The sequence below is a fragment of the Mesorhizobium sp. WSM2240 genome (assembly GCF_040438645.1).
GTDB lineage: Bacteria > Pseudomonadota > Alphaproteobacteria > Rhizobiales > Rhizobiaceae > Allomesorhizobium.
In genome coordinates, this window is the sequence record NZ_CP159253.1 from 3,056,824 (window position 1) to 3,160,865 (window position 104,042).

The following is a 104,042-nucleotide window of genomic DNA, read 5'->3' on the forward strand; positions in this document are numbered from 1 at the left end:
ATGCTCGTCGCTGCCGGCCTTCATCAAGGCCGCACCCGCCAATCAGCCGGACGCGGAATAAGCACGCGCCGCCAAGTCAGGTTGCCAAGTCAGGTTGCCGCCTTTTTGCGGCGCTCGTAGAGCATCACCAGTGTTTCGGCGATCAGCGCGAGCCGCTCCTCGCCTTCGATCTCGACCGTGTTGCTGGCCTTCATCAGATACTGCCCCGGCCCCTTGTTCTCGATCGACATCATCGTGGTGCGCAGCCTCACCCGCGCGCCGGATCTTACAGCAGTGATGAACCGCACCTTGTCGAGACCGTAGTTGAAGGCAGCCTGGGTGTTTTCCGGCACGACACCAAGATCTTGCGCGAGTGCTGCAACCAGCGACAGCGTCAGGTAGCCATGCGCGATGGTCGTCCGGAACGGGCTCTCCCTTCTGGCGCGCTCGGCATCGACATGGATCCATTGATGGTCGCCGGTGCAGTCGGCGAATTTGTCGATCATCGTCTGGTCGACAGTGACCCACTCGGACACCCCCAGTTCCTTGCCGACAAAGTCGTCGAGCGTGGCAAAGGTCATTGTCGCCATGGTGTATGTCTCCGCATCCGCTGCAATCTAGCCTCGCAGTCAGCCGCTTGAAAAGCCGCGCGCGTTTTCCAAGCGGTTGGTCAGCGTCGCGGCGGCTGGAACCGCTGCCGGTAATGGCGCGGCGTCAGACCCTTCAGCGCCTTGAACTGGCGATTGAAATTGGCCAGCGAATTATAGCCGACGGCCTCCGCTATATGGGCGATCGGCTTTGCGGTCGCGGTCAGCATGGCGCAAGCCTCGCCGATCTTCATGCGGATCAGATAATCGGAGATGGAGAGCCGCATGTGTCGCCTGAACAGCCTGTGCAGGCCCGACGGGCTGAGCGCGGCGATGTCGGCCAGATCGTCGACCGACAGGCCGGTGGCGTAGTTGAGATGGATGTGATCGAGCACGCGATCGATGCGGGCGCGGTCGCCGTCGGCCGGACGCGCCACCACCATGCGGCTCGCCAGCGTCTCGCTGGCCTCGTCCCTGGCGAGCACGCTCAGGACCTCGATCAGGCGCAGCAGCCTTTCGTCGGGCGGGCGGGTGAACAGGTCCTCGATCGCCGGGCGAACGCGCTGCGCGCATCCCGGCGAAAAGCTTAGGCCCGCGGCCCCACGCTCCAGCATGGCCACGACATGGCCGAATTCGACGAACGCGTCTCCGAGCGCTGCCGCCCATTGCGCGCTGAACCACATGACCAGCGCAACATGCGGCCGGTCCGGGTCGATCTTGTCGCTGGAACTCCATGTGTGCGGCAGATTGGGCCCGACCAGCACCAGATCGCCGTCGTCGAACGAGGCGGTGTGGTCGCCGATGAAGCGCTGGCCACGAGAATTCAGCGTCAGCGTCAGTTCGAACTCCGGATGGTGGTGCCACTGAAATGGAATTTCGGCATCGAGCCGCCGGTTGAGCATCGCCCATGATGCGCCGGGCTCCGGTCTGACTTTTTCAAGAAAAGGCTTCATTGCGCCCAACAGCAGTCAAAGACGCCAGAATAGTATCGGAATGTGCGCCGACAATACAACATTGGCGGCTGCGGCGCGGTACCATTCGCCATCATCGCCATTGGAGGCGGAACCATGGGAGAGAGACATGCAGCCGCAGGTTCAGAGAGATGCGCATCCTTCCACGCGCCAGGTCACCACGCAGCTCAAGGACATCCAGAAGAAGCTGCCGCTCAGGGTGCTGAGCGAGGAAGACTGGCAGCACTGGATTTCGAGGGGCTATGTGATTGTGCGCGATGCGGTGCCGCAGGAGAATGTCCGGCGGCTCGTGGATCTGCTCTGGGAATTTGACGAGAAGGATCCCAACGACCCCGAGACCTGGTACGCGCCGCAGCGCCGCGACCACATCATGAAGGAACTGAACGGCACCGGCATGCTGGAGATCTACAATCACCAGTATCTCTGGGACAACCGGCAGGTCCGGCGCATTTATGATGCGTTCGTCGACATCTGGGATCGCGAAGACCTGTGGGTGACGATCGACCGCGCCAACCTCAATCCGCCCAAGCGCACGCCGGGCAATGTCAACGGCTTCATCCACTGGGACGCCGACACTTCGCTCGATCCGCTGCCGATCGGGGTCCAAGGTGTCTTGTCGCTGGTCAGGCAGGACGGCGACATTGGCGGCTTCCAGTGCATTCCCGAGCTGTTCTACGGCTTCGACGAGTGGGTGAAGACGCAGCCGGCGGACCGCGACCCGATGCACCCTGACATCACCGGGCTGACCATCACCAATATCGAGATGAATGCCGGCGACCTGCTGATCTTCAACTCGTTGCTGGCGCACGGCGTGCGGCCGAACCGCTCGAAGGATCGGGTGCGGATGGCTCAATACATCTCGATGCAGCCGGCCGACGAGGACGACGTCATCGAGCGCGCGACACGCATCAAGATGTGGCGCGAACTGGAAAGCCCGAAACGCGACGCCTTCCCCGGCGATCCGCGCGATTGGGAAAAGAAGAACGCCAAGACGGCGGCGCTCACCGAGCTCGGCGAAAAGCTGCTTGGGCTGAAGAGCTGGCGCTGAGCCGCCTGCTTTCGACCGCCGGGCTCAGACGATGCGCTGGCCGCTTTCGGGATCGAAGAACACGGCCTTGTCGAGGTTGAAGACCAGCCGCGCCGTCTCGCCGGCCGCGACATTGGCGTCGGCGCGAAGCCGCGCCGTGACCTGCCTGTCACCCAGGCGGGTGACGGCGAAAGTGTCGGAACCGGCCGGCTCGACCACCTCGATCAGGCATTCACCCTCGGCCAAATGCTTCGCGTTGCGGTCGGCTCCGTCGCGGTCGGTCAACGCTTCCGGCCGGATGCCGAAGATCGCCTCGCGCCCGGCATGCGCGGCAAGCCCGGCCGGCGGATTGGGAATGGCGAGCACCAGCGGCTCGCTGCCATTGCGCGCTGTCGAGATCGAGACGGCGGGTCCGTTGCTTCCGATTGTTACCGGAACCAGGTTCATGGCCGGTGAGCCCATGAAATCGGCGACAAACAGGTTGGCCGGATTGTTGTAGATCTCGGCCGGAGTACCGGACTGCTGCAACAGCCCGTCCTTCAGCACCGCGATCTTGGTCGCTAGGGTCATCGCCTCGATCTGATCATGGGTGACATACACGATGGTGGTTCCCATGCGCTGGTGCAGGCGCTTGATCTCGGTGCGCATATCGACGCGCAGTTTGGCGTCGAGGTTAGACAGCGGCTCGTCGAATAGAAAAACCTGCGGGTCGCGCACCAGCGCCCGGCCGATCGCGACGCGCTGGCGCTGGCCGCCGGAAAGCTGGCTCGGCCGGCGATCGAGCAAATGGCCGATCTGCAGCATGTCGGCCACCTGGCCTATCGCCTTGTCGCGCTCGGGTTTTGGGACGCCGCGTATCTCCATGCCGAAGGCGATGTTCTGCGCCACAGTCATGTTGGGATAGAGCGCGTAGGACTGGAACACCATGGCGATATCGCGCTGGGACGGGTGCAGCCGATCGACCACGCGCCCGCCAATGCTGATCGAGCCTCCGGTGATGGTTTCAAGACCGGCGATCGAATTGAGCAGCGTCGACTTCCCGCAGCCGGACGGCCCGACCAGCACCAGAAAGCCGCCCTCCTCGACGTCGAGGTCGATACCCTTCAGCACCTTCACATTGCCGAAGGTCTTTTCGAGATTGCGGATTTCCAGGAATGCCATTGTCCGTCTAACCCTTCACTGCGCCGGCCATGAGGCCGCGCACGAAATACCGCCCGGACACCACATAGACGACCAGCGTCGGCAGTGCCGCCAGGATCGCACCGGCAAAATGAACATTGTATTCCTTCACACCGGTCGACGAGGAGACAAGGTTGTTCAGCGCCACGGTCATCGGTTGCGAGTCGAAATCGCCGAAGGATGCTCCGAACAGGAAGTCGTTCCAGATGTTGGTGAATTGCCAGATCACGGTGACGACGATGATCGGCCCCGACGAAGGCAGAAGGATGCGCCGGAAGATCTGGAAGAAGCTGGCTCCGTCGATCTGCGCAGCCTTGACAAGTTCAGTCGGGAAAGCCGCGTAATAATTGCGGAAGAAAAGGGTGGTGAAGCCAAGACCGTAGACGACGTGGATGAGCACCAACCCCTGTGTCGTGCCGGCGATGCCGAGCAAACCAAGAATTCGGGCAGCCGGAATTAGCGCGATCTGGAACGGGATGAAGCAGGCGAGCAGCATCAGGCCGAAGACCAGATTGTCGCCGCGGAAACGCCATTTGGTCAGCACGAAGCCGTTCAGCGCACCGAGAAGCGTCGAGATCGCGACGGCGGGAACGACCATCAGTATCGAGTTCATGAAATAGGGTTTGAGGCCGGTCGCCTGCACGCCGATCTGCGCGGTCGACCAGGCGGTGAACCACGGTTCGAAGGTCAGCCCACTCGGCAGCGCCAGCATGTTGCCGTTCCGTATCTCGTCGAGCGGCTTCACCGAATTCACCACCATCACGTAGAGCGGCAGCAGGTAGTAGATCGCGAAGAGGATCAGCGCGATGTAGATCAGCCCGCGCGCCAGCCTGTCGATGTTGGCGGCATTGTCCGGCGAAGGAGCACTCATGCGCGCGGCCCTCCCCTCAATTCGGAATAGAGGTAGGGGATGATGATCGAGAAGATCATGACAAGCATGATGATCGCCGACGAGGCGCCGATGCCCATGGAATTGCGGGTGAAGGTGTAGGAATACATGAAGGTGGCAGGCAATTCGGTCGCCTGCCCCGGCCCGCCGCCGGTCAGCGCCACGACGAGGTCGTAGGATTTGATGGCGAGGTGGGCAAGCACAACAAAGGCCGACAGGAAGACCGGCCGCATCAGCGGAATGATGATGCGGCGGTAGATGGTGACGGTCGATGCGCCGTCGATCTGCGCCGCCTTGATGATCTCGTTGTCGACCCCGCGCAGGCCGGCGAGGAACATTGCCATGACGAAACCCGACGATTGCCAGACCGCGGCGATGACGACGCAGTAGATCGCCAGGTTGCGATCCTTGATCCAGGTGAAGGCAAAACTTTCCCAACCCCAGAGATGCATGGTGTTCTGAAGGCCGATGCCGGGATCCAGGAACCATTTCCAGGCCGTGCCGGTGACGATGAAGGAGAGCGCCATCGGATAGAGATAGATCGGCCGAAGGAAACCTTCGGCACGGATCTTCTGGTCGAGCAGGATCGCCAGGAACAGGCCGAGCACCGAGCAGATGATTATGTAGAGCGAGCCGAATATGCCGAGATTGGTCAGCGCCCGCCACCAATGCGGCAGCGCCCACAGTTTCCTGTAATTCTCGAGGCCGACGAAACCGTAGGACGGCAGCATCTTGGAATCGGTCAGCGACAGAAAGCCGGTGTAGAGGATGAAGCCGTAGACGAAGAGCAGGATGGCGGCGAAGCTCGGCGCGAGCACCAGCCGCGGCACGGCATCCTGCAATCGATTGCGTATCAGCATGGCTCACCGGTCCGCCAGCGCTGCGGCGGGCGCAGGGGCATTTTGGGAGAATGGAAGACGGAGCGCGCTTCCACGCGCCCCGCCTGGTGGAGACTTTACTGAGCCGCCGCGACCGCGGCTGCGAGTTCAGCCGGCGCCTCGTCAGTCGAGAGGTCGCCGTTGAAGTGACGGGTGATGACGTCATACATGGCGTTTTTCACTGCGGCCGGGGCCGAGTGGCCATGCGCCATCGAACCGAACAGCGAACCGTTGGCATTGGCTTCCGCGAGGTCAGCCATGCCTTTCTTGCCGCAATCGTCGAAATCGGTGTTGGGCACGTCGGTGCGTGCCGGAACCGAACCTTTGACTACGTTGAAGGCAGACTGGAAGACAGGGTCCTCGATGGCCGAAGCCATTGCGAGCTGCGCCTTTTTGCTGTCCTCGCCGACCTTGAACATCATGAACTGGTCGGAGTTGAAGGTGACCGCCCCTTGCGTGCCGGGGAAGCGGATGCAGACGAAGTCCGTGCCCGGCTTCTGATTGGCCTTGAGGAATTCGCCCTTGGCCCAGTCGCCCATGAACTGCAGCCCGGCCTTGCCTTCGATGACCATCGCGGAAGCGAGATTCCAGTCGCGGCCGGAGAAGTTGTCGTCGACATAGGACCGCAGCTTCTCCATGCGGCCGAAGGCTTCCTTCATCTTGTCGCCGCCGAGCGCGGCGGGATCGAGGTCGATCATCGAAGCCTTGTAGAAGTCATTGCCGAGCGACAGCACGACGGCGTCGAAGATGGTCGCATCCTGCCAGGGCTGGCCGCCATGCGCGACCGGCGTGATGCCGTTTTCCTTGAACTTGTCGAGGAGCGCGATGAGTTCGTCCCAGTTCTGCGGCTCCTTGCCGCCTGCCGCGTCGAGGGCCTTCTTCGAAATCCAGACCCAATTGGTGGAGTGCACATTGACGGGCGCTGCGATCCACTTGCCGTCATGCTTGGAGAAGTTCTGCAGCGCGGTCGGGATGACTTCGTCCCAGCCTTCGGCGGCGGCGACCTCGCTCAGATCGCCCACGACGCCCTGATTGGCCCAGTCGGTGATGTCGAAGCCCAGCGCCTGCACGGCGGTCGGCGGATTGCCGGCGGTGACGCGGGCGCGCAGCGCGGTCATGGCGGCCTCGCCGCCGCCGCCGGCGACCGGCATGTCGGACCAGGCGACGCCCTTGGATTCGAGATCCTTCTTCAGGACCTCGAGCGCGGCGGCTTCGCCGCCCGAGGTCCACCAGTGCAGGACCTCGACATTGTCGGCCGCCTTGGCGGCGCCGGCGGTCAACGCGATCAGCGCCGCGCCCGCGGCGAGTTTCGTGAGCATTCGAATTGACATTGAAACCTCCCTTTGTCCGGCTGCTAAGCAGCGCCGGTCAAAATTTATAACGATGTAATCGACCGGACTGTCAAGGCGCTGGCGGCACAAATTCGAAAATTGCCTCTAGTGCAATGAAATCGCTCGAATATGTCTTTCCGGAAGGCGGCTGCCCGCTGTCTAGGCAAGCTTATCTTTCCGATTTATAACGATGCAAATCGGGCGGCCGCACTGGTCCGCCTCTGCTGCGGGACAGTAGACAGCATGGACAGCGGCGAAAGGCTCGGCAAAAACGGCGACGAGGCCGTGGGAAAGCCGACGCTGCGTACGATCGCCGAGCTCACAGGGCTTGCGGTCACCACCGTCTCGCGCGCCCTCGGCGGTGCGCCACAGATCGCGCTGGAAACGCGCGAAAAAGTGCAGCGCGTGGCGGCCGATATAGGCTATTTCCCCGATCGCGCGGCACAGCGCCTGCGTACCGGACGAACCAATGTGATCACGCTGGTTCTCGATCCGCACGACGAGATCCTCGGCTTCGGCACTTCGCTGGTCAGCGGCCTGACCGCGGCGCTGCGCAATACGCCCTACCACCTCGTCATCACCCCGCATTTCGCCAATGTGCCGAGCATCGACCCGGTTCGCCACATCATGCGCAACCGTATGGCCGACGGCATCGTGTTCTCGCGCACCGAACCGTTCGACGAACGTGTGAAGCTGCTCATTGAGAACGGCTTCCCGTTCATCTGCCACGGCCGCACCGAGCTTGCCGCACCGCATCCTTACGTGGATTTCGACAATTTCGCCTTCGCCTACGAGGCGACGCGGCGTCTGATAGAAAAGGGGCGGAGGCGGCTGGCAATCGTGTTGCCGCCGCGCCGCTTTACCTTCTTCCAGCACATCCAGTACGGCTTCATGACAGCCGTGCGCGAGAAGGGGATGGAATTCGAGGTGGCGGACGGGATCGATCTCGACAGCCCGGCGGCGGAAATCCATGCCCATGTCGCTCGCCGCGCGGGTGAACCGGACCCGCCGGACGGCTATGTCTGCTGCGGCGAGGTCTCGGCGCTTGCGGTTATGGCGGCGCTGAGCGATCGCGGCCTGACGCCCGGCAGTGACGTAGGAATCGTCGCCAAGCAGACTTCTGGCCTGTTCAACCTGATCAGGCCTCAGGTCGACACGATCTATGAGGATGTCGCAGAAGCCGGATTGCAAATGGGGCGGCTTTTGCTTGCGCGAATTGCCAATCGTCCTGCGCGCGAACTGCAGGTTGTACACCAGCCGAAATTGCAGTTCGTCGAAGACTGACCTGCCGGTTGCCTTGTAAGGACAGAATCGGCCCGCCCCCAGCCTGAATTGAAGTTTTTGCGGGATTTTTAACGATTTTGCTTGCATCCGGAGAAATTTGGTAATTTTAGCTGATTGAATACTTGGCAACTGATTTCCATACCGGCGCCTTACGCGCCAATCGGAGTAGCGACCTTGCAAGAAAACGATATTTCAGCCCTCGAGCTGACGGCCTCGATCGTATCGGCCTATGTTTCGAAGAACAGCGTTCCCGTCGCCGGCCTGCCGGATCTCGTGGCGAGCGTGCATGCTTCACTGCAGAAACTTGCGGGTTCGCCAGAACCTGAGCCGGCGCCCTTGACGCCAGCCGTGCCGATAAAGAAATCGGTGACGCCGGACTATATCATCTCGCTCGAGGACGGACGTAAGTTCAAGTCGCTGAAGCGCCATCTCAGCGCCCATTACGGCATGACGCCGGACGAATACCGGGCGAAATGGAACCTGCCGAGCGATTATCCGATGGTCGCGCCGAACTACGCCGCCACCCGCTCGGCCTTGGCAAAGACAATGGGCCTCGGCCGCAAGCCCGGTGCGAAGGCAGCTCCGAAGGCCAAGCCGGCCACCGGTGCGAAGCGCGGACGTCCGAAAAAGGCGTCCTGAGCGACCCGGCCGGATAGTTCGCTATTCGTCCGGGCCAAAACCCTTCGGAACTTCCTCGACCCGCCTGATCCGGCCCTGGTCCAGGCGGAATACGCCGTTCTGCCCGCCCTGCCTTTCGAAATCCGACTGCAACTCGTCCCAGGTCCCGAGATACTCGCCGCAATCGTCGCACCGGATCTCGGACTCCGGGCGCGCATTGGCCGGTATCCTGAGCCGGATTGTCAGGCAGTAGGGGCATTCGAGCTGGTGGTTCAGATATTCCGCCGTCACGGGCTTGCCCTCGTTAAACCCGATGATGCCATGCTGGTCGGGCAATGTCGAATAACGCCGCCTTGAGGTGCTGGACATATTCGCACGGCTGTCGGGAGTGACTTGACGCCGCGCGGCGTCACGCGTTAGGGCCCCTCACCAATTGCAGCATCGGACAGGAAGGCCCTGCCCCCATGGAAATCTTCACTGCCGCCGGCTTCGCGGCGCTCCTTCAGGTCATCGCGATCGATCTCGTTCTCGCCGGCGACAACGCCATCGTCATCGGACTTGCGGCGGCCGGACTGCCGGCCGAACAACGCAGGAAGGCCATTGTCGTCGGCATTCTCGCGGCCACTGTTTTGCGTATTTTTTTCGCGTTGATCACGCAGCAGCTCCTCCAAATCGGGCCGATCCTGCTCATCGGCGGCGGCATCTTGCTGCTCTACGTCTGCTGGAAGATGTGGCGCGAGCTCAGGACCACGTACAAGGAAGAGGAAGAGGCGACCGAAGCGCTGTCGGACATCGACTACGATAGGAGCGGAGCAGTAGCAGGAGGCGCCCCGCGCAAGACCTTCGCGCAGGCTGCTTGGCAGATCGTCATTGCTGACGTATCCATGTCGCTCGACAACGTGCTGGCGGTTGCCGGCGCGGCGATGGACCACCCGACCGTGCTCATCATCGGGCTCGCGCTCTCGATCGCGCTGATGGGCTTTGCGGCCACCTTCATCGCAAGGCTACTGCACAAGCACCGCTGGATCGCCTATGTCGGCCTCGCGGTCATTCTTTACGTCGCCATCGAGATGACACTGAAGGGCGCCTATGGCCAATGGCCAGAGCATCTCTCTTTCCTGAACGCGTGGTTCGGCGCGCCGGGGCAGATGGGCCACTGACCGGACGCCGCGTCGCGGTTTTCCTGCGGCCGGAACTGTGTTATTGCGCCGCAAATCGAGCGCCCGCCGGGCGCTCGCACATTAAATCAACACATTCAGGCAGGCCGGACCCTTTCATGGTTCCGGCTTTCGCCGTTGAAAGTCCCGATATGTCCGCATCCGCTCCACGCGTCAGTTTCGTCAGCCTCGGATGCCCGAAGGCGCTCGTGGATTCCGAGCGCATCATTACAAGGCTGCGCGCCGAGGGATACGAGATCGCGCGCAAGCACGACGGCGCTGACCTCGTCGTCGTCAACACCTGCGGTTTCCTCGATTCAGCGCGCGACGAGTCACTCGCAGCAATCGGATCGGCCATGTCGGAAAACGGCAAGGTCATCGTCACCGGATGCCTCGGGGCAGAGCCGGAAGTGATCCGCGAAAAGCATCCCAATGTGCTCGCCATCACCGGACCGCAGGCCTATGAGAGCGTGATGGCCGCCGTTCACGAAGCCGCGCCCCCGACGCATGAGCCTTTCATCGATCTTCTGCCGCCGCAGGGCGTGAAACTGACGCCGCGCCACTATGCCTATCTGAAGATATCTGAAGGCTGCAACAACCGCTGCACCTTCTGCATTATCCCGGCGCTTCGCGGCGACCTCGTCTCGCGACCGGCCGGCGACGTGCTGCGTGAAGCCGAAAGACTGGCCAAGGCCGGCGTCAAGGAGATCCTGGTCATCTCTCAGGACACCAGCGCCTACGGTATCGACATCAAATACCAGACCAGCCTGTTCCAGGAGCGCGAGGTGCGCGCCAAATTCCTCGATCTGTCCAGGGAGTTGGGTGAACTCGGCGTCTGGGTGCGCATGCACTATGTCTATCCCTACCCGCATGTCGCGGAAGTCATTCCGCTGATGGCCGAGGGCAAGATACTCCCCTATCTCGACATACCCTTCCAGCACGCTTCGCCGCAGGTTCTGAAGAACATGCGCCGCCCGGCGCATGGCGAAAAGACGCTGGAGCGCATTCGCGGCTGGCGCGAGACATGTCCCGATCTCGCGATCCGCTCGACCTTCATCGTCGGCTTTCCCGGCGAGACTGACGAGGATTTCGAGATGCTGCTCGACTGGCTGGACGAGGCCAAGATCGACCGCGCCGGCTGCTTCAAATACGAGCCTGTGAAGGGCGCGCGCTCGAACGATCTCGGTCTCGCACAGGTGCCTCAGGAGGTGAAGGAAGCCCGCTGGCATCGCTTCATGCAGCGCCAGCAGAAAATCTCGGCCGCCCGGCTGCAGAAGAAGGTCGGCAAGCGCCTGCCCGTCATCATCGACGAGGCGCATGGGCTATCGGCCAAGGGCCGCACAAAGTACGACGCGCCGGAAATCGACGGCTCGGTCCACATCCAGTCGCGCCGGCCGCTTCGCGCCGGCGATATCGTGACCGTCAAGGTTGAGCGGACGGATGCCTATGATCTCTACGGATCGGCGGTTTAACCGCCCGCGGGGTACTAGAGGAACGGATTGACGATCCGCACGCCCGCAATCTCACGATCGTGGGCAAGATCTTCCGTCATGAGTTCTTGGCAGTTTTGTGCGCGGGCGGCAGCAATGACCGAGCAATCCCAGAACGAGAAGCCCGAAAGGGTCTTGATCTGGAGCGCGTCCTGAAAGAGTGCGAGCGTATTGTCCTGAATGGGGAAGCGTGTCCAGGTGGTTATGAAGTCCTCCGCCAACGCGTGAGATAAGGCGCCCGGGCGGGACGGCCGCGTTGCCTGCACGTAGAACTCCTGCAGCACTTGGACCGACAATGCGCAGTCGTTGCGATCGAGCAACAACAGCGCCTTCTCTCGTTTCGTGGATTCGCCCAGGTCAGAGCTCACGGAGTAAAGCAGAATATTGGTGTCGAGAAAAACCGGCACGATCAGCGGTTTCGTTCGTGAACTTCGTCGCGCGACAGGCGATCGGAAGCGCTAAACCCTCTGACTTTCAATCTCAATCCCGCTTCCTTGCGTTTGAGCCTCTCAAACTCCGTTTCGGTGTTCGCCAACTGCGCGAGGTAGTCGCGAACCATTGCGGAGACGGATGTGTCATTCTCCGCTGCCTTGATCCGCGCGCGCCGGTAGGTTTCATCGTCGATGGAAACTGTGATATTTTTCATGCTTCACAGTATCACAGTTTGAAGGGCCCGCCAAGTCCTACGCCCCGGCCCAATAAAAAGGGCGCCATCGGCGCCCCTTTTTATCGGTCGAACAGAAGCTGCAATCACTTCGGCAGCTGGTCGTCCACGCCCTGGACGTAGAAGTTCATGCCGAGCAGCACGCCGTCCTCGGCGACCTCGCCCTCCTTCAGCCATTCCGAGCCGTCCTGTTTTTTGATCGGACCCGTGAAAGGGTTGAATTCGCCGGACTTGATCTTGGCTTCGGTCTCTTCGGCGAGCTTCTTCACGTCGTCAGGCATGTTGGTGTAGGGCGCCATCACGACATGGCCTTCTTTCATGCCGCCCCAGACATCGTGCTGCTTCCAGGTTCCGTCTATGACCGCCTTGACGCGTTCCGTGTAATAGGGACCCCAGTCGTCGACGATCGAGGTGAGCTGCGTCTCAGGACCGAACTTGATCATGTCGGAAGCCTGGCCGAACGCCTTGATGCCGCGCTCGGTCGCCACCTGCATGGGCGCCGTCGAATCGGTGTGCTGGGTAATGATGTCGACGCCCTGATCGATCAGCGCCTTTGCGGCGTCGGCTTCTTTGCCCGGGTCGAACCAGGTATTGGCCCAAACCACCTTGACCTTGAAATCGGGATTGACCGACTGCGCGCCGAGCACGAAGGCGTTGATGCCCATCACCACTTCCGGGATTGGGAAGGAGGCGATGTATCCGGCGACGCCGGCCTTCGACATCTTCGCCGCGATCACGCCTTGCACGTAGCGGCCTTCATGGAATTTCGAGTTGTAGGTCGCGACGTTCGGATGCTCGCGCTTGTAGCCGGTCGCATGCTCGAACTTAACGTCCGGGAACTTGCCAGCCACCTTGTTGGTCGGGTCCATGTAACCGAACGAGGTGGTGAAGATGATATTGCAGCCCGAACGGGCGAAACGTTCGATGGCGCGTTCGGCGTCGGCGCCTTCCGGCACGCTTTCCAGATAGGCCAGTTCGACGTTTTCCTCGCCGCCGAGATTCTCCTGCATCTCGAGCGCGCCCTTGTGGTGCTGATAGGACCAGCCGAAGTCGCCGATCGGCCCGACATAGATGTAGCAGGCCTTGGTGGCTGCTTCCGCGGCCATCGTGCCGAGCGACAGCACGGCGGCTGCGGCGGCCAATGACAGGATTTTGTTTTTCATTCTCGTTCGTCCTCTTTCAGTTGTTGCCGGGGACACTATCCCATTGTTGTTTTGAAGCCTGATCCGAAAACCGTTCCCATTTCCGGATCTTGCCTTAGCGATCTGGCACAAACGGCCGCCCCAGAGAAGCCGGTGTGTTCACCATTGTCAGCCGCTTGTTGCGTGAGATTAGAACAAGCACGACAATGGTCGCCAGATAGGGAAGCGAAGAAAGTAGCTGCGAAGGCACGCCTATCCCCAGCGCCTGCGCGTGAAGCTGGCCGATCGAAACCGCGCCAAAGAGATAGGCGCCGGCAAGCACGCGCCACGGCCGCCACGATGCGAACACCACCAGCGCAAGCGCGATCCAGCCGCGCCCGGCGGTCATGTTCTCGATCCACTGCGGCGTATAGACCAGCGACAGATAGGCGCCAGCCAGGCCGGCGCAGGCCCCACCGAACATTACAGCCAGATAACGTATGCCGATGACGTTGATGCCGAGCGCATGCGCGGAGCCGTGATTGTCTCCGACCGAGCGCAGCGTCAGGCCGGCGCGGGTGCGGAACAGGAACCAGGCGACGCCGACGGTCAGCAGGATCGACAGGTAGAATACCGGATCCTGGCCGAAGATCAGTCTCCCGATCACCGGCAAATCCGACAGGACCGGGATGTAAAGGTTGCCGAGCTTGATGCCAGGCTGGCCGACGAAGCCTTCGCCGAGCATGCCGGAAAGGCCGAGGCCGAGCAGCGTCAACGCCAAGCCCGTTGCCACCTGGTTGGTCACCAGCGTCAGCGTCAGGAAACCGAACAGCAGCGAAAACAGCGCGCCGACCGCGATGGCGGCGAGAATGCCGAGCCAGGGCGAGCCGGTGGCGAGCGTCACGCCGAAGCCGGTGACGGCGCCCATGATCATCATGCCTTCGACGCCGAGGTTGAGTACGCCGGAACGCTCCACCACCAGTTCGCCAAGGGATGCGATGAGCAGCGGTGTGGCGGCCGTCGCGATGGTTATGAGAATGGATTCAAACATTCTGGGAAACCTCCGCCGTCTTCACGGCAGGCGCACCGACGAAGCGGATGCGGTAGTGGATCAGCGTGTCACAGGCGAGCACAAAGAACAGGATCATTCCCTGGAAGGCGCGCACCACCTTGTCGGAGACGCCGATCGATATCTGCGCGGCCTCGCCCCCGAGATAGGAGAGCGCCAGGATCAGCCCCGCCGCGACGATGCCCAGCGGATTGAGACGGCCGAGAAAGGCCACGATGATCGCCGCAAAGCCGTAGCCCGGCGAAATGGTCGGCCTGAGCTGACCGATCGCGCCCGACACTTCCGAGATTCCGGCCAGACCGGCGAGCGCGCCGGAGACGATGAAGGCGAAGAACACCATCTTCGAAGCCGAGAAGCCGGCGAAGCGCCCTGCCCGCGGGCTCTGGCCGAGCACCTTCACTTCGAAGCCGCGCAGCGTTCGAGACAGCATGAACCAGGCCGCGACCGCAGCAATCAGCGCAAAGGCGAAGCCCCAATGCGCACGGCCGGAGGCAGGCAGGATTTCCGGCAGGATAGCGAATTCGTGGAAGTTGCGCGTTTCCGGAAAATTCATGCCCTCCGGGTTGCGCCAGGGTCCGCGCACCAGCCAGTCGAGGAAAAGCTGGGCGACATAGACCAGCATCAGGCTGGTCAGGATCTCGTTCGTGTTGAAACGCGCCTTCAGATAGGCAGGCACGGAGGCATAGGCCGCGCCGCCCAGCATACCCATGAGAAGCATCAGCGGCAGCACGATCCACGACTGCAGGCCGGGATACATGACCGGCAGGATCGAACCGACGATAGCACCGATTGTGAACTGGCCCTCCGCTCCGATATTCCAGTTGTTGGACAGGAAGCAGACCGAGAGGCCGACAGCGATGAGGATAAGCGGCGCGGCCTTGACCGCCAGCTCATGCAGCGACCAGACCTCGCGCAACGGGTCTACGAAGTAATAATACAGCGCCTCGGCGGGGTTCTTGCCGAGCAGCGAAAACATGATCGCGCCGGCAATCAGCGTGAGGCCGAGCGCGATGAAGGGCGACAGCGCGGAAAACAGCGCCGAATGCTGCGGACGTTTGACGAGTTCGATGCGCATCAGGCCGGCTCCGCCACAGGTTCGACATGACCGGGTTCGGCGCCGCCCATCAAAAGACCGATCTTTTCGAAGGTCGCTTCCGCGATCGGCAGCGGCGTCGACAATTCGCCATTGTGCATGACCGCGATGGAATCGGAGATCTCGAACAACTCGTCGAGATCCTGGCTGATGACGACCACCGCCGAGCCGCTGCGGGCCAGTTCGATCAACGCCTGACGGATGCGCGCCGCCGCGCCCGCATCGACGCCCCAGGTGGGCTGGTTGACGACCATTACTGCTGGGCGGCGATCGAGCTCGCGACCGATAATGAATTTCTGCAGATTGCCGCCCGAAAGTGCCGCGGCTTCCGGATCAGGCCCGCTCTTGCGCACGTCCATGGTCTCGATGATGCGCTGGGCGGCCGAGGCAATGGCGCCAGTCTGTACCGTGCCGGCGGCGCCTAGAAAGGCTTTGCGGTCGGTGGCATGGCGCGACAAGAGCAGGTTTTCCGACAACCGCATGCGCGGTGCCGCACCGTGGCCGAGCCGCTCTTCCGGCACGAAGGCAGCGCCGAGCAGCCTGCGGCCCGATATCGTCAGCCGGCCGGCGTTCTTGCCGCGAATACGGACGCTGGCCGCGTCGTGCTGCTGGACCTCGCCTGAAACCGCTTCGAAGAATTCTCCCTGGCCGTTGCCGGCAACGCCGGCGATGCCGATCACCTCGCCGGCGCGAGCGTTGAGATTGATATTGCGAAGCGGGATCGAGAAGGGCGTGGCAGGGGTGCGCGAAAGATTGCGCACCTCGAGCAGCGCGGCAGCCTTGTCCATTCCCTGGACGGGATCGCGAATAACGGCCTGCACCTCGTTGCCGACCATCATGCGTGCCAGCGAAGAGGCGGTCTCCTTGCGCGGATCGCAATGGCCGACGACCTTGCCATGTCGCAGCACGGTGGCGCGGTCGCACATGCGTTTGACCTCTTCCAGCCGGTGGGAGATGTAAAGGATCGACTTGCCTTCGGAGCGCAGCCGCTCCAGCGTCTCGAACAGCTTGTCCGCCTCCTGCGGCGTCAGCACGGAGGTGGGTTCGTCGAGGATAATGAGCTGCGGCGTCTGCAAAAGGCAGCGGATGATCTCGATGCGCTGGCGCTCGCCAACCGACAGGTCGCCGACCAGCGAATAGGGATCGAGCGGTAGGCCGTAGCTGTAGGAGAGCGCCTTGGCCTTGGCCGCGATGGTGGCGATCGGCGTATCGTCGTCGAGCGACAGGGCGATGTTTTCGGCCGCGGTCAGCGCGTCGAACAGCGAAAAGTGCTGGAACACCATCCCGATGCCAAGCTTGCGCGCCGCGCCGGGGCTGGAAATGCGCTCCGGCTGGCCGTTCCAGCGGATTTCGCCGGCGTTCGGTTCCAGCGAACCGAACAGCATCTTGACCAGGGTTGATTTGCCGGCGCCGTTTTCACCAAGCAGCGCGTGGATCTCGCCGCGGCCGACCGTGAGATCGACATTGTCGCACGCCTTGAGCGTGCCGAAGATTTTCGTCAGGCCGCGCACCTCCAGCAGGTTGCCGCCTTCAGTCTCAAGGGTTGCCGTCACAACGCTCCCCAGTTTTGATTATGTTCCCGAAAGCATCGTAGGCGTGGCCGTTGCATAACGCAAAGCGGGGTGCCGCTTGAAAGTGCTTCAAGAATTTCGGGGAAAACTCAAGGGAGGAGAATGCTTGTCCCCGTCGTCTTGCGCGCTTCGAGATCGGAGTGGGCCTTGGCGGCATCCGTCAGCGCGTAGCGCTGGTTGATCTCGATCCTGACGGCGCCGCTCGCCACGACTTCGAACAGCGCTTTCGCTGACGCTTCGAGATCCTCGCGCTTGGCGTTGTAGGAGAAGATCGTCGGCCGGGTCGCATAGAGCGAACCCTTCTGCGACAGCAGCGCCATGTTGAAGGGCGGTATCGGCCCCGACGACTGGCCGAAGGAGACAAACAGGCCGCGCGGCCTGAGGCAGTCGAGCGATCCGGGGAACGTGTCCTTGCCGACGGAATCGTAGACGACGTCGCAGAGCTTGCCGCCGGTTACCTCCTTCACAGCGCCGACGAAATCGGTCTCGCGGTAATTGATGACATGGTCGAAGCCGTGCGCCTTGGCCAGTGCGATCTTCTCGGCAGAACTCGCCGTGCCGATGACGGTCGCGCCGAGATGCTTTGCCCATTGCCCGAAGATCAGCCCGACGCCGCCGGCCGCGGCGTGGTAGAGGATGATGTCACCGGGCTTCACCGGGAATGTGCGGCGCAGCAGATATTCGGCAGTCATGCCCTTCAGCATCATGGCGGCCGCCTGCTCGTCGCTGACGCCCTCCGGAATCTTGACCAGCACGGCTGCCGCGATAACGCGCTCGTCACTATAAGCTCCGAGCGGGCCGACATAGGCGACCCGGTCGCCCTTGCTCAGTCCTTCGACGCCTTCGCCGGTCTCGACAACCACGCCCGCCGCCTCGTTGCCGGGGATAAGCGGAAATCCCGCCGGCGCGGGATAGAGCCCGCTGCGGTAATAGACGTCCAGGAAATTCAGCCCGATCGCGGTATGGCGTATAAGCACCTGGCCGGGACTTGGCCGGCCGGGATCGTTCTCTCCATAGGCCATCACCTCCGGCCCACCATTGGCCTGGATTTTTATTGCTTTTGACATGTCAGACTTTCCTGGCGCCTAGGTTGGGAAACAGCTGCATCACACCGCCGATGAAAAACAGGTAGATGCCGGTCGACGCGATGCCGACCTTGGTGAAGAGGCCGACATTCGCCGAAAGCACGCCGATCCGGTCATAGAACGTGGCGAGCGCCGACTGTGCAAGCGCGAGCGCGCCGAATGCACACCACAATAGCGTGATCGTCAGGTTGAGCGTTCGCAGCCGCCTGACACGGACCGGATGAAGGAAATTGACAGGCACGAAGGTCAGTATGCCGGCAAACACCACGACGGCGAAGGACAACCACTGGCCCGGCTCGGTGACGAACAGGGTGAACACCACCATGTTCCAGACCACCGGAAAACCCTTGAAGAAGTTCTCCTTCGTCTTCATGCCGGTGTCGGCATAGTAGATCGCACTCGAAACCACGATGATCGCCGCCGAAAGGAAGGAGAGCCCCTCGCCCATCAGCCCGAACTGATAGAGCGCGAAGGCCGGGATGAGGACGTAGGTGACGTAATCGATGATATTGTCGAGAAGCTCGCCCGACCAGGTCGGCAGGATTTCCTTGACCTCCAGCTTGCGCGCGATTGGGCCGTCTATGCCATCGACGAACAGGGCAAGTCCCAGCCACCAGAACATCGCCGTCCAGCGCTCTTCACTGGCCGCAACCAGCGACAGGAATGCCAGGAACGAACCCGAGGCGGTGAGCAGATGGACCGAAAAGGCCTTCGCCTGCGGCCAGGTGACCTGCCTGCGTTTAGTGCGACCGGCATGCGGGCTGTCCGCCATGGATTATCCTCTTCCGTTGGCCTGACCTTAATCGCAGCCTTGTCGCCCGTACAAGCGCTATTGCGCCCGCCCTCGATGGGCTGAATCGCCACGTTGATCGGAGCGCGCCGGCTGCCTATACACTCATCAAAGCCATTGAGCGTCCGGAAGCAGCCTTGGACCAGGACAATCCACAGAACGTAATTGTTGCGGGAACCGGCCCGGCCGGGCTGATCGCGGCACTCGGACTGGCGCATACTGGCTTCCGGGTCACGCTCGCCGGTCCCGAGGTCGGCCGCAACGACGGCCGCACAACGGCGCTGATGTCTCCGGCGCTGGGCTTTCTCGACACGCTCGGCATTCTCGATGCGATCCAGGCCAAGGCGGCACCGCTGCGTGCGATGCGCATCGTCGACGCGACGAACCGGCTGATCCGCAGCCCCGTCGTCACCTTCCATGCCGGCGAGGTCGGGGAAGAGTTCTTCGGGCTGAATGTACCCAATCGCGCCTTGAACGCCGCCCTGGAGCGGGCAGTGGCGGCGCATTCCCGCATAGAGTGGCGCCGGACTCTGGTCGACAGCTGGGCGGTCGGCACGGATCGGGTCACGGCAGTACTGGCCGACGGTGACCAGGTGCCCGGTGCGCTTGCCGTCGCCGCCGATGGGCGCATGTCGCCTGCCAGGCAGGCGGCAGGCATTTCGACCTCGACGCGGGCATACCGCCAAGCCGCACTGGTCATCAATTTCGAGCATGCCCGGCCGCACGGCTTCATCTCCACCGAATTCCACACAGAAACCGGGCCATTCACGCAGGTGCCGCTGCCGGGCGACCGCTCGAGTCTCGTATGGGTGGTCACGCCCGAAACCGCAGAGGAACTCGCCGCGCTGGATGACGATGCTCTTTCCGCCAAGGTCGAGGAGCGGATGCAGTCGATGCTAGGGCGCGTTTCGGTGGAGCCGGGCCGGCAGATCTATCGGCTGTCGGCGGCGATGCCGGCGCGGTTTGCACAAAATCGCGTGGCACTCGTCGGCGAGGCCGCCCATGTCTTCCCGCCAATCGGCGCGCAAGGCTTGAATCTCGGTATCAGGGACGTCCAGGAACTGCTTGCGATTGCAGCGGAAAACCGAGCCGACCCGGGCTCGCCGGCGGCTCTGGCAGCCTATGATGCCAAGCGCCGGCCCGACATTCTGGCGCGCACCGGCGCGGTCAATCTGCTCAACCGGTCGCTGCTTTCCGATATGTTGCCGGCGCAGATGATGCGCAGCGCGGGCCTCGGCGTGCTCGGCGCTTTCGCGCCGCTGCGCGCGTTCTTCATGCGCGAGGGCCTCAGGCCCGGCAGCGGCTTCTCGTCGATCTTCTCAAGGGAATAAGTCCGGCGGCAGCATGCCGGTGGTGATGGCGTAGAGAAGCGCCGTCACCGTGCCGACCGAAAGGCAGGTGGTGATGAGCACGCTGGCCGACGCGCGCTCCACCCAGACGCCATATTGCTGGGCGATCACGAAGACGTTGGTCGCCGTCGGCAGCCCCGCCAGGAGCACGGCCGAAAACACCCAGATCTCCGAAAAATTGCCTACCGAGCTAAGCACGATATAGCAGATCAGCGGGTGTACGATCAGCTTGAGCGCGGCGATGGGCGCCAGTTCCTTGGGAACGCGTTTGAGCGGCCGCAGCGCCAGCGTAACGCCCATGGCGAACAGCGCGCAGGGTGCGGCGGCGCTGGACAGGTATTCGAGAAAACGTTCGATCGGCAGCGGCGGCCGGAACTCGATCGCCGCCGCTGCCACGCCTACGGCTGTCGCTACAATGAACGGATGCAGCAGGATCTTTTTGGCCACGCCGACCGCAAGCAGCAGCGGCGGCGTCTTTTCGCCGCCCGACAACGCCATCATCAACGGCGCCATGACGAAATGCATGATGTTTTCGAAGCATCAAAATTCAAGGCCCAAATTGCCTCCAAACCCGGGAAAACCAAGCTGTTCCGGTCGGCATCTAAGGTAAACGACGGCAAGAATGGGTGTGTTCGGCAACACTGTGTTGAACACACCCATCGTGGGACGAGGACACTATGTCTATACAACCAATGGGCGACTTCCGCTCGAATAAAAAGTGGCCCGAGGGCCCGATTGAAGACTGGCAGCAAGGGGCGAGCTACGGATGGATCGAGGAGAAATACGGCCGATCCTATAGCACCGTCGCAAAACTGATCCGCAACGCCAAGGCTCTTGGCGTCAAGCGGATTGTAGACACAGCTGGCCGGAAGCGCCAGGGCGGACGCACTCCGTTGAATGATCAGAAGCCGTTGAGCTATGGTCATCACAGCGTGGGTATCCGACTCAATCGCTTCCGGGAGATCGAGAACGTCTACACATACCAGAAGCTGGCCGACATGATCGACGTGAACCGCCTGACGGTTCGCAAGATGGAACTCGGCCTTCACGACTTCACGCTCGGCGAGATCCAGAAGCTGGCCGAGTTGATGGACGTGCAAGTACAGGAGCTCTTGAGACCCTTCACATGATTGAAACGAGACTGAAGAACTATTGGACGGCCATCCGCAGATTGCGGATGGCCCCCGATCGCCAGAAGGAGCTCGACGGCCCCTTCAAGCTCGCCGTGTCGCTGGAGAAGGACCCCCGCCTCCGAGCGATGATGGTCAACATCTATAACAAGGAACATCAACAGCCGGCCTAGTGCCGGCTTTTTCTTTGGGAAAAATCCAAATGAACGACAACGTGAAACCGCTGGTCGAGCAGCTGCTCGACCTGAAGGAGAAGCTCGCCCCGCTCGAAGCCAAGTTCGAGGCGGCCAAGGAAAGCATCCGCGCAGCTGGCGCCAGCACCTATCCGGTCCCCGGCCGGGGCAAGGTCATCGTCTCGGCTCCGTCCGAGGTCAAAGCCAAGGGCACCGAGATCGTGATCGACCCGGAGAAGCTCGACGCGGCCGATCCTACGCTCAAGGCGCAGCTCTTTGCCCTTGGAATTTTGCAAACAGCCACGATCTATAGCAGGGCATCAAAATCCAAGGTTGAGGTGAAACTGGAGGCCGCGTGAACGGACTACACTGGGAGGGCGATATCGCCTTCCTGATCCAGGGCGAGAAAGTTCAAACTGCTTTCGATTTCGAAATACCCTGTCCGTTCGACCAGAACAAGGACCCCGGCGATCACCGCATCGATCTTCGCATAGAGTGTGATCCCTCTCGCTTCCCTGCCGACCCGCTCATCGACGCCATGTCGCCGATACCGCGGGACACCGGCGAACCTGCAGCTTTCCTAACACAACAGGATCTGTCCATCATTCTCGCGACCCTCGCGCGGATGTCCACCCCGTCGAAGCTCCCCATCGCCCCCTTCTGGAGCCTGAAGCCCGACAAAATCGTTCGCCTGCTCGAACTCACCAACGTCCAGCCGCTCGTACTGACGGGCGTCAGAGCGACGAACAAGAGCGCCGTCGACCAGATACTGGAGGCGGTCCCGTACCTGCCCCGCAAGCTGGTCCTGCAGGGCGAACAGACCCTCATCCTCCGGCCCGAGGCCAGGAGAATTTCAACAGCCCTTGGGGACCTGAACCCCGCCGACTTCGTCTCCCTGCCATGGGAGGCCTACGGCGCGCATCTCCTCAAGCGACACATGCTCTCAAAAGGAACTGGAAATGAACACTGAACGTCAATCGAACGTCATCGCCGCCGTCTTCCACAATGGTTACAACGCCTCCAAGCGCTACCACTACTTCTGCAAATACCCGGTGCGTGTCGGCGATCACGTCATCGTGGACAGCCCCTACTCCGGCTATGCCTGCGTCAAGGTGGTCGACGTCCTGCCGAACGGCTCGATCAAGGCCACCAAGCCGGTCATCCAGGTCGTGGACGACGGCGATTACCGGGCCGACATCGAGCGCCAGAAGCGCATCGCCCAGATCAAGGCGAAGTTGAAGGCCCGTCAGGCCGAGATCGCCGAGCTCGAGTTCTTCCGCCACTTGGCCAAGATCGACAAGGAGTCGAGCGCTCTGGTCGCCGAGCTGGAGCAGCTGGCGGCATGACCGAGGATGAGCGCATCCGCGACCTCCGGCCAAGCTTTGGCCTCCTCGACGCGAAGCGGATCGCTCGCCGTGAGCGCCTGGAGGCGGAAATCGAACAAGCAGGGACGATCGACGACATCAAGGCCGTCCTGCGCCTGATGATGGAGAAGAGATGATGTTTGAGACCGAGGTGAAGGTGCTGCGTACCTTGGCCGGCGACGACCAGCTGGATGGCTGGGGCGCCGCGGTGTCCGCTGCCCTGGGGTATCTCCAGGGCAGCGGGTTCGCAACACGAGGGTCTGACCCGCAGCTCACCGACAAGGGCAAGGCCAAACTGAAGGAGCTCGGCTATGCCACACCCCAAGGATAAATCCGACGAAGAACTTCTTTGGGAGAGTGTTGGAGAAGCTGACACCCTTCGGAAGCGACTGGTCCGGGTGGAGCAAGAGCGGGACGCCTACAAGAAAGCCAGCGAAGGAGCCGGCGTCTGCATGACCTGTGTGATCCAAGCGCCGGACCCATACGGTTGCTCGGACTGCCTGAACACCGGTTGGTTCCAAGGCGACCCCTACGAACGGGTCAAGCAGCTGGAGGCCGTGGTCAAGAAGACCTTGCGTTGGGCCGAGGCGCGCTGCCCCTGCCACAACGAGGAGCCCAACCCGTGCCCTCTTTGCGGCGCGTCCGTCGAGAACCTCGAAGGTTGCAAGTCGGCCGAGAACACGATCCCGCGTGATCTGCTCACGGAACTTCGCCGTGTCTGACCTCGCCAACCGCCTGGAAAAGGCTCGGGCCGAGGTTGCTCGGCTTGAGCGAGAGTTCGCCCAAGGACCATGCCGGGAGTTCGGCCACAAGTGGAAACTCCTCGGCGGGTGCAACGCCAGCTGCGGTGAAAGCTGTGGCTGCTCTGTGCCCGTCCACATCTGCACCAAGTGCAATGACTGCGACTACGGCGACAACGCCGAAGCCGCCGAGATCCGTCAGAAATGTGAGGACCTAAATGTTTGATTATTGGCTTGGCTTCGGCCTGATCGCCGCGCTCCTGTCCCTCTACCCGTTCGTGTTCCGGCGTGAACCCTTCACGCTGATCGATGGCTTCATGTTCCTCCTCCTGTTGGCCTTCGGTCCCATCGGGCTCGCCGCCATCCTCCTGGTCGCGGGGCTGCACATCATCTGGATCATCCCCTGGGGCATGACGCTCTTCGGCCGGAGGCGCTGATGGACCCCAACGTCTCGCTCCGCGACTACCAGGTTGCGGACCTGGCCTACTATATCCGCAATCCCAAATGCCTCAATCTCTCGGACCCTGGCACCGGCAAGACACCCTCCGTGGTCGTCTACCAGTGGTATCTCTGGTCTCGGGAGAAGATCGGCTCGGCATTCGTGATGCCCCTCTCGCTCCTGAAAAAGAACCGGGACGAGATCCTGCGCTTCACGGATTTCAAGCCGGACGAGGTCACGATCGTCAAGGGGCTGAAGCCCCTCTCCCCGGCTCAGATCAAGCTCGCCGAGACGCTCCGGAAGTGGAGCGGCCCATACGAGCTGTTTGGCTCGCAGAAGGTCACCTTCAAAGCTCTGCTGCAGGCTGGCGTGGTCGACGAGGACCAGAACGTCAACGAGCAGATGCTCCACGCCAGGACGGTCCTGCCGTACGAGCTGGCGAACCCCGGCAACACCAAAGTGTTCCTGATGGGCTTCGACGCCTTCTCGACCCACTGGAGGGCGCTACCTGACTTCGTCAAGGCGGTCCAGGTGGACGAGATCCACAAGGGCTACAAGGGCGACAGCTCGGCCCGCACCCAAGGCTTCTACGAGTCCTTCCAGCGGCAGATGACCCACTTCCTGGGCATGACCGGGACGCTTGTCTCCGGCAGGCTGGACAGTGCCTATCCGGCAATCCGCGTGATCGAGCCTCGCTACTATGGCTCGTACAAGTCTTTCTATTGGTATCACGCGATCGAAGACCCGTTCACCGGGAAGCTCTCATCGTGGCGCAACCACGAGAAACTGTCGGCCATCTTCCGCAAGCACGCCATCCGGCGCACCTTCGAGATGGTCTACGGCAAGGAGGCCAAGGTCATCATCCCCGAGTTCGTGGAGATGTCCGAGAAGCAGCGGGAGATCTACGACAAGTTCAAGGACGAAGCGTTCCTCGAACTGGAGAAGTTCTTCCTGGAAGGCACCGAGCCAGGCGTGGCGTTCATCCGCGCCAGGCAGATCATGGAGCACCCGAACTCCTTCCCCGATCTGGCGGGCGCGGCCGGCGATACGATCGACATCATGAAGGGCGCCCGCTGCGGGAAGGAAGAGCGTCTCGACATCCACTTCGAAGATCACCAACGCACTGGCAAGCCGGTGATCGTCTACGCAGCGCTCAAGCCCCAGCAGTATCGCATCCTGGAGCTGGCCCGCTCGTACGGCCTCAAGGCCGAAGTGATCAACGGCGACGTCACGCCGAAGAGGCGTGGCGAGATCGACGAGGCGTTCCGCAAGGGCGAGCTCAACTGCATCATCGCCTCGCCGGCCGTGGCCGACGTCGGCTTCAACTGGCAGTTCTGTGGCGAGCAGGAGGTGGATCACATGATCTTCGCCTCGCTCGACTTCCTCGACACCACAGTCCTGCAGGCCTACCGCCGAGCCATTCGCGGCAAGCGTGGTTCACCACTACGCATCACGGTCCTGCTTTACGAGGACAGCCTTGATCAACGGATCACCTGGATCATCTACCAGAAGTCGCTCGACGCGCACAAGGTGGACCCAACTCACCAGGTGTTGAGGCTGTTCGAACACAACATCGACGCCGAGCCTATGAAGGAGGCAGCATGAAGATCATCCACGCTCATTGCGAAAGCGACTGGGAAGGCCTCTATATCGACGGCATCTGCGTCGCGCAGGAACATTCCCTTCGTCTTGGAAGCATTTTGGAGCTGATCAAAGATCGCGGGCAACCGATCGCGGAGTACGAGCCGAAATGGGTCGACCCGGATTGGATGGACGAACAAGGGTATCTGCCCGAGGACATCAAGGAGGTTCAATGGAGTAAATAGTTTCGCGTTACTCTAGGACAAGAGAAAAAGGCCCGTCGTAATTCGGCGGGCCTTTCTTACATCACGACTACCGCAACAAAGCGGTGATGAAACTGAAAACGAAAGGACTACCGAATGAACAACATCGACGCCGCCATCAATCAGGCCACGCAGGCTGCAGGCAACATCCCGCAGGAAGCTGCCCCGAACGTTCCCGCCACTGTCGCACCCCAGAACACCGCCGTTGGACGCCCGATGGGCCTCGACGACGCAATGGCCGGGGCGGTCACTGTGGACGAGTGGCTCAAGGTCAACGAACACGGCCTCCAGATCGGCGCCAAGAAGCCGCTCCTGGAGGAAATCAAGGTTCGCATCGACTTGAGCGACGTGACCTACAACGAGACCGTGAAGTACGGCAATCCGGCGACCTATCGGAAGACCTACGATCGCGTCATGGCCTCGGATGGCAGCACCTGGGCGCAGGCCCTGTCGGAGGCTCGCTCCGTCGACCCCCGCGCTCGCCCCTACAAGTCGGCCGATATCCAGATGGAGATGGTCGACGACGTGAAGCTGAAGGAAGAGACGGTCGAAGCCGGCACCACGCTGGGCCACTCCTTCTCGACCACCGGTTTCAAGGCGTTCGCCAAGCTGGTGAAGCAGATGACCAAGGACGGTGCCGATCCGTCGAGCGACACCGTCGAGGTGACGGTCGGCTACGTCGAGCAGAGCTCGAACGGCAACACCTGGGGCATCCTGGACTTCAAGGACTACACAGTCGTCGGCTAATCGCCGCCTCGACTGACAAAGGGGCGGGGTCAATGACCCCGCCCTTTTTCTTTGAACAACAACCCGGAGAATTTTCATGAGTGAAGAAGCCACGACAATCGCGGCCAATGATCTGCGCGCCATCATCGAGCGCATCGAGCGCCTCGAAGAGGAGAAGTCCACGATCGCCGAGGACATCAAGCAGGTGCTCGCCGAGGCGAAGGGCAAGGGCTACGACACGACCACCATTCGTAAGATCGTCGCTCTGCGTCGGCTCGACGAAGCCGAGCGCCAAGAGGCCGAGGCCATGCTCGACCTCTACAAGGAAGCGCTGGGGATGGCAGCGTAATGGATCATCCCATCGCCCACACCGCTGACGGTCGCCCCGTCTACGACAACACGCCGACAGTCGTCTGCGTCCTCGCCAAGCATCGGCGAGGACTGATCACCGTCCGTCGCTCGAACAACCCCGGCAGGGGCAAGCTCGGCCTCCCTGGCGGCTTCCACATGCGGGGCGAGAGCTGGCAGGAAGCCGGCTGTCGTGAGCTGAAGGAGGAGACCGGCTACATCATCCAGCCGAACCTCCTGACGCTCCTCCACATGACGACGGACGAGTATGGCCACAACCTCGTCATTGCCCGCTACTGGGGCGACGTGTCGGAACTGCCCACCCACGAGGTCGACCCGGAGGAGGTGCAGGAGGTCGTCTTCCTTCAAGGCTCGGACGTCTTGACGGCTGAATGGGCCTTCCCCCGCCACGCGGCGGCGGCGGAAAGCGTGATCTGATGATCCGCCTGTACGATATGAACTCGTACATGAGAGTGGAGCTCGAGACCGACATATCCGGTCTCGCGCCCCGCAACTTCATGCAAGACGTGTTCAGCTGTCCTGACCCAGTCATCTGTGTTTGGGACGGCCCCAACGGAAGCGACAAGCGCCGGCAGATTTTCCCCGGATACAAAGTTGGCCGTAAGGCACCGGACACCGGCATCTACAACGGCTTCCACCTCACTCAAAAAGCCCTGGAGCACACCAAGGCGGTCCAGATCAAGGTCCCCGGCTACGAGGCCGACGACGTGCTCGCCCTCCTGGCCAGGCGCTATGCCTCCAAGGGCCACCTCGTGGCGATCTACTCGAACGACGGCGACATGCTGCAGCTCGTGGGCGAGTTCCCCAAGAACGTCGTCTGTGCAGCGAAGCCCAAAGTCGAGCCCCGCTACACCCGCCTCTACAAGACGTGGTGTGGGGATCAGTCGGACAAGATCCCCGGAGTGCCCCGCTTCGGTGACACCCTCTGGGCCAGCAATGGTCCGGCGAGGCTCCAGCGCGCCACGGACCTGATCTTCGCCGGCAACCCCGCCTGGAAGAAGCAAGTCACCCTGCAGCCCAAGATGTTCCAGTGGCTCGAAGCGAACCCCGATCTGTTCAAGGCCTACTGGACGATCGTCGGCTTCCTCGACGTGCCGGAGGAACTCGTCACTGCCCACACCACGATCGGCCAGCCCGACTACGCGAAGGCTGACGCAACCCTCAAGGAGTTCATGCAGTGATCAAGACGACCCTGATCGACGCCAGAAACTACGACCAGGTCCTGCCTCGCTTGATCGAGACGGTGAAGGCCACCCCCTTCATCGGTCTCGACTGCGAAACGCACGATGACGCCCGCCACGACGGCCTGAACCTGTTCATGAAGGTCGACCCGGTCACGCGCAAGAAGTCCCCGGCCAAGAAGCTGGTCTTCGATATGCGCCGGACGGTGATGACCGGCTTCTCGATCTATCCCGAGAACGACAGCCACGCCTACTACCTCAACCTCAACCACGCCGACGTCGAGAACCGCATCCCCTGGGACGTGGCGAAGGAAGTGCTCGATGCCAAGGCCGGTGATGCATTCTGGATCGCGCACAACGCTCCCTACGAGCTATCGGCGTTCAAGAGCGTCTACGGCTACGAGCTGCCGGAGATCATCTGCACCCTACAGATGGCAGTGTCGGCCTACGGCCCCGATGAATACAACGAGAATAACTTCAAGTACGCCGGCCGCGGTGCCTGGGCCAAGCTGATCCCCGAAATGATGCAACTCTGCCAGCAGGGTGGCTTCGACATCGAGAAGGCCGACTTCACCAACACCCGCCTGGCCGAGCTCGTTTACTCGATCATCGGCAAGCAATCCAAGGCGGCGCACAGCTACAACGGCTACGTCAACGAGCTGGCCTACGGCTATGGACTGAAGAAGGCGGTCAAGTCGTGGTTCGGCCACAACATGACGACCTTTCAGGAGGTGCTCGGCGACAAGGCCCACATGGGACAGCTGACCGGCGAGGAAGTCGCCGACTATGGCGCCGATGACGCCTACTGGGCACTGCGTCTCTTCCGTCGCCTCCTCCAGTACATGGTCGACACCAACCGGGGTGTTACCCAGACCTTCTTCAACCAGGAGAACCCGATGATCCATCTCTTCGCGCAGATGCGTGAGGTGGGCATGAAGGTCAACTACGAGAACATCCTGGCCCGTCGCGCCCAGGAGCGCGAGGAGATGGCCGAGACGCTCCGCAAGACCAAAGTCAGTGTCCGAAAGTTGCTACCTTTTTCGGACGACTACCACCCCGGCCTGATGAAGCGGGACAGCTGGTATCAGAAGAGCGCCGACAAGTACCGCAAACAGGTCGTCCAGTGGGCTGAACTCCCGGACAACGATAACGCCTACAAGCAGTGCCTGCAGGTGCGAGGCGCGGTGTCCAACGCCTGGGCGAAGGAAGAGGGCGACCCCGAGCCAAAGGGCGTCAATCTCTCCCACTACATGCCCATGCGGACGATCTTCTACGACCTGACCGGCACGAAGGTCGTCGTCAGCCAGAACAAGACGCAGTCCGATGCCGAGGCCCGCGGTAAGCTGATCGACCGCTTCAAGGAAGAAGATCACGAGACGGCCAAGAACCTCCTCGTGTTCATGGGCGAGATTGCCAGCATCGAACAGCGCATGAAGCTGTACCTCACTCCGTACAGCCAGCTGACCGACCCGGAGACCGGCCGGATGTATCCGACCGTCACCTCCATGCTGGCCTCCCGCCGTATGGCTTGCGAAGATCCGAACGCGATGCAGCTCGCCAAGCGTGGCGAGAGCACCTACGTCCGGGGCTTCTTCGAAGGCGACCAGGACGATCACCTCGTTCTCTCCCGCGATTGGTCAGCTGTCGAGCTGGTCATCATCGGGGAGTTGAGCCAGGACCCGACGTTCATTGAAGCCTACATGCAAATCCCTCACCAGGATCTGCACGTCGGTTCGGCAACGGCGGTGCTCGGGGCCGACTGCGAGGGCCTCACCGAGACCATGTTTAAGTCTTTGAGCAAGCACGAGAAGGTCGAGACCTTCCTGGAGGAGTTCGGGGACAAGTTCGGCAACCACGATCGACTCTTCACCAACCTGAAGGGCGAGCAGCTCGAACCGAACAAGGCCTACAAATACTGGCGTACCGAGGCCGGCAAGAACTCGAACTTCAACTACTGGTTCTCCGGCTGGCTGGCCACGATTGGTGAGCGCATGGGCTGGTCCCAGGAAAAGACCAAGATGGCCACCGAGCTCTATCGGGATCGCTTCGCGGTCGCGGAGCAGTGGCGCGTCGGGATCATCGAGCAGCTGGCCCGAACCGGCGAAATCCACCTGCCGGACGGCCACCGTCGTGTCCGCTGGGAGGCCACCAACCAATGGACGATGGCCTTCAAGCAGAAGTTCGACATGGGCGCCGGCCAGGAGCTGGCATCCTACAACGCGCTCGTTCACTGGATCGCGAAGAAAATCCAGAAGCGGGCGCACAACCAGGGTGTCAACTCGGTCGTGCAGGGCACCTGCGCCACCATCGCGAAGCGTACTGCGCTCCGCGTGATGGCCAGGATGAAGGAGATGGGTTGGGACTTCCGCATCATGCGGCTCATGGTCCCGATCCACGACGAGCTCGTGTTCTCGATCCACTACAAGCATGTGGTCGAGGGCATGCACATGCTCGGCGAGTGCATGAACAACCACCCGGACATCTTCAAGTCCTGCAAGCTCGACAGTTCGCCAGCCATTGGCGTCACCTTCGAGCCGTTCGACGCGAAGAAAGCACCAGCCGGCCAGATCGAACTCTACGAGGCCCCGAAACTTCCCGGCGTCCTGCCCGAGAACACCGAGGGGCAGCGTCTGAACGACGATCACGTCCGTGCCGTCGTCGACTACCTGATGTTCCACAAGAGAAAGATAAGGGAAGCAGCATGACACCATTCGAGCGCGAGCTGTTGGGTTGCACCAAGGCACTGATGGGCTTCGCCGTGAAGCTCACCCGGTGTGAGGTTCGAGCTGAAGACCTGGTTCAGGCAACTCTGCTCCGCGCGCTCGAAAAGCAACACATGTTCCAGCCCGACACCAACATGAAGGGCTGGCTCTTCACCATCATGTACAACATGCACGTCCAGAACTACCGCAAGGACAAGCGGATGGTCGAGGACCCGGAAGGGCTCGCGGTCAGTCAGTTCAGCGTCCAAGCGGCCCAGGAGCACCGCGAGGAGCTCCGGGACGTCCTGGACGTGTTCAACACCCTCAACCCCGACCAACAGACGGCCCTCGCCATGGTCGGGGTCCTGGGCCACCGCTACGACGAGACCGCCGACTACATGGGCATCGCCGTAGGGACCGTCAAGAGCATGGTGCATCGCGCCAAAGCTACCCTGGAGAAACGATATGAAACTGCAACTCGTCGCCCGTCACCTGCGTGACGACCAAGACCTCGTCGTCGAAGACGCCGGGGTCGTGGACGACGTCAACGTCGCCATCCTCATCTCCCACATGGAAGCGGAGATCGAGGCGAACCGAGCCGAGGGCGCCAACTGGCGCTTTTCCATCCAACCGATAGAGGAGACCTACAAATGAGCATCATCACGGCACGGCAGAAGCTCCTTGAGCTTGCCGACAAGGCGCCGACAGAGATTGGTGTCGAAATCTTGGACATCATCGAGAACGAGATGTTCCGCGCCTCCCCCGTCCGCAAAGCGCCGCGCCAGTCGAACCCGCTCACGGAGGGCCTTCGCCGGAGGATCAAGCGGTACGCCCATGAACACCCGGACGCGACCTTCCATGAGATCGCGACCGAACACGGCGTCAGCATCGGCCGCGTTTCCGAAACACTCAACAACATCTATCGCAACAGGGAATTTACTCAGTGAAATCAGAACCAATTTTCAAACTCGACACCACCGGCCGGCTGCGCACCTGGTCCTACGAAGTCGAGGGCAACAAGTGGCGCTCCACGTCCGGCCTGATCGACGGCGCCCAGACGACCACCGAGTGGACGGTCTGCGAGGCCAAGAGCCAGGCGACCGACGAGGCCCAGGCCGAGTTCGAGGCCGAGGCCGAGCGCCGGAAGAAGCTGGAGCGCCAGTACCACTTGACGCCGGAGGCCTGCGCCACGCCGAACTTCTTCGAGCCGATGCTCGCCAAGGGCTACAAGGGCAAGACCAAGTGGCCGGTGGCCAACCAGCCGAAGCTGGACGGCATCCGCTGCATCGCCCGGGCCGAGGGTCTGTTCACCCGTCAGGGCAAGCCGATCGTCTCGTGCCCACATATCGAGGCCGAGCTCGCGCCGTACTTCATCGCTGACCCCGACCTGGTCCTCGACGGCGAGCTCTACAATCACGACCTCAAGGACGAGTTCGAGAAGCTCGTGTCCCTGATCCGGAAGCAGGCCCCGAACCCGGCGACCGAGGGTGTGGTCCAGTACCACATCTACGATATCCCATCGTTCGACGCCGGTTTCTTTGGCCGTTCGCCGGTTGTCAGCGCCATGCTCGTCGACTGCACCCACCTGGTGCCGGTCGAGACCCGGATGGCTTTCAACCAGGACATGCTCGACGCCGACTACGGCGAGTACCTCGCGGATGGCTACGAGGGCCAGATGGTCCGGCTCGACGAGCCCTACGAGCAGAAGCGCTCGTCCACACTCCTGAAGCGCAAGGAGTTCCAGGACGCCGAGTTCAAGATCGTCGAGGTGGTCGAGGGCGTCGGCAACTGGTCGGGCTACGCCAAGCGGCTCACGATCGAGCTGCCGGACGGGCGTCACTGCGGTGCAGGCATCGCGGGCAACCAGGACTTCTGCCGGAAGCTGCTGGAAGACCGCACCGAGTGGGTCGGCCGGCAGGCGACGGTGAAGTTCTTCACCCCGACCGCGGATGGCATGCCGAGGTTCCCGGTAGCGGTCAAATTCCATGAAGGAGCGCCCCTATGACGAAGGTGGGTAAACTCACCACCCTGGCCGTGGTCCTCACAGTGTGTGGGATTGGGGCGGGGTACACGGTCGGGAGGCAAACTGCCTTCGACGAGATGGCCGACATCGCTCAACAGGTTTGGGAAGACAACAAGGCCGGCAAGGCTGACGTCTTCACCGCCTGCCTGATCGATGGATGGAAGACGAACGGCGACTTCCGCAAGGCCTGGGTCGAGAAGAGGATCATCCCGTAATGGACTTCACACCTGCACAGAAGGAAGCTCTCGCCAAAATGTCGGAGGAGGAACGCCGAGAGGTGTTCCTCCCACCACGGCGGCAGGAGATTAATGAGCTCGCCAAGGCGACAACCGCGAACCAGGGCAACCGCAAGCAGCGCCGTCGCTTGCAGGCCCAGTTCAAGAAGCATGTGAGGAGCCACATCTGATGGGCATTCCAGCAACCTTCGAAGGCTTCAACCGCCGCTTCACCGCCCCGGAAGGCCGGGACGACGTCCAAGACCTGGTGGCATTCACCAACGGCACCTGCGTCGTCAGCGCGTGGCAACTCACCGCCGAGGAAGTGGCCGAGATCAACCGCAACGGAGGCAAAATCTTCGTCTCCGTCATGAGTGGGGAAGGCTTCTTCCCCACCCTCGTCGGCTCGTCCGAAACCATCCGGGGAATGCTGCTGGACTACGGCCATACCATCCCCAAGCAACCCGAGGAGATCATCACCTGATGTTCGAGAACTTTCGATTGAAACGAGCCCTCAAGGGCTCACTCGTGATGTGTTACGATTGTCGAGGCTGCATGGCTTCCGACCATCGCATGAAGTGGATCGGGGAAGTGACCGGCTTCGAGATGACCAGGTACGCCGGAGAAGCGGCCCAGGTCAAAGTCATCAAGCGAGACGGCCCGGGCGACATCCGAGACGGCGATCAGGGTCACGAGATTGTCGTTCTTGGAGAACCCCAGGAAATCACCCCCGGCCTCTACGCCGTCTATCGATAAAGGAAAATCATGACCATTTCTGCCAAGGTAATCGCCGACAGCAGCGCTTTCGGCAAGCGCATCACCACCATGGAGCTGCGATACCCGCGGTTCATCCACGCCGAGGAGCTCACACATCGCGTGCTCGCTTCCACCCCCGGCGACTGCATCATCATCGAGCAGATCGCGGACGGCCTGATGTACGACGAGAACCTGTCCAGGAACGCCTCGTCGTCGCGCGCCATCCCCGTCGAGCGCATGATCCAGGATGTGCTCGATGACCCCGCCATGCCGATCTACTGGGGCAAGAACCAGCCGGGGATGCAGGCTCGGGAGGAACATGATGCTCCGATTAGGAACCCCTGGCACCACAACCCCAACGTTCTGAAGGGAACGATGCTCAGGCCCGAGGAGGCCTGGCTCCGTGGCCGGGATCAGATGATCGAGCTCGCCCGCGCCTACGCCAAGGCCGGCTACCACAAGCAGATCGTGAACCGCCTGCTGGAGACCTGGCTACATATCAACGTCGTCGTGACGGCCACCGAGTGGGACAACTTCCGCACCCTGCGCCTACACAAGGACGCCCAGCCGGAGATCCACGAGCTGGCCCGCCTCATGTTCGAGGTGGCGATGGCCGGCAGCACGCCACGGGAGCTCCAGCCGGGTGAATGGCACCTTCCCTATGTCGAGCAGGAAGACTTCCGGCGCTACCATATCAGCGATTTGAAGGCTCTGTCCGTCGCCCGCTGCGCCTCTGTCTCCTACAAGACGGTCGACGGCCAGCCGATGACCCTGGAGCGTGCCCAGGCGATCTACGACAAGCTGGTGAAGGCCGATGTCTTCCACGCCTCGCCGTTCGAGCATCAGGCCACGCCGGACACCTTCAATCGAGCGTTCTACGACCAGTGGGGTGAGCACGATGGCTGGAATTGGCAGAAGCCCGAGCTTCACGGAAACTTCGTGGGCTGGATACAAAATCGCAAACTGATGGAGAAACAACTATGAAAGATCAAACCACCACCGCAGCGCCGGTAATCGAGCACCTGGCCGAGGAACTCGCCACCGAGAACCTGCCAATCGAAATTCCCGAACAGCCCAAGCAGGAGTCGCCTTACCGCATCTTCGTCTCCTACATTGTCGGCAAGGACAAGTTCCACAACGAGGTGCTGAACACGCCGTTCGAGGACATCGATACCTCGTCGAGATACGCTGCGACCGTCAATGCTCTCAAGCGGATGCATGATGGAAAGCGCATCACGCTGCTCTTCTTCAAGAGCTTTGAAGGAGATTAATCTCTTCCCCTAGAGTAACGCCCAGATTGGGCATTACCAAAGCCATCAGGGGCAACCATATCGCCTCTGATGGCTAAGAACACTGGAAAACCCTCCGAACAAGAATTTGAGCGCATCTGGAAAACGCTTGGTAAAAAAGCGTGGACCTGGAGAGTGGTCGACGCCGCCGAGGTGCGGGGCAGAACCGGCAAGTCCGGCTTCACAAGATCAGCCCCTAGCGACTATCTAGTCGCCTACAACGGCGTCCACTTTGCCGAAGTGAAGTCCACCCAGGACCCCACCGCTTTTCGCTTCTCGCTCCTTCGGACGATCCCCTCTGCGATGGCCGTCATGATCCTGGCCGCGGGTGGGGACTACCTCGTCTACATCCACCGGCTTCCCCCCAACGAATGGTTCTGCATCCCGTATCAGATGATCCGGGATTGCTCGAACCGTTCCCTCACCTGGAAAGAACTGGAAAGCTACAGATGGAAAATGAGCAATACCCCGACGTGATGGTCGACATTGAGACGACCGGCACCCGGCCGGAGCACAGCGGTGTGATCCAGATCGCCGCCGTGCGCTTCAATCTCGATCAGAAGACGGTCGATGCCAGCGACATGTTCGATCGCTGCCTGGCCATGGCACCGAACCGCTACTGGGACGAGGACACCCGCCAGTGGTGGCAGGGCAAGAACCTCAAGGTCTACCACCAGATCTGCCAGCGCATGGAAGATCCGAGCGTCGTCATGACCGCCTTCAAGGACTGGTCGATGAAGCTGAAGACCGACGAGCCGCTCCGCTTCTGGGCCAAGCCCACGAGCTTCGATTTCTCCTTCATGCAGTCGTACTTCCGCCAGTACAACCTGCACTACCCGTATCACTTCCGATATGCCCGCGACATGAACAGCTACATGGCTGGTCTCGCCGGCCGGCCGGAACACCGCGAGTTCGACGTCGACTTCGCAGGGGACGCGCACAACGCGCTCCACGACGTCCTGCATCAGATCAAAATCCTCTTCGCAGCAAAGGACATCTTCGACAATGGACAGAATAACCGAGATTGAGATCGGCACAGCTCGTGTCGGCATTCTCGGAGACCCGCACCTCGGACGAGCCTTCGTCCGGGGTGTTTCGCTTGAGAAGCGGGGTCTTCGGGAGAAGATGGTGATGGACGACTTCCAGGCGCGGCTTGCCGGCTCGGGTGTCTACGATGTCTTTGTCTGCATGGGCGACCTGTTCGACAAGTGGGCCGTGCCCTTCGGCATCATCTGGAAGGCCGCGTTCACCTACCTGACCACTGCGCGCGACAATCCCGACACCACCTACGTTGTGATCGCCGGCAACCACGACATCTCCAGGGACCTGGAGAAGAAGGGCGCGCTCGATCTCTTCGAGCTGATCGTCTCCAGCCAGGAGAACATCTACGTCGTCCGGCACAACGATCCAGTCCTGCGCAAGGACATCGACGGCAACATGGTTGGGTTCTTCCCCTTCCATCCCAGCAAGCCCGCCGACGAGCTTGTCACCTTCGACCTCGACATCGCTTTCGGCCATTGGGACACGATCTTCGGCCACGACAACATGGTCCCGACCGAGAAGCTGGCCATGATGGGCTGCAAGACGGCCTACACCGGCCATGTCCATCTGCCGGACAGCTTCAAGCGCGACGGCGTCGAGGTGATCCAGGTCGGCTCGATGCAGCCCTACGCGCACGGCGAGGACAACGGCGAGATGTATTTCACGCTGCACCTCAACGAGCTGATGGGCAAAGATCTCCGCTTCAGGTGCGTCCGCGTCCTCCTCGCCCCCGGTGAGATCCTGGACCAGGACGTGGACTGCCTACAACTCACCGTCAAGCGCGAGGGAACCTCCGACGAGGAGACCGAGGAAGTCTCCATGGGCGACTTCGACCTCATGGCCCTGTTCGCGCAGGCCTTCAACGAAGCCGGCGTCCCCGACGAGGTACGTCAGAAAATCACCGACCGTTTCGAGGAGGCTCGTGTTGCCGAGTAGCGAACAGATGCAGAAGGCCATGGACGAGTGGCTCACCACCGAAGGCCTCAATCCTCCGGAGATCAGCATGATCCAGGAGCTCAAGCGGGTGGCCGGCGTGGGGGAAGCCCCGTTCCGCGACATCGCCCGCTACTTCGCTGCCAACTTGCGTGAAGTCGTCGTGAGCGCCGTCATCAAAGCAAGAGAACAAGGAAAGTGCCAATGCTGGCCAAACTGAAATACGAAGTCACCTTTCCCTCGACGGGTCGCCACCTGTCGGGGGATTTTTCATTCCAGAAGGGTTTCGGCGCCATCACTGGCCCGAACGAGGCCGGCAAGTCCGTCATCCTGGAAATGATCCGCTTCTCGCTGTTCGGCACCGCCGCCCTACGGGGCGACCTTGTCGACTACAAGAACCTGAAGGTCGAGCTGGAGTTCGCGATCCGCGGAGAGACGTACCGCACGAAGCGCACGTCGAACACGGCCAAGATATTCCGGGGCGACACGGAGATCGCCAACGGCGTCAAGGGTGTGAACAACAAGGTGGTCGAGCTCCTGGGCTTCGGCCTCCAGGTCTTCGACACGGCCTGCGTTGCCAACCAGGGCGACATCGAGAAGCTCGGCAGCATGAAGCCGACCGAGCGCAAGGCCATGGTCGACTCTGTGATCGGCCTGTCGGTGATCGACGAGATCGCCAAGTGGTGCGCCGGCGAGGCCTCGACCCTCGCCTCTGCAATCGGCGGCATGGAAGACGGCCTGGTCAAGCCCCAGGAGCCTGCGAAGCCGGAGGGCTACGAACCCAGTGCTGACATGGAGCCAGAGCTGTTCCGCCTGCGTGAGCTCCGTGACGAGCTGCACCGGGTCAAGGGCCGACTCTCCCTGGCCCGCAAGGACAAGCCGAACAAACCGGTTGCCCCGACTGATACGGCTGCAGAGGAGCTGGAGGAGCTCGTTGAGAAGGCTCGTCGGTACGAAGACGCCCAGCGGCAGCTCAAGGCGCTCCCTGCGCCCCCGGAGGTCGATCCTGACGAGATCAACGTGGACGACTGGGAGCTGCGCGAGCGTCTCAAACGGGATCTTCCGGTCATGACGGCCGAGGTGATCGCCAAGGCTGATGCCGACCTGGAACTGGTCCGGAAGTTCGAGAAGCTCGACCACTTGGTCAAGCAGTGGCACGACCTTGTCGCTGTCGGGCAACACACCTGTCCCGAATGCACCCACTCCTGGCCAATGGAGAAGGCTAGGATCGATGCGGTAAAGTCCCAGGTGGACAGCCTCACGGCTGAGCTGGAGGGCAAGGAGCGCCCCTCCAAGCCGGACATGGGCAACATCGATGTCGCCAGGCGCCAGCTGCAGGCGTTCGAGAAGGTCCGTGACGAGTGGGAGCGCGTGAAGGATACGCCCAAGCCTCTCTACACGCGCCAGCAGCTGGCGCAGATGCAGGTTGCCAAGGCAGCACAGGCCAAGCGGCCGGAGCTGGAAGCCGTCGAGCCGGCGTCAGCCGACAGCAAGACGCTCAACGCTCTCTGGCGAGACCGCCTGGCCTACGACCATGCCCTCGCATCCTACGAGCAACGCCTGTCCGAGTGGCAGGAGCAGGAGACTAACCATGCGATCGACGAGAAACGGGCCGGCGAGTTGATGTCCGTCCCGACGATGCTGAACGTCCTGGAGCAGAAGTACCAGGAAGCTCGGATCTACGAGGACCGCCTCTCGACCTACACCAGCCAGCTGGGGATTTACGAGACGCGCCTGGAAGAGATCGAGAAGCGGAAGCTGGAGGAGGAAGGCTACAGGAAAGGCAAGGAAGCCCTCACCATCCTCCGCAGGCTGGTAAAACAACACCTGATCCCGTCGCTGAACAAGGTGGCGAGCCACTACCTGTCAAAGATGACCGGTGGGAAGCGCAACGTGATCGAGGTGGACGACGAGTTCAACATCGTCGTCGATAATCAGCCGATCAACACCCTGTCGGGCTCTGGCAAGGCAGTGGCCAACCTGGCTCTGCGTCTAGGATTGGGGCAGGTTCTGACCAATAATCAGTTCTCTGTCTTTCTAGGAGACGAGATCGACGCATCAATGGACGACGATCGCGCCCACAATACTGCTCTTACCCTAGAGTATCTGGCAAATCGCATCTCGCAGATCCTGTTGGTCAGTCACAAATACCCTCAAGCCGATTACTACATTGAGCTTGAGGAAAATGAAAAGAGCATCGATAGACAATCTGATTGAAGAAACCATCAAGGAGACGGGCGGCAACCTATCAATGGTCGCCCGTCGCCTCGGACTACCCTACCACTCGCTGGTGACCAAGTACGGTCCCAAAGCGACGGCCACACTACCGGCCCCCTGCCCCCGCCCCACAGACATCAAAGAACTTGGACGTGAACACGTTCGCCCGTTCGTGATCGCTATCAAGCGCTGCGGTCACGAGTGGGGTGACGAGTTCGCCGACGTCCTGACGGACGCTCGCCGCAAGTTTGATCGTGGCACACACGAGATGACCCAATCCATCGATCAAGGGTGGGTCGTCCAATACCTGATCCCCCGCCGAAATCCCACTAATCCGCGGAGGTTCTTCCATGTCTGATCCATCAATCCTTCTCTACAACATGAAGCTGGTCAACCCGCTCGACTTCAAACCCGAGAACGTTGATCTTCCCGTCGCCATCAGGGCGCTCTGCCGTCTGCCCCGCTATTCCGGCCAGACGATCCGGACCTACCGGGTCGCCGAGCATGTCGTGAAACTCTACCAGAAGGTGCCGGCGCATCTGCGCAGGGCCGCTCTGCTCCACGACTGCTCCGAAGGCTTCGGCATGCTGGACCTCCCGCACCCGATCAAGCGCGCCATCAACGGCTACAGCGACATGGAAAAGGCCATGCTCAAGGTGATCTTCGCCGCCAAGGAAGAGCCATGGGAGCACATGGAAGAACTCGAGCAATACGACCGTCGCATCTGCGCGGACGAGATGCTCCAGGTCTTCCCCGAGCCGTGGGACGCCAAGTTCTGGGAACCGCTGGGCGGCGTCGAGATCGAGTTCTGGTCGGAAGGCCGGTGCGAGGTCGAGCTACGCGGCGCAATGCTGGTGGAGGGCCTCATCTAATGGACTGCATCCACCAGAATTGCTCGTACAGCAAGGCCACCGGCACTTGCAGCAATGAGCTGTGCAACTTCAGCCGGAAGAAGCCGACCAACCCGAAGCAGGCCTTCGGCGACAAGAAGCCACCGCTCGGATACATCCCGCTGTCAGCCCTGCTGGCGCTCCTGGAGGCGCTGTACGACGGCAAGCTGAAGTACACCCCTCTCAACTGGCGTGAAAACCCCGTCGAGGCCATGACCTATGTCGAGGCCGCGATCCGCCACCTTCAGCTCTGGAAGGTCGGCGAGGAGATCACCCGCGACACGCTGGTCTCCAATCTCGGCGCCGTCATGGCCTGCTGCACGATCCTGATCGACGCCCAGGTCCACGGGACGCTGATCGACAACCGCTGGAAGTCGCAAGTGGAGGCCGATCTTCTTCACGCCGCCGAGCATTGGGTCGAACGGCTCAAGGAGAAGCAGAAGGAGCGTGAGCGCACTCTCATTGTCGATGGAAACATAAGGACGGATCAGCTCAGTGCGTGACCTCCTCATCTTCGTGTCGCTGGCCACCGTGCCAGCGTTCGCCTTCGCCGGATACTTCTTCTGGCGAGCGATCATCCTCACGACCTTTCCCCTCCAGAACCAGTGGTTTGAAGGCCTGTGCGCCTTGGCCGGTGTCTGGACCGCGGTCGTCGTAGCAGCAATCATCAGAAGGCAGATTTCAGAATGAAGAAGACCTACAACGAACTCGCGGCCGAGTGTCATGCCAACAACACGAAGTGGTGGACCGATCTGGAAACAGGCGAGCGCCTTGTTCGCAACAAGGGCGAGCTCCTCATGCTGGTCATCTCCGAGATCGCCGAGGCGATGGAGGCCGAGCGCAAGGGCCTGATGGACGACAAGCTGCCTCACCGCCCTGGTGCGGAGGTGGAGCTGGTCGACGGTGTAATCCGTCTCGCCGACTTCGCCGGTGGCTTCGGCTACGATCTCAGCGTCTACCAGACTGGTTACACCGACTACATCGAGCTGCCGGAGAACAAGGGCGAGGCTCTGCTGCGCATCTGCAACAACGTCCAGGACATCTACCTTCACTGCGATCACGACTCGGACCCCGAATTGGTCGCATTGATGATCGGCGAAACGTTGGACTACATCGAGGCATACGCCCGCAAGTGGGGCTACGATCTGGACGGCGCGTACGGAGAAAAGACCGCGTTTAACAAGGTCCGCAAGGACCACACCGCCGAACACCGAAAGGCGGCTGGCGGAAAAAAGTGGTGATACTCTAGGGGAAGCAGATTGCATCACTGACAATCAAGTTTAAGAAGACCTACCTCTCAATTCCTAGCGAATTGAGAGGTTTTTTATGTCCCGAGATTTCTTCCCGGGGATGGGTCAAGGCGTTGCCGAACGCACCGTCGCCCGTCTCATTCTTACCGAACAAGCCAAGCTCGAATGGGCCGGCACAACAGAGGTGCGCCTCAACCCAAATGACCCCCGCTACCGCATCTGGTGGTCCGCGCTGAACCTCACATTCCCCCTCCTTAAACTGACCGACGACACGACCATCAAGTTCATGGGCCGCGATCCCGAGACGCGCCGTGAGCGCTGGGCCGATGTCGCCCTCCGCGTGGCCGAGGGCAACACGTCTCTCGATCCCAACTGCTTTGACCTGGAAGACCTCCGCTACCACATTGCCGAGGGCACCATTCTGCTCTCTGGCCGGCATCTGCAGCACGGCGACATTCGCCAGAAAGACCGCCCGATGGAGGTCTTCACCAACTGCTCCACGGCGATGTTCCGCTCCCTCACCTTCAAGCTTCTCCTGTCCGGCTCTGGCGTCGGCTCGTCCTACGACGACGATCTGATCACCGTCGACTGGACCAAGCAGCCGAAGGTCGTCTGCACGATCTCTGACAGCCACGCGGACGTCCTGTCCGGCCTGATCACTGGCTACATGACGCCCCGCGAGGCCCGCCACCTCTACCGCGATGACGAAGTCATCTACCACCGCGTGGACGACAGCCGTGAGGGCTGGGCCAAAGCGATCGAGGTGATCGAGGAAGCGACCCACCGCGGCCTGACCGACCACGTCATCATCCTCGACTTCTCCGACGTCCGTGGCGCCGGCTCTCCGATCAAGGGCATGCAGAACCGGCCGGCCTCTGGTCCTGGACCGCTCATGGGCGCGATCACCAACGTCGCCCGCCTGCGTGGCTCCAGCATGGCCCCGTGGAAAGCAGCGATATTCGCCGACCACTATCTGGCCGAGTGCGTCCTCGTCGGTGGAGCACGGCGCGCTGCGCGCATCGCGACCAAGTTCTGGAAAGACAAGGGCATCTTCGATTTCATCGACCTGAAGCGTCCGCTCGAATACCGCGGCCAGCCTTGGGACAAGGTCGACGAGCTGGCTGGCGACGACACCTACCGTCCGTCGTTCCTGTGGTCGTCCAACAACTCGGTCGCGGTCGACGACGAGTTCTATGAATGTCTCCGGGTGGCCAGGCAGAGTCGCAGGCTCGGCATGCCCCTGACGGACCTCCAGGCATGGGCCTGGGATCTCAACGAGGCGATGAAGCGCCGTCAGTATCACGATCTGACCGGCGAGACGGGCTTCCTTAACGTCTCCAAGCTGAACGTGAACAAGGAGGGCCTCGATCGCTACCTCCTCCAGCCCTTCGCCGGCTCGGCCAAGTACCAGACCAGCTCGTACTTCCAGCGGATGCAGATCGAACTCGCCGAGCGCGTCCTGGCCCATTCCTATCAGTTCATCGTCAACCCTTGCGGTGAGATCGTGCTCTTCATTCTGGGTGCCTTCTGCGTGATCGGCGACCTGGCTCTCTTCCACGCCAAGGACGCGCACGACGAGGAGCTGGCTGTCCGCCAGATCACCCGTGCTCTGATCCGCACAAACCTGATGCCCTCAATCTACGAGACCGAGGTGAAGCGGACCAATCGTATCGGCGTGTCCCTGACCGGCATCCTGGAGTGGGCCTTCGACCGCTACGGCCTATCCTTCCGCGACCTGATCGCCTTCGACCCGCACGAGTACATGACCGACGCCAACGGCGAGCGCATGCCCGCGCCCACCGAGAAGGCCTTGCGGTTCTGGTTGCGCATGAAGCACCTGGCCAATATCGTCGACGTCGAGGCCGAGCAGTATTCGGCCGAGCTCGGCGTTGTTGCCCCTCACACGCGCCGGACGATCAAACCAGCTGGTACGACCAGCAAGCTGTTCGGCCTCACCGAGGGCGCTCACCTCCCTGCCCTGCGCGAGTATCTCCGCTGGGTCCAGTTCCGCTCGGACGACCCGCTGCTGGACGACTACCGGTCCAAGGGCTACCCGGTGCGTGAGCTGAAGAGCTACAAGGGCACGACGATCGTCGGTTTCCCGACCGCTCCGGTGATCTGCACCATGGGAGACGTCGTCACGGCCGGTGAGGCGACGCCCGAGGAGCAGTTCCGCTGGCTTCGCCTCCTGGAGACGTTCTGGATCGGCCGTGAGCACGGCAATCAGGTCTCCTACACCCTCAAGTACGACCCGAAGAAGGTTTCCTTCGAGCAGTATTCGAAGGTGATGGATCTGAACATCAACACGGTGCGCGCCGTGTCGGTCCTGCCCCAGGTCGAGACGTTGAGCTACGAGTACCAGCCGGAAGAGCCTCTGACCAAGGAGCGCTACGAGGTGATCGTCGCCTCGATCGCTGATCAGATGGCCGAGGATGTGGACAAGGTCCACATTGACTGCGCGGGCGGGGCCTGCCCGGTCGACTTCAACAAATGATACGCGCTCGCGTATAGTTACGCTTTATACGCGAATGCGAATAAGGGCTCCTCTCGGAGCCCTTTTTCATTTGCAGTTTATGGAACGAGGGTGACCAGGGACCGGCTCCCAGACGATGGTGGCGACCGGGAAGAGGGAGCACATCTCTGTCGCCGCCTGGTTGGCCTTGGTGGCGTCCTTCCAGGCCAGCTCGACCCAGAACTCGCCGTCTACCATCGCTGACTGCACGACCCTCTGGACGTTCCAGGTGTGGCCAATGCCGGCCGCGATCTCCTCCTGGCTGGGACCGGACTTCTTAAAGCCGAAGACGATACCTGTGCCTGCGACCAGGACGACGGCGGTGATGGCGAGTAGGAGCTTTTTCATGCTCCCCAGATATCAACGCTTCAGGACTTTGCCAAGGGTCTGGATGCCCACGCCGGCCACGCCCGTGAAGAAGATGTTCTGCCACACGACGTCGGCGTATTCCTTGAGCTGGGGCGGGAGCTCTGCAACGTCTGGCAGCGCGCCGTTGGCGATCGAGTCAGCCATCCCCCATGCGAACCAGGCGGCGACCGGAACCGCGGCCATCAGCCAGGGTATCCAGAAGACCTTGAAGTCCATCGCCTTCTTGATAACCCCGGCGTTCTCCTTGAGGGTCTCCAGGGAAGTCTCGAGCCGCTTGATCTCGACGTCGGCACGGATGCGGTCGGCATCATTCTTGGCGTCAGCTTTGATCTGCTGCCACTTGTTGATCCCGTTGATGATCTTCCCTACCGGGTCGATGCCGATCAATTGCAATAGCCAGTTCACGAACCAGTTTCTCCCATTCGAACTCTTGCCGGCAATGGTTGTCGCCAAGGAACTTGTCGATCAGCCGGCTCACGCGCCAGTCGGAGCGGTGAGCCCGTCCCGAGATCGACTCGATGTACAGCGCGCCCGGGATCATGGCTGCAATCAGCCGGGAGATCGCGCCGAGCATTAGAGATCTTCCGCGCGCCGACGCCGGAGGTACTCCAGGGCGAAGCCGTGCGCCACGACGGCGTACGGTGCCCACCCACCAGGTAGGATCGGCGCCAGGACTTCAGGCTGGACGTAGGTGATGATCACGGCAACGACGCCGATGAACACCTGGAGCCGAGCGAAGAAGATCGTCTCGCTGTCCTTGAAGAATTTCTTGATGCGTTTCCACATGGCTATGTCGCTCCTAGAGAAAGATGGCTTCGACGATCTTCCAGATGATGAAACCGACGCCACCAGCCAGGCCGGTGCCGACCACAAATGGCCCGGGATTGACCGGATTGGTTATGGCCGACACCTCTTCTACAGGCGCCTGGAGAGGAGCTGGCTCCTCAACTTCCACCCCGGTTAGCGCCTCGTTGGTCTTAGATCCGACGATACCATCGGCCTTCAGGCCGAGCTTCTTCTGGACCTCGATCACAGCCTGGGCAGTGCCCCGGCCGAACGCGCCGTCGATCTCGATGTCGGCGCCGAGCGCCACGAGCTGGCGCTGCAGGACCTCAACGGCCTCGCCCTTGTCACCGATCGTCAGGATGCCGTCAGCCCATGCATCGACAGGCTGGCCCTTCGCGAAGCTGGCGTACGCCTGCTCCAGGCGGATGTGGTAGCTGTGCTTGGTGTAGCCAGAACCGTTGTAGCCGCGGGCGAACTTGTGCCAGTCCTTGGCCCGCATCGGGGCCAGGAGGTTGCTCGCCTTGATGAAGCGCATCATGCCGTCGAGCTGGTGCGGTTCGCCCTTCAGGAACTTGTCGAACATCGCCTTGGCCGACACGTAGCCGCAGAGCTCCGCATTGAAGCCCATGATCTGGCCCAGACCATAGGAGGCCCAGCGATAGGCGCGGTCGCCGGCAATCTCGATCGCCTTGCGGAGACGGTCGCGTGACTGGGTCGCCTTGCCGTAGGCCTTGTCACCCCAGTTCTTCCAGGCGAGGCCGGCCTTGACCAGCTTTGCGCGGAGCGCGCCGGACGTCTCCTTGTACGCGATGTGCCCCTCGTAGAGGAGCTTGATCTCGCCGGAGTTCCAGAAGCCGGCTGTGCCAGCCTCCACTTTCACGACCGCTTGAACGAGCGCCGTCTCGACATTGTACTGGCCGGCGCAGAGCCGGTAGTCGACGAGGGATAGGCGGTTGGTGTTAATTCCGTGGAAATTTATCATGCCCCTTAGATGGGGCTGCTATTTTCAGAAAGCTCACTGGGTGTGCATCACTTTGCAGCACCATTGTCCTGTTTGTATTGGACGTTGCCGAGCGCGATTGTCAGCTTTGTTACCTCGGCCGTAAGTGCGTCGAACTTCTGCAGGATCTTCTCGTAGCTCTGCTCGGTACGCCGATCAGACTCTTTCTGGGCCAGGGCTAGTGCATCGTCGGCGTGGCGCATCTCCACACGCAGAGCGATGAAATCGTTCTCGACCTTGGTTCGGAACTCACCGTGGTCCGTCTGGATCTGGGTGGTGCGGAAATCCTGCCTGACCACATAGGCGACACCGCCGAACGTGGCCGACATCAAGGCCACCAGGCCAACGGCTATTCCGATAGTGCGACCGTTGATGACGACGCCTTTTTCCATGGACTTTCCCAAACTTTACCTTCTCCGACATATAGGAAAAGACGCAAGGGAATGCTGGTGTTCAGCGCTGCGTTGTGATGCACTCTGGAGGGGTTTCACCGAAGGCTGCAGCGTATTGTTTTCGGATCTCTTTGACGATCCAGTCGGACGCTGTTTTGCCTGTCAGGTCGGCGAGGACCGCGAGCTTGGCGCGGTCCTCCTCGGTGCCGTAGGCTATGATGCCCTTGTTCCGTTTCATGATGCGTACGCCAGGATTGGACCCCAGTCGACATTTGCAGCCGCCTCGATCTCGGCCGGTGTGGTGGCTGCGGTTACAGCGGCCTTAGCTCCCAGCCGCATCTTCTCGATCGGCGCCGAAACATCTTTCCACTGCTCCGACATGGTGATGATGATCACCGCCTGGTCATACGGTTCGATGCCGTTGAGCTCGGCCTCAGCCACGATGTGCGGAATTTCACTATGCGCAATGTCGAGTTGCGCCATGAGCGCTTCCGCCTCGACGCGCTTCTGCTGGTAGACCATCTCCTGGCCTGGAACAGAAGTGATGAAGTTCTTGCGGACCTCGCCGGCCGACGCATCAATTCGCTGCATCGCAGCCAGCCTTAGAGGTCCTAGATCTTTATTCAGGCTAATGCGCATAGGTGTAGACCTCCTTTGGAGTGGGGCTTCACAGCGCAGTGATTTGAGCGGTGAAGGGTAGATACGGCCAATGGTTAATCTTGACCATATAGGTGGCAGGCATCGGCGAGCTAAGGGTCAGCGTTCCGCCTTCGATCGTATGAGTGACGCTGTCAATCGCGACCTCCACCGGGTCCGGCAGGCCGGCTATGACAGCCTCGTCGATATCGTCGGCCGCGATCTCGGTCTTGCTTATGGAGAACGCCGGCCGGAGGGTCTTCACGCCGGCCAGGACGTAATGAATGATATCGTCCGAAGCCTCGGCAAGAACACCCTGGGTAAGTGGGTCGGTGGCCTGCAAATCCACGACGTCTGACTGGCAGAGGCCAGAGCGAAGAATTTCGCCCGTTGCTAGATCAAACACGGTGTAGGGCACGATCACCACGTCGGGGACGATCGGTCCTTCCTCGACAGGGGTTTCCTCGATTGGCTCCTCGACAGGAGTTTCCTCGGTCGGCTGATCGTTGAGAGGCGGCGGTGGGAGTTCTTCGCTCATTTCTTCACGTCCATAACTCGAAGCATTCTGTTCTCGATGTCAAAGTTTCGTTGATCGTAATAAGCCCGGACCTGGTAAGTTCGCGAACCCGCCGCGACCGCCGTATCCGTGTAGTCCAAGATAAATGCTGTGTTGCCGACATGGACCGAGACGAAGCCATTGTCCGACATGTAGAGGAACTGCCAAATCCTAACAGTGTGAACGAGCACGTTGTCCCTGTAGAGCCGGAGATCACAAATACTACTACTATTGGCGTCGGTGTATTTGAACAGGTTATCGGTGGTCGCAACCAAGTTACACGAGAAGTTGACGCTCACCTTACTGTTTGAGTTGTTGACCGATATGGCGAGGGTCTGGAGTATCCTTTCAGCGCCTTCAGGGCAGTTGACAGCAGCGGCGGTGAATGCCGTGGCGATGCTGGTGATTGCCCCGTCTTTCACCTTGATGGTGTCGACGGCCAGGTTAGCGATGTTCGCGGTCTGCACCTGGAGCGTGCCGATGATCGCCGCACTGATGTTGACGGCGCCGAGAGTGGCGCTGATCGCGGCCAGGTTGGTGACGGTGATATGATTGGCCGTGATCGCGCCATCAACGACCAGTTCCGCATCCATGCGCCGGTTGATGAAGGCGTTGGTGAAATACATATGCCCCGTGCCGCCGCCCGTACGACGGACATACATGTGCATCTTCACGCAGCCAGCCGGGACGGTGAGCGCCAGCGTGCGCCTGTTCCAGGAGCCGGCAACAGGGATCGCATAGGAAATACTGGTATAGGTGGCATCGTTCTTCTTGAAGTAGGCGTAGAGATAGCAGGTGGTTGAAGAATTGACCCAGAAGTCCGCCCCAAGAAGATACTGCTCTCCGGCGCTCACCGGGATGCCAGCCGCATCATCGCGGTAGTCGCCGTGCGAGAAGATCGACACGTCTGATGCATTGTTGTTCAGCAGACAAGCGTGTTTGGCAGGCCAGCTGGTGCTGGCCGGAACCGTAATCGCGGTCGGCGTGGCCCATCCGCGCCAGCTGGACAGGTCGCCCGTACCAAAGTTGCCGTTCGGGATCAGGTTGGTGAAGTTCGTCAGCACCATTTCACGGGCGGTGATCGAGTTCGCCTTGATATGATAACCCTCGACGGCGTCGGCCTTGATAATCGTGGCGTCGACCGCGTTGGCCTTCAGCTGCAGCGTGTCGACGGTATTGGCCTTGATGCCGGAGCCGTCGATGATCGTCCGACCGTAGTTGGCGGTGAGATCGGTGCCACCGCGGTAGATCGCCAGAATGACGTTGTTCGCACCCTGTGCCGTTGCCTGAACCGTGGTGGTCGAGAGCGTGGTCGCGCCCTTGGCCCAGTAGATGTAAACAGTTGGGCCGGTATGGGTGACGGAACCAGCGGTGATTGACGAGAAGGCCGAAGCGTTAGCATCGTTGATGTAGGTGATCGTGCCGGCCGTCCAGGAGAGCTGGTTGGTCGAGGGCTTGTTATGCTCGAACTCGAGCTGCATGATCTCGATGCCCCGCTGGCCGATATTCAGCGAGTTGGCGGTGATCGAGTTGGCGTAGATATTACCACCGTCGATCTTGGTCTGATCGGTGCCGTGCCGCCAGCTGGCAAGCGTCGTCCCACCGGAGATCGTGATCATGCCGGGGTCGATCTTGGTGCTGCCGGCGTTGACGAGTTCGGCCGCCTCCTCGGTGACGACCTCGATCTTCACACTGTCGAGCGCCATCGAGCAGCCGCCCGAGGTTAGGTTGTAGTTGAATAGGATGACGGGCTCGATGAACCGCGTGGTGTCGATCATAGCCTTCGGGGTAGCGATAGTTCCGAGGCCCGACTGCTGCGCGGTGGCTACACCCTTTACGTAGCCGACGAACTCCGTCCATGTAGCACTGGCGATCGACGACTGTGCCTTGGCGCTAAGGACGCTCCAGCCAGTGGCGACGGACGTTCCCGCGGCGTTGAAGCCACGAAGGCCGGCGTATACGGTCCCGGTGTCATCACCGCCAATGCGCTTAATACGGAACGTGACCCGGTAAAGCTTCGAGGGGTCAAAGGCTACCCTGTTGGGGCAATACCAGTAACGGTAACCATCGGCGTTCTGCAAAAGACGCCGGGTGCCGGTTGCGACCGCGTCTGTGCTATAGCTGCCCGAGCCGTAGCCGCTCCCTAGCGTCCAGTCCTGCGAAACGTCGTCGAACAGAATATCCGACTTCGCGACCGAGCCGATTGAACGACCGTCAACGGTGATCGTGTTGGCAAGCGCACTGCCGGCAATTAGTTTCTCGGCGGAAAGATCGCTGATATGCGCGTTCTTGATGATCGCGTCCTTGATCTGCGCCGAGAGCGTGATCAGCTCGCCGGTCGTGACCTTCTCGGCGGTGATCGCGCCGTCTTCGATCAGGACGGTTCCAGAGACGCGGTTGACGGTCGGATTGCACCAATACCGATTGCCGGAGCTCCCGGTGACAGCGATAAGATACATGTGCATCTTGTAGGCGCCGACCGGGACAGTAAATGTCACTCCGTGCCTAATCCAAGATGTAGATGCTGGGAGATATTCTAGTTGGCTCGAATAGGTTCCGTCAACATTCCTATAATAGGCGTACATGCGGAAGAAGTTGACCGAGCCAGCATCCTCCGCGTAATCTATCGCGAAGTAGTATTTCTCTCCTGGAGTGACGAGAATGCCGGCATCAGGGTCATTATGCGCGCCACCGTTCGAGAAGACAGCGGTATTTAGGGTAGAACTTGGGACGTATTTTACGACCTTTCGAGCAGGAGCACTGGCGGGAACACCAGCCGCTCCTGCGTCCTCGACGGTGATGCCGTCTGGATTGTAGTATTCGCTCCAATCACTCAAGTCCCCGGTAATGAACTGCGAGTTCGTTACCAGGTTATTCATGTTGCCGATCAGCAGGTGCTTCGTGAGCACCGCGTTGGACGCGATCTGGTCCGCGCCGACAGCGCCAACCTCGATCTGACCGGTCTTGATCTGGCCGACGATAAGCGAAACGTCGCTGCTGACGATCCAGCCTGATCCATCGGCCTTCTGCTCGTAGATCTTTTGGTCGGTGGTCAGGTAAAAGGTCTTGGGTGTGGTGTCGGTGAATGGTGTAGCCGGCAAGGTGGCGCCCACACCAGGCGCGTAGAGGCCGGCTGCGAACGAAGTCGCGTCGATCAGGCCGGCGAGGTCTTCAGTCGTGATGTCTGTATCGATGTCGACGGTCGTGCCCTCGACACTCGCCGACCAGGCGCTCTTGTTTCCAGAGGTGTCGACGGCGCGGACCCAGAACCAGAGTTGCTGGACGCCCGTGAAGCCACTGATCGGGTTGTTTTCCGAGCGCGAGGTGTAGGTCGCGACGGTGCCGGCATCTGGTTCTGGTGTTGAGGCCGTGTGCTGATAGATCTCGTAGTGCGAGAAGTCCGCTTCGCCGTTGCGGTTGAGTTTGAGCCAGATGACCTCGAAGCCACCGAGAGCATTCAGACCAGTCGGGGTGGCCGGTGGGACTGTGTCGAGCGCCGCCGTGTGGGCGACTTCCGCCGTACGGTTGGACTTATTCTGAGCTTGATCGAACGCCAGGACGGTAACCGTGTAAGCAACGCCAGCCTTGACGGTCCACTCGTATCGAGCCTCGTTGGTCGGGAAGCCGACGTAGTTGCCGGCGCCTTCCTTGATCTCGAAGATGTAGCCGGCGAGGTCGGCCTCGGTGTTGGCGTTACAGGTCGCCGTCAGCTTGCAGACGCCATCGGTGATGACCGACGACAGCACCAGGCCGGTCGGGGTGGCCGGTGCCTCGACGTCGACAACCAAGTACGCCTCGGCGTACACCTCGGCGCTGTAGTTCAGCTCCTGCTTGCCCATGGTATCGAACAGCGCCACGCGGGCGTACCGGCCGGTGTCAGGTGACAGGGGCACCACGACTTGGTTGCCCACGAGCTCGTAGTCAGCCGGCCGGGAGGTCGGATCGATGCCGGAGGTGGGGGAGATCCACACGAGCGAGCCTGCGTAGTCCGCTACGTTATCAGTCGGCCAATTGAACTGGACGCTGCCAAAACCATTCTCGGCCGACACCGCAGGGGCTGCAGGCGCCGGGTTCTTGATTAAGAGGATCGCCGGCTCGGAGGAGTTGCCAAAAAGGTCGAAGGCGGTAACCCTGACCTTCATCTGACGGGTGGCGCCGTCAGCGAACATCTGCGGGCCGGTGTAGGTGAACTTCGGCTCGACGACGAACTCCGACCGGAGAAGCTCCTCACCGCTATCGTAGATCTCGACACGGTAAGAAGCTTGGGCGGGGTTGGGCTCGCCCTTGTTCCACTGCAGATGGGCATCCCTCTCTTCGAAGAGGTGGTTGCTTCCATCAACTCCAATCTCGTTGACCAACACCAGGTTGGTGACCGGAGCCACCTCGCGGACCTCGCCAGACAGATCAATGTCGACATAGGTGATCGCCGAACGCTGCCCCATCATCGAATTGGCCTGGATGCTGAAGATGTATCGGCCCTGTAGGACGTCGGCGAGCTCGAACCGGGTGGTCCGCACATCGCCGTGATACCGCCACGGGTCGTCGTTGAAGCGGGATGCAATCGTGTAGCTGCGCACGAACTTGTTCGGGTGCGCGTCGTAAGTCAGGAGCAGGTTCTGGACCGACCGACCAAGACGAACCTCGGTGCTAGGCGTGAGACGAGCATTCGCCACCGCCGAGAGATTGGTGCTAAATTCCGGGATCTCGACCTGGACCGCTTCGGCCTGACCAGCGGCTTCGGCGTACTTCGTCCGATTGACCTCGAGCCCCGTGATGATGACGCTCTCTTCGCTGTCCTTGCCCTCGCCGGGAGCGATGCCCAGGACGCGGTACGGCTTGGCGTCCAGGCCGATGGAGAACACCGCCTGGTCTGGAAGATCGGTTGGCAACACGCCGACGATCTTGAGAGTCTTGGTCGACACGCCGACCGACGTTGGGTCGATCTCGAACGTGGCAAGCTCGAAGCCCTCGCGGTTGATCACGACCTCATGGTCGAAGCCGGCTTCGAGGTAGACGAAATCACGTAACAGGAGGGTGTCGGAACCGCTGGTGCCGACGATACGCCCAGTGGTCACGTCATCCATTGCGTCGTCGCTGACCAGGATGATGTCGTAGGGTTCGAGATACAGACCCTCGCGCGCGGTCTCGAACGTGACCGTCTCAACCTCGGTCTGGTCGGAGATCAGCTTGACCGTAGCGCGGAAGATAGCCTCATCGGCGTTGTTACAGCCAACTGCAATGAACTCGTCGGGCGCGCGGCCATAGGCGTCGATCATCTCCTGGGACCGGACGCGACGGCGATCCTCTTTGTAGAAGAGAGCGGGGTTCTTGAACGACACGGTATAGTCGTTCTTGCGCCCTTCCATCTCCGTGTAGGAGTATTTGAAGACGCCCTCTTTGATGTTCTCCTTGGCGAACAGGTGGACGGCCGGTGTATCGTTGTCGATGCGCAGCCGAGCGTAGCCGTTGCCATCGTCGAAGAAGCGGCCACCAAAGATGCCGAAGATGTAAGTGGCGAGCTCACGCGCCGTCTGCGGTTCCTGGATCAGCTGGTTGAAGGTGAACAGAGGCTTACCACTGTCGCCACGCTCCAGGTCACACCACACGCCGGCTTCGTAGACGTCAGTCGGTTCGAGCTCGACCGGATAGGTCGAGTTCATGCCGTAGCGGTCGTTCATGACCAGGTCGTTGCCGACGTAGGCCGGGTTGTTGGTGTAGGCGATCTTCCAGGTGCCATCCCAGGCGCCGTCATAGGTGCGGGCAACCGGGTCGTAGTTCGACGGCACCTTGACCAGCAAGCCTTCGTAGACGCCTGAGAATTGAGGCACCGAGGAGAACTGGTCCGTGGCGCGGCCAAGGAGGTGTGCCACAGCCAGGTTGGGGAACAGCATCGGTTCCGCTTTGATCTCCTGGAACGACTCGAACGTCACATCCGTTCGGTCGTCCTCGGTATCCTCGGTGTCGTGCGTGAGCTTGGTAACGCGGATATCGTACGGGACACCGATCCGCGGAACCTTGATCTTCACCTCTTTCACGGCGTTAGATGTGATCTTCTCGTTCATGCGCAGGACGCCGTCCGAGGAGATAACGTTGTGCCCCGCGGTCGGATCGTAGGTGCCGGTGGGGGACAGTGTGGTGACCCAGGACGCACCGTTGAACCAGCGGAGGACCGCATTGTTGTACCAAAGGTCGCCCAGCACCGCCCCAGTCGGAGTGCCGGTCGCCCAGTGGAAGAACCTGCGTTCCGGGATTGCACGGGTGGGGTCGATCAGGGCGATGTAGTTCGCGTCCTCGAACGTGATGTTCACGCGGCCGGTGCCAACCGCCTCGCTCGTAAGATTGTCGGGCGAAAAGAAGTCCGCGTTCGAGTAGAAGCGGAGAGCGCCATTATCATCGAGCCACCAGACACGGTGACCATAGACGTCCGCGAGAGATCTCTCGTCTTCGGTCGGAACTGGCTCGGCAGTCTGATCGTAAAGCACCTGCTGGCGGGCAGCGGTGGTCACTGCCTTGATGTCGCCGCTATGGATGATCGTCAGGGAGTTGGGGGTCTCCTCGGTCGTGGTTCCCTTCTGGGAGTAGAGGATGCCAGGGAGCCACTCGCTCTGGTCCGAGGGCTTGTACTCGACCTGGATCTTGAGCTCCTTGGAGCGCTGTCCCTCGTCGGTACCTCGAAACAATGCGTTGATGACGAAGCGGAGTTCCACCCAGTCGATATCCAGCTGCGTCCCCTGGCGGATGACAGCGATATCCTGCGAGAGCGAGGTGTTGACCGTAACGCTGGTGCTCTGCCCGCCCAGGCGTGGGACGATCAGCTCACCAGTGCTCGAGCCTTTGTGGATGTTGAGGGTGAAGTCGGTGAAGTTTTCGCTGCCGTTCGAGTTGAGCAGCGGGGTCTCGCCGACGTAGAAGTTTTTTGCCGTGCCACTCTTCAGACCCTTGATCGGGCCTTCAGTGAGGCCAAGGATGACCTCAATGATGTCGCTGCTGTAGTAGGTGTCCGGAGTATTTTCCGGAGCGTCCCCACCGCCAAAGTTGCCGGCAAAAGGCTTCATTTATCCCTCGCTCGAAAGGTTCTGCGACCAGCGCTTGCGCATCCAGGCGAGACGATCGACGGCCTGTTCAGGGTCGAACTCCCAGCGGATGAAGTTCAGAGGCGAGCGCGCGTATGGATCGATCAGCGCGACCGGGCAGGTGTAGAGATTGAGGTTCTCCGCACCGATGGTGTCCCCGAAGCTGTCGATCTCCTTGTAGGTGCCGACCTGGACCGCGTGGAACGCCCGCTCGGCGCCGGGGTGTGCCCCCAGCGTGTAGCCGGCCGAGTGAATGTGACCACCGACGTAGATGTCGTGGTTGCCGTCGAAGAGGGCCTTCTTCACGGCACCGAAGTTCTTCAGGTACTGCGAGTTGCCGGGGAAGCCGTGGGTGGCGTAAATCTTGGCCACGCGGTCGTTCGGGAAGCGGAGGCCGACACGAGCACGCCAGTCGCGGGCAGCGCCCACATTGCCGGCCAGCATCTCTTCGAGTATCCGCGACTGGTTCGACCACAGGTCGTGGTTGCCGTAGATGATGAACATCCAGCGGACTTTTTCGAGGAAGTGCTTGACGAGCGCGCGGGCCTCGACGGCGTCGGTCGTCTGATCGGCCCAGAGGCGTGCCAGCCGGCCGGACCAGTTGTTCCACATGTCGCCAAGGCAGGCCGCGAAGAGGCCCTCGTTCCGACCATCGAAGATGTCGGTGTGGCGCATCAGCAGTTCGATATTGCAGCCGTCGCTGTCGACGTGAGGGTCACCAAAGAAGCCGAGGCCGACCGGGCCGTCGAGGTTCACGCGAACCGGGATCAGCTTGTCGTGCATCCGCGCCTGGTTCTTCTTCTCGAAGACCTTGGCACGGCGGCGGATCAGGTCCTCAATGTCCAGCTCCGGCCCGTTGTCGACCGTGAAGGGCTCGTCGGTGTCGATCTCGGCCGGCAGACCGGCCAGGAGACGGCGCAGGGTGCGCTCGGAAATATCGAAACCCATAGAGCGCAGAAGGCGCTCCGCTGGACGGAAGCCCTTGGCCTTGTTAAAGGCGTCGAGCATCGTTTTTTGATCAGGTCGCATCAGTCTTCACCATCCGTTTGAATTGCGTCCGTGTCGAAGGAGAGGTAGTGGCCATAGACCAGGTCCTCGCCGTAAAGGATCGGAATGCGTGTTCCGATCTCCACCGTATTTCCAGGTGCGCCCAGGTATCGGGACTTCAGTTGCTTGTCCTCACTGTCAGGGGTAGGCATCAGGAATTGAGCGATGCCCCCAAGGAACATCAGGGCGCCGACTTGCATGAGCCACGGCATGCCGATGAAGAACCCGACCGCCACGAGGGCAGCGCCGAGCAGGATCTGTATGAAGCCGCCCTTCTTGCCCCCGGCGAACTGTGGGACCAGGTGGACCTCGCCGTCCTTGGCCGGACGGTAGAGATCCTCTATCTGCTCGCAGCCTACGACAGTGACGCGGTGACGCCCGCGGACGGCGTTGGGTTTGAAACCGGGGAGTTGGCGCGTTACGAGCGCAACGGCTTTAGCGACAGTATCTGCGACAACCTCAATCGGGCCTTCATGAAAGTTAGCAAAGTATCCGTGTAGATATACTTTAACCTTCATCAATCCATTGCTTGTCGACGAGGACGCGACCTTTACCGACCTTGTACGACGTGACGCCGTCCGTGCCGATAATCAGATGAGTCCACTGGGGATAATTGCGAAAACCATACCAGTCGTTGTTGGAGAGCGTCGACTTGGCGTTCGGATGTGTGTGCCAGGAAGCTACCGCATCCTGGTATTTGATCAGGTCGGCGCCGGAGACCTCGAACCCCTCGTTGGCCTCGACGCAGATGTTTTCGACTTCGACAATCTCCCCATTCGGGAGGACGAAACCGACGCGCTCCGCGCCGTCAGTTCGTTTCGCTTTGAGGTCCGGAATGAGTTGCTCGAAGTTCATCCAACAATTTCTGCTTCTTGGGAGACAGGAAGCTGCGGATGTCCGCGACCTCTGTTTCCAGAACGGCTAGATCGGGAACATCCTTGTGGCGGTAGACCCCAACACAGGTGTTCCGAACCAGTCCTTTGAAAGGCACGGGACCCTCCGAAAGTCTGTTGTAAAGGTGGTGGATGATGCGACCGTTTTCAACGAAGATGGCGCAGTGATTTCCAAAACCGGAGTCGATCGCTGAGACCACAACGTCGCCGAACTTGTACTGGCTCGGATGAACGTTTAGTTCGTAGAAGCCGGCGTCTCTTGAGCTGTCGAAAAAGAGATTGAGGCCGGTCTGCCAGAAGTCGTCCGGCCGCGCATAGTTCGGCAATTCGATCTGGAATACGTCTCGGTAGAAGTCGCGCAGGAGCGCGTAGCAATCCTGCTGTTGCCAAATGAACTTGCGGCCAAGGAGGTGTTTGTAGTTCATCAGCGGAGCCTCACCATGGGGAAATCAGGGGGAATGAATTGGCGCGCTGGCAGACGGACGTTTGGGCCTTCCGACATCGAGCGCAGCTCCATCGTGATGGACTGGCCAGCAGTGACGTCGGCGATCCTAGAAACGTACCACATGCGCTGCTGGAAGATCGGCACGTCGGCCTCGATATGCGCCAGCAAAACACGGCGCCGGATGATGGTGGCGCGATCGAGGAGACGCTGCCGGACGAGCGAGTTGAACAGACCCTCGGGGTTGATCACCTGGAGTGTCGGTCTTGACTCCTCGTCCTCGGCCGATCGCTTCTCGCCAGAAATTGCGATGCCGAACATCTCGTAGAGGTTCCCCTGCCAGGTTCTGGTGATGCTGTCGGTGAAGCGCAGGGTGACTGGTTCAGTGCGGAGCTGGATCTCGAACAGATCAATATGGGCGTCGGCCGTCAGCTTCTGCGCGTCGGCCATATGGGAAGCGGGCTTGTTCATACTCATGGCTGCAACAACAGTTCAATTTTGAAGGGTTTGACCTGACCACGACCCTTCTTGATCCCCTCGGGGATCTTCAGGGGCGTGGCGAAGCGGACGGAGACGGTCCCGAGCCGTGGGTGCGGGTAGTCGAAGGGCTCGTAGAGCCGGTGGTCTTCATAGAAATCGACCAGCGTCTGCATGTTGAGCTTCGGGTGCGGAGGGGTGCTGAACCACATCGCCTCGAAGTTCAGGATGAACTTGATCTGGTCCGGCCCCTTCGGCTTGGAGGCGAATTGGTAGCCGCCACCAAACTTCATGGTGGTGGAGCTGACCGGGTACTCCTCCTCGATCGTGTGGTAGGGGAAGTCGAAGACTGCCATTACATCTTTCCTGTGTTGATCGCCTTGATCAGGGTCCGCGTCACACCACGGCGGCGGATGTCGTCGCTGATGTAGGCCACCACGTCCTCGGGACCGATCTGCTGCTGCTCCTCGGGAAGGACCGCCCAGATGTTGATTGGCCGGCTGTCCTGCGCCTCCGGCTGCGGGATCGTGGGCATACCGCTGGCTATCTTGCGATTGCCGAGAGCATTGACCTTCTCCAGGGCGTCACGGCCGATCTGGTTCACGGCCGACGTGCGCAGGATCATCTCGCCAGGCATGACGGAGCGGAGCTCGCTATCACGGAACGGGTTGTTGCCGGAGACGTACTCGCCGTTGGCTGCGCGCTTGATACCAGCGACGAACTGGCCGGTGGCGGCGCCAGCGCCGAAGAGCATTCCAAGGAAGCTGCCAGCCCCGCTGCTCGCGCCGCCCATCAGCGATTGCACGAGATTGAAGGCGAGCTGCTTGGCGATCATCTGCATGAGCATCTGGATCACCGACAGGCCGAACTTCTTGAAGGCTTCCTCGGCGCTCTCGGTGCCCATGGCGAGATCCATGAACAGCTGCGAGAAACCGGAGGTTAGGGTGTCGAGCACCGTGCCCCAGGCCTGACCGGCACGCTCGGCAGCGGAAATCATATCTCCGTTCTGATCCATCAGGCCGTTGCGCATCATCCACGCACGGTTCGCGGCCTCGATCGACTGGGCGAGCGTGATCTCACCACGGGCTGCAGCCTCGGTGTCAGACGTGTTCTGCCGGCGCGCGTTACCCAGGCTCTGCTCGACCGAATACTGGCGTTCCTTAAGCGCCTGCACCTGCTGGGAATTGGCACCGTACTGGCTCTCGGCCGCGGCTACCTGCTGAAGGATGTAGGCGTGGAGCTGTTCGAGCTGGTTCAGCCGCTCAACGGCGGCGGCGCGTTCCTGCAGCTGGACGTTCTTCTCCAGGCCGGCGACGTCCGCGTCGGTGAAGTTCTTCGCGTAGAGCGGGTTCTGGGCCGCTGCAAGATTGGCCTGCGCGTCCTGGAGAGGAGCGTAGGACTGGTTCTCGATAGCCGCCTGGTAACGATCGAGCAGCGTCACGACCTTGCCGGTTAGGCCGGCTTCCAGGTCGGTCGTGAGATCAGCGAGACGCTCCTCAAAGCCATCGGTGCCCTTGTTCTTGACGGTGAAGGCCTCGATCTCCTTCTCCATCATCTCGGCCCACTTGGTGCGGACCTGGTCAATGATGGACTGGAGCGCCTCGGGGTTCTCGGCCTTGCCAGACTGCGTCATGAGGGTGTTGATCTGGCCCTCGATCGCCTGGGCGGCGCTGTCGAGGATCTTGACCTGGCGCTTGACGCTAGCCTTACGCTCCTTCTCGCCGAACTCCTTGACGGTCGCCGTGGAGTCAGCAGTCAGCTTTTCCGTTTCGGCGTCTAGCGCGGAGCCGGCTGCGTCCATGGGGCGCTGGACGAGATCTTTGGTCTTCTCCAGGTGGACGGAGGCCTTTGCGACGATCGTGTCGAGGAACTGCGAGACAGTCTGGTTGATGTTGCCGCCGTTCTTGTGGACAGCATCGGAACCCAGCACCGACACGGCGTTGCCGTTGAGATTGCTCAACGCCTTCTTGTAACCAGCCTGGCCGAGCAGGTGCGAACCGTAGTAGTCCTTGAACGACAGCTGCGTGGAGCCGAGCCCTTCCTGGGTCCGGCGCATGTCCTTCATGCCGGCCTCGATCTGCATATCGATGTTGTTGCGGCCGGAGCGAGGGAGACCGTGGCTGTCCCAGTTCCCATTGGTGTTCTGGTAGATGCCAGCTGCCGATGACATCGGGTTCTTGGCACTCGGGTTGAAGCCGCTCTCGAACGACGCGATAGCCAGGGCGATGTGGGGCGGGATGCCGTTCGCGTTGGCGGCGGCAATAATCTTCTTCTGGATGTCGTTCGCGCTGGCGCTCGGCAGACCGCCCACAGTGAAGGCGCTGTAGTCGTCGGAGACGGTGACGCCGGCAATCTCGCCGGCCAGGGCTTTGGCCTTCCGATCCAGCTCCTCAAGCTTGGCTGCGACCGACTTGATATACTCGACGGTGGAGTTCTGATCGACCGTGTTGACGAGATTGCTCATCTCCGTCTCGACGTTGCCGAGCTCGGTCTCCAGCTTCTCAATGTAGGTCTTGTTGACCTCTTCCGCGAGCGCGGCGCGCTTCTCGATCACCGTGGTGACGAGTTCGTCGCGACGATCCCTCTGCTCATCCGCGATTTGCTTCTTGGCGATCTGCAGATCGGCGTCGGACTTGCCAACGTCCTTGTGTGGGTCGGTTTCGAACAGATCCATCTCGATCTTGGCCAGCTCGTCGTTGAGCGCGTAGAGCCGATCCTCGATACGGTTGACGTCGAACTCCGTCTTGGCCTTGCCGAGTTCCTTCTGGACGCGGCCGATCTCTTTGTTGAGGTTCTTCTTCTGCTGTTCCAGCAGGTAGGCCATGAAGTCGGTGTAGGCCGCGTTGGCGTCGGCCGAACCCTTCTTCATGGCGTTCTTCAGCTTCGCCTCGTCGTTCTTCAGCGAGCTGCTGTCGATCGCGGCCTTGATCTCCTCCTCGGTGAAGCCCTGGGCGCGCATCTCTTCCGCGGCCGACTTGAGGGAGGCTTCGATCGTATCGAGCTGGACCTGGAGACCGGTCTGGAGCGCGTCGTAGGCCTCCTTGGCGCCGATGATCGAGTCTTCGGTGCGGACGACGTTGGCCAGGCCTTCCGTGAGGTATTTTGAGGCCTCATCCTCGGCATCCTGACCAGCCTTGTAGCCAGTGGTACCCTGCAACACTGCAGACGCGCGCTCACCGGCCTTCATATCCCGCTGCAGACCCAGGGACTGGATATCGATCAGGCTGGACGCAAGCGGCTTGAACGCCGTCACGAGCTGCTTGACGAAGTTCAGGTCCTGACGAAGGGCGATAAGTTCGGGACCAGCGCCGAAGAGCCCCGCTTCGTCGGACAGCGGCTTGATCTTGTTTTCGAGATCAATGACGAGCTTCTCCAGGATCGCCTGAAGACCTTGCGCTTCCTGGCCGGAAAGGTCGGCCAGGTTGGTTTGACCAGTCAGTGCGCGGAAGGCCTCGGCGACCTTGGGACCAAAGGCTGCGAGCACGTCGTCGTTGAACGAGGGGACGTCACCCGAATAGACAGCCCCGTTATTGCCGAAGCGCGACGAGGCGGCAGCGCCAGCAATGAAGCTACCCTCACCCTTGGTGTGGTCAGTAGCAGCGCCACGGAGGACCGCGATGCGTTGATCGAGCTGGGCCGTCAGGAGGTCGATCTGCGCGGGCAGATCGGCGACCATTTCGCCACGTAGATCCTTCATCGCCTCAATGAGATCGGCGACAGAGCTGGTCGACACATCAACCGAGCCGGCCAGCTCCTGGAAGCTGGCGACGATTTCCATGATCTTAGTCTTGCGAAGGCTACCGTTTCCTTCCGCTTCGAGGCTGGCCTGCTTCTTGATCAGGTCATCCATCGCAGAGTTCAGGCTGTCGATACGATTGGTCGTGCCATCGACCTGGGCCTGGTATTCGTTCTGCTTGGCTTCCAGGGCGTCGAGCTGGGCCGCGGTTCGGCCGGCTGTGTCCCCGAAGCGCTGGAGCAGTGTGATGCCAGTCGTGAGTGCTGCGAGACCCAGGAAAACCGGGTTGGCGCTCATGGCCGCGGTGAGCAAACGGACCCCGCCAGCTGCTCCGGTAGCCGCCGTGCCGATGCCAATGAGGCCGAATACCAGCTTACCGATGCGGGCGATGAGAAGGGCCGAGACCAGGCTTGCGAAGACCGTACCCACGATCTCAACGACCGGCCCCATCTGACGCAAGGTGCTAAGGACCTCGGACCCGCCTTCCACCACGTCCTGCAGGGTGGCGAGGAACGGCTTGAAGGCGGTGTATGTCAGCGCGCCCAGGTTCGAGCCGAAGTTCGCCGCCGTGTTGGCGAGCGACTGCATCTGGGTCTCGTTCGCCTTGGCGGCGGCGTTTGACAGGATGAAGGACTGGCGCAGCTGCGCCATGACGTCCACGTTGTTCGACAAGGCCGTGTAGGCGGCGGCGGCACGCACCTCGAAGGCCTCGAACGCACTCGTGGTATCGAAGCCGGCAGCGCGAAGGTTCATCAGAACGCCGGTCAGGCCGTTCGTCTCAACGTCGATATCGGCCATGGTCAGGCCGAGGGATGCCATTTCCTTCTTCAGGTTCTTAGAGGGAGCCATCAGGTCGACCAGCAACTGCCGGAGGCCGGTGCCGATGGTGGAGCCCGAACGGATACCAGCGTTGGCGAGCGCGCCGACAGCTGCCGTGAGTTCGTTGTAGGAGACGCCCGCGGTGGCCGCGATGTTACCGGCGTACTGGAGCGAGAGGGCGAGCTGGTCGAGCGTCAGCTTCGACTCGTTGAGAGCCGCCGTGAAAACGTCGGACAGGTGGCCAGCTTCGGACGCCTGGAGATTGAAGATGTTGAGCGCGGACGTGACGACGTCCACAGCGGCTTTCAGGTCGGTGCCGGCAGCGGTGGCCAGCTTGGTGACAGGCTCGATCGCCTCGGCGACCTCACCGGCCGACATACCGGCCTGGCCCATGAGGGTGGCGGCTTCCGAGACCTCAAGCGCCGTGAACCGGGTCTTTTCCGAGACGGAGAGCAGACGCTCTTCCATCCGAGACATCTCGGTGTTGGTCGTCGCGGTGATGGCCTGGAACTGCCGGAACTCCTTGTCCAGCTGGGTAATGAAGTTGCCCAGGTAGAAGCCGGCGCCGTACACACCGCCGACCGCCATGTAGTTGCTCATGATGCCGGCTTGCGACATGAACTGGTTGGCGCCACCGTTGAGCTGCCGGCGCTCGCGCTGTTTGGAGAAGCCGTAAGCAGCGTCACCCATACGGGAGCGTTCGTTGCGGTCACTCATACGCTGACGGAGGAGCTTCTCCTCGGTGGCACGATCGGTGAGTGACCGCTTGAGATCCCGCAGATATGCTGCGTTCGTCTCGTCGAAGTAACGATCCATCAACACCTTGGTGGTGCTGCGCATCTCGTTGATCTCGCGCTGGAACGCAGCACGATTGGCGCGGCTTTCCATGCTTCCTTGGGAATAGTTGGAGAGATAGGCTCCCCTTGTCGCTGCGAGCTTGGCTTCTTGCCGGCCAGTGTCCCGCCCCTTGGCGCGGAGTTTCGAGATCTGGGTTTCCAGGGTCTTGATGTAGGCGACGTAATCAGCAGCCTCCTTGCGGAGAGCCTGCTGGATCATTTTGGCTTCGTGAAGAAGTTTGTCACCGACCTCTTCAACGGACTTCTCAACCCGCTTGGTCTCGCGGACGACGTCATCGACATTTGCCGTTACATCGTAATGAACTCCGTTCTTATCAATTGCCAATATGGCCCCCTAATGTCTGGAACGCCGAGGTCAGTTCCGCCCAGCTTCCGATCTCTTGAACATCATCGTCGTCCTCATCGCTCGCTCCACCGAGTGCCTTCGACACGACCGTTGCCAGGTTGTCGAAGTGCTGTCCTAGTTCCGCGACCTTCTCTTCTGATGCCAATCGGACCAGCGTCCTGAGATCTTCGTGGGTGTAGTCCCAGTAGACCTCACGCAGGCGGCTTGGTCTTACTTTGAGCGTCCAGACGATGGCTTCTTCGAAGGAGAGGCCTGTAAGCCATTCAGTGAAGACACGTCCGCTGTGAGACTTTCGAGCTGGCCCTTCAGACCCTTCACTCGCTCCATCGAGCGCACGAAAAAAGAGATGGCATGATCCACCTCCCATGCCAGGAGGGCTTCAATGTCGGACATGGGGATATCGAGGTCGTCAAGCTCGACCACTTCGTCGATGATCTTGCCGGTCTTGCTACGCTCATGGAGCGCGGTGATCAGGACGGCCTCACGCAGTTCTGGGTTGAAGTAGACGCTTGCTGCGACGGCCGGATCACCCATGAGGGCGGTGATCGTGTTCAGCAAACCGAACGACATAAAAATTTCGCGCGGCTTGCCGTCTTGGGTAATTTCGAAGCGGTCTTTGAGGTCGGACATGTGGTCTCCTAGAACGAAAAAGTCCTCCCCGATGATGTAGTAATCGGGGAGGACTTGTTCTACGGAGTTTCGGAAATTAGCGGGCCAGCAGGACCGCCTGGGCCTGGCCATATTCCGAATAGAACGGATCGGCCATGACCATCTCATAGGGCTGCATCTCGAATGGCATGTTCGAGAAGTTGTCCGACGCGAAGGAGACGCCCAGACCGCGGGTCACCTTGACCTTCGGCAGCAGGATCGTGAAGGGCGAGTTGTCCTTCGGCAGGATGCCCGTCACCTTACATGCGAGGTCCGGCTGCGTGACCGACGTGCCGATGTCGACACGCTTCAGACGACCAACGCGGGTGCCGATCGGGAAGCTCATACCAGCGGGGACTTCGAAGCCCGCAGCCGGCGTAATCTCCGGAGACGCCGGGACCGTGATGTCGATCGCGCCGACCTTCACGACATGGACGTAGTCGTCCTGGCCCTTCTGGAGAAAGATGTAGTCGCCCACGGCGATCGGGGCAGTCGTCGCCGCAGCGAGCGTCAGCTCCGTCGAGGCGTCGTCGGCTACAGCCGCGAGAGCAGACCACTCGTCGACAACGTCGTAGCTCGTGCCCGAGGCGTCCAGGCCAGCTGCGAACGCGAGGTTCTTTGCCGTGAACTCGTACACTTCGCACGAGGTCCGCAGGCCTTCGCCGGTGCGTACCGACATCACGACCGCGTTGCGAATGCCCTGGGTCAGCTCGGTATATTGAGCTTCACCGGTGAGCTGGAAGTTCTTGACGAGACCGATCGAGTGTTCGGTCGGGTTGAGGGCGTGAAGGTCAGCGAGGGGTCCAAGCATGACGGTCGCCGTCGACAGCATGAACTTATTCGTTTTGGCGTTACCGGCCATGGGTTTCTCCTTTGTGAAATAGGCACTTGTTAGGTGGTAACGACGCCTTACATGCACAACGAAGCTGTGCAGCATAATGGTGTAAAATGAAGCGCATAACCCTGAACGTGGACGACGAATTGAAGGAGCTGTTAGAGCGTCGTGCTCACTTCCTTCGGCGCTCGTTGTCCTCGGAGATCGTCATTCTTGTCGAGACCGCTCTCGCACAGGAAGACGAAAGCAATCGAGCCATTCTCCAGGCGACCTATGCCAGTGGGTCGACCAACGCCTCGATCTGAATAAACTGCATGGCCCTCTGGCTGGTCCTCGATAACGGCGCCACAGTCACGCCGTCGATTATTTTCATCCAGCTATAGGCCTCCTCGGTCTTGCTATCGAAGACCGAGATCCTCGTCCCCGTTGAGAGCGACTTGAACAGGAAGTCGATCATTTCCCGGTGGATGAACAATCCCTGATCATTGTATGAGCCCAGGCCTACCACGAAGCTTGCGTGGTACATCTCCTGGGACTGTTGCTCCAAGGCGAGCGAGGCCGGCCCGACCAGATGAACGGCCGGCAACTCTTCAATGTTCGCATGAGCTTCCCAGTCGATCATCTCAATACTCTCGGCCGGCGTGATACCGTTGGCGACGATCATGCTCCTCTGCTGATTGATGTAGGCCGCGATGGACGTCCAGACGTTCATGTAGGTCATTAGCGGATCTCCGAAATTCTGTGTTTGTTGATCGTCTGATCCACGGCGCGTGGGACTCGGACTGTGAAGAAGTACGCCAGGGCGGGTTCAAGCAGCGGGCGATAGATCGGGCCGCGCTTTTCTCGGCTGACGGAGCGGCCCCGATCGGTGAGCGCCGGCCCCATCAGTTTCTGGATCGATTGGCTGCTCAATCCCATGCGTCGGGCGAGATAGGTGATGTCCGACTTGGTGGTCGACATGTCGTCGAAGATGTCCTCGTTCAGGATCGAGGCGATGCGGTTTGCGCGGGACTGCGAGAAGAGGTTCACCTCGATCTCGGCGATTTTGTAGATCCGACTGCCGCCCGGGTCGTGATAGTACGGTCTGATCCTCACCGGGCCGTGGGTCACCTCACCATTCGGCTTACGACCGACCATGCCCTGGTTCATCTTGACCAGGTGTGCTCCGACGTTTGCTTTGATGTCCTGACGCAAACCACCCTCGTGCAGAAAGAACCGGTTCTTGTTGGCCGACTTCCGTCTGACGGTGCTCAACGAGAGGTTCTTCCAGTGTGCTTCGATCTCGCCCTCGAACTTGTCGATCGGGGTGGTGCCGTGACCAACGCCGGCTGGATGGCCGATCAGATGCGTGGCGATGAACTGGCCAACCTTGCGGAGCTCCCGATCGACCCCTTTCGCCACCTCGGCGGCGAGGACCGCAGCCTCGACACGGAAGAAGGCGCGCTCGTTAGCGGCGCGGATCGACTTCGCGAGCTCGCGGGCGATCGTCTCGGCGGCGTAGCCAACGTCCTGGCCGACACCCCCGTAGCTTCGGCTGATCGATGCAGCGCCGACAAGGCCGTCCAGTGGTTGGCCTTTACGCAGAGAGAAGTTGACGGTGACTTTGGCTCTAGCTGATTTCGCCATAGGTCACCCCGAGGGCCGTGTCGATCCGGCGAACGATGGCATCGTCCACTCGGTCGCCGAGCGCGAGCTCCGCAGAGGTGAGGATGCGACGGGTCTCTTCGGCGATGTTGGTCACCGAGTCAGGGAACTGCCGGCCGGTCATCTCAACCAGGCAGGGGATCAATCCCAGGTCCTGTTCGGCGCTCTCGCGTGAGAGGCCGGTCAGGGTGTCCTTGCCAGTGGTTGCGCGCTTCCAGGCGAAGTCAGCGTTCACCTTAAACAGACGAAAGGTGAAGTGCCCGCCATGTTGGGAGTGCCCGTGGCTGGCGACGATGTATCGCTGGCTCAGATCGTCCAGGATGATGTTGCGGGGCGACACGATCCCCTGAACCGTCGTGCGGAGCATGAGGCGCGGGATCGAGAAGTCGTAGGACGGGATCTCCCCTTCCTCGACCGGCATGATGGTGCCGTAGAAGGGTTGCCCGTTCTCCTTGACGATGGTGGTCTGGAAACGGAGCGCTGCGGACTGGAGGCTGGGCATGCTGTTACCCCGTGAATGGGTCGGCGTCGGTGGTGGTGATCATCAGGGGGAAGCCTGGATCGACAGCCGTGGGGTTGATCACCGCCAGGGCGTCCGACAGACGGCCCTGGGCGACCTTCTGCAGATCGGAGAAGTCCTTGCGGGCGTTGCGACGGAACGACAGGGCGCCGTCGCTCTCTTCCATGGCGACCCGATTGGAAAGGCCGGGGATCACCTTGAGAGCGGCGTGATAGAGGATCGCCTCATTGGCTCGCAGCTCGGCTTGCTCACCGGAGGTGAGAGCGGCCGACATCATAGCGCGGGAGGTCGCGAACTCGAGGTCCAGAAGCGACTGGGCCAGGTCGATCGAGCCGTCCGGCAGCTCGTTGGTATTCACACCCAGGAAATCGCGGACGTCCTGGGGACGGACGGTGTATTGGATGGCCGGCACCAGCCGGTATGGTTCAGAGACCGTGAAGCTCGCACCGCCGCGCAGGGCGGTGATGGTCACGAGACGACGGGCGAATGAGGTGGCGATCTGGTTGTGTTCGGCGGGGACCGTCACATAGACGCGGAGATCGGTCGGGCCGGTGACGAGGTTCTCGGTATAGAGCTCCGTGCCGTCAGGGCCTGAAACGGAAAGCACCGCCGATCCCTGGTCGGGGATGGCGGGCTGGCCGTTCATGATGAAGTTGACCGGCAGGGTTACGGCCTTGCCGGCCTCGAAGGTGAGCATTATTCGCCGGCCCCGTTTTCGTCGGTCTCATCGGTCTCGTCGGTCTCGGCGACCTTCTTGCCTCGGCGCTTCTTCGGCTTCTCGACGGCTTCCTTGCCGAACTCGGCCAGGAATGAGTCGATCGCGAGCGGCATGTCGCCCTTGGCTTCGGCCAGGTACGCGATGAAGTCGGCGTCGGTGGCCTCGTCCTTGAGCTCGCCATGGACGCGGATCTGGGCGCGGCCGATGCGGTCTTGGATGAAGTTCGAGTTCTCGATGACACACGGCCGATTGGCGCGGAGCAGCTGACCCTTGTAGGAAAGGTCCAACAGCTGGAAGCTACCCTTGGTCTCTGCGAGTAGTTTGATCATTTTTCTCATTCCATGAGAGGAGACCCGCCGCCCCGGAGGGCGGCGGGATCATCCATTAGGCCGCGGTGTAGTCGAGGATCGACCGGGTGTCGCCGAACGCCAGCTTGTAGCCGGTGTTCTCGGACTTGGTGAAGGTGATCGACTGGTTGGTGATCGCACGATCGGTCTCTTCGATCGTCGAGCCAGCCTCGATCAGCTCCTCCAGCGTGTCGCCCTTCGACATACCGATCAGCTGCTTGTCCGTGGCCGCGCTCGACAGAGCGAAGTTCACATGACCGTTCAGGATCGGAACGCCACCGATCTGGAAGCCGGACGCCGCCAGGTTCTCCGCATCGGTACGGCTGTTGTTCGAGGTGGGGATCGCGAACATGAGCAGCCAGTCGATGTAGGCATCCCAGTTGCCGACAACGGTGTCGACCGGGGTGCCGGCGCGGGCGCGGGCAACGAACCAGCGGAGCAGCGCTTCGTAGTTCAGCTTGCCGGTCGTTGCAGCAGCGACGAAGCTCGACTGAGCCACAACCGGGGCAGCAGCGTTGACGCCGTCACCGTTGATCAGGATGTTTGTCGCGGCGCGAACCTTCGACAGCTCCTTCTCACGGTCCATACGGTTCACGTACGGGACCAGCGTGTCGATGCGGGCGCGACGGTCGAACTCGTACGAGAAGCGGTAACCGCCACCGTGCTTGTAGAACTTCACGCTCTGTTCCGACATGCGGATCGTCTTGATCGGGAAGCGGCCCAGCTCGGCGACCGCAGACACGACCTGGTAATCGTCCGCAGCGTCGTCGACCACCGTCGAGATCAGTTCCACACCAGCGATGGTGCGGCTGGAGCCCACGAGGGCGCCGGTGTTCTCGATGGCTTCCTGGCGGTACTTCCACTTCACGACGTCGTCCACGACCTCGGGGAAGATCGCGCGGGCGCCGGGGAAGGTCTGGAAGGTATCCGAAGCCGCTTCCAGCACGATGCCACGCTCGAAGTCGTTGCGGATCGGCAGGTTGAGCACGGTCAGTGCGGCTTCGTAGCCGGACAGGTAGCCCTTTTCGTCACGATAGCGCTTGTCGGCTTCCTCGGAACCGCGCACGTCGATGGCGAGGTTGAGGTAGTCGCGCATGCCGAGGCCAAAGGACTTGGCTTCAGCGAGCAGTTTGCGGCCGGCCGTGGCGGACTCGGTCGCGTTTTCCGACTTCAGGGCGGCGAGGGTCTCAACGCCCCGACGCTTCACCTGGGAGAGAGGATTGATGTGCATGTTCTGTGTTCCTCGTTTCGTTCTGGGATTAGACCTTGATCACGACGGCGTTCGTGCCGATGATCTCGACGACGTAGTTCTCCGCGTGGTTCGGAGCGGCTGCAGGCTTCACTTCACCGCCACCGGCGCCCACGACCGTCGAGCCAACGGCTACGCCGGAAGCTGCTTTGATCGGGAGGGTGTTGGCGAACTGAAGCTCGACGGCGCCGACCTTGGAGCCTTCGACAGTGCGATCTTCGAAGGAGGCGAGACGACCGATGATCGTTTCACCATCCGCAGCCAGCTTGACCGTGTTGGGAGCAGCCGTGTCGAGCGACACAGCCTTACCAATGTCGTCCTTGGTGGTCGCGGCGTTGAGGTTGAAAGTGAGCGACGAGACTTCCCAGTGGAACCCGCGCAGCGTGACGTTCTGGTGGTTGTACATGTGTGACCTTCCTTGTTACCGTTAGCGGCGGGTCCTGAACGAGGTGATCGCGAGCTCGGCAGACTTGACTTCGTCTTCCGCGCCGCGGGCTTTACCACCGGCTGCGAGGGCGGCTGCGAGGCCGGCCGACGTGTCGGTGATCTTGGTGACGACATCCGCCAGTTCGGCCGGTACTTCGGCGTCGACCTGGCCATTGGCGGTCAGGATCTTCTTGCAGATGTCGCGAAGGGCTTCGTCAGCCGCCGCCAGGGCAGCTTCGGTGCCTTCGTTTTTCGTCTTCAGCTCGGCGAGCTCGGCCGTTACAGCGGGCGCGGCCTGGACGGCAGCTTCGAGCTTCGTCTTGAGCTCGTCGCGCTCGGCCGTCAGGGTCGCAGTCGAGGCCTTGAGGGTTTCGTTTTCGATGGCGGTCTTTGCGCTGTCACGCTCGACAGTGCGCAGTTCGGCGAGAAGTTCTTTGACGTCCATGGTGGGCTTATCCATTGTTGCTGTTGCGGTGAGTGCGAGGTGGTGAAAGTCTGCGTTTGCAGCCAGTCTCTGCATGGGGGCCGAGAAATGGCTTTGGTCGCTGTTCACGATCCGCGCGTTTTGGGCGCCACCCTGGCCGACGAGAGAGATCTCGAAGAAGGCCTCCAGGCCGACCATTTTGCAGTAGACGCCGTTCTCACCGACCTTGTGCCCATCAGGCGTAGTGCCGGTGAAGATGTGCTCGATGCTGGACTCAGCAGCGAAGAAATCGAAGCCATCTGCGGAGCAGATCATCTGCTTGGGCAGGATGCCCACGGAGACCTGATCGACGGTTCCATTGTCGACGGACTTGATCTTGTCCTCGTGGGCCTTCTCGATCCAGAAGAGGACCCGCAGCTCGGTGTCGACACCATCGACCACCTTGCCATGAAAGATGCGGCCGATCGGCAGTTGACTGCCGTCGTGCATGATCTGGACCGGCCGGCTCTCCAGTTCGAGAGCCAGGGCCATCTCCAGCAGGAATGAGCGCTGCGCGACCGCGCCGTTGTACAGCGGGTGACGCTTGCGGAGGGGACGGTTGTTGAGGGCGATTGCTTCGAAGACGGCCACATCGTCAACCGCCGCGCCTGCGCGCGTGAGTAGAGCGATGATGTCGGCGGTCTTGGAAATCTGTTTCACGACAAGTCCCTGTTTGTTGTAGGGCATGTCGTGTCTTGTTGGTCAGGAAGCAAATCCGTAGTGCATCATTATGATGCAGCAAGCATCACCCCTCATAGGCTAGGCGAAGGGTCTCCAGATGCGCGGTGTTCTGCGTTGCCATGGCGATGTGCATCCCAGAATTTGGGTGTGTTCCGTCCGCAGTGGACGCTGCCTTCCATCGATCACGGAAGGTGGCATCCACCTGCGCGTCCTCGAGATCGAGGAAGCCGTCAAGGTTCGGATCGGACTCGATGGCTGCAGCGATCTGTGTGCGGGCGTAGGAACGCCACGAACCACCGGTTTCAAAGCCTTCCCGAGGCGTCTGGTTCCCCACGGTTGCCCAGCCATCGGTGCTGTTGGTCTTGGGCGACAGGGAGATCTGTTCGACGTGATAGATCCCTGCTCCCTTGAGGAGAGCCCAGGTCTGTTCGAACCGTGTAATGGTGGCCTCCACCGTCTCGCCGGTCGAATAGTCGTTGCCTCCGTGGCCAGCGAAGGCGTGGGTGACATACTGCATTGCGATGAGACGTTTGGCGTTGCTTTCCACGAAGATCTTGGCGGTCTCGCCGCCCTTGGCCAGGGTGAGGCGCGCAGCCTTCACGTCGAAGAGAGCACGGCGCATGTAGCCGCCGCCATTGCAGTCGGGGGAGCCGTCACCTGCGTTGTCATCTTCACCGAACTCGATCGATGCCCCTATGATGCCTGCGGCCATCATTGGCGTCACTGGTCGGCCGAGGATGCAAAGGGGAAGCCAGACGTGCGTGACAGCGGTCCAGCCGCCACTCGCTGCTGGATAGCCGGTGGTGTCCAACTGGTTCAGCGTGGTCGAGCCAACGCCGCCCTGTAGATAGCGTTCGTTGGGGACCGGGGTCTGGTAGGCCGCTGTTCGGTGGAACATCGCGTTGGCCCCGACTGCGAAGTCACGCTCTGCCCTGATCCACACCTCGGCTCCCTTGGGGAACACCTCAAGGCCAAACGTGGCGGGCAGGACCGCATCCGAGATTAGGCAGGGCTCGCCGGGGTTGACCACGCCGTCCCGCTGGCCACCGAAGAAGCCTTGAACGGACATACCGTTGTACTCGACATTGAAGCGAACCGTATATGGGCTCGTGGCGTCGACCTCCCCCGTGGCTCCGAGGTAGTAGCCCTGAAAGGCCAGCCGAAGCTCCGACACATCAGCGTTGCCGATGTAGTGCCGGGTGCGGGCGAAGTTGCGGTTGTTGGTCGATCCGCGAGCGCCGACCTCAGAGGTGTAGCTCTCGCCGCGCGTGCCGACGACCTGGAGGGCGCGCACTGCGCGACGTGCCTTTCTGCGAACGAGGCCAAGCCCCAGCGAAAGACCAATCATCCGTCGATTACCGCGAGTTTGTGGCCAGGTGTGCCGGCCAGGGTCACTGACGAGCCGTCCAGGAGAAGCAGACCTGTGTCGACCGCGGCTACCGGCGCCACATCGAATGCCAGCCACACGTTGCCGCCCGAGGCGGTGATCATCCAGAACTCGTCGGGCGAAACGATCGCTTCGGCGTTGACCTGGGAAGCTGCGGACGTGGTGAGCGTCTCCGCGCTCAGAAACTTGTCACGAGCGACCGGGACCGCGCCCACCCCGTGGGATTGCTGGGGCGCGCTGGTTCGGACGATGTTCAACTTTGCCATGGGTTAGCCTTTCTTCACTGCATTTCCGCGAGCGGCCTTGTTCCCGCCTTCCGGCGTGACCGACCGGCCGAGGGGGTCGGAGTTCGGGCTGGCCTCGGCGGCTTTGCCGGGTTCCGTAACCGGGGTCATGAACCCGGTGCCGGAGAGTTCCGGCGAGCTGTCCGGCCGGAGCCGGCCGTGCATCCAGAGGTGATATTCATCGTCGGTGATCAGACCGTCCGACAGGTCCTGACGAAGGCGCGAGGATTTGAGGGCCAGCTGGGGCTCGAGTTCGGTGTCGGGGCGCAGCTCGGCCTTGCGGAACTGGACCTCGACGAAGCCCTGGAAACCTGCCTGGTGGAGGACGAACGAGAAGATGTTTTGCAGCATCTCGGCGATCGGCTCGTTGAGCTCGTCGGCGTTCATGGCGGCGATGCGCGCTTCGACCGAGCCGGTGTTGACGCCGGAGGCGCCCCGGCCGATCACGGTCGCCATGGTCTTCAGCGCGGCCTGGTTCTGGGCGTTGAGCGTCTCGATGATCGCCGAGATATCCATGGCCGCGCCAGGCTTGTTCTCGTTCATCATCGTCGGCTGGACGCTGTCGAAATGGATCAGCGGCTGGTCGGCGCGGAGACCCTCGATCACGCTGCGGATCTCGCCCAGGCGGGCAGCTTTCCACTCGCGGAGCTTCAGGTCGTCCGACTTGATATTCTCGGGCGCGTTCTTGGTCAGAACCTCCTCGACCACCTCGACGGCCATGCGGGGGAAGCCCGTCAGGCGCATGATGCGGTAGAGGTCGTTGATCACCTGCTGGCGGGCCGCAATTGTGTTGATCGCCGACACGAAGGTCGAGTGGCCGTAGATAGAGGTCGGGTCCTTGCGGTAGTGCGAGACGAAGAAGGTCGGGATGTCGAGCGAGGTCTCGACGTTCGAGCCGGCGATCTTCTGGACCGGCTTATATTCGCCGGGGTTCTTCTCGTACCATTCGACCGACGTCAGATCGATGTTGCGGATCTTGTCCGGCATCAACTGCTTGTCCAGGATCAGCTCGGCGCCGATGCCACCACGGAGCAGGAGCATGTAGCGCATCTCTTCCGCGATCGATCGAAGCGTCTTCTTGAGCTGAAAACCCAGGGAGTAGTCGGTCGGCCGGCCGATCTTCTCGATGGCCAGCATGATACTCTTCGTCGCCTCTCGGTCGATGTTCCCGTCCAGGTCACGCGCGAGGATGATGGCGTCGGTATTGGCCATCGTCAGGTAGCCGTTCAGCGCGGCAGAGACGTCCGGGTCGAACTTGAAGAGGTTCTTGAGCAGCGTCCGACTGTCGTCGGCGGTTCGCGTGGCGAAGATGTCCGTGAGGTGGTCCCGGTACTGCGGGACGGTCAGGATGCGGTCGGCCTGCTGGGGGTTGTAGGTAGGCGTGGCGGCGGTGCCGCCAGCTTTGGCCTTCTTTTTCGCTGGTACGATTGCTGTCAGAAAGTCAAAGGCCATGGCGTTATCCGAGTCCCAACACAGATGGGGTCTTCATGCGCTGACGCACACCCAGTTGTGCTTCATTTTGCTGCACTGTTGATATCAGGCCGAGGAGCATGGACATCTGGCGTTCGTCCTTCTCTTCCTGGCTGGCGATAAAGTCATGGATGCGAAGCGAGTGCTTCATGTAGCCGAGAGCGTGGAAGAAGTGGTCGTCGCCCGTGAGCTTGACCCACTTGGCCGGCTGTTCCGGCTCCTCGACGCGAACCATGTCCTGAAGGTGGGTGGTGATGATCACCTTCTTGTTGCCGTAGCCGGCCAGCTCGAGCCTGTGCTTGCGGATGTCGTTGACGACGGCGTCGATGATCTGTGTTCGATTGCTTCGGACGTGGGTGATGTTCTCCATCTCGTCCTTGACCAGCGAGATCGGCGCCGCCGAGAGGCTGGTCGCGTATTCGACCGGCATGATAATGCCCTTCGACTCGTCGCGGATCTCACGCGCGAGCGGGGCATAGGGGTTCAAATCCATGCCTCCGGCGACGATCCGGTACTGCTTGCGCAAGTCCGCGAGCGTCTCCTTCAGATCGTCTGACGGGACCTGTAGCCAATCAAATACAACTGGAACCACGTGTCCGAGAGCAGCCAAGACGACATGACATGTTTGGCCGACGTCGATCCCGACTGCCACAGGTGTATCAGATGAGACATGGACTTTCCCTTCGCCTTTCATGACGGCCTCGATCTCCGTCAGGGAGAGCCGTGCGTTTGCATCGTTGTAGGGCTGGCCGAGCACCGTGTTGTACCAACGGCGCATCGAGTTCTTGCGCTTGTACTCCAGCAGCTCCTTGACGATGTATTCGACCGAGAGCCGCGGTGTGGCGAAGGGTCGGACCCAGTAACCGCGGCCGATACGGCCGGGATGGCGGGGCACCCATTCACGCTTGTTGGGGTTACCGAGATCGAGTGGCTTCGCGCAGTGCTCGCACATGACATACGAGTTGGCGAGATCGAGCTTTGCCGCGATGTCAGGGTCGATCTCGGTAAGGTCGTTCAGGTCTGAGGGTAGACCTGGAATATGCATGAACCTCGGCGTGAACACCGGCAGGTTCCAGTGGCCGCAATCACAGCGGCAGAGATACTCGTGCTGGTCGGAGGCCTTGTAGGCGCTGTCGATCCCGTAGCCTTCGAAGGTCGGCGTCGAGAAGCCCTGGCGCATCCTGATATCGGAGCCCTGGAGACGCGAGCCGTAGAGGGCCAAGATCTCCTGGTCGGTCAGGTCGACCTCGTCGTTGAACATGATGTCCGCGTTGATCGAGGTCGCGTCACCTTCCTTGCCACCGGTGATGAAGCCGAAGCTGTCATCGACCTGGTAGAGCGACATCGACCTCACCGGCTTCTTCGACGGGGTGTGCTGGTTGAACACCAGCTCCTCGTCGACGATCGGCTTGATGCGGGTCTGCGAGACGCGCTTGTACATCTCGTCGTTCGGGAGGCTGAAAATACCATTGATCGATGACGTCCGCTTCAGGAAGCAGAAGAACTTGCGGATTTGAACCTCTGTGAGGCCGATCTGGGAGCATTTGATCACCGACATGTTGAGGTGCAGATCGTCCACGATCTGACGCTGGAACTCGTAACCGTCGAACGAGAATGGCTTCTTGCGGAGGTGGGTGTTGGCCTCGACATAAGCCGACATGGGCATGCTGTCGCTGTCATCAGCGAATTTCTGATTTATCCTGCCGAGAAAGTCATCGAACAGGGTCACGAGAGCCCTTCTTGTTGTTGGTCTGTCACTCCTTATGTAGGCTCTGCGCGGCGGGAATTGAACGTGCCAAATCCAAAAGCTTGTTTCGCAAAATAGTTTCCTCTTGTACTAGAGTTACGGGATCGTAACTGGCAGGCCAATCACCACATTGAAACTCCACACTGGAGATTTTGATGTCGTCTTTCTACCCCAACCTGACCGAGGCCACTGTGCTTCAATTGAGGGTTGTCCTACAGCACATGCGGGCGAACGCGGTGTACCTGGACAACGCCCCCTACTCCACCGAGTTGAAAGATTTCCTGAAGGAGCTGACCGGATTTGGTGTTGCTCCCGCTCCCGTCGAGTTCGACGGCGAGGCAGACCGGCTTGATTACGTCGAGCAGGAGATCGTGACCGTTCTGTCCGACCTGAAAACCCTCGTTGCCAGCCTCGGGACCGCCGAGCACAGCGAGAAGCTTCAGGTCGCCAAGGCCCGCGCTGGTCTTGTAGAAAAACTCGTCGCCGCCAGAGAAAAGGTCTGGACGATGAAAGAAGCGGCAGAGTTCCAAGGCCGAATACTTAGCTTCTTGGAGGATGTCTGCAATAAAGATCAAGTCCAAGAACTGAAGAAGCGCTTGGCAGGACTTAGGAGTGTCAAGAATGACTAAGATTTTCGCAACAGAAGCCCCGAAATTCTGGGCTCTCGGCAAGCCCGCCATCCCCCTCCGCGTCGGGTTCAAGCGTCCGTGGATCGATGCGTGGCAGGTTTTCGCCGACCGCATGCCCACCGAGCGCGAGCAGCGCGAATGGCTGACCCAGAAGGCCGAGGGCAACATAGGTATGCCCATGGGCGCCGCCTCGGGCATCGTCGCGATCGATGTCGACAGTGAAGACCCGCGTGTCCTGCGCGTCGTCGAGTCCGTCCTGCCGAGCTCGCCGTGGAAGCGTGTTGGCCGCAAGGGTGCGGTTTACGCCTACCGCTTCGAGGGCGAGCGCACCTTCCGTATCAAGGACGCGAACGGCGAAATGCTCCTGGAATGCCTCTCGAAGGGCACCCAGATCGTGCTTCCACCCTCGATCCACCCCGATACAGGCAAGGCATACGCCGCAAATTGCCATCTTTCGGAGGTCATGGGCTCGCTTCCGGCCCTTCCGAAGGGCGTCGAAACGCTGCTTCGTGAGGCCCTGAAGGCCGAAGGGATCGACCTTTCGTCGACCGGAAACACCAAAATCACGTCTTTTGTGCCCGCTGGGGCGCGCGATAACGCCCTCGTCTACCACGCTGGCCTGCTGGCCAGGGCCGTGACGCGCGCCGAGCGCAGCCTGGTCGAGGCCATGGGCGAGATGAAGGCCTGGGTTGAGGGCTACACCGAGAAGGTGGCCGGCGATGAGGTCTCGATCGAGAAGGCCCAGCTCAAGGTCGTCGACTTCCTGATGCGTGACGTCACCGGCGACAAGCGTAAGGCCCTGCCGATGGGTTGGGATGACGGCCTGACCGAGGATGACAAGCAGAAGCTGGGTCTCACGATCACCGACGAGAACGAGCGCTGGGACGCCGGCCGGATTGTGGACTTCCTCGTGAAGGAGTTCGAGCGCCACGTCTCGCCGGACACTGCTGGCTGGACGCACACGGTCGAGGTCGCCCTCGATCGCATCGCGCGCAACATCGAGCTCTCGTCGCTGGACGAGGAGCGCATCCTGAAGTTCATCGTGTCGCAGTCGAAGGGCTCCTACACGGTCGTCACCCTCCGCAAGGAGCTCGCCAAGCTGCGGGCCGGCGAGATTACCGGCACCGACCACTCGGAGGTCGCTCGCGCGGTCATCAAGGACCTGGAGCAGTACGGCAAGCTTCGCCACAATGCTGGCCAGTTCTGGCAGTGGAAGGGCGCGGCCTGGGAAACGATCGACACGAACGACTTCGTGAAGCGTATTTCCGAGGATTATGGGACGCTGCCGGTGTGCCGTCGCTTCTCGGACATCTCGCAGATCATCAAGCTGATGGCCGGCCTGCTCGCCGAACCGCTTCGCACGGTCTCCCTGAATGGCGTGAACTTCGCCAACGGCTTCCTGACGGAGAATATGGAGCTGCGGAAGCACTCGCCGGAGTTCGGCTGCACCTATGTGCTGCCGTATCGCTTCCAGGAAGACTCGCGCTGCCCGCTTTTCATCCAGATGCTGGACGACAGCTGGGGTGAGGACGCCGATTACGGCGACAAGGTCATGGCACTGCAGGAAGCCCTCGCGGCGACCCTGATGGGCCTCGCACCGCGGTATCAGCGCGCTTTTTGCATGATTGGCCAGGCGCACTCGGGCAAGTCCCGCATTCTGGAGATCCTCAAGGGTCTGATGCCGGAAGGTTGCCACTCTGCGGTGCCGCCGACCGACTGGGGTGACAAGTTCATGCCGGCCCAGATGGCCGACAAGCTGGTCAACTTCGCCGGTGAAGTCTCGGAGAAGCGCGACATTGCCGGTGATATCTTCAAGAAGGTCATTTGTGGCGAGGAGATCGAGGCGCAGCACAAAAACCAGCCGATCTTCAAGTTCTATCCGCGCGCTGCGCAGTGGTTCGCCTCGAACCACACGCCGAAGACCAAGGATACGAGCGATGGATTTAATAGAAGGTGGCTGTTCCTGGAGTTCCCGCGGCGGGTGCCGGACGAGAAGAAGGTCATCGACATCGACCAGATCGTGCTTGCCGCCGAGCGTGAGCAGATCGTGGCCTGGGCGATGCAGTCCCTGGAGCGGTTGAAGGCCAACAAGGACTACACGATCCCGTCGTCCCACCTGGCGATGATCGACGAGATGGCGAACGCGAACAATTCGGTGCGCTATTTTTTGTCCCAGAGCCCTCGTCTTCGCGTGGGGAAGCGCGAGCACGAGGGCATTTCCCAGATCCGCACTATGGGGGATCCCCTCTTCGACGAATACTGGAGTTTCTGCACCATGGCGGGGGGTGTTCAGCGTGTTGCGCGGACGAAATTCCACGCATTGATGAAAGAGCTGGCGGGAAGCTTCAAGTTCGAGCAGCTGAAAGAGACCCGGAGCGGGGGCTACGACATCGTATACAACTACGTCACAGTTGTGGGGATGAAGAACTAATCACCGTCGATGCTGATGAGTGGTGGGAATATGAAAAGTGGATCAAATATGAGAGCGAAGATGACTTGTGAGACCGATATGAGTGACTTTGTCGATACTGTCGACGACGAGATCGACAACGTCATGGATGAGGGGGCCGAGCCGGAGGCAGTTGCGGCCGCTCTGTTGTTCGCCCTGGGCCAGTTCCTGGTCGACTTCATGCCGGCCGCAGAGGCGGTCGAGAACATCCAGTGGATGCTGGCGCAAACCGCCCCCGTCCTGGCGCAGTTGGAGCAGGAGAAGGGGACACTGCACTAAATCCTCTTTTCCTAGAGTAACGCGTTTGACCGCTGGTTCTGACTCAGGTTAGCCATAGGGTCAGAAGACGGCAAGTACAGGGCGCTCTTCGGAGCGCCCTTTTCTTTTGGGAGTAATATTAGTGCAATTCTCCAAAAATTTTTTGCAGTATGTGCGGCACCATTCCCGCCACAACCCCTTGATTATACTAGAAAAAGTGTCCCCTCCTTCTGTTTCCCAACCTGCTAGACCTGCTATTGTGTTTATAGGGAATGAAACAAAAGAGAAAGGAGACAAGAGCAAGGCACATAGCGCGCATAGCGCGCCCCCCGCGAGCCCCCCAGGCGCGCGATGGGAGAGGTGTGTCCAACGCAAATCCTGCTCAATTGAGCAACCCACGCTCCCTGGGTCGAAGGCGGAGCTGTGACTGAAACACAACCTGCTCAATTGAGCAAATCGGAGTAAACGAGATGGAAACCAAGGGTTACACTTTGAACGGCGTTGCCGGTCGCATCCGCGATTTGGAAAACAAGGTTGGTGGTGCTTACTATGTGGCGCTCTGCTGGCTCGCAATGAACCGCTCAAGCGGCAAGGGCTCGAAGTCCGCGCTTGAAACGAAAATCTTCGGCAAGGACAAGCCGACGTCCACTTTCCGCAACGCATGGCGTATCGCCGACAAGGCCTTCGCCGAAGGCTTCCACGATGCGCACCGCAAGACGGTCGCGGAATTGGGGCTGGATGAGGCGGTGACCTTCGCGGTCCAATGCTTGGATGCGCATCGCACGGCGCTCGGCGTGACGACGATGAAGGATTACGAGGAGTTGTGCAAGTACGCCAGCGCCGAGGCGGTGCCTGCGCCGGAGCCTGAAGAGGCGGCCGAACCGGAAGTGCCGGAAGGCAAGGCCGAAGGCGAGACCGACGCGGACGGCAAGCCGGCCGAAGTGCCGGGGGCTGACATCATGGCCAACCTGCGCAATGCCTGCGCGCAGCTGACCTTCGACCAGCTGGTCGAGCATGGTGCATGGGTGGCGGAAATGATCGAAGCCGCCCGCGCAGCCACCGAGAAGCAGTCCAAGGCCGCCTGATCCTCCCTACCCCACCCCCTCCGGGGGGTGGGCCTCCTCGCTCGCGCCTGCGCGTCCGTCTGACGCGCGAGGCTCTTCCTTTAGCGCGAGCTGAACAAATCCAAAATCGCCCGCCGTGCGGTTTGGCCCGCCACGGGAGAGGTGCGTCCAAATCGAAGGGTGCTCAAATGAGCAAGATCCTCGCCGACCTGACCCAAAAGCCCCAGGGCCGGCAGTTTGCCCGCGCCACCGTCCTCGTCCACGACGAGGGCATCGGCGGCAACCCCGGCTCGCCGGTGGGTGCCAAGATCACCGGAAAACGCTGCCCGACAGGGCGGTGGAACAAGATGTCGTTCCCCGAGCGCGTCCCTACACGGCCCGTCATGGCCGAGGTGCGCGTATCGGGTGGCCAGCGCCAGCTCCAGCCCAAACGCAATCCAATGCGCCTGTACCGGCCGCAGGATCAGCGTGGTGTCCAGACGGTCTTTGTCATCTTTGACCGCGACACGGGGCAGGAGCTGGCGCGGGTGCGGGGCAATGCCTCGCACTGTGAAATCGAAGCCGAAAAACTCGCCCGCTCGCAAGGCTGCGAGTTCGCCGATCTGATCGTCAAGTTTGAAGGAGAGCTCGATGTTTAACGTCTTCTACGACACATCCAAGGCGAAGCGCATCCCGTACTGCATGGCTGGCATGTCGATGCAGGAGGCGCTTGGGCGCCTGGCCAAGTTCAAGGTGCGCTACCTCGACAGGAGCGGGCGCGGGCGCACGTATCCGAATGGTCGTGGCCGCTACGACATAAGGAACGCTCGCGTTGAAGCACAATAGCCCCGGCGCGCAGCGGGTCCAGGCCCCGACGCTGGATCAGGAACTGGCCATTAGACAGATGCTGCCCGCGAGCGTGGTCAATTTCGCGATGCAGAAGCTCCACGCCTCGTTCGGCTGGTGGTCACTGGTCGAGCTCGTCGAGAACAGAGGTGAGCTGGGCGCGCTGGAGCAGCTGAAGCGCGTGAATGCGATGGACCACGTCAACAATTACGGCCCCGAGTTTTACCGGGGGCTGTCGCCGTGGAGGAACTACTGAACATCAACCAAGCTTGAGGTTTTCGGATGCGTGGTTTTGTAGTGACCAATACAGATGGTCGCAAGGTCTACGAGTTCACGCCAGTCACGGCACCAACGGTGCCGACCTGGCTTCAAATTTCAATCTCGGCCGGTGTGGCGTTCCTCATCGGCTTCGTGATCACAGGAGCAGTCGGATGCTGAACCATCCATACTATCGCTCGGCCAAGGCCGAACAGCGGGAGGAAGCCATCGAGAAGGCGGCGATCGAGGCCATAAGGTACCTCGAAAAGCAGCAGACTCGGCCCATTACCGGCAGGGTTCTGGAAGCCTTACATTAAGATTTCGAAATAAGCCTTTGGTATCGTTGGCTTATTTCGTCCTTTTTATAAGGTTTCTTTTTTCTTCTCCTTCCCCAATGCGTAGGAAAATAATAGGGGGAGTAATACCAAAAACCTAATCGGTGTCGCGGGAATTTTTCTCTTCCTAGAGTGAGAGTTAAAACCAAAGGGCATAATGCGATTTCCCCTTTTGGTCCCCCCATCACCTAGCGACCCCAACCGGCCCAACCACGAGATATTGATTATGTCCAAACTCGACCAGGTCTTTGAGGCCTACCGGGACTACACCCGGCGTTCATTAGAGACCCGCAAGCACCGCCAGTCCGTAACTGGCTGGTCGAGCTCCCCGCTCAAGGTGATCCACGATTGGTCAGCCCACGACGGCACTCGCATGATCAGCATCCCGGCCCACCTCCGTCTCCCGGACGTGAACCCGCTCCTGATCGATTTCAATCTCCAGATGATCTGGGCCCGCACACTCACTGGCATCGACGGTCGCCTGCGCCTGATCGACCACCTATATGAGAACCTGTCGCGTCCAAGGCAACTGCATCTGGAAACGATCGAGATCACCCGCCTCGTCCTGTTCAAAGGAGATCCACGCGATGGCGCCCCGAAAGAAGCCGCTCCGTGAGCGTATCATGGCGCTCACCAAACACGGTGACTGCCACATCTGGACCGGACAAATGAAGCAGGGCAAGCCCTATCTCAAGGGCGTGGGTAATCCAGTGCGCCATCTACTGGGCATCGAGACCGACCGCATCCAGGTGCGTCTCGACTGTCCACGCGAAGACCCGCGCTGCATCAAGATCGACCATCAGCGGGTCATCGTGGAGCAGAACCACAAATACGACGACGCTCCCCTCCCCACCTGGGAGGACCCCCGCGTCACCTCGTCAGGCTTCTCACAAGCCCAACTCGACGAGATCGAGGAGGAGGTCCAGGCCCTGACCGAGGACCCCACCCTGATCGAGTTCTTCGACAACCCCGACCCACGGGTCAAAGAGGAGATCCTGCGCCGTGTCCAAGCTACCTGAATTTATCCGCTTCTGGACCGCCCCCTTCCACGTCACCATGGATGGGATCAAGGACGCCAACGGCTGCTGGATATGCTCCGCAGCAAACAACAAGCTCGCCCACGAGCTGGTCGAGCTGATGAACTTCGCCGCCCGGGCGCACCACGCCCTGACCGAGATCATGACCTACCGCGAGGACGTGTCGCCGCTCACGACAGCGTGCCAGATGATCGACCTCGCGGAGGAGGTCTACACCAATCCGCCAGTTGGGCCGAGCGCTTCGGGCGCACCAGCTGGACCCTAGACTGCTCATCGACGTGAGCAGCCATCCGACAGGAGGCCTATTATGAAACTCGCCTGAACCACCCGCTTGCCTACGTCACGAACTAAAATCGGCCCAGCAGGGCATCTGACATAGCGCCCCCATCTGTTTGCCATCCGGCCTGCCGGCGCACCTTCAAATCTCTTGAAACAATTGGTCAGCCAGACGTGTGAGTACGGGCCACGAGCCGCCAGTACGACGTGTGTTGAACCATAATATCTATCCCTGACGGGGGTCTTCACCGACCTTAATCGTGCGTGTTGTCTGCAGCGAGAATGTGGACCGACCCCGCTGCCGCGAGAGGTGCAGCAAACTACCTTACCTCACCCAGAAAGCCAGAAGGACGTCCCGTTGCCCCGGGACGTCCTTTTTCATTTCCAGGAGCAACCAAGCATGCACATCCGAGCCCAGATCAATCACGCCTACCGGCACATGACTATCAACCCCGCCAAGCTCCGCTCACTCGGGTACAAGCAGCTGGGCCAGGGCGCATTCTCCCGCGCCTTCTATCACCCGGACGCCCCGGACGTCGTCGTCAAGATCGGCTCGCGCCGCTCGCGTGTGAACCGCTGCAGACACCTGCGCGATGCATTCCCCGACTTCGCCAAGGCGATCATCCGCGGCGAGATCCGCAGCAAGTTCTTCCCCAAGATCTACGCGATCATGGAGGACGGCGACCACTTCTGCTGCGTGATGCGCCGCTACCAGAAATTCACCGGGCGGAACACCAAGCGGTCCATCACCGCGACCGCCAGCAAGCTCAACCGTGGCTGGGTTCACGGTACACCGAACGTCCGCAGGTTCGGCCGCGCGATCGAAGCCCTCCTCACGCAATGGACCACGCTCGACATCTGTGGCCCCAACATCATGCAGGACAGCAATGGCACTCCTATCCTCACTGATCCAGTCTGCTATAGCTAAGGGCTTCTCGGTCCTGATCATGTTCGACGGTGGTGGCCTGGTCCACGAATACCAGACCGCCGCCGCCCAGGCCGTGGAGCACAACGTCCAGATCACCATCGACGGCTCTTGCTACTCGGCCTGCACCCTCTTCGCCGACATGGCGCGTGATCAGGTCTGCGTCACCCCCCGGACGCGCTTCTACATCCATCAGGCCACCGATCACCCATCAGGCAATCGAACCCCGGTCCAATATTCACCGGGCTTCCACATCTACATCGGCCCGCAACCCACGGAAGGTTGGCTCGTCCTCGACTACGACGACCTCCGCAAATTCTGGAGAACATGCCCGTGAACATCAAGAACCTCGTCCGTCTGCGTGACGCCATGCTTGCCGACACCAACACCACCTTCAACATGGTCAACGTCCTGCCCGAGCGAGACGGCGACAAGGTCGGCGACATAACCGACTGCGGGACCGTTGCCTGCATCGCTGGCCTCGCGGTGATCCACTTCATCACCGAAATGGACCCCAAGCTCCACCCGTGGGATGCCGCCGAGAAATGGCTCGGCCTGACCAAGGAGGAGGGCTATCGCCTCTTCGGCGGCCAGTGGGCGGCCATGGACAAGTCGATGCACCAGATCACCAAGGACGAGGCGCTCGCCGAGATCAACCGCCTCATCCACAAATACTGGTTCGACCGGGCCTACAACGGCCTCGCCGGCCAGGAGTGGCAGCAGTCCAAGAAGTGGAGCGGCCAGTGCATGTACCTCGATCCGAACAATGGCCGCCGCTGTGCTGTCGGCCACATGATCGACCCCGAGCTCTACGACCCCGACATGGACGGGGACAGCGATGGCGGCGTCTGGGGCTGGGTCTCCTTCACCCACCAAGATTTGCTCCCCGGCCTGACCCTGGACCAGTTCAACCGCATCCAGAAGATGCACGACAGCAATGTCACCCCCGACAACATGCAGGCCGAGTTCGACGCCTACCGCACGGAGCACAACCTCACATGATCACCCAGGAAATCTTCAACACCGTCTACTTGGGCCTCGCGGCCCAGGACTTCCGCCAGTCGTACGACGACGACACGGACCAGTGCGCCTACCGCGGCCCCAACAACCTCAAATGCGCGATCGGCCACCTGATCCCGGACGACAAGTACCACCCGGAAATGGACGGCAGCATATGGCTCGCACGCAACTTCCACGCAGCCCGCATGCTCACCGAGCTGTCGCGTGACGAGTTCTCCCTGCTCCAGAACGCCCATGACTACGCCAACACCCCGGCCGACATGCGTGAGCGTTTCGAGAGTATCGCCAAGACCTACAATTTGAAGGTGCCGGCATGAAGATCAACTCAACCTTCGCCATCCTCGACGTGAAGAAAGGGCGCACCAGCTTGGTCAAACACTTCGCCGGCCGCCCCAAGCTCGGCCCGTGCCCGCCCGAGCTGCGCATCCCGGTCGTCATCACCGGCTTCATCGACGGCATCCACAGCAGGGACGACGGTATCTCCCGCGAGTTCTCCGTCGAGGTCACGGAGGTCAAGGCCGGATGGTAAAGCGCATCCTCCTCACCCTCGCCAGCCTGATCACCATCTGGCTGGCGCTCGCCGCGATCTTCGCGATGCCCAATCCAAGCGAGATCCCAGCTCTCGCCGGTTCGGCGTTTGTCATCGCCGCCATTGCCTGTGTCATCATCATAGTCGTCGCCATCGTGTCGATCATCAGCATGTGGTCGCCAGACAAATGAAGAACTGGCGCAACGGCATCGACGACATCGGCCCACCCCTCAAGCACGCCGACCTCCGACCCTGCTTCAGCAAGATCGGCGTCAACGGTGTGGCCATCGTGATCGGCCCCGGCCCCACTCTCATGCCGGCGCCGTCATCCTATGAGGTTCAGAAATGAGGATCGACTTCCCCTTCCCAGTCGAGGCCGAGGGCCGCAACGGCTACTTCTCGGCCCCCGCGATCTCGGTCCATCGTCTCTTCGAGAAAGAGGTGTGGCTGCAGAACATCACCAGCCGCAACGGCTATGGTCGCGGCCATGCAACCCTGCCGGCCGACCCGGACACTCTGCGCCAGGTCGCCGAACATCTCAACAACATCGCGACCAGCATCGAGCTCGGCCTGCCCTTCAAGCCGCTCGCCGCCTAGACATTCAGTTTCAGGTGTAATGCTCCGCTTGGTTGTGCCCCTCCAGTCACCGGCTTAACGGCAACGCATGTTGGCTCGCTGTGACACCTGCTTCGAGGCGCAGGTGGCTGGAGAACAACAAGGACCATCCTATGAACACCATCCGCGTCCACTTCTACGACAGCACCGGCGAGGCATACGACACCGTTCAGTGCTCGGCAAATGTCAAGAACGGCGACATCCTCATCATCCCCAGTGAAAAGGTAGTGGGCCTGGCCGACACCTGGCCCGTCGCCATCACCAAGGAGGCCGGCCACCTCCACACGCTCGCTGACGGCAACTTCTTCACCTACGTCCATCAGTACGGCGAGAAAGCCGGCCAGCGTGTGTTCACCGACGAGCAGATCGACCTGGCTCGTCGCATCGCCAGGCAATTGGGCTACGAGCTGCAATGACCCGCCCCCTCTCTTTCGAGCAGGCCAAGGCCCAGTTCGTCCACCGTTTCACGATGGACCACGTTCCGGCCTGGGCTCAACAGCCGGCGCCTAACGGCCAGTTCTACGCCCCGCAATTCCGCTCTGACCGGGAATGGTACGACAAGGCCAAGTTCCACGGTGAGAGCGAGCTCGCCACCCGCAACTATTGCTTCTCCAGCGGCCAGTCCTGGCCGCTCGGCACCTGGCTCGACGCCCCCTTCAGAAGGATCGCAGCATGACCACCGAATGGACCACCACCCACTCCGAGCAGGCCATCTCAGAGGGCTGGGACATCTTCGAAGCCAGCGGCTCGGCCCAGAATGAGAACGGCGATCGGCCGTTCCAGCTCCAGGCCCTGGACGAGGACGAGATCTTCGTGGGGCCGAACCGGGATGTCGATGCGTGGACGCACGTCTACCACCACGCAAAACGTGGCTTGCCGCTCCACCAACAGGCTCTGAACTTCCTCCGGGAGCACAGCCTCCCCGAGTTCGAGGCCGTCATTAGTGAGTGCTCGACAACGGGTGGCTTGGAGCTCAACGACGGCTTCGACTGGAAGCACGTCATCACCATCGACGACACCCGCGCCCGCTTCCCGGGCAAGCTCTTCGCGTTCGCCGCGGTCACCACCCGCTCCTCCCAATTCGGGATCGGCATCGCCGTGCTCGGTGAGGCCGGTTACTCGGTGCCCCAGAAGCGCGAGGTCTTCCCGACCTACGACGCCGCCTCCGATCGCGCCGACCAGCTGAACAAGGAGCTCGGCTACACCCAGGACACGGCCCTAGCGATCATCGCCGACACGATGATCCGCCAGAGCCACAAACGGGACGTCATCCATCGCCTGCGAGACGTGCTCGACGAGGCAGAGGCCAACGGCACGCTCAACCGACTGCACATTGACCGGGACACCATCGACACCTTCGTCGAGGCCGTGAGGGATATGGCATGACCGAGCACCTCCTCGAACTGCGCGAGACCCACAGCTACGTCGGGTCCTACGCTCACCTCGATAGCTGGATCGAGATCGGCACCTACGTGTTCGAGATCCAGGGCCAGACCGTCCACACCAACGACGAGGACCCCTGCGACCCGACCGAGGCCAAGCACATGGTCCGCGTCACCTCCGACCAGCCTGCCGACAAGATCAAGGAAGCGCTGATCGACACCCACAGCCGGCACGGCTGCGCCCATGAATGGGACTGCTGCGGATGCCGGTCCTTCGCCGCCGATGCAGAGCAGATCAAGGACGATCTGTGGATGCTCACCATCACCAGCTCGAGGAACTACTAATGGCAAACTGGTATGGCACCTGCCGATCGAACTACGTCCACGTCAAGAACCCCACCGCCTTCGCAAACTGGATCGACCAGTTCGAGGCCAAACTCATCGAGAAGGACGGCCGGTTCGGCTTCTACTCGGAGAATGAATACGGCGATCTCCCGACCCTGTGGGAGCACCCGGAAACATTCGAGGAGCTCGACGAGCCCATGTCGATCCTCGACAAGATCCATGAACACCTTGTCGAGAACGAGGTCCTGGTCGTGATGGAGGCCGGCGCCGAGAAGGTCCGCTACGTCTCCGGCTGGGCGCTCGCCATCCACTCGTCCGGCGAGCGCGTCGAACTTCACCTGCACGACATCTACAAGCTCGCCCAGGACGAGTTCGGCGGCGATGCCCAGATCACGGAGGCAACCTACTGATGACCACCATCACCCTCAACGCTCCCGCCCTCCTGGCGCTGATCGAGGCCGACCCCAACTTCTACCTCCAGGTCAAGAACCACGTCCTCGCCGAGATCGGCCGGCGCATGTTCGAGAAGGATGCGAAGAAGATCATCGCCCAGACCGAGCCCGAGCTGTTCAAGCAGGCCCTCGCCGCGTTCCAGCGCGACGTTGACATCACCAACACGGTCCAGTTCGCGCTGAAGGCTGCGCTCATACCTCGTGACAGGAGTTGGTACGAAAAGCCCAAGCTCTCGGACGAAGCCAAGAAGCTGATCGACGAGGCCGTCTCTAGGGCGAAGACAGCTGCGATCACCAACGCCGTCGACCCGATCCTCGTCGAGATCCAGAAGCGCGTCCAGGAAAAGATCGACGCGATGAAGATCGACGAGCGCATCGAGAAGCGAGTCGACCGCCTGGTCGAGGAAGAGATCGAGCGCCGTGCCAACGAGCGTTTCCAGGCCCAGATGGCGAAGGTGCGGGAGGCCATGCGGACATGACCTACGAAGAGCTCAAGACCTGGGCCGCAGCCCTGACGGACGAGCAACTGACCCAGGCGCTCTACGAGCTGCGCGACCGAGGCTCCTCGGTCGCCTGCTACAACGCAGGCGAGTTCGAGGCCATGTTCGACGGCGACCTCCGGGAGGACTTCGATGGTGAGGCCTGGATGGACGAACACCGGGATGACCTGGAGGAAGTCATGTGCGAGGCGGCCCGCCAGTATTTCATCCGTGAAGCAGCGGAGGCGTTCGATGACGAATAACATTTTCCCCATCACTCTCCCCTGCAACAACAGGGGGTGGAGTGCCCCCGAGTTCCGCTCGACCTTCCTTTCCGCCAAGCCAGCTGACCTCACCTGGTATAGCTACGATGTCATCATCCACAGCCGCACCTTGGTGGAGTTCGTCGTCTATGACATTCGCTGCTCCTCCACAGGTGGACGTGGCGCCGAGAAGGCCCGGTTCAATACCTATGTGCTCCGAGGCCTCACGACCTACACCGTGAAGCAGAAGGCCCGCCGCCTCGCCGAAGAGCGCCGTGCCAAGGAACTGTTCGAGAAGGAGGAGGCGATCATCAAGCGGTACATGGCCGAGATCGTCAACCAGCTGGTGTATCCATGACCGAGCTACGCACCCTCGTCATGGTCCGTGGCGAGCCCCGTTTCAACATGGTCGGACAGAAGCTGCCGGACAGCCTGCACGACACCGATGAGCAGATCAGCCCCGGCCTGGCGAGCAGGCTCCACCGCTACGCTCTCCACACGCTGGAGGACACCGGCTTCGAGGTCTCGTCGTGGGACTGCGAGGTCTACACGATGGATGGAGACGACCGGCCCGCCGATCGCTTCTACACCGTCGAGTTCACCAACCCGAAGGGCGGAATGATTGGCATCCAGGGCATCCTGACGAAGCGCGGTTGGCCTTTCTTGGACCACGGGTTCTGTATCGATGGTGGGCGGTATTTGCGTTTTAGTTGCTGATACTGTGCCCGTACTTCCGACAGATGATGTTTGCTTTGCCTGTACATAAGTAGCAGGGCGTCTCACATTTGCTGTCGCAGATCACCATCGCCACCTCGGCGGTGGTGGGCTTCTTCGAGGCCGTCTCCATTTTGAGCGCCACGAACAATGCCGTGTCCGGCGTCAGCACGACGCGCTGACGCCTTTTCGCTTTCACCTTGATGAGCTCGGCCAGCTCGGCCTCGTTCGACCACTTTCTCATGTGTGAGAACGTAATGAGAACATCCATGGAGTCAATATGACCGAACCATCACAATATGCCCGCTCCACCGCGGACACCCTCAACACCCACGCCTGCCGGCAGATCATCGACTTCCTGCTCTCCAGCGCGAAGAACGACGATCTGCTGACCCCCGACGAGGTCTGCGCGCTCGACGCAGCCGCAACCAGCCTGGAGACCATCCTGAAATGGCAAATCCCAACTACACCGACATCGTCCAAGAGCTGATCCAGCTCTACGAGGCCGGCTACAACGACGCCACCCTATCCAGCCGTCTGCGGGAACACATGACGCCCAAGGATGAGGCGCTGAAGCTCGCTATGGAGCGGCTCGAGATCAACAACTGCGAGGGCGAGGAAACTCGCTTCATCCACCAGATCAAGAGGACCATCACATGATGCCGTTCGGTATAGGTGCTGCACTAGCGGCAGCTCTCTCGATGGGTCACCGGCACTCCTACGCCACCGACCCCAGTGAGCCAGCCCGTTGGTCGCCACGTCTCGGCCCACGGGGAACACCCAAGCGGGCCAACCCTAAGAAGAAGGCCGCGCGCAAACGCCAGAAGAAGGCTCGCGCCATCAACAGGAGGAAGTGATGGATATGGACCGGGCGATCGCTGTGCTCGGCATCAACCGAACCCGCGACAACGACCTCCGGCCAATGGTCCGTGCCCTGGGCATGATGACCTGGCTGAACACTCCCGGCGACGAACTCCGGCGCGATGCCGCGAAATACGTTCTGCGCCGTTGGAGCGCCTACCAGACCGAATGCAACCGGAGACGAGACGCTCGCTCCCAACCCACACAGAGAACAAGGAAACTCACATGAAACGCATTCTTTTCGCATCAATGATGGCACTCACGATGACCGGCACCGCCCTGGCGGGTGGATCGGACAGGGCCGAGTACCTCACGAAGCAGACCTACAAGGCCCCGACCAAGGCCCCGACTGGCATGAAGCGCGGCGCGGTTGGTTATCCCGACACCGTGTACCGGCAGAGGCCGAGAAGCATCAACGACATCGGCCCCTACGCCGAGAAGCATCCGAGAGGGGGCCTCATAGCAAAGGAGCAAGTCCCCGGCATCCTGCTGATCATACTCATCGGTCTGCTGCTTTAAGCGGTGGTCAAATGAGGATCGCGATCCACCACCTCGCCGTTGACGACGACGGCGGCACCCAGTCCTTCACCTTCGCGACCGAGGACGAGCTCTATCGCCACCTCTACGAGGTGGTGATCGAGAACTCCTGGTTGGACAAGCCGAAGCCAGCGTTTGAGGAGTTTCGCGAGGACCCGTTCGATTACATCGACGAGTTCCGGCGAGACAACCTCGACAGCTACAACTGGGACGAAACCGTCCTCGACATCCCGCTCTGGAGGATCATCCGTGACAGCATTCAACTCAGCCCAGCCTTTCAAGGACTGGCTCGCCGTTGTCGAGCAGCACTACGGTTCGCTCCACAACTTTTCTGATGCGACGACCATCCGTATCCAACTGGGGTTCGTGAATGAGACAATCGCTGGTCACGAGGAGGTCCTACCACACGTCTCCGACGATCCCTCATGGCAGCAGGATCTGGATTACCTCCACCCTCTCAAGAAGGAATTGGAAGAATGGCTTTCAAGCCGATCCCTATCACTCCAGTAATGCGCGCCGCCTTCGCCCTGGGCCAGGATATCTGCCAAGCCGGCGACGGGTTTCATTTTCACATCCTGATGAAGAACGGGCAACGATACAATGGTTGCCCCGAGCCCTACACCGACGAGGGTGTCCTGATGCTGGACGCCATCGGAGGCATGGACACGCCGGTCATCGACATCAACGAGATCGCGGCGATCACGGTAGTGGAAGTATGAAGATCAAGCCCGAACACTACGACCACATGAAGGCCGAGATCACCAAGATCAGCACGCCTCACAAGCTGGACTGCCACCGGCAGTTCATCGTCAATGAAGGCAAGTCCAAGGATGTCGAGAAACGGCTCCGCTGGGACATGTCCTATTACGCCGGCCTCTCGGCCTGGATCTCCGACAACATCTACCCGTACGCCAACGATGATCACATCGACACGGCGCTCCGCAACATCATGAAGGAACTGACAGCATGAACGTCGATGCCATCAACAACCTCGCCGGCTTCCTCGAAAACATCCCGAGCCGGCACAACCGCGGCTTCAATATGGAGAGCTACGCCGGGACAGTCGGGGAGTATACGGAAGCGAACGTCGGCTTCCAGTGCAAGAGCACCGCCTGCATCGCCGGCTGGGCCTGCATGATCCTGGGTCAGAAGGGGCAGGTTCTCAAGAACGCTCGCCGGGAAAGCCAGATCGAGGGCGCCTACGAGGAGGTCGCAGGTAACCTCCTCGGTCTCGGATACAGAATGGCCGATGAGCTGTTCGAGCCGATGAACAACTCCTGCACGGCGCTCGAAGTCAACTGGAGCAAGGTCACACCCCGCCAGGCTGCGAAGGTCCTCCGGCACCTGGCCAAGGCGGGCGAAGTCGACTGGGAGGTGGCGTTCGCATGACCCCGACCCAAGCTATTCACATCCTCCGTGCCCGCTTGAATGGAGTTTGGGATGACCCCGAGCTCGAAAAGCTGGGTCCCCTTGGCACCTTGCGACAGGACGTGGAACGCATTCTGTCGATGGTCGATCAGGAGGACGAGCTGGTCAATATCCGATCAGCGGTGAGGCTTCACGATGACGACCTCAATCGGCGCGAAATCGCGCCAACTGGCGACGACTACAACGCCGTTGTGAGAGAGGTACTGGGATGAAGACCCTTCGCGTCAGCGAGGGCTTCACTCTCGCCAACATCTGCACCGTAGCGGCGACCCGCTTCAGCGAGAACGCGGCGGTCTTTCGCCAGCTGGTCGATCAGAAGCCGGACACCGGCTTCAGTCTGACCCCCACCGGCGAGGCCGCCCGTCAACTCGCCGAGCAATTCGAGCACCAGGCCGCGGAAGCCACCAAGCTGGCCGAGATCTTCTCGGACGCTGAACCATTTGAGGTGAAATATGAAAGCGCCTAGCGGAAGTCCTATCCTCGGCACAGTCGATATCGTCGCCGCCCGTTGCAACATCCTCTGGAACGACGAGGGTACCGACTTCGACTTTGAGGGAGGCACCGAAGTCTGGTGGGATGAGCAGCGCACCCAAAAACTCGGTGGCCAAGACGTGTTCATCGATGAGGACGGCGAGGAATGGCTCCGATGTGAGCTGATCCCCGACGACGCCGAGCCTACCGACGAGATCAAACCCTGGCATGCTGACCCGGAGCTGCGCCGGATCGAGATCGTGAACACGGTCAAGGCCCTGTTCGAGCGCATCACCGGGAAGCGCCTCAAGGAGGCCTTCGACCACCCCGACATCAACAGCGCGATCCACCTTCTCGGCATAGCAGCGGAGGCATACCAATGACCGGCTTTGACAAATACATCGCCGAGGCGACGGACCCCGCCCTCCGCAAGCGCATCGAGATCGAGAAGCAGATGGCCGAGGCCCTGGTCGACACCTGTCTCGAACGCGGCTTCGTGATCTCCGTCTACGACGGCGAGGAATGGGCCATCAAGCGCTCCGGCGACAAGGCCGCAATCATGGCCGAGCTCTTCGCCACGGACGACGACCAGGTCGTCATCCGCCGCAAGGAGGACGGAAGGCACCTCGGCTGGTTCCACCTGGTCTATGGCAACTGCGGTTACGACGTGGTGTCGGATCACTCCGACAACGAGGTCTGCAACGAGATCTGGGAGAAGGTCCTCCGGCCGCTCTCCGACAAGCTGGAGGCGGCATGAAACTCAAGATCGTCCCCAAGGTCAAGCCGAACAGCGATGGGGAGTGGATCGAGGTGCCAACCCGGTACAAGTCCGACCCGAACTGCCGGAGCTGGGTGAAGACCGAGGAACTCTACGCTGACGCCATCCCTGATGGCTACACCCTCGTCGGCGTCGAGTCCGAGCCTCCCGAATATCCCAAACTCGGGCAGTGCAATCATGCCAGCGCGTCTTGGCCGTGACAACCAGACGCGCGCCCAACGGAGATCACCATGACCGAGCAACAGGAACAGGACCGTAAGGAGGCGCTATCCAGCGCCTTCGACGCCCTCACCTCCTATCTGACCGACCACTGTCCAGACAACGTCAACTGGGAAGATTTCGACCCCCAGATCGACGCTGTCCGGTTCCACATCCAGGAGGAACTGAACGATGAGGCTTGACCTGATCTACATCGAAGGTGAGCACGACGAGGTCCCCGGCATCGTCCGCGAGCTCGCCCTCGACGAGAAAGACGCCAAGCGCCGAACCGAGCACTTGCTCAACACCGGCTCGCATGTCTACCGCCAGGAAATGTCCGTCGAGCTGAAGGACGCCTTCTCCTATCTCGAAGTCGAGGCCGCGCAGTGCGTCTGGGAGCACATCTGTGAGATCACCGTCTGCGCCGAGGAACCGGACCCTATCTGGCGGGAATACCGTGAGGCCCACGGCTCGGTCCAGCTCCGGCACGAGAGCATCGCGATCGGCCAATGGGCGCTCAAGGTCTATGACCTCCTGCCCGAATGGTATCGAGAGACTGGCGCCTACGACTGGGAGATCATCCCCGCGATCGTCAGCGTGTTCACACCGGGCGAGGATTTCCCCGAGCCCGAAGCAGCGACCCGTATCCTACTCAACGCCGAAGACGCCAAGCAGCACTACCTGCGGGACGCCAATTTCCACCTGAAAAACAAGTACAGCATCGACTTCCTCGAAGGCGGTGGCCTCTCCGAGGAGGAGTTCTTCACCCACTGGTTCGACCCAGATGTCGACCCGGAGGAACAGGCCAAGCGCTTCGCCGAGAAGTACGACTTGGAGGAAACCTAATGATCGTCGCCAAGATCACCATCAGCGCCGCCCACGACGTGGCGGACTTTCTCGAACGCATGATCCCGACCAACTGTCCATTGCAGGATGTCGAGGGGTGGGAGGAGGTCCGGGACGCACTCTATGCGATCGCAAACGACACCGACGCCATCGTGACCGAGGATGAAGTTCTCGACACGCTCGCTGCAATAATTTTGTGAGGACAAGAACTTGACCAGCCAATTCCATATCTTCGCCAAAGCCGTCGAGGCCCGTTTCCGCGCCATCTCTGGCGGCGAGCTCTATGTGGTCGACGCCGTTGACCTGTTCGACACCTACCTGGCGTCCTTCCCGGCCGGCAGCAATCCGCTGTTCCGGGAACGCACCGAGCACGACTGCTCGTGCTGCAAGAACTTCATCCGCAACATCGGCAACGTGGTCGCCATCAAGGACAACACCGTGATGACAGTCTGGGACGTCGCCGATCTCCCGCACCCCTATGACGTCGTCGCCAAGGCCCTCGCCGATACCGTCCGGCAGCTGCCGATCAAGTCCATCTTCCGCACCAAGGAAGGGAAGTTCGGCGCCGAGCACACCCACGAACTTCGCGATGGAGGCACCCATCGCTGGAGCCACTTCTTCTGCGACGTCCCCTCGAAGCAGCGCACCAACTCGCCGGAAGAGGCCCGCGGCCGGATCAACACCTCGATCGGCGTCTTCCGCCGTGGGCTCGTCGAGCTGACGGCGGAAGCCCTCGACACGGTGATCGAGCTGATCGACAGCAATGCAATCTACCGCGGTGCCGAGTTCAAGCCCGCCGTGACGGAGTTCCGCACCCTGCACCAGAACTACCAGACGGCGCCGGACAAGGAAGTCTTCATCTGGAACAACATCGGCAGCAGGGCCGCGCTGTTCCGCAACACCGTGATCGGCACCCTGGTCGTGGACCTGTCAACCGGCGAGGAGCTCGATCGAGCAGTCCGCTCCTTCGAGACCAAGGTCGCGCCGATGAACTACAAGCGGCCGACCGCCCTCATCACCCAGAAGATGATTGACGACGGCCTCGCCAAACTGCGCTCGCTCGGCCTGGAGTCGGCGGTGCAACGTCGCTTCGCCAAGCTCTCGGACGTGTCTGTCAACAACGTGCTCTTCGTCGACAACTCGGTGAAGGGCCAGATGAAGGACGGCCTGGAAGGCCTGCTCGCCGATGCTGTGAAGCCGGCAAAAGTCGATACAGCGCGTGTCACCGATATCTCGATGGACGACTTCCTGGAGCAGATCGTGCCCCAGGCCACGTCGATCGACCTCCTGCTGCAGAACAAGCACCTGTCCAACTTCATGAGCATCACAACCGGCGACGGCGGGCTGTTCAAGTGGGACAACGGCTTCGCCTGGTCCTACGACGGTGATGCGGCCGACTCGATCAAGCAGCGGGTGAAGCGGGCCGGTGGCAACGTCGATGCGAACCTTCGCGTCTCGCTCGCCTGGACGAACTACGACGACCTGGATCTCCACGTCATCGAGCCGAACGGCACCCACATCTACTATGGCAACCGTCTCGGCAAGCTCGACGTGGATATGAACGCCGGGGGCGGCAGCTCCCGCGAGCCGGTCGAGAACATCGTCTGGAACGACCGACTGCAGAATGGCCGCTACCATGTCTCGGTCAACAACTTCTGCAAGCGCGAGACGATTGACGTCGGCTTCACGCTGGAGGTCGAGTTCCGTGGTGCGATCCAGCAGTTCAGCTATGCGAGAGCTGTGGGAGGCCGGGAAACCATCGACTCCCTCGCTCTCATCATCGCCAACGGCGAGCTGGTGGGTATCGAGGTTGGCAAGGGTCTCATCGCCGGCTCGGCCTCGCAGGACAAGTGGGGCGTCAGCACCGAGACCCTCGTGCCGGTCAACACCCTCATGGCGAGCCCGAACCACTGGGACGGCCAGGGCGTCGGCAACAAGCACTGGTTCTTCATCCTGAAGGACTGCCTCAACCCCGCTCCGGCCCGCGGGATCTACAACGAGTTCCTCAAGTCGGAGCTCGATCCACACCGCAAGGTGTTCGAAGTGCTTGGTTCCAAGACCAAGGCTCCGGTCGCCGCCGAACAGTTGTCCGGCGTCGGCTTCTCCTCCACCCGCCAGGATGAGGCAACCGTCGTCGTCAAGGGCAACCGCCTCAACAAGGCCTTCAACATCCGCTTCTGAAAGGAACACACATGAACATTTTCGAACTCGCCTCGCGGAAGAAATTCCGCTTCCCGTCCGCCAAGGGCGACCTGACGGTCGAGCAGCTCTGGGACCTCCCGCTCCTGGGCAATTCCACCAATCTCGACACGGTGGCGCGAGGCATCAACACCGAGCTCAAGGGCGTGACGGAGGAGACCTTCGTCGCCGTCAAGCCCGACCCGCGCAAGCCGGACCTCGAAGCCAAGCTGGAGATCGTCAAGCACATCATCGCCGTCAAGGTGAAGACGTCCGAGGACGCGAAGTCGGCGGCCGAGCGGGCCGTGAAGCGCAGCAAGCTGATCGACGCCCTGGCTTCGAAGGAAGACCAGGCGCTGCAGAACATGTCCAAGGAGGACATCCTCAAGCAGCTGGCCGCGCTCGACGGCTGATCCACAACCTGGGGCCGGCCAAAACCGGCCCCACCACTGGAGAATTTTCGATGAAGATCAAGCTCGTTGATTGGCGGATCGAAGATCCAGCCGCAGCCGAGGAAGACAAGGTGGACCTTCGCCCCTGGGACGTCGAGGTCAAGACTGACGACACCAGCATCAAAGTCGAGGCCACTTGCCCTGACGGCACCAAGCGCGAGCTCTGGATCGAAGTCAGCGACGGTAGGCTCGTCGCCCATGGCTACGACCCGGAGCACGACGAGCCGGTCAACCTCCGCATCAGCAAGACCGGCATCACGATCGACAGCGACCGCCATCAGGTTCCCGCTTATCATATGATCGATCTAGTCCAGCGCCTGGCCCGCCTCACCACCCCCGAGGAGGAGTTCGAGGCGATGAAGGACGAGAACGGCGAGGTCTGGGACGACGGCATCCAGCATGAGGATGTCGACGAGATGGTCGCCGAAATGAGCAGTGACCGGCTCTGCGACGAGTACGCAGCCTTCGTCGAGTTCATCAAGGAAGCGAAGGAGCTGGTGAAGTGATCGTCTACAATGTCGAGCGGGGCTGGTTCCCGATGAAGAACGACGCCGAGGCCTACCGCAAGACCTTGGGCCTGAAGCCGGACGCCAACTTCAAGCTGGTCATCGAGACCCGCGAGGAGCTGGCGGCTTTCCTGAACGGTCTGATGGGTATCAAGGCACCCGAGCAAGCACCGGCCGGCGCAGTCGTCGAGCCTGTTGTTGCACCGCCCGAGGTGATAGAACGGAACTTCGTGGAAGTGCCCGACTACGTGCCGATGTTCCTGGCCAAGGCCTACGCCAAGGCCGAGGGGAAGGAGATCAAATGGGTGGCAAGCGAAGAACAACCTTCACCGACCCCCTCCACATCGAGCTGATCGCCGAAGGCTATGAACTCGACATCCGCGAGTTCATAGTCGACGTCGAGAAGACGGTGCGAATGCTGAAAAAGCAGCGCGTCGAGTTCACCCTCCCCTCCGGTATCGTTGGGCAGCGCAGGAAGCTGAAAGAGCTCTGCGAGCTGCATGGCCTGGAGCCGATCTACGAAACCGATTAGTTCGGCTTCGTCCGGGTCCAGCCCCGGATCTTGAACTTCGGCAGCTTGTCGTCCTCGGCGACACCCGCCTTCACCATCTTCTCGCGCAGCACCTGGTACTCGCGGATCAGATCGTTCTGGTGCTCGATCGCCTTCGCTTCCTTTGCCTGCATCACCGCCTCGTGGATTGCCTCGAGCTCATCCATGCTCTTGTCCGTGAAATCAACTGTGGCTTTCGCCATAACAACCTCCATTGATGGGGAGAACACCCATGACTCCAAATCCGGAAAAACGCAAGTACGACGTGACGGTTGTCGAGACGAACGTCCATACCTTTACGGTGGAAATTCCGAACGACGTTGCTGAAGAGGACCGCGCCGAGTTCGTCGAACAGATATTCTGCGACACCCTGCCTGACGATCTCGAGAACCACAACTGGTTCATCCCCGACAGGGAGGTCGAGAATGTCACACCCCAGTGACGTCTACTGGAACACGCACAAGCGTTGTTTCAGCATCCGACCTACCAAGCCCTCCGAGCTGGAGGGCTTCAAATCTTCCCCGAAGGGCCGTGTGTTTTACAACACCGGCCCTTTTCTTTTGCTTGACCCAGTATTCCGGGTCAACGAGCGCGGCCGGCAGTGGGTCCTTCGGAACAAGAAGAAGACGGTCCACGCAACAATCCGAGGCCTGCCTAGAGTACCAGGGGTTTTCACCATCCCGCCTGGCGCCCGACTGGTCAAATACAACCCATACCAGAACGAGCAGTTCGTGCTGCTCGACGGAACGCCGATTTTCAAGGCCAGGACGGCCTATCTCAAAGACAAGGAGGTCTGGATCATATGACACCGACGCAAAAGGAACTGCTCGTCAAGGGTCTCCTGTCCGACTGGGCACCCCTTGAGGGCTCCGGCCAATACGCCGCCGCCCGATCTATGAGTGCAAAGGGCTGGATCAACCAACAGTGGTCAGTCAATCGCAACACCATCACTCAAGCGGGCAAGGACGCCCTCGCCCTCAACTCACCCCCGGTCGAAATATTCGACGGCCTCCTGCTCAAGGACGGCCGGCCGATCGCCCGTATCCTGCCGGGTCAGCTCCATCTTGTAGAGGAACTCATCAATGCAAATTAAGATCTTCGAGCCCGCGACGGATGACATCCTCACGAGGGCCGACACCGACAATATGCGACTGCCCTTCGAACACGGCTGGGAGCAGTACCTGGTCACTGACGACGTAGGGCAGATCCTGGGCGTCTACGACAACTTCACCGCCGCTGCCGATCACCGAGCACCCCTAGCGGCATGATGCTCGCCAAAACCCTTCAACGCGCACTTCGTCACTACCTCTCCAACCCCTCCCTTCCGTCTGACGAAAGGGAGCGCGCGGTGAGGCTTTACCGTTGGCTCAATTCAAGGAAACAGAAATGAAACTGAACAGCGCACTCGCCTACGACCACTCCTCGGCCGGCTTCGGCGAGGCCCGTCAATTCGGCTTCGAAATGAACGCGATGGCGTTCCATGCCGTGATCGACGGCATCTATTCCGACAAGATCCTGGCGCCGGTTCGTGAATATTCGACCAACGCCTACGACGCTCATCTGATGGCGGACAAGGAGGACGAGCCCTTCGTCCTCATGGCACCGTCGACCTTCCATCCCTACTTCATGGTCCGCGACTTCGGTCCCGGCATGATCCACGAGGAGGTGATGGACCGGGCGACGACCATGTTCGCCTCGAACAAGCGCGACACCAATAAGCAGGTGGGCATGCTCGGCCTGGGCATGAAGTCGGCCTTCGCCTACACCAAGCAGTACACCATCACCTGCTACGACGGCGTCGAGCAGCGCGACTATGTCTGCTACCTGGACGCTGGTGGCTCGCCGACCGTAACGGCCCTCGACCCGGTCCCCTCGACCGAGCCGCGAGGTGTGAAGGTCTCATTCCCGGTCCAGCAGGGCGACATCGAGAAGTTCAAGATCGCGATCTCAAAGGTGATGATTGGCTTCGACCCGATGCCGAACATCCTCAACGAGCAGTGGCGCCCCAGTGTGCCCACCGCCACATTCCAAGGCTCGAACTTCCGCCTCGTGAAGTCGAACCACATCGCGAGCCCACATATCCGTCAGGGTTGCGTTCTCTACCCGCTCGACCTCAACCAGCTGGGCATCGACAATTGGAACGACAGACAGCTGCCGATCATCATCGACGTGCCGATCGGCACGGCCAGCGTGTCCACCTCTCGCGAGCAGCTCGGCTATGACGAGCTTACGAAGAAGAACCTCGCGTCGATCTTCCAGGCAGCGCGCCAGGAGATCGTCGACACCCTACAGCAGAAGCTCGACGAGCCTGACAGCTACCACGACGCCTGCACCCTCTTCGAGCAACTCCGCTCGGTGCTGCCCTGGAGCCTGTTCCCGAAGGACACCAAGTGGCGGGACAAGCGCGAGTTGCGGACAGCCTTCAGTTGGAGTGGTGGAACCGGATCGAAGATCCGCGTCAACCCGCTCTTTGCCAATGACGACCTGTCCTGGACCAGCGCGAAGAACAAGGACGCGGTGATCTCCCCGAAGGGCGTCAAGTCCATGGTCATCGCCTGGGAGTCCTGGAGTTGCACCTTCGGCAAGGAACGCCTCCGCATGTACCGGCACCACAACCCGGACCAGAACGTGTTGTGGGTCAAGGAGGAGCATGTTGGGTCGGCGATGCGTTATTACGGCATCGACACCGTGATCGATCTCCGCGACTACGAGCGGATGAAGTTGCCCCGGGCAGTCCGCGAGAAGCGCAGCTTCGGCAAGATGGACGTTCGGCGGTTCAACCGTTGGCGTGATGTCGTGACGGATTACGACCTGGATCAGAAGACGATCTACGTCCTGTCCGAGGCCCACATGTACCTGGTCTGTGGCCAAACACTGGCCTTCGAGACCGTCTGGGAGAAGTTCATCAAGCCGGCCACCAACGCCGGCCTGATCGACGCCCCGATGATCGTCCTACTCAAGAACCAGCGCAAGTTGCCCGAGGGCAAGGAGAACTGGGTCTCGCTCGACGACATCCTCAAGAGCATGGTCAAGGACTTCGACCCTGTTGACTACCGCAACAGGAAGGAGCGGAACAGCCTGTTCCACGACGGAATGTTCAGCGCGCTCCTCCCGCACAAGGACAAGCTGCCGAAGCTGCTGAAGAACTTCTTCGACAGCGCCGTGGCCGAGCCCCTCACCTACGGCGAGGGAGACCTGGCGAAGCTCTGGAAGGAGGTCACCGGCAAGGAGCTCCTGCCGCTCCGGCCGCAGCTGATCGATCGCTTCCGAAAGCTGACGGGTCGCTATCCGCTCCTGCAGCTGGTTCGGAATAACGAGGCCTATCTCGACCACTATCTGAAACTCATCGCGAGGTAATCCCATGATACCACACATCATCTCCGGCAACACGGTCACCGCCTTCGTCGGCGGTGACCTCCGCACGGTGGACTCGAGCCACCCGAACTTCGACGAGATCCGCACCAGGTTGCGGGCCGGCGCCGTCGAGCACGAGATCGTTCCATTGCTCGATATCGCTTCTGCCCTGCGTGACATGCTCCTCTATGAGGACGACATCATCAAGGTCGGCTACGACTGCCTGACCTACAATGATCGACCTCTGAACAACTACCTGACGCGGAAGATCATCGACATGGCCAGGGCGAAGATACCGATCTCACCCTGGATCGCCTTCCTCAAGCGCCTCCAGGACAACCCGGATCCCGAGGTCAAGGACGGTCTCTTTGAGTGGCTCGAACGCGGTGCCATGCCGATCACCCCGGACGGCTACTTCCTCGCCTACAAGAAGGTGCGAGACGACTACCTGTCGTATCACGACAGCGAGACCCTGAACGCGCTCGGCTCGACGATCTTCCTGCCGAGCGATAAATATGATCACGACAGGGCGCGCATCTGCTCTGCCGGCCTGCACTTCTGCTCCTGGGACTACCTACCCTCCTATCACGGCAGTGAGGGGCGGGTTCTGATCGTCAAGATCAACCCGGCCGACGTCGTCGCTTTCAACGGCGCCTATTCCGGCAAGGGGCGAGCTCGCCGCTACACGATCGTCTCCGAGGTTCCGTTCGAGGAGGCGCAACACGCCTTCCCCGAGCCGGTCTACGAGACCGACTTCGACGATGAGTTGGAGCCTTTCTTCGACGGCTACCGCTGGTCGGACGGACACGAGCCGAGCGTCGGCATCATCGGCCGCCTCCGCGCCTGGACAAGGAGGCTGCTGAACTAAGCAACACCGGCAATCAACTGAACCCAACAAGGGCGCTCCTCGGAGCGCCCTTTTTCTTTGCGAGGATCTGATGAATTTCCACACCACCGTCGTCTCCCGAAACGTCAAAACGGGGCCGATGCCTGTCATGACGAGCTCCAGGGACACCTGTCCCGATAGCTGCCCGCTCAAGAAAGCCGGCTGCTACGCGATGACGGGTCCTCTGAAGCTGCATTGGGACAAAGTGACGTCTGGCGAGCGTGGCACAGATTTGGACGAGGCGCTGAAGCCCATCCGTAAGCTGAACCGAGGAGCCCTCTGGCGTTATGGCCAGGCCGGTGACCTCCCAGGAGAAGGAGACACGATCGACCACGAAGCGATGCGAAAGATCGCTATTGCCAATCGTGGGAAGCGCGCCATCGTTTTCACACACAAACCACCTACAACCGACAATCTTGCAATTCTACGCGAGGTTGCGGTACTTGGCCTAAACGTCAACTTGTCTGCGGATAACCTAGCGGAAGCTGATGCATTAGCCGGCTTGAATATGCCTGTTGTGACAGTTCTGGAGTCAGAGTACGGTAGGAAGGTGGGGGAAACGCTGTCGGACTATAGAAAAAGACTAAAAGCACTGACAAGGATCACCCCAGGCGGTCGTAAGATCGCGGTGTGTCCGGCGACGTACGCCGATGTCAGTTGTACAGAGTGTGGCGTTTGTGCTGATGGGGACAGAAAGGAAGTAATAGTAGGCTTTCCCGCCCACGGCACACAGAAAAAACAGGTGGATAGAATTGTTAAAGGTAATGGATCACACGATCACTGACGAAGACTTGCAAACCATAAACGAGCTTCTACTGGAACTGGCTACAGAGCTGGACCTCCACTATGATGACGAAGATATGTTTGCACTTGCCCCTTCGTTTCAACGCATCAAGAAGGGCTGCGCCCTTCTAGAAAAGCTCAATCACACCATTCATCCAGACGTGTTGAAGATCATCGCCCGGTACAATCGGACAAACCAATGATTGAAGGTTAGCCCACAATTAACTGAATACATTGTATTTTAGTGACACTATTAACAGGTGTGTCACCTTGACACATTTTTGTGATAACTTTTCGATTGCTCACATTACCCGTGGTCCCTAAACCGCTCCTGTAAGGGCATTAATCAGTACAGGTTTGGGAAAATTATGGCGGCTTGGGTAAGTGCCCGGCAGCTCGCGAGCGAGTTGTTGGTCTCCGATCGTACGATCAGATATTGGGCGGCGCGGGGGATGATCCCCGGCGCAGTGAGAATTGGCCGACAGTTTCGGTTTCGCTTGACAGATGTCGAGGATTGGCTGAACAAAAAAGGTGTTCCTCAAAAACAGGGAGACACCTTCGAATGGCCGAAATTTACCTTCGGGA

General features: G+C 60.9%; 151 protein-coding genes and 1 pseudogene (2 of these 152 only partly in view). 102 read left to right on the forward strand and 50 right to left on the reverse strand.

Annotation, left to right across the window (positions count from 1 at the left end):
• Window positions 1-61, forward strand: partial view of a maleylacetoacetate isomerase gene (gene maiA, locus ABVK50_RS14980; RefSeq protein WP_353640813.1) — the final stretch only. The gene continues 590 nt to the left of window position 1, outside the view; 61 of the gene's 651 nt are visible here — the last part of the coding sequence; the start codon falls outside the window, past its left edge; its stop codon occupies window positions 59-61.
• A gap of 28 nt (window positions 62-89) precedes the next feature.
• On the opposite strand, the gene ABVK50_RS14985 is transcribed toward maiA, so the two are convergent.
• Both ABVK50_RS14985 and ABVK50_RS14990 read right to left on the reverse strand, forming a co-directional pair.
• A complete protein-coding gene (locus ABVK50_RS14985; protein WP_353640812.1) occupies window positions 90-569 on the reverse strand; it encodes a MaoC family dehydratase in 480 nt (159 codons plus the stop codon).
• A gap of 80 nt (window positions 570-649) precedes the next feature.
• Window positions 650-1,519 carry an AraC family transcriptional regulator gene (locus ABVK50_RS14990; protein ID WP_353640811.1) on the reverse strand — a complete coding sequence of 290 codons (870 nt, stop codon included), beginning with the start codon at window positions 1,517-1,519 and terminating at the stop codon, window positions 650-652.
• Window positions 1,520-1,646: 127 nt separating this feature from the next.
• Here ABVK50_RS14990 and ABVK50_RS14995 point away from each other — a divergent pair, with 127 nt between their 5' ends.
• Window positions 1,647-2,585 carry a phytanoyl-CoA dioxygenase family protein gene (locus ABVK50_RS14995; RefSeq protein WP_353640810.1) on the forward strand — a complete coding sequence of 313 codons (939 nt, stop codon included), beginning with the start codon at window positions 1,647-1,649 and terminating at the stop codon, window positions 2,583-2,585.
• A 24-nt stretch (window positions 2,586-2,609) separates the two neighbouring features.
• Here the strand turns inward: ABVK50_RS14995 and ugpC are convergent, their stop codons facing one another.
• From ugpC to ABVK50_RS15015, 4 genes are all read right to left on the reverse strand, one after another.
• Window positions 2,610-3,725, reverse strand: coding sequence for a sn-glycerol-3-phosphate ABC transporter ATP-binding protein UgpC (gene ugpC / locus ABVK50_RS15000; protein WP_353640809.1), 1,116 nt, complete (start codon window positions 3,723-3,725; stop codon window positions 2,610-2,612).
• A 7-nt stretch (window positions 3,726-3,732) separates the two neighbouring features.
• Window positions 3,733-4,614, reverse strand: coding sequence for a carbohydrate ABC transporter permease (locus ABVK50_RS15005; protein WP_353640808.1), 882 nt, complete (start codon window positions 4,612-4,614; stop codon window positions 3,733-3,735).
• On the reverse strand, window positions 4,611-5,492 hold the full coding sequence (locus ABVK50_RS15010; RefSeq protein WP_353640807.1) for a sugar ABC transporter permease: 882 nt from the start codon (window positions 5,490-5,492) through the stop codon (window positions 4,611-4,613). The genes ABVK50_RS15005 and ABVK50_RS15010 overlap by 4 nt, the downstream gene beginning before the upstream one ends.
• Window positions 5,493-5,587: 95 nt before the next feature.
• Window positions 5,588-6,829 carry an ABC transporter substrate-binding protein gene (locus tag ABVK50_RS15015; RefSeq protein ID WP_353645925.1) on the reverse strand — a complete coding sequence of 414 codons (1,242 nt, stop codon included), beginning with the start codon at window positions 6,827-6,829 and terminating at the stop codon, window positions 5,588-5,590.
• A 255-nt stretch (window positions 6,830-7,084) separates the two neighbouring features.
• On the opposite strand from ABVK50_RS15015, the gene ABVK50_RS15020 reads away from it, so the two are divergent.
• Together ABVK50_RS15020 and ABVK50_RS15025 are read left to right on the forward strand one after the other, a co-directional pair.
• Complete coding sequence (locus tag ABVK50_RS15020; RefSeq protein ID WP_353640806.1) at window positions 7,085-8,125, forward strand: LacI family transcriptional regulator; 1,041 nt, start codon at window positions 7,085-7,087, stop codon at window positions 8,123-8,125.
• Window positions 8,126-8,299: 174 nt separating this feature from the next.
• Window positions 8,300-8,764 carry a MucR family transcriptional regulator gene (locus ABVK50_RS15025; protein ID WP_353640805.1) on the forward strand — a complete coding sequence of 155 codons (465 nt, stop codon included), beginning with the start codon at window positions 8,300-8,302 and terminating at the stop codon, window positions 8,762-8,764.
• Window positions 8,765-8,785: 21 nt separating this feature from the next.
• Here the strand turns inward: ABVK50_RS15025 and ABVK50_RS15030 are convergent, their stop codons facing one another.
• Window positions 8,786-9,112, reverse strand: a complete 327-nt coding sequence (locus ABVK50_RS15030) for a hypothetical protein (RefSeq protein ID WP_353640804.1) — start codon at window positions 9,110-9,112, stop codon at window positions 8,786-8,788.
• 95 nt (window positions 9,113-9,207) lie between these two features.
• Here ABVK50_RS15030 and ABVK50_RS15035 point away from each other — a divergent pair, with 95 nt between their 5' ends.
• Together ABVK50_RS15035 and rimO are read left to right on the forward strand one after the other, a co-directional pair.
• Window positions 9,208-9,903, forward strand: coding sequence for a TerC family protein (locus ABVK50_RS15035; protein WP_353640803.1), 696 nt, complete (start codon window positions 9,208-9,210; stop codon window positions 9,901-9,903).
• Window positions 9,904-10,052: 149 nt separating this feature from the next.
• Complete coding sequence (rimO, locus tag ABVK50_RS15040) at window positions 10,053-11,372, forward strand: 30S ribosomal protein S12 methylthiotransferase RimO (RefSeq protein ID WP_353640802.1); 1,320 nt, start codon at window positions 10,053-10,055, stop codon at window positions 11,370-11,372.
• A 14-nt stretch (window positions 11,373-11,386) separates the two neighbouring features.
• On the opposite strand, the gene ABVK50_RS15045 is transcribed toward rimO, so the two are convergent.
• The 8 genes from ABVK50_RS15045 to pcsA form a co-directional block, all read right to left on the reverse strand.
• A complete protein-coding gene (locus ABVK50_RS15045) occupies window positions 11,387-11,797 on the reverse strand; it encodes a PIN domain-containing protein (RefSeq protein ID WP_353640801.1) in 411 nt (136 codons plus the stop codon).
• Between the two features lie 2 nt (window positions 11,798-11,799).
• A complete protein-coding gene (locus ABVK50_RS15050; RefSeq protein ID WP_353640800.1) occupies window positions 11,800-12,036 on the reverse strand; it encodes a DUF6364 family protein in 237 nt (78 codons plus the stop codon).
• A gap of 104 nt (window positions 12,037-12,140) precedes the next feature.
• Entirely contained in the window at window positions 12,141-13,160 is a 1,020-nt protein-coding gene (locus tag ABVK50_RS15055) for a BMP family ABC transporter substrate-binding protein (RefSeq protein ID WP_353645924.1), read from the reverse strand.
• A 151-nt stretch (window positions 13,161-13,311) separates the two neighbouring features.
• Window positions 13,312-14,226 (reverse strand): ABC transporter permease, encoded by a 915-nt coding sequence (locus ABVK50_RS15060; protein ID WP_353640799.1) that lies wholly within the window; start codon window positions 14,224-14,226, stop codon window positions 13,312-13,314.
• Window positions 14,219-15,319 (reverse strand): ABC transporter permease, encoded by a 1,101-nt coding sequence (locus tag ABVK50_RS15065; RefSeq protein WP_353640798.1) that lies wholly within the window; start codon window positions 15,317-15,319, stop codon window positions 14,219-14,221. The genes ABVK50_RS15060 and ABVK50_RS15065 overlap by 8 nt, the downstream gene beginning before the upstream one ends.
• On the reverse strand, window positions 15,319-16,890 hold the full coding sequence (locus tag ABVK50_RS15070) for an ABC transporter ATP-binding protein (RefSeq protein ID WP_353640797.1): 1,572 nt from the start codon (window positions 16,888-16,890) through the stop codon (window positions 15,319-15,321). The genes ABVK50_RS15065 and ABVK50_RS15070 overlap by 1 nt, the downstream gene beginning before the upstream one ends.
• A 107-nt stretch (window positions 16,891-16,997) precedes the next feature.
• Entirely contained in the window at window positions 16,998-17,975 is a 978-nt protein-coding gene (locus tag ABVK50_RS15075) for a quinone oxidoreductase (protein WP_353640796.1), read from the reverse strand.
• A 1-nt stretch (window position 17,976) separates the two neighbouring features.
• Complete coding sequence (gene pcsA / locus ABVK50_RS15080) at window positions 17,977-18,765, reverse strand: phosphatidylcholine synthase (protein ID WP_353640795.1); 789 nt, start codon at window positions 18,763-18,765, stop codon at window positions 17,977-17,979.
• Window positions 18,766-18,920: 155 nt separating this feature from the next.
• Between pcsA and ABVK50_RS15085 the strand changes: the two genes are divergently transcribed.
• Entirely contained in the window at window positions 18,921-20,114 is a 1,194-nt protein-coding gene (locus ABVK50_RS15085) for a UbiH/UbiF family hydroxylase (protein ID WP_353640794.1), read from the forward strand.
• Here ABVK50_RS15085 and ABVK50_RS15090 read toward each other — a convergent pair.
• A pseudogene (locus tag ABVK50_RS15090) lies at window positions 20,103-20,690 on the reverse strand (AEC family transporter); the annotation flags it as partial. The gene ABVK50_RS15085 and the pseudogene ABVK50_RS15090 sit on opposite strands and share 12 nt — an antisense overlap.
• A 119-nt stretch (window positions 20,691-20,809) precedes the next feature.
• Between ABVK50_RS15090 and ABVK50_RS15095 the strand changes: the two are divergent.
• From ABVK50_RS15095 to ABVK50_RS15275, 37 genes are all read left to right on the forward strand, one after another.
• Window positions 20,810-21,262 (forward strand): helix-turn-helix domain-containing protein, encoded by a 453-nt coding sequence (locus ABVK50_RS15095; RefSeq protein WP_353640793.1) that lies wholly within the window; start codon window positions 20,810-20,812, stop codon window positions 21,260-21,262.
• A complete protein-coding gene (locus ABVK50_RS15100) occupies window positions 21,259-21,435 on the forward strand; it encodes a hypothetical protein (RefSeq protein WP_353640792.1) in 177 nt (58 codons plus the stop codon). Before ABVK50_RS15095 ends, ABVK50_RS15100 begins: the two co-directional genes overlap by 4 nt.
• Window positions 21,436-21,476: 41 nt before the next feature.
• Entirely contained in the window at window positions 21,477-21,794 is a 318-nt protein-coding gene (locus ABVK50_RS15105) for a hypothetical protein (protein WP_353640791.1), read from the forward strand.
• Entirely contained in the window at window positions 21,791-22,405 is a 615-nt protein-coding gene (locus ABVK50_RS15110; protein WP_353640790.1) for a hypothetical protein, read from the forward strand. The genes ABVK50_RS15105 and ABVK50_RS15110 overlap by 4 nt, the downstream gene beginning before the upstream one ends.
• Complete coding sequence (locus tag ABVK50_RS15115; protein WP_353640789.1) at window positions 22,395-22,781, forward strand: hypothetical protein; 387 nt, start codon at window positions 22,395-22,397, stop codon at window positions 22,779-22,781. Before ABVK50_RS15110 ends, ABVK50_RS15115 begins: the two co-directional genes overlap by 11 nt.
• Complete coding sequence (locus tag ABVK50_RS15120; protein WP_353640788.1) at window positions 22,778-22,936, forward strand: hypothetical protein; 159 nt, start codon at window positions 22,778-22,780, stop codon at window positions 22,934-22,936. The genes ABVK50_RS15115 and ABVK50_RS15120 overlap by 4 nt, the downstream gene beginning before the upstream one ends.
• Complete coding sequence (locus ABVK50_RS15125; RefSeq protein ID WP_353640787.1) at window positions 22,936-23,130, forward strand: hypothetical protein; 195 nt, start codon at window positions 22,936-22,938, stop codon at window positions 23,128-23,130. The genes ABVK50_RS15120 and ABVK50_RS15125 overlap by 1 nt, the downstream gene beginning before the upstream one ends.
• The gene (locus tag ABVK50_RS15130; protein WP_353640786.1) at window positions 23,111-23,521 is read left to right on the forward strand and encodes a hypothetical protein; all 411 of its coding nucleotides are present in this window, start codon (window positions 23,111-23,113) and stop codon (window positions 23,519-23,521) included. Before ABVK50_RS15125 ends, ABVK50_RS15130 begins: the two co-directional genes overlap by 20 nt.
• A gap of 236 nt (window positions 23,522-23,757) precedes the next feature.
• Window positions 23,758-23,976 carry a hypothetical protein gene (locus ABVK50_RS15135; protein ID WP_353640785.1) on the forward strand — a complete coding sequence of 73 codons (219 nt, stop codon included), beginning with the start codon at window positions 23,758-23,760 and terminating at the stop codon, window positions 23,974-23,976.
• Window positions 23,976-25,583 (forward strand): helicase-related protein, encoded by a 1,608-nt coding sequence (locus tag ABVK50_RS15140; protein WP_353640784.1) that lies wholly within the window; start codon window positions 23,976-23,978, stop codon window positions 25,581-25,583. The genes ABVK50_RS15135 and ABVK50_RS15140 overlap by 1 nt, the downstream gene beginning before the upstream one ends.
• On the forward strand, window positions 25,580-25,804 hold the full coding sequence (locus tag ABVK50_RS15145) for a hypothetical protein (protein ID WP_353640783.1): 225 nt from the start codon (window positions 25,580-25,582) through the stop codon (window positions 25,802-25,804). The genes ABVK50_RS15140 and ABVK50_RS15145 overlap by 4 nt, the downstream gene beginning before the upstream one ends.
• Before the next feature lie 114 nt (window positions 25,805-25,918).
• Window positions 25,919-26,569, forward strand: coding sequence for a hypothetical protein (locus ABVK50_RS15150; RefSeq protein WP_353640782.1), 651 nt, complete (start codon window positions 25,919-25,921; stop codon window positions 26,567-26,569).
• 76 nt (window positions 26,570-26,645) lie between these two features.
• Window positions 26,646-26,897 carry a GapR family DNA-binding domain-containing protein gene (locus ABVK50_RS15155; protein WP_353640781.1) on the forward strand — a complete coding sequence of 84 codons (252 nt, stop codon included), beginning with the start codon at window positions 26,646-26,648 and terminating at the stop codon, window positions 26,895-26,897.
• The gene (locus ABVK50_RS15160; protein WP_353640780.1) at window positions 26,897-27,334 is read left to right on the forward strand and encodes an NUDIX domain-containing protein; all 438 of its coding nucleotides are present in this window, start codon (window positions 26,897-26,899) and stop codon (window positions 27,332-27,334) included. Before ABVK50_RS15155 ends, ABVK50_RS15160 begins: the two co-directional genes overlap by 1 nt.
• Window positions 27,334-28,098: a hypothetical protein gene (locus ABVK50_RS15165; protein WP_353640779.1), complete on the forward strand. Its 765-nt coding sequence runs from the start codon at window positions 27,334-27,336 to the stop codon at window positions 28,096-28,098. Before ABVK50_RS15160 ends, ABVK50_RS15165 begins: the two co-directional genes overlap by 1 nt.
• A complete protein-coding gene (locus ABVK50_RS15170) occupies window positions 28,095-30,803 on the forward strand; it encodes a DNA polymerase (protein WP_353640778.1) in 2,709 nt (902 codons plus the stop codon). The genes ABVK50_RS15165 and ABVK50_RS15170 overlap by 4 nt, the downstream gene beginning before the upstream one ends.
• Window positions 30,800-31,300: a sigma-70 family RNA polymerase sigma factor gene (locus ABVK50_RS15175; RefSeq protein WP_353640777.1), complete on the forward strand. Its 501-nt coding sequence runs from the start codon at window positions 30,800-30,802 to the stop codon at window positions 31,298-31,300. The genes ABVK50_RS15170 and ABVK50_RS15175 overlap by 4 nt, the downstream gene beginning before the upstream one ends.
• Window positions 31,266-31,454 carry a hypothetical protein gene (locus ABVK50_RS15180; protein WP_353640776.1) on the forward strand — a complete coding sequence of 63 codons (189 nt, stop codon included), beginning with the start codon at window positions 31,266-31,268 and terminating at the stop codon, window positions 31,452-31,454. Before ABVK50_RS15175 ends, ABVK50_RS15180 begins: the two co-directional genes overlap by 35 nt.
• A complete protein-coding gene (locus ABVK50_RS15185) occupies window positions 31,451-31,747 on the forward strand; it encodes a hypothetical protein (protein WP_353640775.1) in 297 nt (98 codons plus the stop codon). The genes ABVK50_RS15180 and ABVK50_RS15185 overlap by 4 nt, the downstream gene beginning before the upstream one ends.
• Window positions 31,744-32,805: a hypothetical protein gene (locus tag ABVK50_RS15190; protein WP_353640774.1), complete on the forward strand. Its 1,062-nt coding sequence runs from the start codon at window positions 31,744-31,746 to the stop codon at window positions 32,803-32,805. The genes ABVK50_RS15185 and ABVK50_RS15190 overlap by 4 nt, the downstream gene beginning before the upstream one ends.
• On the forward strand, window positions 32,802-33,038 hold the full coding sequence (locus tag ABVK50_RS15195; RefSeq protein WP_353640773.1) for a hypothetical protein: 237 nt from the start codon (window positions 32,802-32,804) through the stop codon (window positions 33,036-33,038). Before ABVK50_RS15190 ends, ABVK50_RS15195 begins: the two co-directional genes overlap by 4 nt.
• The gene (locus ABVK50_RS15200) at window positions 33,038-33,229 is read left to right on the forward strand and encodes a hypothetical protein (RefSeq protein WP_353640772.1); all 192 of its coding nucleotides are present in this window, start codon (window positions 33,038-33,040) and stop codon (window positions 33,227-33,229) included. The genes ABVK50_RS15195 and ABVK50_RS15200 overlap by 1 nt, the downstream gene beginning before the upstream one ends.
• Window positions 33,229-33,522 (forward strand): hypothetical protein, encoded by a 294-nt coding sequence (locus tag ABVK50_RS15205; protein ID WP_353640771.1) that lies wholly within the window; start codon window positions 33,229-33,231, stop codon window positions 33,520-33,522. The genes ABVK50_RS15200 and ABVK50_RS15205 overlap by 1 nt, the downstream gene beginning before the upstream one ends.
• Before the next feature lie 71 nt (window positions 33,523-33,593).
• A complete protein-coding gene (locus tag ABVK50_RS15210; RefSeq protein ID WP_353646950.1) occupies window positions 33,594-33,794 on the forward strand; it encodes a hypothetical protein in 201 nt (66 codons plus the stop codon).
• A gap of 9 nt (window positions 33,795-33,803) precedes the next feature.
• The gene (locus ABVK50_RS15215) at window positions 33,804-34,778 is read left to right on the forward strand and encodes an FAD-dependent thymidylate synthase (RefSeq protein WP_353640769.1); all 975 of its coding nucleotides are present in this window, start codon (window positions 33,804-33,806) and stop codon (window positions 34,776-34,778) included.
• Window positions 34,775-35,065, forward strand: a complete 291-nt coding sequence (locus tag ABVK50_RS15220) for a hypothetical protein (RefSeq protein ID WP_353640768.1) — start codon at window positions 34,775-34,777, stop codon at window positions 35,063-35,065. Before ABVK50_RS15215 ends, ABVK50_RS15220 begins: the two co-directional genes overlap by 4 nt.
• Window positions 35,066-35,134: 69 nt before the next feature.
• Window positions 35,135-35,560, forward strand: a complete 426-nt coding sequence (locus tag ABVK50_RS15225; RefSeq protein WP_353640767.1) for a hypothetical protein — start codon at window positions 35,135-35,137, stop codon at window positions 35,558-35,560.
• Entirely contained in the window at window positions 35,533-36,111 is a 579-nt protein-coding gene (locus tag ABVK50_RS15230; RefSeq protein ID WP_353640766.1) for a 3'-5' exonuclease, read from the forward strand. The genes ABVK50_RS15225 and ABVK50_RS15230 overlap by 28 nt, the downstream gene beginning before the upstream one ends.
• The gene (locus tag ABVK50_RS15235) at window positions 36,089-37,060 is read left to right on the forward strand and encodes a metallophosphoesterase (RefSeq protein ID WP_353640765.1); all 972 of its coding nucleotides are present in this window, start codon (window positions 36,089-36,091) and stop codon (window positions 37,058-37,060) included. The genes ABVK50_RS15230 and ABVK50_RS15235 overlap by 23 nt, the downstream gene beginning before the upstream one ends.
• Window positions 37,061-37,079: 19 nt before the next feature.
• The gene (locus ABVK50_RS15240; protein WP_353640764.1) at window positions 37,080-37,277 is read left to right on the forward strand and encodes a hypothetical protein; all 198 of its coding nucleotides are present in this window, start codon (window positions 37,080-37,082) and stop codon (window positions 37,275-37,277) included.
• Complete coding sequence (locus ABVK50_RS15245) at window positions 37,262-39,274, forward strand: AAA family ATPase (RefSeq protein ID WP_353640763.1); 2,013 nt, start codon at window positions 37,262-37,264, stop codon at window positions 39,272-39,274. The genes ABVK50_RS15240 and ABVK50_RS15245 overlap by 16 nt, the downstream gene beginning before the upstream one ends.
• Window positions 39,243-39,632 carry a helix-turn-helix domain-containing protein gene (locus tag ABVK50_RS15250; RefSeq protein ID WP_353640762.1) on the forward strand — a complete coding sequence of 130 codons (390 nt, stop codon included), beginning with the start codon at window positions 39,243-39,245 and terminating at the stop codon, window positions 39,630-39,632. Before ABVK50_RS15245 ends, ABVK50_RS15250 begins: the two co-directional genes overlap by 32 nt.
• Window positions 39,625-40,146 carry a hypothetical protein gene (locus ABVK50_RS15255; protein ID WP_353640761.1) on the forward strand — a complete coding sequence of 174 codons (522 nt, stop codon included), beginning with the start codon at window positions 39,625-39,627 and terminating at the stop codon, window positions 40,144-40,146. The genes ABVK50_RS15250 and ABVK50_RS15255 overlap by 8 nt, the downstream gene beginning before the upstream one ends.
• Complete coding sequence (locus tag ABVK50_RS15260; RefSeq protein WP_353640760.1) at window positions 40,146-40,667, forward strand: dATP/dGTP diphosphohydrolase domain-containing protein; 522 nt, start codon at window positions 40,146-40,148, stop codon at window positions 40,665-40,667. Before ABVK50_RS15255 ends, ABVK50_RS15260 begins: the two co-directional genes overlap by 1 nt.
• On the forward strand, window positions 40,660-40,854 hold the full coding sequence (locus ABVK50_RS15265; RefSeq protein ID WP_353640759.1) for a hypothetical protein: 195 nt from the start codon (window positions 40,660-40,662) through the stop codon (window positions 40,852-40,854). The genes ABVK50_RS15260 and ABVK50_RS15265 overlap by 8 nt, the downstream gene beginning before the upstream one ends.
• Window positions 40,851-41,405, forward strand: coding sequence for a hypothetical protein (locus tag ABVK50_RS15270; protein ID WP_353640758.1), 555 nt, complete (start codon window positions 40,851-40,853; stop codon window positions 41,403-41,405). The genes ABVK50_RS15265 and ABVK50_RS15270 overlap by 4 nt, the downstream gene beginning before the upstream one ends.
• Before the next feature lie 85 nt (window positions 41,406-41,490).
• Window positions 41,491-43,908, forward strand: coding sequence for a ribonucleoside-diphosphate reductase (locus ABVK50_RS15275; RefSeq protein WP_353640757.1), 2,418 nt, complete (start codon window positions 41,491-41,493; stop codon window positions 43,906-43,908).
• A 66-nt stretch (window positions 43,909-43,974) separates the two neighbouring features.
• Here the strand turns inward: ABVK50_RS15275 and ABVK50_RS15280 are convergent, their stop codons facing one another.
• The 32 genes from ABVK50_RS15280 to ABVK50_RS15435 all read right to left on the reverse strand — a co-directional run bounded on the left by ABVK50_RS15280 (window position 43,975) and on the right by ABVK50_RS15435 (window position 75,756).
• Window positions 43,975-44,274, reverse strand: a complete 300-nt coding sequence (locus ABVK50_RS15280) for a hypothetical protein (protein WP_353640756.1) — start codon at window positions 44,272-44,274, stop codon at window positions 43,975-43,977.
• 12 nt (window positions 44,275-44,286) lie between these two features.
• A complete protein-coding gene (locus ABVK50_RS15285; RefSeq protein WP_353640755.1) occupies window positions 44,287-44,682 on the reverse strand; it encodes a hypothetical protein in 396 nt (131 codons plus the stop codon).
• Complete coding sequence (locus ABVK50_RS15290) at window positions 44,615-44,869, reverse strand: hypothetical protein (RefSeq protein ID WP_353640754.1); 255 nt, start codon at window positions 44,867-44,869, stop codon at window positions 44,615-44,617. The genes ABVK50_RS15285 and ABVK50_RS15290 overlap by 68 nt, the downstream gene beginning before the upstream one ends.
• The gene (locus ABVK50_RS15295; protein WP_353640753.1) at window positions 44,869-45,081 is read right to left on the reverse strand and encodes a hypothetical protein; all 213 of its coding nucleotides are present in this window, start codon (window positions 45,079-45,081) and stop codon (window positions 44,869-44,871) included. Before ABVK50_RS15295 ends, ABVK50_RS15290 begins: the two co-directional genes overlap by 1 nt.
• 13 nt (window positions 45,082-45,094) lie before the next feature.
• Window positions 45,095-46,063, reverse strand: a complete 969-nt coding sequence (locus tag ABVK50_RS15300) for an N-acetylmuramidase domain-containing protein (RefSeq protein WP_353640752.1) — start codon at window positions 46,061-46,063, stop codon at window positions 45,095-45,097.
• A gap of 47 nt (window positions 46,064-46,110) precedes the next feature.
• Window positions 46,111-46,473, reverse strand: a complete 363-nt coding sequence (locus tag ABVK50_RS15305; protein ID WP_353640751.1) for a hypothetical protein — start codon at window positions 46,471-46,473, stop codon at window positions 46,111-46,113.
• 61 nt (window positions 46,474-46,534) lie between these two features.
• Window positions 46,535-46,711 carry a hypothetical protein gene (locus ABVK50_RS15310; protein ID WP_353640750.1) on the reverse strand — a complete coding sequence of 59 codons (177 nt, stop codon included), beginning with the start codon at window positions 46,709-46,711 and terminating at the stop codon, window positions 46,535-46,537.
• A complete protein-coding gene (locus ABVK50_RS15315; protein WP_353640749.1) occupies window positions 46,708-47,064 on the reverse strand; it encodes a hypothetical protein in 357 nt (118 codons plus the stop codon). The genes ABVK50_RS15310 and ABVK50_RS15315 overlap by 4 nt, the downstream gene beginning before the upstream one ends.
• Before the next feature lie 76 nt (window positions 47,065-47,140).
• Window positions 47,141-47,647, reverse strand: coding sequence for a hypothetical protein (locus ABVK50_RS15320; protein ID WP_353640748.1), 507 nt, complete (start codon window positions 47,645-47,647; stop codon window positions 47,141-47,143).
• Window positions 47,644-54,720 carry a phage tail protein gene (locus ABVK50_RS15325; RefSeq protein ID WP_353640747.1) on the reverse strand — a complete coding sequence of 2,359 codons (7,077 nt, stop codon included), beginning with the start codon at window positions 54,718-54,720 and terminating at the stop codon, window positions 47,644-47,646. Before ABVK50_RS15325 ends, ABVK50_RS15320 begins: the two co-directional genes overlap by 4 nt.
• Entirely contained in the window at window positions 54,721-55,686 is a 966-nt protein-coding gene (locus ABVK50_RS15330; protein WP_353645776.1) for a hypothetical protein, read from the reverse strand.
• 80 nt (window positions 55,687-55,766) lie between these two features.
• Complete coding sequence (locus tag ABVK50_RS15335; protein WP_353645775.1) at window positions 55,767-56,303, reverse strand: hypothetical protein; 537 nt, start codon at window positions 56,301-56,303, stop codon at window positions 55,767-55,769.
• Complete coding sequence (locus tag ABVK50_RS15340; protein WP_353645774.1) at window positions 56,293-56,640, reverse strand: hypothetical protein; 348 nt, start codon at window positions 56,638-56,640, stop codon at window positions 56,293-56,295. Before ABVK50_RS15340 ends, ABVK50_RS15335 begins: the two co-directional genes overlap by 11 nt.
• Entirely contained in the window at window positions 56,594-57,103 is a 510-nt protein-coding gene (locus ABVK50_RS15345) for an NlpC/P60 family protein (RefSeq protein WP_353645773.1), read from the reverse strand. The genes ABVK50_RS15340 and ABVK50_RS15345 overlap by 47 nt, the downstream gene beginning before the upstream one ends.
• Window positions 57,103-57,570: a hypothetical protein gene (locus ABVK50_RS15350; protein ID WP_353645772.1), complete on the reverse strand. Its 468-nt coding sequence runs from the start codon at window positions 57,568-57,570 to the stop codon at window positions 57,103-57,105. Before ABVK50_RS15350 ends, ABVK50_RS15345 begins: the two co-directional genes overlap by 1 nt.
• A gap of 23 nt (window positions 57,571-57,593) precedes the next feature.
• Entirely contained in the window at window positions 57,594-57,953 is a 360-nt protein-coding gene (locus ABVK50_RS15355; RefSeq protein WP_353645771.1) for a hypothetical protein, read from the reverse strand.
• Entirely contained in the window at window positions 57,953-63,208 is a 5,256-nt protein-coding gene (locus tag ABVK50_RS15360) for a phage tail tape measure protein (RefSeq protein ID WP_353646951.1), read from the reverse strand. The genes ABVK50_RS15355 and ABVK50_RS15360 overlap by 1 nt, the downstream gene beginning before the upstream one ends.
• A gap of 115 nt (window positions 63,209-63,323) precedes the next feature.
• Window positions 63,324-63,500, reverse strand: coding sequence for a hypothetical protein (locus ABVK50_RS15365; RefSeq protein ID WP_353645769.1), 177 nt, complete (start codon window positions 63,498-63,500; stop codon window positions 63,324-63,326).
• Between the two features lie 65 nt (window positions 63,501-63,565).
• Window positions 63,566-63,985, reverse strand: coding sequence for a hypothetical protein (locus ABVK50_RS15370; RefSeq protein ID WP_353645768.1), 420 nt, complete (start codon window positions 63,983-63,985; stop codon window positions 63,566-63,568).
• 76 nt (window positions 63,986-64,061) lie between these two features.
• The gene (locus ABVK50_RS15375; RefSeq protein ID WP_353645767.1) at window positions 64,062-64,865 is read right to left on the reverse strand and encodes a hypothetical protein; all 804 of its coding nucleotides are present in this window, start codon (window positions 64,863-64,865) and stop codon (window positions 64,062-64,064) included.
• Between the two features lie 244 nt (window positions 64,866-65,109).
• The gene (locus ABVK50_RS15380) at window positions 65,110-65,559 is read right to left on the reverse strand and encodes a hypothetical protein (RefSeq protein ID WP_353645766.1); all 450 of its coding nucleotides are present in this window, start codon (window positions 65,557-65,559) and stop codon (window positions 65,110-65,112) included.
• The gene (locus ABVK50_RS15385) at window positions 65,559-66,464 is read right to left on the reverse strand and encodes a hypothetical protein (protein WP_353645765.1); all 906 of its coding nucleotides are present in this window, start codon (window positions 66,462-66,464) and stop codon (window positions 65,559-65,561) included. The genes ABVK50_RS15380 and ABVK50_RS15385 overlap by 1 nt, the downstream gene beginning before the upstream one ends.
• Window positions 66,448-66,984: a hypothetical protein gene (locus ABVK50_RS15390; protein ID WP_353645764.1), complete on the reverse strand. Its 537-nt coding sequence runs from the start codon at window positions 66,982-66,984 to the stop codon at window positions 66,448-66,450. The genes ABVK50_RS15385 and ABVK50_RS15390 overlap by 17 nt, the downstream gene beginning before the upstream one ends.
• Before the next feature lie 4 nt (window positions 66,985-66,988).
• Window positions 66,989-67,699 carry a hypothetical protein gene (locus tag ABVK50_RS15395; protein WP_353645763.1) on the reverse strand — a complete coding sequence of 237 codons (711 nt, stop codon included), beginning with the start codon at window positions 67,697-67,699 and terminating at the stop codon, window positions 66,989-66,991.
• Window positions 67,699-68,049, reverse strand: a complete 351-nt coding sequence (locus ABVK50_RS15400) for a hypothetical protein (RefSeq protein WP_353645762.1) — start codon at window positions 68,047-68,049, stop codon at window positions 67,699-67,701. Before ABVK50_RS15400 ends, ABVK50_RS15395 begins: the two co-directional genes overlap by 1 nt.
• Window positions 68,050-68,104: 55 nt before the next feature.
• Entirely contained in the window at window positions 68,105-69,298 is a 1,194-nt protein-coding gene (locus tag ABVK50_RS15405) for a hypothetical protein (RefSeq protein WP_353645761.1), read from the reverse strand.
• Window positions 69,299-69,326: 28 nt separating this feature from the next.
• Window positions 69,327-69,722: a hypothetical protein gene (locus ABVK50_RS15410; RefSeq protein WP_353645760.1), complete on the reverse strand. Its 396-nt coding sequence runs from the start codon at window positions 69,720-69,722 to the stop codon at window positions 69,327-69,329.
• A gap of 21 nt (window positions 69,723-69,743) precedes the next feature.
• Window positions 69,744-70,892: a hypothetical protein gene (locus ABVK50_RS15415; RefSeq protein ID WP_353645759.1), complete on the reverse strand. Its 1,149-nt coding sequence runs from the start codon at window positions 70,890-70,892 to the stop codon at window positions 69,744-69,746.
• Window positions 70,893-70,950: 58 nt separating this feature from the next.
• Window positions 70,951-72,234 (reverse strand): hypothetical protein, encoded by a 1,284-nt coding sequence (locus ABVK50_RS15420; RefSeq protein ID WP_353645758.1) that lies wholly within the window; start codon window positions 72,232-72,234, stop codon window positions 70,951-70,953.
• A complete protein-coding gene (locus ABVK50_RS15425) occupies window positions 72,231-72,539 on the reverse strand; it encodes a hypothetical protein (RefSeq protein ID WP_353645757.1) in 309 nt (102 codons plus the stop codon). The genes ABVK50_RS15420 and ABVK50_RS15425 overlap by 4 nt, the downstream gene beginning before the upstream one ends.
• Window positions 72,540-72,542: 3 nt before the next feature.
• Window positions 72,543-74,009 (reverse strand): hypothetical protein, encoded by a 1,467-nt coding sequence (locus ABVK50_RS15430; RefSeq protein ID WP_353645756.1) that lies wholly within the window; start codon window positions 74,007-74,009, stop codon window positions 72,543-72,545.
• A 4-nt stretch (window positions 74,010-74,013) separates the two neighbouring features.
• Window positions 74,014-75,756 carry a phage terminase large subunit family protein gene (locus ABVK50_RS15435; protein ID WP_353645755.1) on the reverse strand — a complete coding sequence of 581 codons (1,743 nt, stop codon included), beginning with the start codon at window positions 75,754-75,756 and terminating at the stop codon, window positions 74,014-74,016.
• Between the two features lie 173 nt (window positions 75,757-75,929).
• On the opposite strand from ABVK50_RS15435, the gene ABVK50_RS15440 reads away from it, so the two are divergent.
• The 28 genes from ABVK50_RS15440 (at window position 75,930) to ABVK50_RS15575 (ending at window position 89,632) form a co-directional block, all read left to right on the forward strand.
• Complete coding sequence (locus tag ABVK50_RS15440) at window positions 75,930-76,403, forward strand: hypothetical protein (protein WP_353645754.1); 474 nt, start codon at window positions 75,930-75,932, stop codon at window positions 76,401-76,403.
• Entirely contained in the window at window positions 76,396-78,834 is a 2,439-nt protein-coding gene (locus ABVK50_RS15445) for a phage/plasmid primase, P4 family (RefSeq protein ID WP_353645753.1), read from the forward strand. Before ABVK50_RS15440 ends, ABVK50_RS15445 begins: the two co-directional genes overlap by 8 nt.
• Before the next feature lie 78 nt (window positions 78,835-78,912).
• Window positions 78,913-79,131: a hypothetical protein gene (locus ABVK50_RS15450; protein ID WP_353645752.1), complete on the forward strand. Its 219-nt coding sequence runs from the start codon at window positions 78,913-78,915 to the stop codon at window positions 79,129-79,131.
• A gap of 470 nt (window positions 79,132-79,601) precedes the next feature.
• Window positions 79,602-80,195 carry a hypothetical protein gene (locus tag ABVK50_RS15455; protein WP_353645751.1) on the forward strand — a complete coding sequence of 198 codons (594 nt, stop codon included), beginning with the start codon at window positions 79,602-79,604 and terminating at the stop codon, window positions 80,193-80,195.
• Window positions 80,196-80,362: 167 nt separating this feature from the next.
• Window positions 80,363-80,812: a hypothetical protein gene (locus ABVK50_RS15460; RefSeq protein ID WP_353645750.1), complete on the forward strand. Its 450-nt coding sequence runs from the start codon at window positions 80,363-80,365 to the stop codon at window positions 80,810-80,812.
• Entirely contained in the window at window positions 80,805-80,999 is a 195-nt protein-coding gene (locus tag ABVK50_RS15465; RefSeq protein WP_353645749.1) for a hypothetical protein, read from the forward strand. The genes ABVK50_RS15460 and ABVK50_RS15465 overlap by 8 nt, the downstream gene beginning before the upstream one ends.
• Entirely contained in the window at window positions 80,986-81,255 is a 270-nt protein-coding gene (locus ABVK50_RS15470) for a hypothetical protein (protein WP_353645748.1), read from the forward strand. Before ABVK50_RS15465 ends, ABVK50_RS15470 begins: the two co-directional genes overlap by 14 nt.
• A gap of 175 nt (window positions 81,256-81,430) precedes the next feature.
• Window positions 81,431-81,574: a hypothetical protein gene (locus ABVK50_RS15475; RefSeq protein ID WP_353645747.1), complete on the forward strand. Its 144-nt coding sequence runs from the start codon at window positions 81,431-81,433 to the stop codon at window positions 81,572-81,574.
• Between the two features lie 244 nt (window positions 81,575-81,818).
• Entirely contained in the window at window positions 81,819-82,208 is a 390-nt protein-coding gene (locus tag ABVK50_RS15480; protein WP_353645746.1) for a hypothetical protein, read from the forward strand.
• A 7-nt stretch (window positions 82,209-82,215) separates the two neighbouring features.
• Entirely contained in the window at window positions 82,216-82,611 is a 396-nt protein-coding gene (locus ABVK50_RS15485) for a hypothetical protein (RefSeq protein ID WP_353645745.1), read from the forward strand.
• Entirely contained in the window at window positions 82,595-82,894 is a 300-nt protein-coding gene (locus tag ABVK50_RS15490) for a hypothetical protein (protein WP_353645744.1), read from the forward strand. The genes ABVK50_RS15485 and ABVK50_RS15490 overlap by 17 nt, the downstream gene beginning before the upstream one ends.
• Window positions 82,895-83,305: 411 nt before the next feature.
• Window positions 83,306-83,833: a hypothetical protein gene (locus ABVK50_RS15495; protein ID WP_353645743.1), complete on the forward strand. Its 528-nt coding sequence runs from the start codon at window positions 83,306-83,308 to the stop codon at window positions 83,831-83,833.
• A 19-nt stretch (window positions 83,834-83,852) separates the two neighbouring features.
• A complete protein-coding gene (locus ABVK50_RS15500; protein WP_353646952.1) occupies window positions 83,853-84,167 on the forward strand; it encodes a hypothetical protein in 315 nt (104 codons plus the stop codon).
• On the forward strand, window positions 84,164-84,832 hold the full coding sequence (locus ABVK50_RS15505; RefSeq protein WP_353645741.1) for a hypothetical protein: 669 nt from the start codon (window positions 84,164-84,166) through the stop codon (window positions 84,830-84,832). Before ABVK50_RS15500 ends, ABVK50_RS15505 begins: the two co-directional genes overlap by 4 nt.
• Window positions 84,829-85,167 (forward strand): hypothetical protein, encoded by a 339-nt coding sequence (locus ABVK50_RS15510; RefSeq protein ID WP_353645740.1) that lies wholly within the window; start codon window positions 84,829-84,831, stop codon window positions 85,165-85,167. Before ABVK50_RS15505 ends, ABVK50_RS15510 begins: the two co-directional genes overlap by 4 nt.
• Entirely contained in the window at window positions 85,164-85,379 is a 216-nt protein-coding gene (locus ABVK50_RS15515; RefSeq protein ID WP_353645739.1) for a hypothetical protein, read from the forward strand. Before ABVK50_RS15510 ends, ABVK50_RS15515 begins: the two co-directional genes overlap by 4 nt.
• A complete protein-coding gene (locus tag ABVK50_RS15520; protein ID WP_353645738.1) occupies window positions 85,373-85,570 on the forward strand; it encodes a hypothetical protein in 198 nt (65 codons plus the stop codon). Before ABVK50_RS15515 ends, ABVK50_RS15520 begins: the two co-directional genes overlap by 7 nt.
• Entirely contained in the window at window positions 85,567-85,728 is a 162-nt protein-coding gene (locus tag ABVK50_RS15525; RefSeq protein ID WP_353645737.1) for a hypothetical protein, read from the forward strand. Before ABVK50_RS15520 ends, ABVK50_RS15525 begins: the two co-directional genes overlap by 4 nt.
• On the forward strand, window positions 85,725-85,976 hold the full coding sequence (locus ABVK50_RS15530) for a hypothetical protein (RefSeq protein ID WP_353645736.1): 252 nt from the start codon (window positions 85,725-85,727) through the stop codon (window positions 85,974-85,976). The genes ABVK50_RS15525 and ABVK50_RS15530 overlap by 4 nt, the downstream gene beginning before the upstream one ends.
• A 131-nt stretch (window positions 85,977-86,107) precedes the next feature.
• Window positions 86,108-86,410 carry a hypothetical protein gene (locus ABVK50_RS15535; protein ID WP_353645735.1) on the forward strand — a complete coding sequence of 101 codons (303 nt, stop codon included), beginning with the start codon at window positions 86,108-86,110 and terminating at the stop codon, window positions 86,408-86,410.
• On the forward strand, window positions 86,407-86,670 hold the full coding sequence (locus ABVK50_RS15540; RefSeq protein ID WP_353645734.1) for a hypothetical protein: 264 nt from the start codon (window positions 86,407-86,409) through the stop codon (window positions 86,668-86,670). Before ABVK50_RS15535 ends, ABVK50_RS15540 begins: the two co-directional genes overlap by 4 nt.
• Window positions 86,667-87,380, forward strand: a complete 714-nt coding sequence (locus tag ABVK50_RS15545) for a hypothetical protein (RefSeq protein ID WP_353645733.1) — start codon at window positions 86,667-86,669, stop codon at window positions 87,378-87,380. Before ABVK50_RS15540 ends, ABVK50_RS15545 begins: the two co-directional genes overlap by 4 nt.
• Window positions 87,377-87,721, forward strand: coding sequence for a hypothetical protein (locus tag ABVK50_RS15550; protein ID WP_353645732.1), 345 nt, complete (start codon window positions 87,377-87,379; stop codon window positions 87,719-87,721). The genes ABVK50_RS15545 and ABVK50_RS15550 overlap by 4 nt, the downstream gene beginning before the upstream one ends.
• Complete coding sequence (locus ABVK50_RS15555; RefSeq protein WP_353645731.1) at window positions 87,721-88,131, forward strand: hypothetical protein; 411 nt, start codon at window positions 87,721-87,723, stop codon at window positions 88,129-88,131. Before ABVK50_RS15550 ends, ABVK50_RS15555 begins: the two co-directional genes overlap by 1 nt.
• A complete protein-coding gene (locus ABVK50_RS15560; protein WP_353645730.1) occupies window positions 88,131-88,652 on the forward strand; it encodes a hypothetical protein in 522 nt (173 codons plus the stop codon). The genes ABVK50_RS15555 and ABVK50_RS15560 overlap by 1 nt, the downstream gene beginning before the upstream one ends.
• The gene (locus tag ABVK50_RS15565; protein ID WP_353645729.1) at window positions 88,649-88,915 is read left to right on the forward strand and encodes a hypothetical protein; all 267 of its coding nucleotides are present in this window, start codon (window positions 88,649-88,651) and stop codon (window positions 88,913-88,915) included. The genes ABVK50_RS15560 and ABVK50_RS15565 overlap by 4 nt, the downstream gene beginning before the upstream one ends.
• Window positions 88,905-89,273, forward strand: a complete 369-nt coding sequence (locus ABVK50_RS15570; protein WP_353645728.1) for a hypothetical protein — start codon at window positions 88,905-88,907, stop codon at window positions 89,271-89,273. Before ABVK50_RS15565 ends, ABVK50_RS15570 begins: the two co-directional genes overlap by 11 nt.
• A complete protein-coding gene (locus tag ABVK50_RS15575; protein WP_353645727.1) occupies window positions 89,270-89,632 on the forward strand; it encodes a hypothetical protein in 363 nt (120 codons plus the stop codon). The genes ABVK50_RS15570 and ABVK50_RS15575 overlap by 4 nt, the downstream gene beginning before the upstream one ends.
• Here ABVK50_RS15575 and ABVK50_RS15580 read toward each other — a convergent pair.
• Entirely contained in the window at window positions 89,622-89,900 is a 279-nt protein-coding gene (locus tag ABVK50_RS15580; protein WP_353645726.1) for a hypothetical protein, read from the reverse strand. The genes ABVK50_RS15575 and ABVK50_RS15580 overlap by 11 nt on opposite strands.
• Before the next feature lie 9 nt (window positions 89,901-89,909).
• On the opposite strand from ABVK50_RS15580, the gene ABVK50_RS15585 reads away from it, so the two are divergent.
• The 21 genes from ABVK50_RS15585 to ABVK50_RS15685 all read left to right on the forward strand — a co-directional run bounded on the left by ABVK50_RS15585 (window position 89,910) and on the right by ABVK50_RS15685 (window position 98,416).
• Window positions 89,910-90,119 (forward strand): hypothetical protein, encoded by a 210-nt coding sequence (locus tag ABVK50_RS15585; protein ID WP_353645725.1) that lies wholly within the window; start codon window positions 89,910-89,912, stop codon window positions 90,117-90,119.
• On the forward strand, window positions 90,080-90,289 hold the full coding sequence (locus tag ABVK50_RS15590; protein ID WP_353645724.1) for a hypothetical protein: 210 nt from the start codon (window positions 90,080-90,082) through the stop codon (window positions 90,287-90,289). The genes ABVK50_RS15585 and ABVK50_RS15590 overlap by 40 nt, the downstream gene beginning before the upstream one ends.
• A gap of 196 nt (window positions 90,290-90,485) precedes the next feature.
• Window positions 90,486-90,719 carry a hypothetical protein gene (locus ABVK50_RS15595; protein WP_353645723.1) on the forward strand — a complete coding sequence of 78 codons (234 nt, stop codon included), beginning with the start codon at window positions 90,486-90,488 and terminating at the stop codon, window positions 90,717-90,719.
• Window positions 90,716-91,009 (forward strand): hypothetical protein, encoded by a 294-nt coding sequence (locus ABVK50_RS15600; protein WP_353645722.1) that lies wholly within the window; start codon window positions 90,716-90,718, stop codon window positions 91,007-91,009. Before ABVK50_RS15595 ends, ABVK50_RS15600 begins: the two co-directional genes overlap by 4 nt.
• A gap of 11 nt (window positions 91,010-91,020) precedes the next feature.
• Complete coding sequence (locus ABVK50_RS15605) at window positions 91,021-91,362, forward strand: hypothetical protein (RefSeq protein WP_353645721.1); 342 nt, start codon at window positions 91,021-91,023, stop codon at window positions 91,360-91,362.
• A 141-nt stretch (window positions 91,363-91,503) separates the two neighbouring features.
• Window positions 91,504-91,746 carry a hypothetical protein gene (locus ABVK50_RS15610; RefSeq protein WP_353645720.1) on the forward strand — a complete coding sequence of 81 codons (243 nt, stop codon included), beginning with the start codon at window positions 91,504-91,506 and terminating at the stop codon, window positions 91,744-91,746.
• Window positions 91,743-91,997, forward strand: a complete 255-nt coding sequence (locus ABVK50_RS15615) for a hypothetical protein (RefSeq protein WP_353645719.1) — start codon at window positions 91,743-91,745, stop codon at window positions 91,995-91,997. Before ABVK50_RS15610 ends, ABVK50_RS15615 begins: the two co-directional genes overlap by 4 nt.
• Window positions 91,994-92,416, forward strand: coding sequence for a hypothetical protein (locus tag ABVK50_RS15620; protein ID WP_353645718.1), 423 nt, complete (start codon window positions 91,994-91,996; stop codon window positions 92,414-92,416). Before ABVK50_RS15615 ends, ABVK50_RS15620 begins: the two co-directional genes overlap by 4 nt.
• Window positions 92,413-92,667 (forward strand): hypothetical protein, encoded by a 255-nt coding sequence (locus ABVK50_RS15625; RefSeq protein WP_353645717.1) that lies wholly within the window; start codon window positions 92,413-92,415, stop codon window positions 92,665-92,667. The genes ABVK50_RS15620 and ABVK50_RS15625 overlap by 4 nt, the downstream gene beginning before the upstream one ends.
• Window positions 92,664-92,921, forward strand: a complete 258-nt coding sequence (locus tag ABVK50_RS15630) for a hypothetical protein (protein ID WP_353645716.1) — start codon at window positions 92,664-92,666, stop codon at window positions 92,919-92,921. Before ABVK50_RS15625 ends, ABVK50_RS15630 begins: the two co-directional genes overlap by 4 nt.
• Entirely contained in the window at window positions 92,908-93,309 is a 402-nt protein-coding gene (locus ABVK50_RS15635; RefSeq protein ID WP_353645715.1) for a hypothetical protein, read from the forward strand. The genes ABVK50_RS15630 and ABVK50_RS15635 overlap by 14 nt, the downstream gene beginning before the upstream one ends.
• Window positions 93,306-93,683 carry a hypothetical protein gene (locus ABVK50_RS15640; RefSeq protein WP_353645714.1) on the forward strand — a complete coding sequence of 126 codons (378 nt, stop codon included), beginning with the start codon at window positions 93,306-93,308 and terminating at the stop codon, window positions 93,681-93,683. The genes ABVK50_RS15635 and ABVK50_RS15640 overlap by 4 nt, the downstream gene beginning before the upstream one ends.
• Window positions 93,680-93,904, forward strand: coding sequence for a hypothetical protein (locus tag ABVK50_RS15645; protein WP_353645713.1), 225 nt, complete (start codon window positions 93,680-93,682; stop codon window positions 93,902-93,904). The genes ABVK50_RS15640 and ABVK50_RS15645 overlap by 4 nt, the downstream gene beginning before the upstream one ends.
• 30 nt (window positions 93,905-93,934) lie before the next feature.
• The gene (locus tag ABVK50_RS15650; RefSeq protein ID WP_353645712.1) at window positions 93,935-94,105 is read left to right on the forward strand and encodes a hypothetical protein; all 171 of its coding nucleotides are present in this window, start codon (window positions 93,935-93,937) and stop codon (window positions 94,103-94,105) included.
• Window positions 94,095-94,748: a hypothetical protein gene (locus ABVK50_RS15655; RefSeq protein ID WP_353645711.1), complete on the forward strand. Its 654-nt coding sequence runs from the start codon at window positions 94,095-94,097 to the stop codon at window positions 94,746-94,748. Before ABVK50_RS15650 ends, ABVK50_RS15655 begins: the two co-directional genes overlap by 11 nt.
• The gene (locus ABVK50_RS15660; protein WP_353645710.1) at window positions 94,748-94,948 is read left to right on the forward strand and encodes a hypothetical protein; all 201 of its coding nucleotides are present in this window, start codon (window positions 94,748-94,750) and stop codon (window positions 94,946-94,948) included. The genes ABVK50_RS15655 and ABVK50_RS15660 overlap by 1 nt, the downstream gene beginning before the upstream one ends.
• A gap of 10 nt (window positions 94,949-94,958) precedes the next feature.
• A complete protein-coding gene (locus ABVK50_RS15665; protein WP_353645709.1) occupies window positions 94,959-96,929 on the forward strand; it encodes a hypothetical protein in 1,971 nt (656 codons plus the stop codon).
• A gap of 11 nt (window positions 96,930-96,940) precedes the next feature.
• A complete protein-coding gene (locus ABVK50_RS15670; RefSeq protein ID WP_353645708.1) occupies window positions 96,941-97,339 on the forward strand; it encodes a hypothetical protein in 399 nt (132 codons plus the stop codon).
• Between the two features lie 50 nt (window positions 97,340-97,389).
• Window positions 97,390-97,884, forward strand: coding sequence for a hypothetical protein (locus tag ABVK50_RS15675; protein ID WP_353645707.1), 495 nt, complete (start codon window positions 97,390-97,392; stop codon window positions 97,882-97,884).
• Window positions 97,881-98,237 carry a hypothetical protein gene (locus ABVK50_RS15680; protein ID WP_353645706.1) on the forward strand — a complete coding sequence of 119 codons (357 nt, stop codon included), beginning with the start codon at window positions 97,881-97,883 and terminating at the stop codon, window positions 98,235-98,237. The genes ABVK50_RS15675 and ABVK50_RS15680 overlap by 4 nt, the downstream gene beginning before the upstream one ends.
• Complete coding sequence (locus ABVK50_RS15685; RefSeq protein WP_353645705.1) at window positions 98,186-98,416, forward strand: hypothetical protein; 231 nt, start codon at window positions 98,186-98,188, stop codon at window positions 98,414-98,416. The genes ABVK50_RS15680 and ABVK50_RS15685 overlap by 52 nt, the downstream gene beginning before the upstream one ends.
• On the opposite strand, the gene ABVK50_RS15690 is transcribed toward ABVK50_RS15685, so the two are convergent.
• Window positions 98,413-98,637 (reverse strand): hypothetical protein, encoded by a 225-nt coding sequence (locus ABVK50_RS15690; protein WP_353645704.1) that lies wholly within the window; start codon window positions 98,635-98,637, stop codon window positions 98,413-98,415. The genes ABVK50_RS15685 and ABVK50_RS15690 overlap by 4 nt on opposite strands.
• A gap of 29 nt (window positions 98,638-98,666) precedes the next feature.
• Here ABVK50_RS15690 and ABVK50_RS15695 point away from each other — a divergent pair, with 29 nt between their 5' ends.
• The 9 genes from ABVK50_RS15695 to ABVK50_RS15735 form a co-directional block, all read left to right on the forward strand.
• Window positions 98,667-98,876, forward strand: a complete 210-nt coding sequence (locus tag ABVK50_RS15695) for a hypothetical protein (protein WP_353645703.1) — start codon at window positions 98,667-98,669, stop codon at window positions 98,874-98,876.
• Window positions 98,860-99,240 carry a hypothetical protein gene (locus ABVK50_RS15700; protein ID WP_353645702.1) on the forward strand — a complete coding sequence of 127 codons (381 nt, stop codon included), beginning with the start codon at window positions 98,860-98,862 and terminating at the stop codon, window positions 99,238-99,240. The genes ABVK50_RS15695 and ABVK50_RS15700 overlap by 17 nt, the downstream gene beginning before the upstream one ends.
• Complete coding sequence (locus ABVK50_RS15705; protein WP_353645701.1) at window positions 99,237-99,527, forward strand: hypothetical protein; 291 nt, start codon at window positions 99,237-99,239, stop codon at window positions 99,525-99,527. The genes ABVK50_RS15700 and ABVK50_RS15705 overlap by 4 nt, the downstream gene beginning before the upstream one ends.
• Window positions 99,517-99,702, forward strand: a complete 186-nt coding sequence (locus tag ABVK50_RS15710) for a hypothetical protein (RefSeq protein WP_353645700.1) — start codon at window positions 99,517-99,519, stop codon at window positions 99,700-99,702. Before ABVK50_RS15705 ends, ABVK50_RS15710 begins: the two co-directional genes overlap by 11 nt.
• Window positions 99,703-99,820: 118 nt before the next feature.
• Window positions 99,821-101,791 carry a hypothetical protein gene (locus ABVK50_RS15715; RefSeq protein WP_353645699.1) on the forward strand — a complete coding sequence of 657 codons (1,971 nt, stop codon included), beginning with the start codon at window positions 99,821-99,823 and terminating at the stop codon, window positions 101,789-101,791.
• 4 nt (window positions 101,792-101,795) lie between these two features.
• Window positions 101,796-102,656 (forward strand): hypothetical protein, encoded by an 861-nt coding sequence (locus tag ABVK50_RS15720; protein ID WP_353645698.1) that lies wholly within the window; start codon window positions 101,796-101,798, stop codon window positions 102,654-102,656.
• Window positions 102,657-102,726: 70 nt separating this feature from the next.
• A complete protein-coding gene (locus tag ABVK50_RS15725; RefSeq protein ID WP_353645697.1) occupies window positions 102,727-103,458 on the forward strand; it encodes a hypothetical protein in 732 nt (243 codons plus the stop codon).
• On the forward strand, window positions 103,439-103,660 hold the full coding sequence (locus ABVK50_RS15730) for a hypothetical protein (RefSeq protein ID WP_353645696.1): 222 nt from the start codon (window positions 103,439-103,441) through the stop codon (window positions 103,658-103,660). Before ABVK50_RS15725 ends, ABVK50_RS15730 begins: the two co-directional genes overlap by 20 nt.
• Window positions 103,661-103,825: 165 nt before the next feature.
• Window positions 103,826-104,042, forward strand: the 5' portion of a protein-coding gene (locus tag ABVK50_RS15735; RefSeq protein ID WP_353645695.1) for a helix-turn-helix domain-containing protein. Its footprint extends 119 nt past the window's final position; 217 of the gene's 336 nt are visible here — the first part of the coding sequence; the start codon lies at window positions 103,826-103,828; its stop codon lies off the right edge, out of view.

Coding starts and splice junctions, on each gene's coding strand:
- ABVK50_RS14985 (WP_353640812.1), bottom strand. CDS start 569: ATGGCGACAATGACCTTTGCCACGCTCGACGACTTTGTCGGCAAGGAA.
- ABVK50_RS14990 (WP_353640811.1), bottom strand. CDS start 1,519: ATGAAGCCTTTTCTTGAAAAAGTCAGACCGGAGCCCGGCGCATCATGG.
- ABVK50_RS14995 (WP_353640810.1), top strand. CDS start 1,647: ATGCAGCCGCAGGTTCAGAGAGATGCGCATCCTTCCACGCGCCAGGTC.
- ugpC (WP_353640809.1), bottom strand. CDS start 3,725: ATGGCATTCCTGGAAATCCGCAATCTCGAAAAGACCTTCGGCAATGTG.
- ABVK50_RS15005 (WP_353640808.1), bottom strand. CDS start 4,614: ATGAGTGCTCCTTCGCCGGACAATGCCGCCAACATCGACAGGCTGGCG.
- ABVK50_RS15010 (WP_353640807.1), bottom strand. CDS start 5,492: ATGCTGATACGCAATCGATTGCAGGATGCCGTGCCGCGGCTGGTGCTC.
- ABVK50_RS15015 (WP_353645925.1), bottom strand. CDS start 6,829: ATGCTCACGAAACTCGCCGCGGGCGCGGCGCTGATCGCGTTGACCGCC.
- ABVK50_RS15020 (WP_353640806.1), top strand. CDS start 7,085: ATGGACAGCGGCGAAAGGCTCGGCAAAAACGGCGACGAGGCCGTGGGA.
- ABVK50_RS15030 (WP_353640804.1), bottom strand. CDS start 9,112: ATGTCCAGCACCTCAAGGCGGCGTTATTCGACATTGCCCGACCAGCAT.
- ABVK50_RS15035 (WP_353640803.1), top strand. CDS start 9,208: ATGGAAATCTTCACTGCCGCCGGCTTCGCGGCGCTCCTTCAGGTCATC.
- rimO (WP_353640802.1), top strand. CDS start 10,053: ATGTCCGCATCCGCTCCACGCGTCAGTTTCGTCAGCCTCGGATGCCCG.
- ABVK50_RS15050 (WP_353640800.1), bottom strand. CDS start 12,036: ATGAAAAATATCACAGTTTCCATCGACGATGAAACCTACCGGCGCGCG.
- ABVK50_RS15055 (WP_353645924.1), bottom strand. CDS start 13,160: ATGGCCGCGGAAGCAGCCACCAAGGCCTGCTACATCTATGTCGGGCCG.
- ABVK50_RS15060 (WP_353640799.1), bottom strand. CDS start 14,226: ATGTTTGAATCCATTCTCATAACCATCGCGACGGCCGCCACACCGCTG.
- ABVK50_RS15065 (WP_353640798.1), bottom strand. CDS start 15,319: ATGCGCATCGAACTCGTCAAACGTCCGCAGCATTCGGCGCTGTTTTCC.
- ABVK50_RS15075 (WP_353640796.1), bottom strand. CDS start 17,975: ATGTCAAAAGCAATAAAAATCCAGGCCAATGGTGGGCCGGAGGTGATG.
- pcsA (WP_353640795.1), bottom strand. CDS start 18,765: ATGGCGGACAGCCCGCATGCCGGTCGCACTAAACGCAGGCAGGTCACC.
- ABVK50_RS15095 (WP_353640793.1), top strand. CDS start 20,810: ATGTCTATACAACCAATGGGCGACTTCCGCTCGAATAAAAAGTGGCCC.
- ABVK50_RS15100 (WP_353640792.1), top strand. CDS start 21,259: ATGATTGAAACGAGACTGAAGAACTATTGGACGGCCATCCGCAGATTG.
- ABVK50_RS15115 (WP_353640789.1), top strand. CDS start 22,395: ATGAACACTGAACGTCAATCGAACGTCATCGCCGCCGTCTTCCACAAT.
- ABVK50_RS15120 (WP_353640788.1), top strand. CDS start 22,778: ATGACCGAGGATGAGCGCATCCGCGACCTCCGGCCAAGCTTTGGCCTC.
- ABVK50_RS15125 (WP_353640787.1), top strand. CDS start 22,936: ATGTTTGAGACCGAGGTGAAGGTGCTGCGTACCTTGGCCGGCGACGAC.
- ABVK50_RS15130 (WP_353640786.1), top strand. CDS start 23,111: ATGCCACACCCCAAGGATAAATCCGACGAAGAACTTCTTTGGGAGAGT.
- ABVK50_RS15135 (WP_353640785.1), top strand. CDS start 23,758: ATGTTTGATTATTGGCTTGGCTTCGGCCTGATCGCCGCGCTCCTGTCC.
- ABVK50_RS15140 (WP_353640784.1), top strand. CDS start 23,976: ATGGACCCCAACGTCTCGCTCCGCGACTACCAGGTTGCGGACCTGGCC.
- ABVK50_RS15145 (WP_353640783.1), top strand. CDS start 25,580: ATGAAGATCATCCACGCTCATTGCGAAAGCGACTGGGAAGGCCTCTAT.
- ABVK50_RS15150 (WP_353640782.1), top strand. CDS start 25,919: ATGAACAACATCGACGCCGCCATCAATCAGGCCACGCAGGCTGCAGGC.
- ABVK50_RS15155 (WP_353640781.1), top strand. CDS start 26,646: ATGAGTGAAGAAGCCACGACAATCGCGGCCAATGATCTGCGCGCCATC.
- ABVK50_RS15160 (WP_353640780.1), top strand. CDS start 26,897: ATGGATCATCCCATCGCCCACACCGCTGACGGTCGCCCCGTCTACGAC.
- ABVK50_RS15165 (WP_353640779.1), top strand. CDS start 27,334: ATGATCCGCCTGTACGATATGAACTCGTACATGAGAGTGGAGCTCGAG.
- ABVK50_RS15175 (WP_353640777.1), top strand. CDS start 30,800: ATGACACCATTCGAGCGCGAGCTGTTGGGTTGCACCAAGGCACTGATG.
- ABVK50_RS15180 (WP_353640776.1), top strand. CDS start 31,266: ATGAAACTGCAACTCGTCGCCCGTCACCTGCGTGACGACCAAGACCTC.
- ABVK50_RS15185 (WP_353640775.1), top strand. CDS start 31,451: ATGAGCATCATCACGGCACGGCAGAAGCTCCTTGAGCTTGCCGACAAG.
- ABVK50_RS15195 (WP_353640773.1), top strand. CDS start 32,802: ATGACGAAGGTGGGTAAACTCACCACCCTGGCCGTGGTCCTCACAGTG.
- ABVK50_RS15200 (WP_353640772.1), top strand. CDS start 33,038: ATGGACTTCACACCTGCACAGAAGGAAGCTCTCGCCAAAATGTCGGAG.
- ABVK50_RS15205 (WP_353640771.1), top strand. CDS start 33,229: ATGGGCATTCCAGCAACCTTCGAAGGCTTCAACCGCCGCTTCACCGCC.
- ABVK50_RS15210 (WP_353646950.1), top strand. CDS start 33,594: ATGGCTTCCGACCATCGCATGAAGTGGATCGGGGAAGTGACCGGCTTC.
- ABVK50_RS15215 (WP_353640769.1), top strand. CDS start 33,804: ATGACCATTTCTGCCAAGGTAATCGCCGACAGCAGCGCTTTCGGCAAG.
- ABVK50_RS15220 (WP_353640768.1), top strand. CDS start 34,775: ATGAAAGATCAAACCACCACCGCAGCGCCGGTAATCGAGCACCTGGCC.
- ABVK50_RS15225 (WP_353640767.1), top strand. CDS start 35,135: ATGGCTAAGAACACTGGAAAACCCTCCGAACAAGAATTTGAGCGCATC.
- ABVK50_RS15230 (WP_353640766.1), top strand. CDS start 35,533: ATGGAAAATGAGCAATACCCCGACGTGATGGTCGACATTGAGACGACC.
- ABVK50_RS15235 (WP_353640765.1), top strand. CDS start 36,089: ATGGACAGAATAACCGAGATTGAGATCGGCACAGCTCGTGTCGGCATT.
- ABVK50_RS15240 (WP_353640764.1), top strand. CDS start 37,080: ATGGACGAGTGGCTCACCACCGAAGGCCTCAATCCTCCGGAGATCAGC.
- ABVK50_RS15245 (WP_353640763.1), top strand. CDS start 37,262: ATGCTGGCCAAACTGAAATACGAAGTCACCTTTCCCTCGACGGGTCGC.
- ABVK50_RS15250 (WP_353640762.1), top strand. CDS start 39,243: ATGAAAAGAGCATCGATAGACAATCTGATTGAAGAAACCATCAAGGAG.
- ABVK50_RS15255 (WP_353640761.1), top strand. CDS start 39,625: ATGTCTGATCCATCAATCCTTCTCTACAACATGAAGCTGGTCAACCCG.
- ABVK50_RS15260 (WP_353640760.1), top strand. CDS start 40,146: ATGGACTGCATCCACCAGAATTGCTCGTACAGCAAGGCCACCGGCACT.
- ABVK50_RS15270 (WP_353640758.1), top strand. CDS start 40,851: ATGAAGAAGACCTACAACGAACTCGCGGCCGAGTGTCATGCCAACAAC.
- ABVK50_RS15275 (WP_353640757.1), top strand. CDS start 41,491: ATGTCCCGAGATTTCTTCCCGGGGATGGGTCAAGGCGTTGCCGAACGC.
- ABVK50_RS15280 (WP_353640756.1), bottom strand. CDS start 44,274: ATGAAAAAGCTCCTACTCGCCATCACCGCCGTCGTCCTGGTCGCAGGC.
- ABVK50_RS15290 (WP_353640754.1), bottom strand. CDS start 44,869: ATGCTCGGCGCGATCTCCCGGCTGATTGCAGCCATGATCCCGGGCGCG.
- ABVK50_RS15295 (WP_353640753.1), bottom strand. CDS start 45,081: ATGTGGAAACGCATCAAGAAATTCTTCAAGGACAGCGAGACGATCTTC.
- ABVK50_RS15300 (WP_353640752.1), bottom strand. CDS start 46,063: ATGATAAATTTCCACGGAATTAACACCAACCGCCTATCCCTCGTCGAC.
- ABVK50_RS15305 (WP_353640751.1), bottom strand. CDS start 46,473: ATGGAAAAAGGCGTCGTCATCAACGGTCGCACTATCGGAATAGCCGTT.
- ABVK50_RS15310 (WP_353640750.1), bottom strand. CDS start 46,711: ATGAAACGGAACAAGGGCATCATAGCCTACGGCACCGAGGAGGACCGC.
- ABVK50_RS15315 (WP_353640749.1), bottom strand. CDS start 47,064: ATGCAGCGAATTGATGCGTCGGCCGGCGAGGTCCGCAAGAACTTCATC.
- ABVK50_RS15320 (WP_353640748.1), bottom strand. CDS start 47,647: ATGAGCGAAGAACTCCCACCGCCGCCTCTCAACGATCAGCCGACCGAG.
- ABVK50_RS15325 (WP_353640747.1), bottom strand. CDS start 54,720: ATGAAGCCTTTTGCCGGCAACTTTGGCGGTGGGGACGCTCCGGAAAAT.
- ABVK50_RS15330 (WP_353645776.1), bottom strand. CDS start 55,686: ATGGGTTTCGATATTTCCGAGCGCACCCTGCGCCGTCTCCTGGCCGGT.
- ABVK50_RS15335 (WP_353645775.1), bottom strand. CDS start 56,303: ATGAAGGTTAAAGTATATCTACACGGATACTTTGCTAACTTTCATGAA.
- ABVK50_RS15340 (WP_353645774.1), bottom strand. CDS start 56,640: ATGAACTTCGAGCAACTCATTCCGGACCTCAAAGCGAAACGAACTGAC.
- ABVK50_RS15345 (WP_353645773.1), bottom strand. CDS start 57,103: ATGAACTACAAACACCTCCTTGGCCGCAAGTTCATTTGGCAACAGCAG.
- ABVK50_RS15350 (WP_353645772.1), bottom strand. CDS start 57,570: ATGGCCGACGCGCAGAAGCTGACGGCCGACGCCCATATTGATCTGTTC.
- ABVK50_RS15355 (WP_353645771.1), bottom strand. CDS start 57,953: ATGGCAGTCTTCGACTTCCCCTACCACACGATCGAGGAGGAGTACCCG.
- ABVK50_RS15360 (WP_353646951.1), bottom strand. CDS start 63,208: ATGATCCAGCAGGCTCTCCGCAAGGAGGCTGCTGATTACGTCGCCTAC.
- ABVK50_RS15370 (WP_353645768.1), bottom strand. CDS start 63,985: ATGTCCGACCTCAAAGACCGCTTCGAAATTACCCAAGACGGCAAGCCG.
- ABVK50_RS15375 (WP_353645767.1), bottom strand. CDS start 64,865: ATGGCCGGTAACGCCAAAACGAATAAGTTCATGCTGTCGACGGCGACC.
- ABVK50_RS15380 (WP_353645766.1), bottom strand. CDS start 65,559: ATGACCTACATGAACGTCTGGACGTCCATCGCGGCCTACATCAATCAG.
- ABVK50_RS15385 (WP_353645765.1), bottom strand. CDS start 66,464: ATGGCGAAATCAGCTAGAGCCAAAGTCACCGTCAACTTCTCTCTGCGT.
- ABVK50_RS15390 (WP_353645764.1), bottom strand. CDS start 66,984: ATGCCCAGCCTCCAGTCCGCAGCGCTCCGTTTCCAGACCACCATCGTC.
- ABVK50_RS15395 (WP_353645763.1), bottom strand. CDS start 67,699: ATGCTCACCTTCGAGGCCGGCAAGGCCGTAACCCTGCCGGTCAACTTC.
- ABVK50_RS15400 (WP_353645762.1), bottom strand. CDS start 68,049: ATGATCAAACTACTCGCAGAGACCAAGGGTAGCTTCCAGCTGTTGGAC.
- ABVK50_RS15405 (WP_353645761.1), bottom strand. CDS start 69,298: ATGCACATCAATCCTCTCTCCCAGGTGAAGCGTCGGGGCGTTGAGACC.
- ABVK50_RS15410 (WP_353645760.1), bottom strand. CDS start 69,722: ATGTACAACCACCAGAACGTCACGCTGCGCGGGTTCCACTGGGAAGTC.
- ABVK50_RS15415 (WP_353645759.1), bottom strand. CDS start 70,892: ATGCCCTACAACAAACAGGGACTTGTCGTGAAACAGATTTCCAAGACC.
- ABVK50_RS15420 (WP_353645758.1), bottom strand. CDS start 72,234: ATGATTGGTCTTTCGCTGGGGCTTGGCCTCGTTCGCAGAAAGGCACGT.
- ABVK50_RS15425 (WP_353645757.1), bottom strand. CDS start 72,539: ATGGCAAAGTTGAACATCGTCCGAACCAGCGCGCCCCAGCAATCCCAC.
- ABVK50_RS15430 (WP_353645756.1), bottom strand. CDS start 74,009: ATGGCCTTTGACTTTCTGACAGCAATCGTACCAGCGAAAAAGAAGGCC.
- ABVK50_RS15440 (WP_353645754.1), top strand. CDS start 75,930: ATGTCGTCTTTCTACCCCAACCTGACCGAGGCCACTGTGCTTCAATTG.
- ABVK50_RS15445 (WP_353645753.1), top strand. CDS start 76,396: ATGACTAAGATTTTCGCAACAGAAGCCCCGAAATTCTGGGCTCTCGGC.
- ABVK50_RS15450 (WP_353645752.1), top strand. CDS start 78,913: ATGAGTGACTTTGTCGATACTGTCGACGACGAGATCGACAACGTCATG.
- ABVK50_RS15460 (WP_353645750.1), top strand. CDS start 80,363: ATGAGCAAGATCCTCGCCGACCTGACCCAAAAGCCCCAGGGCCGGCAG.
- ABVK50_RS15465 (WP_353645749.1), top strand. CDS start 80,805: ATGTTTAACGTCTTCTACGACACATCCAAGGCGAAGCGCATCCCGTAC.
- ABVK50_RS15475 (WP_353645747.1), top strand. CDS start 81,431: ATGCTGAACCATCCATACTATCGCTCGGCCAAGGCCGAACAGCGGGAG.
- ABVK50_RS15480 (WP_353645746.1), top strand. CDS start 81,819: ATGTCCAAACTCGACCAGGTCTTTGAGGCCTACCGGGACTACACCCGG.
- ABVK50_RS15485 (WP_353645745.1), top strand. CDS start 82,216: ATGGCGCTCACCAAACACGGTGACTGCCACATCTGGACCGGACAAATG.
- ABVK50_RS15495 (WP_353645743.1), top strand. CDS start 83,306: ATGCACATCCGAGCCCAGATCAATCACGCCTACCGGCACATGACTATC.
- ABVK50_RS15500 (WP_353646952.1), top strand. CDS start 83,853: ATGTTCGACGGTGGTGGCCTGGTCCACGAATACCAGACCGCCGCCGCC.
- ABVK50_RS15510 (WP_353645740.1), top strand. CDS start 84,829: ATGATCACCCAGGAAATCTTCAACACCGTCTACTTGGGCCTCGCGGCC.
- ABVK50_RS15515 (WP_353645739.1), top strand. CDS start 85,164: ATGAAGATCAACTCAACCTTCGCCATCCTCGACGTGAAGAAAGGGCGC.
- ABVK50_RS15520 (WP_353645738.1), top strand. CDS start 85,373: ATGGTAAAGCGCATCCTCCTCACCCTCGCCAGCCTGATCACCATCTGG.
- ABVK50_RS15525 (WP_353645737.1), top strand. CDS start 85,567: ATGAAGAACTGGCGCAACGGCATCGACGACATCGGCCCACCCCTCAAG.
- ABVK50_RS15530 (WP_353645736.1), top strand. CDS start 85,725: ATGAGGATCGACTTCCCCTTCCCAGTCGAGGCCGAGGGCCGCAACGGC.
- ABVK50_RS15535 (WP_353645735.1), top strand. CDS start 86,108: ATGAACACCATCCGCGTCCACTTCTACGACAGCACCGGCGAGGCATAC.
- ABVK50_RS15540 (WP_353645734.1), top strand. CDS start 86,407: ATGACCCGCCCCCTCTCTTTCGAGCAGGCCAAGGCCCAGTTCGTCCAC.
- ABVK50_RS15545 (WP_353645733.1), top strand. CDS start 86,667: ATGACCACCGAATGGACCACCACCCACTCCGAGCAGGCCATCTCAGAG.
- ABVK50_RS15550 (WP_353645732.1), top strand. CDS start 87,377: ATGACCGAGCACCTCCTCGAACTGCGCGAGACCCACAGCTACGTCGGG.
- ABVK50_RS15555 (WP_353645731.1), top strand. CDS start 87,721: ATGGCAAACTGGTATGGCACCTGCCGATCGAACTACGTCCACGTCAAG.
- ABVK50_RS15560 (WP_353645730.1), top strand. CDS start 88,131: ATGACCACCATCACCCTCAACGCTCCCGCCCTCCTGGCGCTGATCGAG.
- ABVK50_RS15565 (WP_353645729.1), top strand. CDS start 88,649: ATGACCTACGAAGAGCTCAAGACCTGGGCCGCAGCCCTGACGGACGAG.
- ABVK50_RS15570 (WP_353645728.1), top strand. CDS start 88,905: ATGACGAATAACATTTTCCCCATCACTCTCCCCTGCAACAACAGGGGG.
- ABVK50_RS15575 (WP_353645727.1), top strand. CDS start 89,270: ATGACCGAGCTACGCACCCTCGTCATGGTCCGTGGCGAGCCCCGTTTC.
- ABVK50_RS15580 (WP_353645726.1), bottom strand. CDS start 89,900: ATGGATGTTCTCATTACGTTCTCACACATGAGAAAGTGGTCGAACGAG.
- ABVK50_RS15585 (WP_353645725.1), top strand. CDS start 89,910: ATGACCGAACCATCACAATATGCCCGCTCCACCGCGGACACCCTCAAC.
- ABVK50_RS15590 (WP_353645724.1), top strand. CDS start 90,080: ATGGCAAATCCCAACTACACCGACATCGTCCAAGAGCTGATCCAGCTC.
- ABVK50_RS15595 (WP_353645723.1), top strand. CDS start 90,486: ATGGATATGGACCGGGCGATCGCTGTGCTCGGCATCAACCGAACCCGC.
- ABVK50_RS15600 (WP_353645722.1), top strand. CDS start 90,716: ATGAAACGCATTCTTTTCGCATCAATGATGGCACTCACGATGACCGGC.
- ABVK50_RS15605 (WP_353645721.1), top strand. CDS start 91,021: ATGAGGATCGCGATCCACCACCTCGCCGTTGACGACGACGGCGGCACC.
- ABVK50_RS15610 (WP_353645720.1), top strand. CDS start 91,504: ATGGCTTTCAAGCCGATCCCTATCACTCCAGTAATGCGCGCCGCCTTC.
- ABVK50_RS15615 (WP_353645719.1), top strand. CDS start 91,743: ATGAAGATCAAGCCCGAACACTACGACCACATGAAGGCCGAGATCACC.
- ABVK50_RS15620 (WP_353645718.1), top strand. CDS start 91,994: ATGAACGTCGATGCCATCAACAACCTCGCCGGCTTCCTCGAAAACATC.
- ABVK50_RS15625 (WP_353645717.1), top strand. CDS start 92,413: ATGACCCCGACCCAAGCTATTCACATCCTCCGTGCCCGCTTGAATGGA.
- ABVK50_RS15630 (WP_353645716.1), top strand. CDS start 92,664: ATGAAGACCCTTCGCGTCAGCGAGGGCTTCACTCTCGCCAACATCTGC.
- ABVK50_RS15635 (WP_353645715.1), top strand. CDS start 92,908: ATGAAAGCGCCTAGCGGAAGTCCTATCCTCGGCACAGTCGATATCGTC.
- ABVK50_RS15640 (WP_353645714.1), top strand. CDS start 93,306: ATGACCGGCTTTGACAAATACATCGCCGAGGCGACGGACCCCGCCCTC.
- ABVK50_RS15645 (WP_353645713.1), top strand. CDS start 93,680: ATGAAACTCAAGATCGTCCCCAAGGTCAAGCCGAACAGCGATGGGGAG.
- ABVK50_RS15650 (WP_353645712.1), top strand. CDS start 93,935: ATGACCGAGCAACAGGAACAGGACCGTAAGGAGGCGCTATCCAGCGCC.
- ABVK50_RS15655 (WP_353645711.1), top strand. CDS start 94,095: ATGAGGCTTGACCTGATCTACATCGAAGGTGAGCACGACGAGGTCCCC.
- ABVK50_RS15660 (WP_353645710.1), top strand. CDS start 94,748: ATGATCGTCGCCAAGATCACCATCAGCGCCGCCCACGACGTGGCGGAC.
- ABVK50_RS15670 (WP_353645708.1), top strand. CDS start 96,941: ATGAACATTTTCGAACTCGCCTCGCGGAAGAAATTCCGCTTCCCGTCC.
- ABVK50_RS15675 (WP_353645707.1), top strand. CDS start 97,390: ATGAAGATCAAGCTCGTTGATTGGCGGATCGAAGATCCAGCCGCAGCC.
- ABVK50_RS15685 (WP_353645705.1), top strand. CDS start 98,186: ATGGGTGGCAAGCGAAGAACAACCTTCACCGACCCCCTCCACATCGAG.
- ABVK50_RS15690 (WP_353645704.1), bottom strand. CDS start 98,637: ATGGCGAAAGCCACAGTTGATTTCACGGACAAGAGCATGGATGAGCTC.
- ABVK50_RS15695 (WP_353645703.1), top strand. CDS start 98,667: ATGACTCCAAATCCGGAAAAACGCAAGTACGACGTGACGGTTGTCGAG.
- ABVK50_RS15700 (WP_353645702.1), top strand. CDS start 98,860: ATGTCACACCCCAGTGACGTCTACTGGAACACGCACAAGCGTTGTTTC.
- ABVK50_RS15705 (WP_353645701.1), top strand. CDS start 99,237: ATGACACCGACGCAAAAGGAACTGCTCGTCAAGGGTCTCCTGTCCGAC.
- ABVK50_RS15710 (WP_353645700.1), top strand. CDS start 99,517: ATGCAAATTAAGATCTTCGAGCCCGCGACGGATGACATCCTCACGAGG.
- ABVK50_RS15715 (WP_353645699.1), top strand. CDS start 99,821: ATGAAACTGAACAGCGCACTCGCCTACGACCACTCCTCGGCCGGCTTC.
- ABVK50_RS15720 (WP_353645698.1), top strand. CDS start 101,796: ATGATACCACACATCATCTCCGGCAACACGGTCACCGCCTTCGTCGGC.
- ABVK50_RS15725 (WP_353645697.1), top strand. CDS start 102,727: ATGAATTTCCACACCACCGTCGTCTCCCGAAACGTCAAAACGGGGCCG.
- ABVK50_RS15730 (WP_353645696.1), top strand. CDS start 103,439: ATGGATCACACGATCACTGACGAAGACTTGCAAACCATAAACGAGCTT.